Source organism: Synechococcus sp. C9 (assembly GCF_022984075.1).
GTDB lineage: Bacteria > Cyanobacteriota > Cyanobacteriia > Gloeomargaritales > Gloeomargaritaceae > Gloeomargarita.
The window spans coordinates 2,065,718-2,177,103 of sequence record NZ_JALAAD010000001.1; the positions used below are offsets into that span (position 1 = coordinate 2,065,718).

A 111,386-nucleotide genomic window follows, 5' to 3' on the forward strand; every position below is an offset into this window, starting at 1 on the left:
GGTTTTCGTTGTCAGACTAGATGCACATTCTGGTGCAAACCCTCAAAATCTCCTCAAAATCTTAGGATTCGACACTTCTGCTTCTAAGTAACTTATGATCTCAAGCCTCGATTTGCCATCCTTGCGTCAGGCGTACAGCACGGGGCAGGTGACCCCGGTTGACGTTGTCGAAACGGTGTACGAACGGATTGAACGGTATGCTGACCCGGCGGTGTGGATTTATTTAGCACCTAAGGAGGAGAGTTTACGGCGGGCGCAGGCGTTGACCAAAACCGAACCGAGCCAGTTGCCCCTGTACGGTATTCCCTTTGCCATCAAGGACAATATCGATTGGGCGGGGGTGCCCACGACGGCGGGGTGTCCCAGTTTTGCCTATGTGCCCCAACAGTCGGCGACGGTGGTGAACCGGTTAATCTTCGCCGGGGCAATCCCCATCGGGAAAACCAATTTGGATCAGTTTGCGACGGGGTTGGTGGGCACCCGTTCTCCCTACGGCATTTGCCGCAATCCCTTTCACCCGGAGTACATTCCGGGGGGGTCGAGTTCCGGGTCGGCGGTGGCGGTGGCGGCGGGGCTGGTGAGTTTTAGTTTGGGGACGGATACGGCGGGTTCCGGGCGGGTGCCTGCGGCGTTTAACCAGATTGTGGGCTTGAAACCCACCCGGGGTTATCTCAGTACCCAGGGGGTGGTGCCCGCCGTGCGGAGTCTGGATTGTGTGTCCATCTTTGCCCTCACCTGCCGGGATGTCCAGGCGATTCTCCGGGTAGCCGCTGGGTTTGACCCGCTTGACCCCTTTTCCCGGTCGCCCCAGTGGACGGAGCAACCGCCGGGTCTGCGGGTGGGGGTGCCGCCGAGGGAACAGTTGGAATTTTTTGGCAATGAGGCGGCGGCAAAGAATTACCAGCAGGCGTTGACCCGGTTGGCGGCGCTGGGGTGTACTTTAGTTGAAATCAATCTAACGCCGTTTTTGACAGCGGGTGACTTGCTGTACGAGGGGGCGTGGTTAGCGGAGCGGACGGCGGCGGTGGGGGAATTTCTCCGCCAGACCCAAGCGGGGGTTGACCCGGTGGTGCGGCAAATTATCCTGGCGGGTGAGGCGATTTCCGGGGTGCGGGTGTTCCAGGATATGTACCGTTTGGCGGCGCTGAAACGGAAAACGGAAATGCAATGGGCGCAGATGGATATGCTGGTTCTGCCCACCACCGGGACGATTTACCGGGTAACAGAAGTGCTGGCTGAACCCATCGCCCTGAATCGCCATTTGGGACGGTACACCAACTTTGTCAATCTCCTCGACCTGTGTGCCTTGGCAGTACCGAGCGGCAGGCAACCCAACGGTCTCCCGACCGGCATCACCCTCATGGCTCCGGCGGGGCGGGATCAATGGCTGTGCTACTGGGGGCAACGGTATCAAGCGGCGTTGGGGGGAATGTTGGGAGCCACCGGGATTGCTTATGGGGAGGTGTCCCCATGACCGAACCCTACCGCTTGGCGGTCGTCGGTGCCCATTTGACCGGACAACCCCTGAACTATCAACTCCAGGAATTACAGGCTCGGTGCCTGCGTACCTGTACCACCGCACCCCTCTATCGTCTGTACGCCCTTTTTGGGGGGGAAATACCCAAACCCGGTCTGGTGCGCCAAAGGGCAGGGCAACCGGGCTATGCCATTGAGGTGGAAGTCTGGGCTTTGTCGGCTGGTGGTTTTGGGCACTTTGTGGCGCAAATTCCCTCGCCCCTGGGGATTGGCACGCTCATTTTAGAGGACGGGGAAACGGTCAAGGGCTTTGTGTGTGAGTCGTTTGCGGTGGCGGATGCCCTGGATATTTCCCACTACGGCGGTTGGCGGGCGTATCTGGCGGCGCAGGCGAGAAAAAATTCCTCAGAACCCCTAGACAAATCCAGAGATTCAGTCTAAGATTTTAGATCGTGTCGCTAATCCACTGACCCGGTTGACCCTGGAACAGTGGGGGATACTGCATCCCTTAGTCATGTGCGGGGGATGTAAGTCTCGGGGCGATCAAACTAGAGCTTGGTGCGGTGCAGAGGTTCGGCAGTCTCGGGTTTTCCGCTGGGAAATGCGGTCGAGCCTGTGGCGTTTATTTCGTTGTGGAGGCCAGTCGTGGCATTGGGAATCCTGGGAACCAAGTTGGGCATGACCCAGCTTTTTGATGAAACGGGCAAGGCGGTGCCGGTGACGGTGGTGCAGGCGGGGCCCTGTACGGTGACGCAGTTGAAAACCACAGCCACGGATGGCTACGATGCGGTGCAACTGGGGTTTGGGGTGACCCGGGAAAAGACCTTGAGCAAGCCGGAGCGGGGACATTTACAAAAGGCGAACGCCCCGTGGGTCAAGCATCTGCGGGAATACCGGTTGGACAATCCCAGCCAGTACCAGGTGGGTCAGCAGATCACGGTGGAATTATTCCAGCCGGGGCAACGGGTGGACGTGGTGGGCACCAGCATTGGGCGGGGCTTTGCCGGGTATCAACGGCGGCACCATTTTGGGCGGGGGCCGATGGCGCACGGTTCCAAAAATCACTGCCAGCCCGGTTCGATTGGGGCGGGTACCACCCCGGGGCGGGTCTATCCGGGGAAACGCATGGCGGGACAGATGGGCAACCAGCGGGTGACAATCAAAGATTTGCGCGTCTTTAAGATTGACCCGGAGCGTCATCTGATCCTGATTCGGGGGTCGGTGCCGGGGAAACCGGGTGCCTTGGTGAGTGTCACCCCCGCCAAACTTGTGGGCGCAAAGGGGTAAATCATGGTGGCATTAGCGGTCAAAAATTGGCAAGGGGAAACCAGCGGCGAAGCGCCCTTGGAACTGCGGGTGGCGAAACCGGAAACGGCGAACCACATCCTGCATCGGGCGGTGGTGCGGCAGTTAGCCCATGCCCGGCAAGGGACAGCCTGTACCAAAACCCGCTCGGAGGTCAGCGGGGGTGGACGCAAACCCTGGCGACAAAAGGGCACGGGGCGGGCACGGGCGGGTTCCAATCGGTCGCCTTTGTGGCGGGGTGGGGGGGTGATTTTTGGTCCCAAACCCCGGGATTACGAGTTGAAAATGAACCGGAAAGAACGCCGGTTGGCCCTGCGCACCGCCTTGATGAACCGGGCCGAGCAAACCATTGTGGTGGAAGAATTTACGGAGCAATTGCCCCGCCCCAAAACCAAGGAGATGGTACAAGCCCTGAGCCGGTGGGGGGCTGACCCGGAAGCCAAAATTCTGTTGATCGTGCCGGAGATTACGGAAACCCTGGGGTTATCGGTGCGGAATTTGCCCCGGTTGACCCTATTGCGGGCGGATCAATTAAATGTGTGGGACATTCTCCATGCGGACACTCTGGTGGTGACGGTGGGGGCTTTGCAAAAAATTCAGGAGGTGTACGGGGATGGGTCGGATCACCACGCTTAAACCCCGCCAGGATGACCCCCGTCGGTTGGTGGACTGCATTATCCGCCCCTTGGTGACGGAGAAGGCGACCCGGTTGTTGGAACAAAACCAGTACACGTTTGCGGTGCGTCCCCAAGCCACCAAGCCGGAGATCAAGGCGGCGATTGAACTGCTGTTTGACGTGAAGGTGGTGGCGGTGAATACCCTGCACCCGGCGGAGCGCCGGAAACGGGTGGGGCGGTTTGCGGGGCAAAAACCCCACTACAAGAAGGCCATGGTGACCCTGGCCGCGGGTGACAAAATTGTGCTATTCCCGGAGGTGTAGGAGCGACCTATGGCTTTACGTATTTATCGTCCGTTAACGCCAGGCACCCGGGAACGCTCGGTTGCAGATTTTGCGGAAATTACCAAAACCAAACCGGAAAAATCCCTGGTCACCCACCACCATTCCCCCAAGGGGCGCAACAACCGGGGGGTGATCACCACTCGCCATCGGGGCGGCGGCCACAAGCAGTTGTACCGGCTCGTGGATTTTCGGCGGGACAAACGGGGGATTCCGGCCAAAGTGGCGGCGATTGAGTACGACCCCAACCGCAACGCCCGTTTAGCCCTACTCCATTACCGGGATGGGGAAAAACGCTACATTTTGCATCCCCGCAAGCTGGCGGTGGGAGCGACGGTGATTGCTGGCCCGGATGCCCCGATTGAGATTGGCAATGCCCTGCCCCTGAGCAACATCCCTTTGGGGACGGAGGTGCATAACGTGGAATTGGTGCCCGGTAAGGGGGGGCAGATGGTGCGTTCAGCGGGTGCCAGTGCCCAGGTGGTGGCCAAGGAGGGGGATTTTGTCGCCCTGAAATTGCCCTCTGGGGAGGTGCGCCTGTTCCGGCGGGAAGGCTATGCCACCATCGGGCAGGTGGGGAATGTGGAACACAACAACATCACCCTGGGGAAAGCGGGGCGCAAACGCTGGCTGGGTCGTCGTCCCGAGGTGCGTGGTTCGGTGATGAACCCGGTGGATCACCCCCACGGGGGCGGGGAAGGGCGGGCACCCATTGGCCGCAGTGGCCCGGTCACCCCCTGGGGCAAACCGGCCTTGGGGCAGAAAACCCGCAAGCGCCATAAACCCAGCGATAAATTGATTATCCGTCGTCGGAAAGGGAGGAACTAGCCATGCCCCGGTCATTGAAAAAAGGGCCGTTTGTGGCCGACCACCTGCTCACCAAAATTGAAAAGCTGAACGAGCGCAATGAGAAGCAGGTGATCAAAACCTGGTCCCGGGCATCCACGATTGTGCCGGAGATGATCGGGCATACCATTGCGGTCTATAACGGCAAACAGCACGTCCCCGTGTACGTCACCGACCAGATGGTGGGGCATAAATTGGGGGAATTTGCCCCGACCCGCACCTTCAAGGGGCACACCAAAAGTGACAAGAAAGCCAAACGCTAGGAGGAGGACATGGTGATTGCCACGGAAGGCCCGGAAGTGCGTGCTGTATTGCGTTTTACCCGTTTAGCGCCCAACAAGGTGCGGCGGGTGTTGGATCAGATTCGGGGGCGTACGTACCGGGAAGCCCTGATGATCCTGGAATTTATGCCCTACCGTCCCTGTGGGCCCGTGATGCAGCTTTTGCGGTCGGCGGCGGCCAATGCGGAGCACAATAACGGTTTGAACCGCGCCAAGCTGGTGATTACCGAAGCGAAGGCCGATGGGGGACCGGTGCTCAAGCGCTTTCAACCCCGGGCCCGGGGGCAAGCCTACCGGATTCACAAACCTACTTGTCACATCACCATTGCCGTGCGGGAACGGGCGGACAACCAAGGGGAGGCTGAATAATCATGGGACAAAAAACACATCCGGTGGGATTTCGGTTGGGGATTACCCGGGAGCACCAGTCCCGTTGGTTTGCCCCCCACCGCCAGTACCCGGAACTCCTGCAGGAAGACCAAAAAATCCGCCAGTTCATCATGAAAAAGCTGGGGAAAGCCGCCATTGCCCGGGTGCAAATCCAGCGCAAGGCCGACCAAATTGAATTGGCGGTGCATACAGGTCGCCCGGGGGTGGTGGTGGGTCAGCGGGGTGCGGGGATTGAAGCCCTCCGCAAGGACGTGGAAAAACTCCTGGGGCGGCAACAGGTGAAAATCCGGGTGGTGGAAATCAACAAGGTGGATGCGGAAGCTCCCCTGCTGGCGGATTACATTGTGGAGCAGTTGGAAAAGCGGGTGGCCTTCCGGCGGGCGGTGAAACAGGCGATCCAGCGGGCCCAACGGGCGGAGGTACAGGGGATCAAGATCATGGTGGCCGGACGGCTGAACGGGGCGGAAATCGCCCGCAGTGAATGGGTGCGGGAAGGGCGGGTGCCCCTACAAACCCTGCGTGCTGATATTGACTTTGCCCAGCGCACCGCCAAAACCATCTACGGCATCCTGGGGGTGAAGGTGTGGGTGTTTCGCGGGGAAGTGGTGCCCGGTGTGCCGGAAGCCCCGGCCGTCCGCACGGGTAAACCCAACGCCCGTCCCCCCCGCCGCCGGCAACAGTTTGAAGACCGTTCCACCGCCGAGGTACAGGAGTAGGAGATTATGCTTAGCCCAAAACGTACCAAATTTCGCAAACAACAACGGGGCAACCGCCGGGGAGCCGCCAGCCGGGGGAATACGATTGTGTTCGGGGACTACGGACTGCAAGCCCAAGCCCCTGCCTGGATTACGGCGCGCCAGATCGAAGCCTGCCGTCGTGCCATGAACCGGTGCATCAAGCGGGTCGGGAAAATTTGGATTCGCATTTTTCCCGACAAACCCGTGACCCTGCGCCCGGCGGAAACCCGCATGGGTTCGGGGAAAGGCTCCCCGGAATTTTGGGTGGCGGTGGTCAAACCCGGCACCATCCTCTTTGAAATGGGCAACGGTGTCCCGGAGAGTGTAGCCCGGGAGGCCATGCGGTTAGCCGCCTACAAACTGCCCATCAAAACCAAATTTATTAGTCGCACGCAAGAGGAGGTGCCCAGCGATGGCATTCCCCAAAATGTCTGATATCCAAGCCCTGGACGACACCCGGTTGGCTGAGGAAATCCTGGCGGTCAAAAAGGAACTCTTCCAACTGCGGTTTCGCCAAGCCACCCGCCAGCCGGTGAAAGCCCATGAATTTCGCCATGCCCGACATAAGCTGGCGCAGTTACTCACCCTAGAACACCAACGGAGGCAACATCATGGCGGTTAAACAATTGGTGGGGGTGGTGGTCAGCAACAAGATGGACAAAACCGTGGTGGTAGCCGTGGAAAACCGGGTGGCTCACCCCCGCTACGGCAAAATCGTGGTGCGTACCAAGAAATACAAAGCCCACGACGAAGCCAACCGTTGCCAAGAGGGGGATCGGGTGCGGATTCAAGAAACCCGCCCCTTGAGCCGTACCAAGCGGTGGCAGGTGATTGACATTCTCAGTACCACAGCCGGAGACACCCCATGATCCAACCCCAGACCTATTTGAATGTGGCCGACAACAGCGGTGCCCGCCGGATCATGTGCATCCGGGTGCTGGGTTCTACTGTGGGCAGTAAGGGTTTAACCAAGGGCGGTGGGAGCAAAGTCACGGCGGGGATCGGCGATGTGATTGTGGCCGTGGTCAAGGATGCTGCCCCCAATATGCCCGTGAAAAAATCCGAGGTGGTGCGGGCGGTGGTCGTTCGTACCCGCAAAAACCTGCGCCGGGACAGTGGCATGAGCATCCGGTTTGACGACAATGCCGCCGTGATTATCAACAAGGACGGCAACCCCCGGGGCACCCGGGTCTTTGGCCCGGTGGCGCGGGAACTGCGGGACCGCAACTTTACCAAAATCGTTTCCTTGGCACCGGAGGTCTTGTAATGGTACGGCGTTTGCAACCGGGGTTGGTGAAAAAGCTGACCAAACAGGCGGGGATTCGCCCCCACCGCAACGGCCTGCGCTACAAAATGCACGTCCGCCAAGGGGACACGGTGCAGGTGATCAGCGGGGACGACAAGGGCAAAGTCGGGGAAGTGTTGCGGGTCTTGCCGGAAACCAGCCAGGTGATCGTGGCGGGGGTGAACATTCGCACCAAGCACGTTAAGCCCCAACGGGAGGGGGAAAAGGGGCAAATTGTCCGGGCGGAAGCCCCCCTCCACAGCAGTAAGGTGATGCTCTATTCCAAAGAGAAAGATGTCGCCAGCCGGGTTTGCCACACCTACACGGAGGACGGGCGCAAGGTGCGGATGCTGAAGAAAACCGGCGAACTGTTACTGCCGAAACCGACCAAGAAGAAGGGGAACTAGCATGGCACAACGATTGAAATCCCAATACCAGGAAACCATCATCCCCCGCCTGATGCAGGAGTTTGGCTACACCAATGTGCATCAGGTGCCCAAATTGGTGAAAGTCACCGTCAACCGGGGCTTGGGAGAAGCCGCCCAAAACGCCAAAGCCCTGGAATCCTCCCTCCAGGAGATCACCCTGATCACCGGGCAAAAGGCGGTGGTCACCCGGGCGAAAAAGGCCATCGCGGGGTTCAAAATCCGCCAGGGGATGCCGGTGGGGATGATGGTGACCCTGAGGGGCGACCGGATGTACAGCTTTTTGGAGCGGTTGATCCATCTGGCCTTGCCCCGGATTCGGGACTTTCGGGGGATCAACCCCAAGGGCTTTGACGGGCGGGGGAATTACAGTTTGGGGCTAAAAGAGCAGTTGATTTTTCCAGAGATCGAATATGACAAAATTGACAAAATTCGGGGCATGGACATTGCCATCATCACCACCGCCCGCACCGACCGGGAGGGGTTGGCCCTGCTCAAAGCCCTCGGGATGCCGTTTCGGGAGAACTAACGATGGTTAACGACACCATTGCCGATATGCTCACCCGGATTCGCAACGCCGGTTTGGCGCACCACCAGACCACCCAGGTGCCCGCCACCCGCATGACCCGCAGTATCGCCCAGGTGCTGAAGTCCGAGGGCTTTATCCAGGACTTCCGGGAGGAGGGGGAAGGGGTACGCAAGGTGCTGGTGATCACCCTCAAGTACAGTGGCCGCCAACGCCAGCCGGTGATTCGCACCCTACGGCGGGTCAGCCGTCCAGGTCTGCGGGTTTATGCCAACCACCGGGAACTGCCCAAGGTACTGGGGGGGATTGGCATTGCCGTCATTTCCACCTCCCGGGGGATCATGACCGACCGGGAAGCCCGCAAAAACGGCATCGGTGGGGAAGTTCTTTGTTATGTTTGGTAGGAGCCGCCATGTCCCGGATTGGTAAACGACCGATTCCTTTGCCCGCCAAGGTCACCGTCGCCCTCGATGGCCAGCGGGTACGGGTCAAAGGCCCCAAAGGGGAACTCCAGCGGGAATTTCCCCCAGGGGTGGTGATCCAACAACAGGAGAACGTTCTGCTGGTCACCCGGGCGGATGACTCCCGCCAAAGTCGCCAGTTGCACGGCCTGTGCCGCACCCTGATGGCCAACATGGTCGAGGGGGTGGCCAAGGAATTTGAGCGCAAACTGGAAATCCAGGGGGTGGGCTATCGGGCGCAGATGTCCGGTACCAAATTAGTCCTCACCGTGGGCTACAGCCATCCGGTAGAGTTTACCCCGCCCCCCGGCATCACCTTCAGCATCGAAGATGCCACCGGCAAAAGCGTCAACCAGGGCACCATCGTCGTGGTGCGGGGCATTGACAAGGAGCAGGTGGGCAATTTAGCCGCCCAGATTCGCTTTGTGCGTCCGCCGGAACCCTACAAGGGCAAAGGGATTCGCTACCTGGGCGAAGCGGTGCGGCGCAAGGAAGGCAAAACCACTGGTAAGAAGAAGTAACACCATGAAACTCACCCGTATCGAAGCCATTCAACGTCGTCACCGCCGTATCCGCCAGCGGGTGGTGGGCACCCCGGAACGTCCCCGGTTGGCGGTCTTTCGCTCCCACCAGCACATCTATGCCCAGGTGATTGACGACACCCGACACCATACCCTAGTGGCAGCCGCCTCCGTGGAACCCAGCCTGCGCCAGGAATTGGACAACAACGGTGCCACCTGTACGGCCTCCACCAAGGTCGGTCAGGTGATCGCCGAACGGGCCCTCGCCAAGGGGATTCAGCGGGTCGTCTTTGACCGGGGGGGGAACCTCTACCACGGGCGGGTCAAAGCCCTGGCGGAAGCCGCCCGCGCCGCCGGATTAGAATTTTAGTCAAAAAAGGAGGACCGCATGGCTAAAGAACGTCGTAGCAAAGCCGCCCGCACCCTGGAAAAAGACCCGGAATGGCAAGAGCGGGTCGTGCAAACCCGCCGGGTGACCAAGGTGGTCAAGGGGGGGAAAAAGCTCAGCTTCCGGGCCATCGTCATCGTCGGCAACGAAAAAGGCCAGGTGGGCGTCGGGGTGGGTAAAGCCAACGATGTGAGCGGTGCTGTCCGCAAGGGGGTAGCCGATGGCAAAAAACACCTGATCACCGTGCCCCTGACCCGTGCCAATTCCATCCCCCACCCCACCCGGGCGGTTTCCGGGGCGGCCAGCGTCCTGATGCGGCCAGCGGCACCCGGTACCGGGGTGATTGCCGGGGGAGCCGTGCGTACCGTGTTGGAATTGGCCGGGGTGAAAAACGTCCTAGCCAAGCAGTTGGGTTCCAGTAGCCCCTTGAATAACGCCCGTGCCGCTGTGGCCGCCCTCTCCAGCCTGCGGACGCTCTCCCAGGTCGCCCAGGAGCGGGGCATTCCCCTAGAACAACTGTACGGTTAAGTGTTTCGGAATTACAGGTAATCACCATGAACTTACATGATTTACATCCCCAACCCGGTTCCCAGCATCGGCGACGGCGGATTGGCCGGGGCATCAGTGCGGGGCAGGGAGCCAGCGGCGGCTTTGGGATGCGGGGGCAAAAATCCCGTTCCGGTCGCCCCACCCGTCCGGGGTTTGAGGGGGGGCAAAACCCTTTGTACCGGCGGATTCCCAAATTGCATGGCTTCCCTGTGGTCAACCCCACCCGCTACACCATCCTCAACGTGGGGGATTTGGCTAACTGGGAAGGCGAACAACCCGTGACCCTGGAAGCCTTACAGGCGGCGGGCTGGGTCAAACAACCCCAGGGGGCATTGAAAATTTTGGGCAAAGGGGAAATTACCCGCCCGATGCGGGTGGTAGCTGCGAGCTTCAGTACCTCCGCCGAAGCCAAAATTACCGCGGCGGGGGGCACCTGTGAACGGCTAGCGGGTCATGCCCCCGACAGGTGACGTCCAGCACCGCTTGTCTTGCCCCGGCAAACCTGGTCTAATAACGGTGGTCACTTGCGGGGGTAGTATGCAGGAAAAAATCAAACTTTTGAAGGCGGTAGCCGTGACCAATCGGGGTTTGCTGGCCTCCCCTCGGTCACAGGCGGAACTGGATCAATTGATTCGCCAACTGGAAGCCCACAACCCTACTCCCAACCCAGCGCAGGCTCCCGAATTGCTCAGCGGCTGTTGGCAGTTGCTCTACACCACCAGCGTGGATGTGATTGGTCTGGGGCGGGTGCCGGGGGTGACCCTGGGGCAAATTTATCAGGTCATTCAAGCCGACAAAAATCGGGTGTACAACCTCGCCGAAGCCCAGGGAATCCCTTTTTTAGAAGGGTTATTGGCGGTCAAAGCTCGTTTTGAGGTGGTGAATCCCAGCCGGATTGCCATTTATTTTGAACAAAGTATGCTGGCACTGCAACGATTGGTGGACTATCGCCATCCCACCCAATGGCTCGAGCGATTGGAGCAGGAAGAACCTTTACCTTTGCTCCAAATTCCCTTGGACAGTGGTCGTTCCCAGGGTTGGTTGGACATTACCTACCTGGACATTGACCTACGGATTAGCCGGGGCGACAAGGGGAATGTGTTTGTCCTGGCACGGGTGTAGGGGCTGTGGGCACAAGTCATTAACCCCCTGCGACCCCTATTCTATTCTCATTTAGGACTGCTATATTTAGGGGTTATCTGTATCATCGGCACGCACTTCTTGAATGGGATTGACATTGAAAACCAGGGTGAACTTTTGTCCCATGCGGCGTTCCAAAAACGCTTCGAGGAGTTTCACTTGGCGGGGCGTGATGGGTTCCTGTGCCCGCACCGTCAAGCGAGTCTCCGGGGGGTGCATTTGCCAATTGGTCTGAGTGCGGATCAATTCCACCCGTTGAAACGTAATCGTGCCGCTCAGGAGGGCTTTGCGAAGATTCGTTTCCAAACGATTTTGGCGGGTGAGTTCCACAAAACTAATGCCCAGGGGAACCACCAATCCACTGGTCAACAGGGTCGCCACAGCTAAAACACCCCGGGCTTTGGTCCAATGGGCATAGCCTGCCAACAGAAACGCCACCATACACGCCAGGGCAATCCCCAGAAAATTGGTCAAAAACAGCAAAAATGCACCCCAACTCAGCACCCAATTGCCCTGGGACAACCCCAACCCCACCACACACACAGGCGGCATCAACGCCACCGCAATCGCCGTCCCTGGCAACGTCGCCGACACCTTGGGTTCCACCGAGGCATAGCCGCAAATGGCTCCCGCCGCAATCGCAATGCCCAAATCCAACAAATTGGGGGTCGAACGTGCCAAAATTTCACTCCCAAAAGTAGATAACCCCGCCACCAGTCCCAACCCACAGGACAGCAGGATCGCCACCCCCGCCCCCACCGCCAGCGACAGGAAAGCCCGCCGAAATAGGGTCAGATCGCCGATGAGTGCCCCAAATGCCAACCCCCGAATCGGCATCATCAAAGGAGCCACAATCATCGCCCCGATAATCACAGCGGCACTGTTGGCGAGCAAACCCAAAGTAGCAATGATGCAGGAACCCACCACCAGCACCAGGTAGGGCGTATCCAACTGGGATTCCGCACCCAAAGTGATCTGAATTTGCTGTAATTGCTCTAAATCCTCGAGGTTCTGTGGGCTGGTCGGTCGAGGGGTGAATCGTTGACCGAAGTGCCGATACCAAGGTTTCCGTTCAGACATGGTGATGCCTCGCTATGGTTTAAGTATTAACAATATTAGGACTGATTAGGATTTATTAAAATGCTCTTATTCATTGGCACTGCCAGAAAATTATCTCGCTGGAATGTCCATATTGTAACTTATTGCATATCCATCAGTTGGTATTAGTTTGATATATAGCGATCCTACTTGATTTACAACCAAAAATTCTGCAGAACCATACACCGCAGGTGCTTCTTTTACGGGGGCGGTGCCCCTGCGACCCTTGTTTTAAACTTAGTTAAAATTACTATAATCACGTTTTCAAGTTAGCTATAGCAATCCTACTTGATTTACAACCAAAAATTCTCCAGAACCAAATACGGGGACGGCGCCCCTGCAACCCCTGTTCTATTCTCGTTTAGGATGGCTATTAAAAATAAACTTTACTCCCTAGCTTCTGACCCCGACGGACTCGTACCCTGTAATTGTTCAATCGCCGCCAAAGCCGCCCGGGAACCCGCCAAAATATCCCGCTCTTCTCCCCCCAAATAGACCCGCCCAAAACTGCCAAAGGGTTGGACTTCCAGGATATTGATCAAAGCCGCTTTTTCCGCCTCATTCGCCGCTAGGGGGGCATAGGCCGCCGGTTCCACCTCTAAAATGTACAGGGTTTGTCCAGCCAAAATCATCTGTCCCCGCCGCATCCGGTTGATCAATTGCGCCTGATGGGGGTCGAGATTGCGGATCACCTGACTGGACACCACCCGGGGTTTGAGGCGTTGGTGTTCCCGCACCCCTAAAGCCGCCAAAATCGCTTGCCCCGCCGAGCGCACTTCCCCCTGACGGCTGGCGTGAATTTCCAACAGACCATACAGCCGTTCCACCACCTGCACCCCAGGCCGCACCAAATTCGATTTCAGAGCCACATCGGTAATGCGATTGATCTCAATCCCCGGTGAAATTTCCACCCACAGGGACGCATCCCCCGGCAGGGGCAAAAACCCGGACGATACCGTGCCCAGGTACGCCGCATACTGGGATTGGAGACTGTCAATGTACACATAACTGCGGAGAATTGCACCCACGCTCTGGTCGTCCACGGGATTACCATACCCCAGTGTAAAGGGAACCGGTGGGAAATTTTTGCACCCATCGCCGGATTCTGATACAGTAAAAATGCTGGTTAGTGCTTTGGCAATATCGTTTCCCCAGAGTTTAAGGAGTGGCGTGAGATTATGGTGGATAGTACGGCGACCCTAGATTTTCAGAGCGATGTTTATCGGGATGCCTACAGCCGCATCAATGGCATCGTCATCGAAGGGGAACAGGAAGCGGCGGATAACTACATTCAAATTGCCGAATTGATTCCTGACCGCCGGGAAGAATTGCTCTCTTTATCCAAAATGGAAAGCCGCCATAAGAAGGGTTTTGAAGCCTGCGGCCGCAACCTCCAGGTCACTCCCGATCTGCCATTTGCCAAGGAATTTTTCAAAGGTCTGCATGATAATTTTCAGAAGGCATTTGCCGCTGGTGATGTGGTGACGTGTCTTCTCATTCAAGCGTTAATTATCGAGGCTTTTGCCATATCGGCCTACAACATTTATATTCCGGTAGCTGACCCCTTCGCCCGCAAAATTACCGAGGGGGTGGTCAAGGATGAGTACCTGCATTTGAATTTCGGTCAACAGTGGTTAAAAGAGCATTTTACCGAAGTCAAAGACCGTTTGAAGACAGCCAACCGGGAAAATTTGCCCTTGGTCTGGCGGATGTTAAATGAGGTGGAACAAGACGCAGCGCAATTGGGTATGGAAAAATCAGCCCTGGTGGAGGATTTTCTGATTGCCTATGGGGATGCGTTGGCGGACATTGGCTTTACCACCCGGGAAGTCATGCAGTTAACGGCAATGGGGCTGGCGGCTTAGGGATTTTATTGCCAATTCTGCTGATGAATTTCCCACCCGCAGGAGATTTCCGTTATCCTGGGGAAGGTGTACTCTGGAACCATCATTTATGTTTGGATTAATCGGGCATTTGACGAATTTAGAACACGCTCAATCCGTTGCCGACAGGATGGGTTATCCAGAATATGCGGAGCAGGGGTTGGATTTTTGGTGCATGGCACCCCCCCAGGTAGTGGATGAAATCAAAGTGCGGAGCATCACGGGGCAGGTGATTGAAGGCCGTTATGTGGAGTCCTGTTTTTTGCCGGAAATGCTCTCCCAAAATCGGTTCAAAGCCGCCACCCGTAAAGTGATCAATGCGATGGCCCACGCCCAAAAGCACGACATAGATATTACGGCGTTGGGAGGGTTTACTTCGATTATTTTTGAGAATTTTAATTTAGACCAAATTCGGGATATTCGCAATGTTTCCTTGGATTTTCGCCGCTTTACGACTGGCAATACCCATACAGCCTATATCATTGCCCGCCAAATCGAATTGACGGCTCCCCAAATGGACATTGATCTGGAGCGGGCAAGTATTTTGGTATGTGGGGCGACGGGGGATATTGGCAGTGGTGTATGCCGTTGGTTAGCCCATCATTTTCCCGGTATTGATCTAATTTTGGTTGCCCGGAATCAACAGCGCTTGCAGGAATTTCAACAGGAATTGGGCACAGGACGGGTATTACCATTGACGGCGGGATTGCCCTTAGCGGATGTGATTGTTTGGGTGGCGAGTATGCCGCAAGGGGTGGAAATTAACCCGGCAGAGTTAAAAAATCCCTGTCTGATTATTGATGGGGGTTATCCCAAAAATCTGAGTACGCAAATTCAACATCCGGGGGTGCGGGTATTGAATGGGGGCATGGTTGAACATTCCCTAGATATTGATTGGAAAATCATGTCCATGCTGAATTTAGATGTACCAGAACGGCAATTATTTGCTTGTTTTGCTGAGGCGATGTTATTGGAATTTGAAGGCTGGCATACCAATTTTTCCTGGGGTCGCAACCAGATCACTATCGAAAAGATGGCGCAGATTGGTGCCGCTTCTGTGAAACATGGGTTTCGCCCTTTGTTGGCCTAAGGGCACCTCGATCAATTCAAAGTTAGCGGTCATAGCGCCCTTGGTTCTGGGGAATATGGGTATGCCAGCGATGAAATTTATAGCTACGCCACAATGACTAAAACTTCCACAACAGGGCATCGGCAGGAATTAAATCATTGACGGAACGGCTAATTTGATCCATTGCCGCTAAGGTCTCTGCCCTCAGTTGCAAGGTTATCGCGGGTAAATTCGCCAAAACCTGTTCCCGGTTGCGTACCCCAATGATGGCGTGGGTTCGGGGTTGGTGCAGTAGCCATGCAAGCGCAAGAGTTCCCAGGGAAACCTGGTAGGCTACGGCAATCGGACGCAGTTGGGCAAGGGCAGATTGGGCTCGCTGGTACAATTCCCCTTGAAAAAGGATATTTTTGGAGCGCACATCCTCCGGGGGAAATTGCTGGTCAGGGGGAAATTTTCCGGTCAACAATCCCTGCGCAAGGGGGGAATAAGCCAAAATAGAAATCCCTTGAGTAACACAGTAGGGAATTAACTCCCGCTCCGGTATCCGCCAAAAGAGAGAATAGGGCGGTTGCAGGCTACTAATCACCCCATAGTTTTGTGCTTCTTTGAGTTGTGCTAGGTTAAAGTTAGAAACTCCTATGGCTCGAATTTTCCCCTGTTCTTGCAGCTTGACCAAGGCACTCATGGTTTCAGCAATCGGTACGACCGGACTTTTCCAGCTACCACTCGGCCAGTGAATTTGATAGAGATCAATCACATCAATTTGCAACCGTTTGAGGGAGTTTTCACAGGCTAAAAGTACCTGGTCATAGGCTAAATGATTGGCAAAAACTTTAGTCGCAATGACTGCCTGACCCCGATAATTTTTAATTGCTTTGCCTACCAATTCTTCGCTATAGCCATCCCCATAAATTTCCGCTGTATCAATGGTGGTAATCCCCTGCTCTAAAGCGGTTTGAATCGCTGTGATAATATCCTGGTCGTCAATCCCTACCCAACCCCGTTTGCCCGCCTGCCAAGTGCCGAGGATCAGGGGAGTGATTTTAATATCCGTTTGACCGAGGGGTATTTGGGAAATCATGGGGTCGTGACCAATTCAACAAGCGGGAATTCAATTTTTAAGTAATCGTTTTCCATACTGGCTTTTTGGGGTTGCAGACCGGCTAGGGCTTGGGGTAAGACCATATTGCGGCGGTGGTTGCCAATGCGAATGTTCAATTCATCCCCAGTTTTGGTGAGTTGAATTTGCTCTTTGGGAATCCCCGGTAAATATAATTCGAGGCAATATCCCTGGGGCATTTCCGTCACTTTCACCGTCTGTTCCTGGTAATAAATTTGGGTGGGGTCTTCATCGGGGTAAAGGGTGTTTTTTAACCGTTCTAAAGCCGCCAAACCACATAATTCCTCCGGGTACAAAGGCACTTCTTTGACCGGTAGAGGATGGAAACTACTTTGAATTTCCTGGCGGTATTGGTTTTGGCTGGTCTGCCATTTTCGGAAAAAGGGGTCGGTGACATCGGCGGGTAAAATCCGGTTGGTAATCACTAAATCCGTAGCGACATTGTATAAACTTAGGTAGGCGTGCGCCCGCAGGGATTCTTTAATCACCATTTTTTCCGGGTTGGTGACCAAGCGAACTGAGGTGCGGGTATTGTCGGTCAAAACCCGTTCCAACTGTTCAATCTGTTCATAAAATTCATAAGGGGCATCCATCACCTCCCGGTTGGGCAGGGAAAAGCCCATCACCCGTTTGAAAATTGGCTCAAAGACGGGGGTGAGCACCTGAGCCATGCCTTGCAGGGGTTTGTAAAACCGCCGCATATACCAGCCCGCCACTTCGGGAATGCTCAAGAGGCGCAGGGCGGTTCCGGTGGGAGCCGAATCAATAATCAGTACATCATAAGTATTTTCATCGTAATGACGTTTGACCCGCACCAGTCCAAAAATTTCGTCCATCCCCGGCAGGACAGCCAATTCTTCGGCTTGTACCCCGTCTAACCCCCGGGCTTGCAGGACTTCCGTGACGTAGCGTTTGACCGACCCCCAGTTCAATTCCAATTCCCGCAGGGCATCCAATTCCGCACCCCAGAGGTTGGGTTGTACCAGGCGGGGTTCGTGGTCGAGGGGTTGGTCGAAACTATCCGCCAGGGAATGGGCCGGGTCGGTGCTGAGGACTAGGGTGCGGTAGCCCAGTTCCGCACAACGGAGACCCGTCGCTGCTGCTACGGAGGTTTTGCCGACCCCGCCTTTACCCGTCATTAACAAAAGCCGCATGGGTTCACCTTAGCCCCTACTGGGCGCAATTTTGTGATTTGATTAACCTTAAGATAACGTTTTCACCAAAAGGAACGTGCAATGGCGGTGACCCGTCCGGCGGTGCCCCAGGGGTGGATGGCTTGGTTACTGATTGGGGTGGGGGCGATGTACCTGCTTCTGATGGTGGCTTTGCCCTTGGGAAATGTGTTTTACCAGGCGTTCCGGTCGGGTTGGGGGGCGTATGTGGAGGGGTTGACCACACCGGAGGCTCGCCATGCGATTGGATTGACGCTTCTGGTGGTAGGGGTGGCGGTGCCGGTGAATACGGCAATGGGGTTGGTGACGGCTTGGGTGTTGGCTCGTTATTCGCTTCCTGGTAAAGGCTTAATTTTGGCTTTGATTGATGCGCCTTTGGCGATTTCGCCGGTGATTGTAGGGCTGATGTTTATCCTGCTCTACAGCACGACGGTGGGGATGTTTCGGGAATGGGTGACGTGGCTGGGGCTGAAAATTATTTTTGCGCCGCCGGGAATTATCCTGACGACTTTGTTCATTACCTTGCCGTTTGTGGTGCGGGAGGTACTGCCGGTTTTGGAAAGCACCGGGCGGGAGGAGGAGGAAGCGGCGTGTACATTGGGGGCCCAGGGGTGGCAGATTTTCTGGCGGGTGACCTTGCCCCAGATTCGTTGGGCGTTGTTGTACGGGGTGATTTTGACGACGGCTCGGGGGTTGGGGGAATTTGGGGCGGTGGCGGTGGTCTCTGGCAAGGTGATTGGCCAGACCAATACCCTCACCCTGCACATCGAACGGGTCTATATGGAATATCAAACCATAGCGGCGTTTGCCGGGGCTTCCCTGCTGACCCTGATTGCCCTGGGCACGGTGGCGGGGCAAGCCCTGTTGGGGCAGTCAGAGCAGGGGCAAAAGGGATAAACTAAATCCTAAATCCCAACTGTGGGATGGGAGCCAGGATGCGGATCGGGGTACCGAAGGAAATAAAAGACCAGGAATTTCGGGTGGGGCTGAGTCCGGCCAGTGTGGCGGCGTTGGTGGCCCAGGGGCATCCGGTGGTGGTGGAAACCCAGGCGGGGGCTGGGGCGGGGTTTGGGGATGAATTGTATGAACAGGCGGGGGCAACCATTGTAGCGGAGGCCGCGACCGCTTGGGCCCAGGATTTGGTAGTCAAGGTCAAGGAACCCTTGCCCCAGGAATACGGGTTTTTGCGGGAGGATTTACTGCTCTTTACCTATCTCCATCTGGCGGCGCAGCCGGATTTGGTCAAAGCCCTGCTCCATGCGGGAACGACCGCGATTGCCTACGAAATGGTGGAATTGAACGATGGGCGGTTACCGCTGTTGCATCCCATGAGCGTGATTGCGGGGCGGTTGGCGGTGCAGTTTGGGAGCCACTTTTTGCAACGGCAGTCCGGCGGCAGGGGGGTGCTTCTGGGGGGTGTCCCAGGGGTGAAACCGGCGCAGGTGGTCATTTTGGGGGGCGGGGTCGTAGGCACGGAAGCGGCACGGATGGCGGTGGGCTTGGGGGCGCAGGTGACGATTATTGAACTCAACCTGGATCGGTTACACGCGTTGGGGGATTTATTTGGCTTCCGGGTGCAGTTACTCCACAGCAATAGCTCCCACATTGCCGAAATGGTACCCCAGGCGGATTTACTCATCGGGGCGGTACTCCTGCCCGGACGGCGCACCCCCACCCTTGTCCCCGAAGCCCTGGTGAAATCCATGACCCCTGGAAGCGTGATTATTGATGTGGCGGTGGATCAGGGAGGATGCGTAGAAACTTTGCGACCAACGAGCCACACGGAACCGGTTTACACAAAATATGGCATATTGCATTACGGTGTCCCGAATATGCCGGGGGCAGTGCCCTGGACAGCGACGCAAGCGTTGAACCAGAGTATCTGGCCGTACCTGTTGGATTTGGCGGAACGGGGGCGAGCCGCCCTGCAACCTGATACGCCTTTGGGGCGGGGGGTGAATACCCAGGGGGGACGACTGATTCCGGCGGTGTTACAGGAATTGTTTCCTGGGTAGGTGGCGGGCGGGAATTTTGTTATTTACAGGGGCGCTTGTATAGCCATTGCCAATCATTGGTGCGAATAACAAAATTAGATGGCTACATGGTGTAGGGGAGCAGAATCAGGGCGGGGTGGAACCCTGCGATCTTTCTGAATATAAAATCAAGCCTTAAAATTAAGGATAAAATACTCAACTAGGGGGGGAAAGCACACCAAATGTACTTACTGGTAATCGCTGGTCTGGGATTTTTTTTGGGATTATTTTTAGGGCAAAATTTATTGCGCCGGGGCATAACTTGGAATATGGATTTAAGTCCCTATCAAAAACAAATATATCTACTTTTAGCTTGGTTGGCAGGCATGGGAATCATTATGGCTTTAATCGGGCGATTTCATCTGACCCATTGGTTGCCCGTTTGGTTCCTGTTAGTGCTTAGTGAATTGCCAATTTTTGTTTTGTTTTTCGGTTGGGTTGTGGTGGGTATTTTAGTAAAATTATCCCTGGCAAATCAGCGGCAAGGCTTAATATTGGTGGGACTATTAAGTATGGTTTTGAGTTGGCAAATTCATCGGTATTGGCCGATTACCCATTGGGTGCAAACGCCATCCGTAACCCGTCAACAAGTGGTTTTACAAAGCACTTCCTATAGCTGTGCGGCAGCGAGTGTGGCAACGTTGGCACGCCTCTATGGTCAAATGCCGGAAATTGGGGAACGGGAGGTGATTGCCCTCACGGCTACCAGTCGCCAGGGGACAAGTTCATTCCGGGAGTGGTGGGCATTATTTCATTTGGGTTTGCGCCCCGAATATCGCAGTAATTTAACCCTAGCTGACCTACTCCAGGTGAACCGACCCGCTCTGCTCCATGTGCATGAACCAGTGGGGGCAGGGCAAACCATTTTACACGCAGTGGTGTTGCTGGCTATAGAACCTAAACAACAAAAAGTTATTATTGGCAATCCCCTCTATGGTCGGCAGGAAAAATTCTTCACAGAAATGGGAACTTATTGGACAAAAGAAGCGATTTTTATTACCCCCAAATCTGCTGATTTTTGAAAAATTGCTTGCCGGTAGGGTTGCATTGGCCGCTGTAGGATTTATGATAAAAGAGCAGTTCCCATTGAGCCTTCCCGATGCAATTAGCCAGCCGTTTGCAACAGATTCCCCCCTACCTCTTTGCCGAAATTGACCGCAAGCGGGATGAATTGGTGGCACAGGGGGTGGATGTGATCAATATGGGCATCGGCGACCCGGATCAACCCACGCCCGCCCATGTGGTTCAGGCGATGCACACGGCGATTGATGACCCCAGCACCCACAATTATCCGCCCTATCAGGGGACGAAGGAGTACCGGCAGGCGGCGGCGGACTGGATGCAACGGCGGTTTGGGGTGACGGTTGACCCCCAACGGGAGGTGGTGTCCTCGATTGGTTCCAAAGAGGCGATTCACAATACGTTTTTGGCATTTGTGGAAGCGGGGGATTATGTGCTGATCCCCGACCCAGCCTACCCGGTGTACCGAACCTCGACGATTTTTGCGGGGGGGAAATCCTGGACGATGCCTTTATTGAAAGAGCGGGGATTTTTGCCGGATTTGACCGCGATTCCCACCGAGGTGGCGCAGGCAGCGAAATTGCTCTGGTTGAACTACCCCAATAATCCGACGGGGGCGGTGGCCAGTCGCGAGTTTTTCGCAGAAGTGGTGGATTTTTGTCGCCAGTACGACATGCTCCTTTGCCATGACCACGCCTATTCGGAAATGGCCTACGACGGCTACAAACCCCCCAGTGTGCTGGAAGTGCCGGGGGCGAAGGAGGTGGCGATTGAGTTTCACAGCCTGTCCAAGTCCTACAATATGACCGGCTGGCGGGTGGGGTTTGTCTGCGGGTCCGCCTTGGGGATTCAGGGGTTGGGGCAGGTGAAAACCAATGTGGACTCCGGGGTGTTCAAGGCGATTCAACGGGCGGCGATGGCGGCGTTTCAAACCACTGAGGCGGCGTTGCAGGATTTGATGCAGGTGTACCAACGGCGGCGGGATTTGATCGTGCAAGGGTTGCAATCCTTGGGCTGGCCACTTGTTCCCCCCAAAGCCACGCTGTACGTCTGGGCACCGGTTCCTCAGGGCTACACGTCCACTGAATTTGTCACGCTCTTATTAGAAAAATGTGGCATTATTGTCCCACCGGGGGTGGGCTACGGTGCCGCTGGGGAAGGATTTTTCCGCATTGCCCTGACGGTCCCAGAAGCACGGATGGAATTGGCTCTGGAACGGATGCGGCAGGCGGGGATTCGCTTTTGAAAAACCCAGAGGTCAATGACAATTCCCACAATTCCTGTTGGGCTTTTGACTGCCTCTAAAAGTGAGAACCAACTGACTGAAATGCAAAAAAGTCTCTCACTAACAACTTTATTGGCAAAAGCCAATACCAAGGGATTTTTCGTAACCCTGAAAACATCAAACTCTCAATGATTATGCGTCTTTTCACGACGAAGCAAATGGTTAGCATTGATGCTAGAACTATACAAAAGGCAAAAGATTTTGCTGAAAATGTTGTAAAAACCACCAACTACGGTGACAGCCATCAATTTGATCTAAATAAAATTAAAGATGACCACTTCATTAGTAAAATCGGCGAGGAAGCGGTTAGGATTATTTTTGAACAGCTGAATAGAGTGGTCAAGGGGCCCGATTACGCAATATACCAGGAAAAACAAAAATCTTGGGATGAGGATTTGTATATTGATGGTGTCCCTCTGGCCGTAAAAACACAAAAAACAACTGCATCAGCAAGGTATGGTTTATCTTGGACATTTCAGTCTTCATCCTATCGAAAAGACCCAATACTAACAAAGCCGAATGCTTGGGTTTGTTTTGTTGAGTGTAATGATAAAAATAATTTTGAGTGTACCGTTTACCCACCCTACCAAATGAAAGAAATTATTTTGCGAGAGCCAAAACTGGATTATTTGAAAGGAAAGAAAAAAGTTGCTTACGCCCAAGACTTGCCAATCCTATGATCAGAAGCCCCCTCAGATACCCTGGCGGCAAAAGTAAAGCCATACACCAAATTTTGCCTTTAATTCCTGATTTTGAAGAATTTAGAGAGCCTTTTGTGGGTGGTGGTTCGGTATTTCTGGCATTAAAACAACTCTATCCCGATAGAAAATATTGGATAAATGACTTGTATTTTGAATTGTACAAGTTCTGGGAATATGTGCAAAAAGACCTACAAAGTGTTGTCAATCAAGTAAATAATTGGAAGCGTGAGTTTGAAGACGGTAAAGAATTACACAGGTTTTTAAGTGAAAACATGGACAGTTTTGACGATGTACAAAAAGCAAGTGCCTTCTTTGTATTCAATAGAATTACTTTTTCAGGCACAACGGAAGCGGGTGGATTTTCAGAACAAGCCTTTCAAAAACGATTTACGGAAAGTAGTATTCAACGGTTAAGGCTTCTAAAAAATGTAATGAAAGATACAAAAATTACCAACTTAGATTACGAAGATGTTATCAAAGCCGAGGGAAACAATGTACTTATTTTTCTTGACCCACCGTATTTTTCGGCAACCAAGTCAGCACTTTATGGCAGAAATGGGAAATTACACAAAGGTTTTGACCACGAAAAATTTGCACAAGTCATGAAAAATTGTCATCATCAATGGCTGATAACTTACGATAATTGCGATTATATTAAAGATTTATTTGCGTTTGCCCATATTGCCGAGTGGCACTTAATGTATGGTATGCGTAATCAAACAGAAAATTCTGACCAGTTGGGAAAAGAGATTTTTATTGCCAACTTTGAACTTGACCCCAAAAATGTAGCGAAAAAAGGCCAAATATCGCTTGACATTAGGTTTGCGTAACGATGGGCTTAAAACAGTAAGCGATAGCAATCCTAAATGAAAATAGAATAGGAGTCGCAGAGGCACCGTCCCCGTGCTTGGTTCTAAGTAATTCCCATTGGTTAATCAAGTGGGATTGCTATATGGGCACTTCTATAAATTCAAAGTTAGCGGTCGCCGCCCTTAGTTCTGGCTAATATGGGCATTCCCACGATGGGATTGATGATTGGTTCAAATAATATAGAGGTTCCCATATGTCACAGGAATTTCAGAAAATTCATCTAAACCTAACCCCTGCACCCGATCCCTAGGCGGCTCCCTTGGCGGGAATGACTTGGAATTTCACCGTTGCGATCACTTCCGGGTGGAGGCGAACTTGCGCTTCGTAGGTACCCAGTTTGCGAATTTCTGGGATGGTAATCTCCCGGCGGTCCACCACCTGCCCCGTCCCAGTCTGGATCATCTCCGCCACATCTTTTTCGGTGACGCTCCCGAACAAATTGCCGTTCTCCCCAGCGGTCATGGCAATGGTCAACTGCCCGATCACTTCCAGGGCGGTTTTGCGGGCGAGGGCTTCCTCTTTTTCCCGAATTTTCCGCTGGCGTTCCTGTTCCTGCCGCCGCTCGACCTGACGCAAGATACCGGGTGTCGCCGCCACCGCTTTCCCCTGGGGGATTAAGTAGTTGCGGGCATAACCGGGAGCCACTTCCACCAAATCCCCGGTCGTCCCCAATTTGACCACGGGAGCCGTCAAAACCACCTGGACACGCTTTGCCATATTCTCGTCAGCTCGTAAATTTGATGCGGTATATCAATATATCTCAAAAACCGACTAAATACAAGCATACTTGGATAACAGTCCCACCGCATCGGTCAACCAATGTTTCAGAGAAACCAGAGCGGGCAGTGCCTTAAACGCCTTAGTGTTTTAAGGGCACTTCTAAAAATGGGTTGTAGGGGTGTAGCCATTAATAGGGGCATTCCAGCGACATAACCTGCAATGGGTGCAAATAAATAGAGGTATCCTTAATGGCACTTCTAAAAATGGGTCGCAGGGGCACCGCCCCCGTCTTTGGTTCTGGGGAATTTTTGTTGGGTAATAGTTTAAGATTGCTATATAAAATTTTCAAATACAAAATATAAAATTTTTACGCATCATGCGGGTGGGATTGCCGGATGCCGACATTGATAGAGACCCCCGTGGCAATTATTTTTGGCAAGGTTCCTCGCCTGGCCCCCAGTCCTGCCGCTTATTGTTACAATATGTTCTGAATCCTTTAAGGAATCTCTCATTTCATCACAGAGTCCTGGGGATAATTCCTTTGCCAAACCAACCCGTTTAATACCTATCTTTATCTATCAAGGTGCGCTGTGGAAACCGTTCAACCGAAGCCTTTAACCCCGGTGAATAGCTATCCAGCCGATAGCTCCTGGTGGCGCATGATCCTCCGGTGGGCAGGTTTAGCCCTGCTGGTCTATGCCCTCTGGTGGGGGTGGCACCTCCTGCCCCTGCGTGACCCTTATGTTAAGGAAGTATTAAGTATTGTGGGGGATGCCAGCCGGGGACGGGACATTTTTTTACAAAATTGCGCCAGTTGTCATGGGGTACAGGGGACGGGTCATGTGGGGCCATCCCTGCATGGGGTGGTGAAACGCAAGTCCCCCTTGGGAGTGATTCGCCAGGTGACGGGGGGACAAACCCCGCCCATGCCCCAATTTCAACCCAGCCCCCAGGCGATGGCGGACCTACTGCGTTATTTGGAGCAGTTGTCGCCCAGTTGACTCCCGACCCCTTTATCATGGGCAGAGGGAGGTAGTCCGCATGGCATCCATTTCGTCCATTTATCTGACATCCACGGGTTTGTTGACCGCCCTGTTGGTGGTGGGGTTGGTATTTTTTGTGCGAGCGGCGGTGAAAGACCGTACCCAAACCCAAAGCATTCCTCTGCAAGGCTCGGTCGGGACGACCATGAACCAACTGCGCCTGTTTTTGCAACAACGGGGCTACCGCTTGGTGGGGGGCGAACCGGGCATTCCCCAACTGGTGTGGCAGGGACGGGTGGCTCCCAGTTGGCCCTTGGCGGTACTGCTCTCCCTGCTGGTGGGCTTGAGTGGCTTTTGCCTGGGGTTGGTCTTGGCAAGCCTGGTGCCGGATTGGGGGGTCAAACCCCTGGGGTTAGCGTTCCTGGCACCGGTGGCAGGGATATTCTACTGGCGGGGCGCAGGACGGGTGGAACAGGTGATTGTACAAATGCAGGACAATGCCCTACAGATCACCGCCCAACGGGATGAACTTAAACGCTTACTGCCGCTCCTGCGGGGGGATGCCACTCCTGCACCTGGAGATGCTCCGTCACCACCACCACCCCGCCCTCAGGACAACGAACCCACCGCGCATCCGTAAACAGGGGTTCCGAGGCGATCACCACGCCGGGATAATCGGGATGCCCCTGCAGGTAATACAAACTGGGGGCTGACCCCCCGTGCGCCAAACGGGAAGCGATCAGCCGTTGGCCATCGCTCAGGATGAAATTAAACGTCACATCCAGATCGGGCACCAAATCCAGCAAGCTGATAAAAGCGTCATACAATGCCTGCGCCAAGTCCCCCGTCAACTTGTAATGGTGCAGTATCCAGGCAAAGAGATGCTCCGAATCGGTCAACCCTTGGATATTTAAGTAATCTTCATCGGTTAGTTGTTGGCGGAGGGGGCGGTATAGGGTACTGCGAAAATGCTCCACCCGACCGTTGTGGATGGCACTCAAGTGATTTTGGACAAAAGGCTGACAATTGCTGTAATCCACCGCCAGACCAGGGGTCGCACTCCGCACATAGCCCAGGCAACAATCGGCAGTAATGTATTCACACAAACCCGGCAAATTCAGGTCATTCCAGATGGGCAGGATATTTTTGTAGGTAAACGGCTGGGGGCGCAGGCGACGGTCATACCAACCGAGACCAAACCCATCCCCATTCAGCAGTCCAGCGGTCATTTCCCGGGGCGCATAGCTCTGTACCAGCAGGGAATGGGGCGGTTCCAGGATCAGACGTTTCAAGGGCAGGGGTTTGCCCAAATAGGCAACCAAACGACACATGGGCAAGGGACGGCGAACTCAACACCGTAACACTCATCCCTGTCACGATAACGCATGGGGGAGGTCCGTTTTGGGGTGTTGCGGATTAATCACCTATTTTATTGGGCATCTCTATTGATTGGCACCCATTGAAGTTTATCTCGCTGGAATGCCGATACTATAGCAGTCCTACTTATTAGAAACAAAAATTTTCCAGAACCAAGTACGGGGGCGGTGCCCCTGCGACCCCTGTTCTCAACTCATTTAGGATTGCTATATCAAGAACCATACACTGCAGGTGCTTCGTTAACGGGGCTACGCTCCTGTGGGAATTTTAGAAAATTTATATACAGTAATTCTAAATCGCCTACAAACGCCCACGGGCTTTCAATCGCAGATAGGCTTCCACCAAAGGCGTACTGACCTGATGGGCGGGGGCATCCACCACCAAGACCCCTTGCCGTTGGATTTGGGTCAGAACCACCTGACGCTGATGCAATAAATCCAATGCCACTGCCCGCCGGTAAGCATCTGCCGGATGGGTGCTAAAATCCTGTGCGTGTTGGGTCACCAGGGGGTCACGCAGGGTCACGCATAGGGGCAAGTGCCGGGGGGGTAAGCGACCCAAAGCCCCCATCAATTCGCTGGAAGCGGTGGTGTCAATCACCTCGGTTAACATGACCACCAGGGTGCGCCGGGTTTGCTGACGGGTCACCGTTTGCATCATGCCCACGTAATCCGGTTCTTGCAGGACGGGTTGGAGCCGTGCCGACCGTTCCGTGAGATGGTTCAGGTAATGGTTGCCCCGTTGGGCCGGTAGCCACAGGGATACCTGCCGGTCAAAGACCACCAACCCCACCCGGTCGCCCCGATGCAGTACAGCTAAAGCTAGAGCCAGGGCGGCATTCAGCCCCCAGTCAAACCGGGTTAGCCCCTGAATCCGTCCGGTCATCAATCGCCCCCGGTCGAGGAGAATCAGCACGGTTTGTTCCTGTTCCGGCTCCAATACTCGCACCAAAGGCCGTCCCCGCCGGGCCGTCGCCTTCCAATCCACCAAGCGGGGGTCATCCCCACTGCGATATTCCCGCAATTCGGTAAATTCTGTCCCCCCGGGCAATTGCCGTTGGCGCCGCAGGGTGCCACTCCCCTCCAAGGTCAACCGAATGGACAATTCCCGCAGGCTCAGTAAGTCGGGATACACCGCTACCGGACGGGGGGTGCCCACCCGCCAATGGTCCCAAGCCAGTCCCCAGGGGGTCAACTGCCACACGGTCAGCCTTTGCCAAGGAAATTCCCCCCGTTTTTCCGGGCGCAGGGTGTAGCGCAAATCCTCTAACGTTGCCGGGGGTAACTGCGCCGTGACTGGCTCCGGGGTGACCTCCCAGCCCACCGGATACCCATCCCGCAGGCGAATATGCGCCGGATAGTCCCCCGTTTGCGCCACAATGGTGATGGTATTCTGCCGCCCGACGGATAATTTACCCGGATCAATGGGGGTCAAGGCCACCCGGCGGGGGCGATTGCGTCCATAATCCCAAAACATCACAATTAGTATAAACGCATCATAAATGCTGGTAATCATCATGCTTAATTTCCAGCCCAGGGGTACACCCAACCCCCCGGCCAAGGGCAATCCCAACAGCAAAAGCCCATAGGTTAAGCGAGTGGGGATGGGCATGGGGAAACCGGATTAAATTGCTCCCACCATCATAATTCCTGAGCCATCCACCTGTTGCGCCAGGGCTTTGACCGTCACACCCGTCTGGGGGTCGCACCAATCCGGGGCAATTTCCGCCAAAGGCAACAGCACAAAGGCCCGCCGGTGATACTCAGGATGGGGAATGGTCAACTGGGGCGTGTGTATGCGTTCGTTGCCATAAAAAATAATATCCAAATCGAGGGTACGGGGTTGCCATTTACCCTTGCGAATGCGCCCAAAATCAGCTTCTGTAGCCAACAAAATCTGGAGTAAATCCGTGGGTGAATGGGTCATCGCCAGCAACGCACAGCCATTGATAAAATCCGGTTGGGGTGGTCCCAAAGGTGGGGTGCGATACCAGTGGGAATGGGTGAGCAAATGCAATCCATACTTTTCAACCAAATGGGTAAGGGCTTGGGGTAAAATGGTCAGCGAATCCCCTAAATTACTGCCCAGGGCAAGGGCAATTTGTTCGGTTTGACTCATGGATATTTTGGGATATTGTTCCCCAGGAGATACCTGCGTCGTCATCCTCAGTAATCCCAGTTAAAAAATTTTGTTAGAGAATTTAGAATAGCAGAAATACCCGTTCTCAAAGAAACGCCGGTGTATGGTTCTCTAAAAGATATAGCAATCCTAAATGAGAATAGAATAGCGGTCGCAGGGGCACCGCCCCCGCCCCTGGTTCTGGGGAATTTCCATTTGTAAACCATGTCCTATTACGATAGCAGAAATACCCGTTCTCAAAGAAACGCCGGTGTATGGTTCTCTAAAAGATATAGCAATCCTAAATGAAAATGGCATAGGGGTCGCAGGGGCACCGCCCCCGTCCTTGGTTCTGGGAAATCTCTGTTCACTAATCAAGTCGGATTGCTATATACACCATCATTCCCCCAATAGATTATTCCATTGTTATGAAATATACGGACAACCGAGCAGGTGGGGCAGTTCTGATGAGATTGGTTCCCCCTGGGCTTAGAATGAAAGCAAATACTGAGCGAGGGTTCTATGGAAGCACTCACCTATACGGTTTTGTTGGTCGGAGCGTTGGGGGTCATTTTTTTCGCCATCTTTTTCCGGGAACCCCCCCGCATTGACAGAAAATAGTCATAACCTATCCCCCCAGCCCCGTGCCTGGAGTTGCGCCAAGAGTTTTTTGATTTCCTGGGTGCGCTCGGCGGCGGCCACTAGGGTGATTTTGCCATCCCGGACCACGATGACTTGGCTTAACCCCAAGGTCGCCACCAGTTCGTCCGGGTCGGTGCTGTAGATATGCACCCCATCGCTTTCCCAGTCCACCCACTGGGCAGGTAGGGGATTCTGTGCCAACCGCTCCAAACTCCGCCAGTCCCCCAAATCATCCCATGCGAAAGTCACCGGCAGTACCAAGGCCCGCTGGGTATGCTCCATCACCGCATAGTCAAGGCTGATTTTCGGGAGTTGGGCATAGGCCGCCACCCCGGATTGGGCCAGGCTCGTGGTAATGGCTGGGGCGTATTGGTTCAGTTCTTGCCACATCACCCCCGCCGGGAACAGAAACATCCCACTATTCCAGCTATAGCCCCCGCTGGCTAACAACTGCACCGCTTGCGCTAAATCCGGTTTTTCCGTGAACCGCACCACCCGGTATGCCCCGCCGCTGACCGCCTCTCCCTGCTGGATGTAGCCATAACCCGTAGCCGGATGGGTAGGGGTAATCCCCAAAGTAACAATTCCCTGCATCTGCGCCGCCACCGCTACCGCCTGGGCTAAGGTTTGCTGAAATTGTCCTGTATCAGGAATCCAATGATCCGCCGGGAAAATCCCCACAATCACCGACGCTCCGTACTGCTGAAGTAATTTCTGCGTCACCCAGGCCACCGCCACCGCCGTATCCCGGGGCTGGGGTTCCCCCAAGATGCGCTCCGGGGGCAGATGGGGACAATGCTCCTGCACCAAGGGCACCAAATCCATCCGGGTCACCACCCAGACCTCCCCTGCCCAATCCGGCAAACGGGCGACCGTATTTTGTAATAAACTTTTGCCGCTCCCATCCAGGGATAGGAACTGCTTGGGTTTCCCTAAACGGCTCAAGGGCCAGAACCGCTCCCCTTTGCCCCCCGCCAAAATTACCGGTATGAATGTTGCGTCCATCCCGCTCCCCCGATTCGCCTTTAGCCTAACTCAAATCAGACGAAACCGTTTCAGCACATCCGTCACTTCCGCATCCAGTTGTTGGGCTAACTCCTGTTCATCCTGGGGCATCAACCGCAATTCATCGCTGATGCTAAAGGGAAAAATCGCCTCCTGCGCCTCTGGGGTGGGCAATTCCACCAACTTAATTTGATAGGGCTTTTTGGAAACCAGGGCGTACCCCACCTCCAAACACACATTCGGGCTGGGAAACCCCTTACCCTGGATGCTGGTGATCAAGGTGGTGTCGGCAATCACCATCAGGGCTTGGCGGATCAACCGGCGCACATCCGTATCCAGGCGTACCGTGCCATCCGGGAGGCGGTGGGGGCGGGCGATGCGGAGCTTTTGCCCCAGGCGGTAGGTGCTGGCGATCTGCCCAACGGTCTGCTCCAGCACCCGGTCAATCTGGGTACTGGCTTGGGGGTATTCGGTTTGGTAGCTGAAAAAAATCACCGGCGGCGAGGCTGGGGGAACTTCCGCCCGCACCAGATAGACTTCCCGGCTGACCAAATCCATGTTCGCCAACTCATAGGTGCCACTGCCTTCCAGGTAAAATTCCACCTTTTCCCCGGCCAAAAAACTGCGAAACCAGGCCGACTGCTGGACAGCTTCCGCATCATCCACAAAAAAACCCCGAAAAGCCGCCTTGAGCAAACTCTTTTTACTCAAACGCAAGGTGGGTGGCAAGGTTTCCACATCCGCCGGGAGCAGGGGGCGGTCCAGGTGCCAGGCTTTAATGATTAACATAGGGAGCGATGGCGGGGGTGTCCCATAGATAGCAGGAACGGGCGCAACCGTCAACTCCCCGGGGCTTGGGCGGCGAGGGCGAGTTGGTACAAAGTACGGCGGGGCAAGCCGGTGGTTCGTGCTAATTCTTGGGCAATTTCCCGACATCCTAGCCCACTGGCTAACAACCGTTGAATTTCCGGGAGTACCGCTTCGACGGCCAACCCGGGCTGGGGGGTGGCACCTGCGACCAGGACGGTGATTTCCCCCTTGGGGGGCTGGGCGTGAAAATGGCTGTGCGCCTGCCCTAGGGTACCCCGCCAAAATTCCTCATGGATTTTGGTCAATTCCCGGGCCACCACACAGGGGCGTTCCGGCCCCAAGACCTGCCCCATGTCCCCCAAGCTGGCCGCCAACCGGTGGGGAGCCTCATAAAAAATTAATGTAGCTGGGGTGGTTGCGACACTGCGTAATACCTGCTGGCGGGCCGGACTTTTGGGGGGCAAAAAACCCAAAAATAAAAACCGATCCGTCGCCAAACCCCCTGCACACAGAGCCGTCACGGCCGCATTCGCCCCCGGAATGGGGGTCACGGGAATCTGCACCGCCAAACAGGCCTGCACCAAGGCCGTCCCCGGGTCGCTGATCCCCGGCATCCCCGCATCACAGACTAGGGCAATCTGTTCCCCCCGCTGTAATCGGGTCAACAATTCCCCCTGCCGTTGCCGTTGGTTGTGCTGGTGGTAGCTGATTTGGGGCGTGGTAATGCCAAAGTGTTGCAGTAATTTCCCCGTGTGCCGGGTATCTTCAGCCGCAATCACATCCACTTCCCGCAGTACCCGCACCGCCCGGAAGGTCATATCCTCCAAATTGCCAATCGGGGTGGCGACCAGATACAACCGCCCCTTAGGGACTGGGTTCATGTTCCTGATGGCGCAGATAGGGCGGTCGCCAATGGGGTTTTACCACCTGCCGGGCCCGGGCGATCACGAGGGCATCGTTGGGCACGTCCTCGGTAACGACGGAACCAGCCGCCACCGTCACCCCCGCCCCCAAGGTCACCGGTGCCACCAAAACGCTATTCGCCCCCAATTTACTGCCCTCCCCAATCACAGTGGGGTGTTTATCCCGCCCATCAAAATTGGCGGTAATCGTGCCCGCCCCCACATTCACCTGCGCCCCCAGTTGGGCATCCCCCAAATAGCTCAAATGCGCCACCCGGGAGTCGTTCCCCACCTGGGTTTTTTTAATTTCCACAAAATTCCCCACCCGACAATGCACTCCCACTTCTGTCTGCTCCCGAATATGGGCAAAGGGACCCACCTGGCAATTGGATTGCACCGTGCTATTGGTAATCACAGAATACATAATCCGTACATCATGACCAATCTGGCTATTTTCCAGCCAACAGCCAGGACCAATGTGACTGCCCGCCCCCACCACCGTCCGTCCCCGCAGGTGGGTCTGGGGTTCGAGGATCACATCCGGTGCCAATTCCACCTCATCCTCCAGGGTAATGCTGAGCGGGTCAATCATCGTCACCCCCCGGCGCATCCATTCATCCCGCCACCGTTGATACAGCAGTTGGGTAGCGGTGGCAAGTTGTTTGCGGTCATTGATCCCCAAAATTTCCGCCACATCCAGAATGTCCACCGCCCGTGCCGGTCTCAGCCATTGCACCGTATCGGTTAGGTAATATTCCTGCTGTTGATTCGCAGTGGTGAGTCGGGGTAACACCTCCCGCAATTGGGGCCAGCGGAAGCAATAAATCCCCGCATTCACCCGTTGGTTTTGCCGTTGCGCCGGGGTGCAGTCCCGGTCCTCGATAATCGCACTCACCTGGAATTGCCCATCACAGATCACCCGTCCATAGCCCGTCGGGTCGGGGAGCAGGGCGGTTAGTAAAGTCACCCCGTACTGCCCCTGCTCATGGGTGGCGACCAACTGCGCCAAGGTATGGGGGCGCAACAGGGGCACATCCCCATTCAGCACCAGCAAATCCCCGGTAAAGTCCTGCAAATAGGGAATGAGTTGCTGTACCGCATGACCCGTCCCCAACAGGGGCGATTGCTCCACAAATTCCACCCCAGATAGGTGCGCCAACGCCTGTTTTACCTGCGCCGCCCCGTGCCCCACCACCACCAGCAAGCGTTCCACGGGTAGCCCCTGCACACTGCGAATCACCCGCTCCACCATCGGTTTCCCCGCCAAAGGGTGCAGTACCTTCGGCAAATCCGACTTCATCCGGGTGCCCTTACCCGCCGCCAAAACCGCTACCGCAACCATAATTTTTGCTGTTCAACCCCTGATGACTGTAACGGTTTCCTAGGGTGCCCGGCAAGGGGGTTTGTCAACCCCGCCCCACCTCGGCAAAAATCGCCTGCAAAATCGCCCCTGCCCCTTTTGCTCGTAGCTCCTGCGCCAAGGCTTTTCCCAAATCAACCGCCTGCGCCTCCTGCGTCACCACCCCCGTTTGGCACCCCGCCACCCGCTGTTGCCCATCCACACTCAGCACCGCCCCGGTCAGGGTCAATTCCTCGCCGTTGAACTGGGAATGTACGCCAATTGGCACCTGACACCCGCCTTCCAATTCCCGCAAAAACGCCCGTTCCGCCTGACAACGTAATGCAGTCTCGCTGTGGTTCAACTCTGCCAACAACCCCAACACCTGCTCATCCCCCGCCCGGCATTGCACCCCCAACGCCCCCTGCCCCACCGCATACAGGGAAACTGCCGGTTCCAGTACCTCACTCACCCGGTCGCCCCAGCCCAGCCGCCGCAGACCCGCCACCGCCAGGATCAACCCGTCGTATTCCCCCTCATCCAACTTGCGTAACCGGGTATTCAAATTCCCCCGGATGTCCTTAAAGGTTAAATGGGGAAAACGATGCCGCAACTGCGCCAACCTGCGTAATGAAGATGTACCCATCACCGTCCCGGGGGGCAATTCAGCCAGAGGTGTGCCCTGCCAACGGGGGTGCAGTACCAGGGCATCCCGGGGTTCCTCCCGCTCCGTAATCGCCCCCAGCGTCAAACCCTCCGGCATTTGGGTGGGCAAATCCTTGAGGGAATGCACCGCCACATCCACCTCCTGCCGCAGTAACGCCTGTTCCAATTCCTTAGTAAACAAGCCCTTATCGCCGATTTTCGCCAGCGCCACATCCAGGATTTTGTCCCCTTGGGTGGTCATGGTCACCACCGGAAATTCCTGGTCGGGGTAATGCTTTTGTAATTCTCCCTGCACCCAATGGGTTTGGACGAGGGCGAGTTGACTTTGGCGGGAACCAATGCGGGTGATACTCATGGGGCAAGCTGGCAGACAAGTTTCGGGGCGATTTTCCAGTGTAATTCTAAACGAGTGCGTTACTCCACCTCCCCCACCAACACCACCCATGCCTGTTGCGCCGCCGCCTGCTGAGCCGCCTTGATGGATTCCCCCTGCCCCACCCCCAGCAACCGTTTTTGCACATACACCCGTGCCATAAATCGCTCCGGCGTGCCCGAGAGGGATTCGGTTTGATACGTTGGCAGGACTTTGTAATGCTCTTGTGTCCATTCTTGCAGGGCATTTTTGTAATTCAACCGGGCGGGGTCTTGCAATACCCGTTGGGCGGACTTGTGCCAGTGGGGATAAAAACAGGGTTGTAAGACTTTTGTACTACCCACGCTCAAATAAATCGCTCCCACCACTGCTTCCAAAATATCCGCCAGCCAGATGCCCTGGGGACTGAGACGGGTAGATGCGAGGACAAAATCCGCCAAACCATAGTCCTCACTGATCTGCCGTAGCAACCGGTTACTCACCAGGACAGAGCGCAGGGCGGTGTAGTCTCCCACCGAGGTTTGGGGGTAGTGGTGCCAGAGGTAATCCGCCGCTAACAATCGCAGTACGCCATCCCCGACAAATTCCAAGGGTTCGTAGTTACATTGGGGGTCAAAACTGCTGTGGGTCAGGGCTTGATCCAGCAGGTTCCAATTGATGTTTACCGACTCGATGCCCAACCGCTGGAGGAGTTTTTGCAGTTCATGGTACCGGCGAGAACCGGGGGGAATACCAGTCATAGAATGTTCACAATCACCAAACCCAGACAACTTTCAATAGGACATATAATACCCCAAATTTCCAGGACTTTGTGCTTGTCATATACTTTCATCAAAGTAATCATTATCTATCTTTTTAACTGGATATAGGGATACCGTCGAAACACCGACATCATTCTCTATCATTAAATTAGTTAATTGCTCACCATCAATCAGGACAATCTTGCTACCAATTTGAGATACATAGCTTCTTGCCTCATCCGTAAATCGGGAAGTTGTGATGAATATCCCTTTGTTAGCTTTTTGCCCATGGAGTGCCCCTGCAAATTGCATGACAGCAGGTCTGCCTACAGGTGTGTCATCCCACCGCTTTGCCTGAATGTAAATAACATCAAGACCAAGTTTATCCTCTTTGATAATGCCGTCAATTCCCCCATCGCCACTTTTGCCAATCGCTCTGCCAGCATCAGAACGAGAACCGCCGTATCCCATTTTGACTAAGAGTTCAACGACTACACGCTCAAAAAATGCCGGTGAGATTGCCTTGAGTTTAACAAGTAATTCATCGGCTAACTCATCACGCAGATTTTTGTAGGCAAATTCTAAAGCCTCAGATGGAGTGGTAGTGGAAACATCAGATATTAATTTGATTTCTTCTTCGCCATTTTTTGTCCTTGTTCCTTTCAGCTTCTTAAATTCAAGAAATTCAGGGTATTCCTCAAGGGTTTTATTATTGATGACCTTGGGTTGCTTCGCAAGCAGTTCACGCCCTCGTTGGGTAATTTGATAATATCCTTTGCGGGTGGGTTCCAACAGTCCAGCTTTTTTCATATACGTTGCCGCCCAGCCCACTCGATTGACAAAGGTAAACTGGGTTCCACTGGGAAGCATTTCTTTGAGGTCTTGTTCCGTCAGATTTAATTCTTGTGCTAAAACCTCAACTGCTTGATTGGTAGTTATTTCACCATCAGCAACTCCGGCATACCGAAGCAAAGGCAACATAAGACTTTGGTAATCAGGTAGTACCATTGAGAACTATACCCTTCATCTTTTCATCTTTACTACTATTTTTACACTATTTTTTTGAGGTGTCGAGCATCAATAGAGCACCTCTGTTTATTATTGCTTTTTGTACTTACACGGCAGAACCGGAAGCCCCATGCTCTCGTTGGCAACTATTAATAAATAAGGAATATTTTCCATAACTGTGGCTTGATAGAGGTGCCCTATAGAAATCGCCGACGGTCTATGGGAATAATCAGGCTATCCAACAATATCATTTCCCGAAACCAATCCGATTCAGTCCAAAATTTTGTGTCCAAAGGGTTGGTACAACTTGTTTATAAATTCCAGCAAATGGGCTTGTAACTGTATCCCCTCACCACTTAAGGGGCTATCAGTGGCAAATGATGGTTAGTTTTGTGGGGTTGCTGTTAAGATGGGCATGGTTTTGGGGGCAGTTACCTTATGAAGATTCTGGAAACAGACCGCCTGGTGTTGAGGCAGTTACAATCAGAGGATTTGGATGAATTTTATAAAATCTGTGGCGATCCGGAAATTATGCGCTACGTTGGTGATGGACAGCCTCTCTCACGAGAACAGACGCAAAGGTGGATAAAAAAGTCTCAAGAGAATTATCAAAAGTACGGTTTTGGGTGTTCAGCGGTTGTCGCCAAAGAAGATGCCTACCTGATTGGCTACTGTGGATTTGTGAACCCAACGACTAATGGAGAAGCAGAAATTATCTACGGTTTCAAGAAGCAGTATTGGGGGCAAGGATTAGCTAGTGAAGCTGTCAAAGCAATGCTTGATTTTGGTCTGGAGCGGTGCGGTCTGAGACGGGTGATAGCGACGATTGACCCTAGCAACCAGGCATCTATCAGGATCGTAGAAAAGTGTGGCATGACGTACTGTGAACAAAGGCTGGACGAACATCATTTGCCGGAAGTAGTGTATGCGATTGCGGGTGCGGGTTATTGAAAGGGATGTACCCGACTTGATGCTCCATTTGCTTTTTTAGATAAAGGGCACTTCTATCAATGCAAAGTTAACGGTCGCAGGGGGACACCCCCGCCCCTGGTTCTCAATAATATAGGTATGCCAATGATGAGATTTATATAGCAATCCTAAATGAGAATAGAATGGGGGTCGCAGGGGCACCGCCCCCGTCCTTGGTTCTGGGAAATCTCTGTTCACTAATCAAGTAGGATTGCTATAGTAATTTCAAACAAGTTTGCGACATTCACTTTTACCTACAACCCCTTTCCTAGAAGGGGATAGAGCGATTACCAGTGCCTAAAAAGTGTCGCATCTATTTGCGAAATGACTATATGCCGAAAGGGCAAACACCAAAGTGATGCCCCTGTGACCTATTTTCAGAGCTGTTCCAGAAAAAATAACTGGGAAATCAGGCTTTCCGGTTCATCCGTTGCCACTGTTGCAGGGCGGCACCAGCGATATTAAACGCAGCCCAACTGGCGGCTACCACCACCGGACCAAGCACCAGCGCAATCCGCCAGTCAATTTGGGGTAAAAAGTCCATGATTCTCCTCCGACAGCGGGAAATTAAAACTTTATTTACCAATTATAAACCCAGGACTTACCCGGAGGAATGGGGTCTAAATTTTTCCCCCCACTAGATCAACAACTGTACTGACAATTTGCTCCGGTTGTACTACAGTTAAACGCTCTAGGGTGCCGTTGTAGGGGGTGGGAATGTCCTGGGAGGAAAGGCGTACCACCGGCGCATCCAGCTCATCAAACAGCCGTTCCATAATCCCAGCGGTGACTTCTGCCCCAATCCCCCCGGTTTTCATACATTCTTCCACAATCACCACCCGATGGGTTTTGCGAACCGAGGCACTGATGGTGTCCCAGTCCAAAGGGCGCAGGGAGATCAGGTCAATGATTTCCGGTTGAATCCCCCGTTGTTGCAACTGCGGTAGGGCTTGTAGGACATGGTGACGCATCCGAGAATAGGTCAAAATCGTCACATCCTTGCCGGTTTGCACCAATTCCGCTTTATCCAGGGGCAAAAGATACTCTTCCTCCGGTAAATCCTCCTTCAAGTTATAAAGCAGGACGTGTTCAAAAAATAACACCGGATTATTATCCCGAATTGCCGATTTGAGCAAACCCTTGGCATTATAAGGTGTGGAGCAGGCGACAATTTTCAACCCCGGCACCGCCTGGAAATAGGCTTCCAACCGCTGGGAATGTTCCGCCCCCAACTGGCGACCCACCCCACCGGGACCCCGGATCACCAGGGGAATTTGAAAATTACCCCCGGAGGTGTAGCGCAACATCCCGGCATTGTTGGCAATTTGGTTAAACGCCAAGAGCAAAAAGCCCATGTTCATCCCTTCAATAATCGGGCGCAGTCCCGTCATCGCCGCCCCAATCGCCAGCCCCGTAAAGCTATTTTCCGCAATCGGGGTATCCAACACCCGCAGTTCCCCGTACTTTTGATAAAGATTTTTCGTCACCTTGTAGGAGCCGCCGTAGTGCCCCACATCCTCCCCCAGGACAAACACGGTGGCGTCCCGCGCCATTTCCTCATCAATCGCCGCCCGCAGGGCATTAAAAAATAGGGTTTCCGCCATCTGGTTATCCCCTAATCTTCCGCAAAGATATACCGCCGCAATTCCCTAGGGTCTGGCTCTGGGCTTTGTTCCGCAAAGGTGACCGCATCTTCAACCACCTGTTTAATTTTTTGGTCAATGGTTTTCAAGTCTTGATTGGTCGCCAAATCCTGTTCCAAGAGATAACTGCCCAGGCGTTTGATCGGATCCCGGCTCAGCCAAAATTCCTTCTCCTCTTTGCTCCGCAGTTCATCCGGGTCCGCCAGGGAATGCCCCCGGAACCGGTAGGTCAAGGCTTCGATCAGGGTCGGACCTTCCCCCGCCCGCGCCCGTGCCACCGCCGTTTGTGCCACCTCCCGCACCGCCAACACATCCATGCCGTCCACCTCCACCCCGACCATGTTGAACACGCTGGCTTTTTTGTAAATGTGGGGGTCAGAGGTCGCCCGTTCGTGCGCCATGCCAATCGCCCATTTGTTATTTTCCACCACAAATAAAATCGGCAATTTCCACAGGGCGGCCATGTTCAAGGTTTCAAAAAATTGCCCATTGTTGCAAGCCCCATCCCCAAAGAAACAGGCGGTCACCTCGTCGGCGGTGGTATCTCCCAGCACCTCCCGGCGGTATTTGGTCTGAAACGCAGCACCAGCCGCCACCGGAATCCCCTCCGCCACAAACGCATAGCCCCCGAGCAGACGATGTTTGGCGGAAAACATGTGCATCGAACCGCCCCGTCCTTTGCTGCAACCCGTGGCTTTGCCAAACAACTCCGCCATCACCTCTCGGGCGGGCACCCCGGCACTCAGGGCATGGACGTGATCCCGGTAGGTACTGCACACGTAGTCCACCCCAGGGCGCATGGCTCCCCGGATCACCCCGCTGGCGACTGCCTCCTGCCCGTTGTACAGATGCACAAACCCGAACATTTTGCCCCGGTAGTACATCTCCGCACATTTGTCCTCAAAGATGCGCCCCAGCACCATATCCTCGTACAGAGCAAGCCCTTCCTCCCGGCTCAACTGGACGGCGGCGGGGGAAAAGGTGGGCAAAGGGCGTTCTTGGAGCATGGGCAAAGCTACAAAAAATTAAACAGTATCTTGTAGGATACCTGCGAAGGGTCGGCAAGTTCAAGCCCAGGTTAATCTTCCAGAATGATGATCCCTTGATTTACCTGTTCCATGAGTTGGCAGGTCAGGTCAAGTTCCTGGGGAGTGATCCGCCCATCTTCCCGCACCTTCGCCCGAATCTCTTCCCATTCCTGGCGGGACAAGCGCCCATCCCGGGTTGCCCGGTCAATCAAAGCGGCGAGTTGGTCTAAGGAGGCTTGCTCTTGCGGGGTCAAGGGCGTGGTATTGCCTGGATTGACTTGCATGGGTGAATCCCTAGGGCTACGCTGTTACCTTACCACAAGGCTCCTGGTTTGCAAAACAACCCCAACGACCGCCAAACCTGCGCCCAGCCCTGGGAACGTTCCTGGCTATGGGCAACCGTTGACCTATGTTTTTAAGGGAACAGGGGGGATGCTCCCCAACCCTTGGGTAGATTTTATATTTTCTGTGCGGCTAACCCTGTTCAAGCCCCCTCCAGAGCGGCGAGAATCCCAAACCCCAGAAACAGGGCACCCCCCAAGGCGGTCAGCCAGCGTTCGGAAATCCGTCCGGCGATCAGATTGCCCCCCATCACGGCAAGGGCGGCGCACATGGCATGACCACCAATCGCCCCCAACAGCACCCCGAAGGCATGATGGGCAGAAGCCAAGGTAATGGTAGCAATTTGGGTACGGTCCCCCCATTCGGCGACAAACGTGAGGGTAAAGGCTTCCATCACCACGGCTCCGGCTGACCAGGTGGCTATGCCCCGTTCCTGGCGCTCCACCACCTCCAGTGCCTCATGCTGTTCTGCCGCTAAAGTCGCTTGCCCTGACATCCGGCTGGCATCATAAAGCAGTTTCAACCCAAAGCCCAGAAACAGGGCAACCGCAAGGGCACGAACGTAATGTTGCGGGAACAATGCCGCCACTTGACCCATCCCCACCGAGACCAGGGTCATGGTTGCCAAAGCACCGGTCACCCCCAAAAATACCCACCACCGGGGGTGGCGCATGGCTAAAATTGCCCCAATAAAAAAAGTCTTGTCCCCGAGTTCCGACAGCGCAATCAGCAACCACCCGGATGTAAATCCCGTCCAGAAGTTCATACCCTACTCCAGATTGGTAATGGAAGGAGCGGGCATGATGGCAAGCGCAAAAGACCCCACCAAGCCCACCCATTCCGTGGACTCAGTGAAGGTCTCGCTGGCAAACTAGAAAACTAATTTGCTACCTGAACCAGGCTCATCGCCAGCATGTTGATTCAGGTAAGGGGCTGTGGCAAAAACCCCAGCTACTCCCCTTCATTGTCGTTAATCATACCAGAAAGGAAGTAAAAGTTATTTCCCTGTTGCTAGGGGGCACCAGCCCTGCCCCCAATGACCACCATCCCAGCCCGGATGCAACATTGCCGCCAGAATTTCCAAAGAGTCCACCAGCCGGGGACCGGGGCGGTTGAAGTAGGCGTTGCCATCGGTGGCATAGACCTGACCCGCCTGGACTGCCCGCAGGTTGCCCCAGGGGTGGGGGGAATCCCGCCAAGCCTGCACCGTGCGGGGTAAATCATAGCCACAGGGCATGACCACGATGATGTCCGGGTCGGCGCTCTCCACCTGCGCCCAGGTCAACCAGGGGGAATGAACCCCCGCCTGCGCCAAAAGGGGCTGTCCCCCCGCCAATTGCACCAACTCCGGCACCCAATTCCCCGCACCCATCAGGGGGTCTAACCATTCGATGCAGAGCACCCGAGGCTTGGGCAAACCCTGAACCGCCCGCTGTACCTGGGCAATGCGCTGGTGCAAATTTTGTAATACCGGTGCCGGATCGACCCCCAATTGTTTGCCGACTAGGGCAATATCCTGCCACACCTGCCCCAGGGTTTGGGGTTGCAGGGAGATGACTTCGGGGCTAGGCGTGAACCATGCCGCCACCGCCTGGGTCACATCCGCCAAACTCACGGCGCACACCTCGCATTGGGCTTGGGTGAGGATGTGGGTGGGTTGGAGGGCGTGTAAGGTGGCTAGATTTAATTCATAAACACTCAGGGCATGGTGCAAAATTGCCATCACCCGTTCATGCACCTGGCGGCTATCCCCATGGGGGTCAAATTTGGGGGCGGTACACACCGGCAGGGCTTGGATTTCCGGGGGATAATCACACTCATGGGAACGACCCACCAGATAGGCAGTTAAGCCCAATTCATGCACAATTTCAGTGGCACTGGGGAGGAGGGAAACCAATCGCACGGGGTCACCGGCAAATTACAGTGAAATTGCCCAAAAAAGTACAGGGCATTGCCATTCTAGCCGCTATGCTAAAACTAAAACGTCATTACCCAGGAGGTGGGCATGGGGATCAATGTGGTGTCGTTAGTGGGACGGGCGGGGCGGGACCCGGAGATGAAATATTTTGAATCGGGGAGTGTCAAATGTAGCCTCACCTTGGCGGTCAATCGCCGCTCCAAACGCACGGACGAGCCGGATTGGTTTGAGTTGGAAATTTGGGGCAAAACGGCGGAAGTGGCAGGGAATTACGTCCGCAAGGGCAGTTTGATTGGGGTGAAAGGGGCGGTTAAATTTGACCACTGGACGGATCGCAATACGGGGGAGGAGCGGCAAAAATTACTGATCCGGGTGGATCAATTGGAGTTATTAGGCAGTCGCCGGGACGAAAACCCAGACGAGGAGGAAGCGGACCTTTGAGCCTCTTGCCGCTCTTGGTGGTGCTGGGTGCCTGCATCGGCAGTTTTTTGAATGTGGTGGTGTACCGCCTGCCCCGGGGGTTATCCCTTTGGCATCCCCCTTCCCATTGCCCCCATTGCCAGACCCGGTTGCGCCCCTGGGATAATGTGCCGGTGCTGGGCTGGCTGTGGTTGCGGGGACGGTGCCGCTACTGTGGGGCGGGAATTTCCCCCCGCTATCCCTTGGTGGAAACGGCGATGGCGGTGTGGTTTGCCCTAGCGGGGTGGCGGTTTGCGTCCGGTTTCCCACTCCTGGGAGCCCTAATCCTAGGGGCGTGGCTGTTGGCTTTGGCGTTGATTGATGGGGATACCCTTACCCTGCCCGATGGCTTGCTCAAATCCGGTTTGGTACTGGGTTTATTATGGCAATGTACTGAAGGATGGTCAGGGGTGGTGGGGGGGATCACCGGCATGGTGGTGGGGATTTGGCTGTTGGATATTCTGGGTTTGCTGGCTTCTGTCATGCTGGGGCAAACCGCCTTGGGGGGGGGAGACCCCAAATTAGCCGCCCTGTTGGGGGCTTGGTTGCATTGGCGTTTGCTGTTGGTCGCCCTATTCATCGCCGTGCTGACCGGGGCGGGGGCGGGCATGCTGGGGCGCATCACCGGCAGGTTAACCCCTGGGCAACCCATGCCCTTTGGCCCGTTTTTGGCTTTGGGGGGTGGGGTGGCTCTGCTGTTTGGTACGGATTTACTGAATTGGTACTTGGCTGGTTTGGCCTAGCCCGCCTGGGGATGGAAGTATTCGTAGATTTGTTGGGCGAGGCGGGGGCCAATCCCCGGTACCTGGGCTAACTGTTCAGCGGTGGCGGCTTGAATCATATCCAAAGAATGAAAATAGGCAAATAATTGTTGTTGCCGCTGGTGACCCAAGCCAGGAATTTGCGCCAGGGTGGAATAACGCTGACGACGGGAACGCTGTTGGCGGTGGAATTTGAGGGCAAATCGGTGCGCCTCATCCCGTAACCGCCGCAGGAGTTGCATTCCCGGTTGCTCCGGGTCGCTGACCACAGGGGTGCGGTTGCCTGGGAGATACACTTCCTCCTGTTTTTTCGCCAGCGCAATTACCGTCAAATGCTCCGCAAAGGGCCAAGGCTTGAGGACCTGCATCGCCGCCGACAATTGACCTTTGCCCCCATCAATCACCACCAAATCCGGCCAATCCGCATCCCCCCAAGTTGCCCGTTCCGGGTCACGCATCCAAGGAGCAAAACGGCGGGAAATCACCTCCGCCATGCTGGCAAAATCATCACTATGTCCCGGCCCCACCTGGGGATTTTTAATGTGGTAATGGCGGTAATGTTGTTTGGCGGGTTGACCATCAATAAAAACCACCCGGGAAGCCACCACATTCGTACCCTGGAGATGGGAAATATCGTAGGCTTCCATACGGTGGGGAATGTCCGGCAAGTTTAATAATTCCGCCAAATCATTGAGGGCAAATAAATTGGCTTCTATGGCTCGTTGACGGCGATTGAGTTCCAATTCCGCATTCCGCATCACCATGTTAATGAGTTCCGCTTTTTGCAGACGTTGGGGGGTGTGAATTTTTACTTTAGCTTGCCGTTTCTCGCTCAAAAAATGACTGAGTAATTCCCCCTCTGGTAAATCATACTGCACCAGAATTAAAGGCGGAATTTCTACCCCTTCCACTTGGGTGTAATGTTCTTCCAAAACCCGTTGAATGATTGCCCCCGGTTCATCCCCCTGCCGTTGGGTAAAAAAGCCCAATTGTCCCACCAACCGACCCGCCCGCATTTGAAACAGTTGAATGCACACATATTGGTCATCCATCGCCAGGGCAACTGCATCTAAAATGGCGTGTTCATCGGGCAAATTCACCTTGGGTTGCTCCCCCAATCCTGCCAAACGCCGCATTTGATCCCGCACCTGTGCCGCCGCTTCAAAATTCATTTCCTGGGCAAAGGTGTGCATTTTTTGGGAAAGTTTCGCCAGCAATTCCTCCGTGCGACCCTGAAAAATCATCGCAACTTGTGCCACCGTTTGATGGTACTCTTCCGGGCTAATCAATTTTTGACAAACTCCCGGACAGCGACCAATTTGATAGTTCAAACAGGGGCGGTCGGGAAAGAGGGGTTTCGGGCGTTGTCGCAGGGGAAATAACCGATACATCAACCCCAAAGTTTGGCGTAATTGAAACGTATCCACATAGGGGCCATAATAACGGTCTTTGGGATGGGTAAACCGGCGTTTACGGGTGATAAAAATCCGGGGATAATCCTCTGACCAAGTAATACATACATAGGGATAGGTTTTGTCATCCTTGAGCAGGATATTGTAATGGGGCTGATGCTGTTTAATTAAATTGGCTTCTAAAATTAAGGCTTCCGTTTCCGTATCGGTGACAATAAATTCAATTTCGCTGATATGTTGCACCATCAAAGCAATGCGGGGGCTGAGCCGCTGATCGTTGCGAAAATAGGACTGTAAACGACTGCGTAACCGCTTGGATTTACCGATATACAAAATGTTATCCTGACGGTCTTTGAAAAAATAAACCCCCGGTTCTAAGGGAGCTTCAGCAAGGCGTTGCTGCAATCGTTCCGGCTGGTGAATGAGCGGGGATGCAGTCATCTGTAATTACAATATTAGACACCAATGGGTAGCGGATGAACCGCCTGTTCCGGTAAGGATACAGTTCCCAATTTCTCTTCTAAAATGTGCATTACTTCCCGGCCAAAATCATCGGGATTGCGCCGCCACGCCTGGAGACAAACTTCCCCAAAAAACCGCCCCAAAGGTTCCGGGTTCCAAAGTAATTTTTTCGCCGTCCAGGGCATCATACTCATGGGGTTATAACCGGGTTTGAGAATCTGATTTTTTAGCGCATATTCCTCCAAATGGGTGTGGGGTTGTAGCCCAATGAAAAAGATAGCCGGTTCCACCTTATCTGCGCCAAAAATTCGCTCTAACTCCCGGTGATAGGCGACGGTTTGGCGAATGGTATCGAAGGTTTCATCAATCACATTAAATGAATAATTTACCGAAACCAGGTCATTAAATCCCGCCGCCTTTAAGTCCCGACAATTTTCTAAAACCACCCGCAAATTGTAGCCCATCCGCATCTTACGAATCAGTTCTTGGGCACCGCTGGTAATGCCAATTTCAAAATAATTCATCCCAGTTTTGACCATCAGATCACACAGGCGAGGACTGAGATTATCCGCCCGAATGTAAGCCGCCCAATGAATATCTGTCATTCCCGCTGCTAAAATCGCTTCCAAAAGGGCTTCCGCATCGGGAATAAATTTGCGAGCCGGGATAAATTGGGCATCCGTAAACCAAAAATTTCGCACCCCCCGTTGGTAGAGTTGGCGCATTTCCTGGATAACTTCGGCGATGGGATTGACCCGCACCTGTTTGCCTTCAATTACGGTGTAAACACAGTAACAACAGTTGTGGGGACAGCCCCGCTTCGTTTGCACCCCGAAGTAGAAATCCGGAGCTTGCAAATAGTAATTAAATTCCGGCCAGATGCGTTCAATATAGTCATAATTACAAGCGGTTTTGACGAGAGGCACCGGGGCTTCGTGGATTAGATTTGGGCGCGGTTTTCCCTGCCCCACCACATAACAACGATGACGGGAAATATCCTCACCTTTAAGCCAATCTTCCAGCAATAATTCCCCTTCCCCCACGGAAATAATCGTTCCTTTGGGCAACTGCTGTCCCAACTGTTCATAAAAGACGCTGACCGCCCCGCCCCCCACAATCAGCCCCGCCTGGGGATAATATTGCCGTGCCCGCCGTAACCCCTGCTTGATTAACCCCAGATTGCGCCACAACTCGCCGTAGTAGGCACTCGCCAGCCGCAGACCACCCCACGCCCCCCGCAGTTTGACCAGGGGATTGCGGGCATAGTAAAACTCAAACGCATTTTGCAAGGGGTTGCCCCCCCGTCCCCCCACCGGGGCGTAAATCTGAATGTCCCGCCAGGAATACACCAACAGGGTGGGCTGAAATTCCCCAATCACCTGATCCAAGGTGCGCCGCAAATCCAAGGGGGGCACGGCACCCAAATCCAGGATGCGCTGTTCCACCTGGGGCAAAACCTTCCCAATATGGTCGGCAAGATACACTACCCCAATCGGGAAAATGGGGTTGCAGGGCAAGCGCACATACAGCACTCGTGCAAAATTTGTACTAAGACTAGTGGCGACACAATCAGACATAAATCTTTACAGGCACCCTCATTTAGTAGGATAGCACCGGGAGCCGGGGTCTGCCGAAAAAAGTGATCCCCAGGGGCGGGGATTAGTAATTAGGATTACAGTGCATCCTAGAAATTGGTGTTATGGTAGAGCAGATAGTGTAATGTTTTATTAAGTGACCAAATGATGAGCCAGATTTTTGATCCCCTGCCGGTAACAGCCACGGACTTGCTGGTTTGTTGCTATGTTAACGCCACCAGTCAAATTCAGGTGGTGCGGATTACGGATGTGCCGAATTGGTATTTTGAGCGGGTGGTGTTTCCGGGACAACGGTTAATGTTTACCAGCCCGGAGGGGGCGCACCTGGAGATTTATACGGGGAGGATGGGGGTCTTGGATGACACGATTCCCTGCCAGGAATTACACGTGATGGGGGCTTTGGAGGAGCCGGTTTTGGTGGCGGCTTGCCCTTGAGTTACAAAACCCCGGTAATTCATTTATGGTTGAAATAGCCTGCTAGAGTGGTAAGTGCAGACGATTGCAGGCAAGGAATACCACTGGGGCATGATCTCACTGCCATGGCGTCAAGGCGCACCGTTGATTTTGGTAGTGGATGATGAGCGTACCATCCGGGAAATGTTGCGGCAGGAAATGGAGCGGGAGGGCTACCGTACCCTGACAGCCACCAATGGGGCGGAGGCGTTGGAACTTTGCCAAAAAAATTTACCGGATATGGTGTTGCTGGATGCGGTCATGCCCACTTTGGATGGGTTCCGGTGCTGTGCGGAAATTCGTCGCTGGCCTGGGTGTGAAGACTTACCGGTGTTGATGATCACCAGTTTGGATGATGAGGAGTCGGTGACGGAAGCCTTTTCCGTGGGGGCAACGGATTACATTATCAAACCCTCGAAGCAGATTCACTGGGGGGTTTTGCGCCAACGGGTGCGGCGTTTGCTCCAGGCCTATGCGGCCATGCGGGAGTTGCATCAGCGCAGTGCCCAGGAGCGGAAATTGACCCAGATCACGGCGCAGGTACGGCGTTCCCTGGACTTGGCGACGATTCTGCGGACGACGGTGGGGGAGGTGCAGGAATTGCTCCAGGTGGAACAGGTGGCGATTTGTGAATTTCCTCCCCTGGGGGAGCCACGGTTTACGGTGGAGTCGCCTAGCTTGGGTTGGCCGTCCATTCTCCATGCCCCACTGCGGGTGCGGGTGCCCCAGGATCACTCAGGGGAACGGCACACCCTGGATTGGCTGGTGCAGGTGCGGGATGGGGATGAGGTGACCGGGGATTCCTGGTATGGGGAGTTGATCCAGCGGCTGGGGATGCAGGCGTTTTTGGCGGTGCCAGTGGTGTTGGGGGAGCGGCTGTGGGGATTGCTGACGGCGCACCAGTATTCCACGCCCCGGGCTTGGTCGCCCCACGAAGTCAATATGTTGCAACAGTTGACCATGCAGTTGGCCAGTGCCATTCAACAGGCGCAATTGTACCAACAACTGGAGGCGGCTAATGGGGAATTGCAACGGTTGGCGGCCTTTGATGGCTTGACCCAGGTGCCCAATCGTCGCCGTTTTGATGAGTATTTAGTCCAGGAATGGCAGCGTTTGGCGCAGGAACAGGGGGCCCTGTCGTTGATTTTGGCGGATATTGATTTTTTCAAAAGCTACAATGATACCTACGGTCATGTGGCCGGGGATGAATGCCTGCGACGGGTGGCGCAAACGATTCACCAGGTGGTCAGTTACACCAAGGGGTTGGTCGCCCGCTATGGGGGGGAGGAATTTGGGGTGATTTTACCCGAGACTCCCTTAGCCCCTGCCATGACGGTGGCGGAGCAGATACGGTTGCGGGTGGCGCAGTTGCGGATTCCCCACCAACATTCCCCGGTGCATGGGTATGTGACCCTGAGTTTGGGGGTGTCCAGTCTCCTGCCCAATTCCGAGGCGGCTCCAGCGGCATTGGTGGCGGCGGCGGATCAAGCCCTTTATCAGGCCAAGCAACAGGGGCGCAACTGTGTGGTTCCTTACTGAGGCAGAAGCGGATGAATTGGCGGTTGTGGGGGCGACCCCGGTCTATTGCCCGGATTGAAATCAATGGCATTATCAATGGGGCAACCCGGAAGCGGGTGTTGAGTGCCCTGAAAATCGTTAAAACCAAGAAATTTCCCGCCCTGCTGGTGCGGATTGACAGCCCCGGTGGTACGGTGGGGGATTCCCAGGAGATTTACAGTGCCCTGTGTGCCCTCCAGTCCCAAACCCAGATTGTGGCGAGTTTTGGCAATATTTCCGCTTCTGGGGGGGTGTATATTGGCATGGGGGCACCCCACATTATGGCGAATCCCGGCACGGTGACGGGCAGTATCGGGGTGATTTTGCGGGGGAATAACCTGGAGGAATTGCTCAAAAAAATTGGGGTTTCCTTCAAGGTGGTCAAGTCGGGGCCCTACAAAGATATTTTGGCGTTTGACCGGGAATTAACCCCGGCAGAGCAGGGGATTTTACAGCAATTGATTGACGTGAGTTATCAGCAATTTGTCAATACGGTTGCCCAGTCTCGCCATTTGCCGGTGGAGCGGGTGCGGGAGTTTGCGGATGGGCGGATTTTCACGGGGGAACAGGCGCAGGCGTTGGGGGTGGTGGACCGTTTGGGCACGGAGGAGGATGCCCGGCGGTGGGCGGCGGAATTGGCGGGACTTGACCCGGAGAACACTCCAGTCCGCACCTTGAGTGGTAAACCCCGTTCCCTCCTCGCCCGGGTGCAGGGCACCAGCTTACCTTGGGAGTATGCGGGGATTCCCCTCTGGTTGTACAGCCCCTAGCGGTGGGTTGTCGCCATCACCCTCAACTCAGCCGTTGTTCCGTGGGGGAACTGGGGGTAGCGTAGGGCTGCACCGGTATCCGCCCCGCTAAATAGGCCAATCGCCCTGCGTGAACGGCTAAGGCCATCGCCTGGGCCATCTGCGGTGGGTTTTGGGCTTGGGCAATCGCCGTATTGATCAACACCGCCTGGGCCCCCATCTCCATCGCCTGGGCGGCCTCACTGGGGGTACCAATCCCCGCATCCACCACCACCGGCACCGTGGCCTGGGCAATAATGATCTCGATATTGCTGGCGTTGCGTAACCCCTGCCCCGAACCGATGGGGGAACCCAAGGGCATCACCGTCGCACAGCCCACGGCTTCGAGGCGTTGGGCCAAGACCGGGTCCGCATTGATGTAGGGCAAAACCGTAAACCCTTCTTTCACCAACTGCTCGGCGGCCTGGAGCGTCCCCAGCGGGTCAGGCAGGAGATACTTGGGGTCGGGAATCACCTCCAACTTGACAAAATTATTCTCCTCTTGCCCCAATACCTTCGCCATCTCTCGCCCCAACCGGGCCACCCGGATGGCTTCTTCCGCCGTGCGACACCCGGCCGTGTTGGGCAGTAACCAGAGTTTGGTCCAGTCCAGGGCTTCCACCAACCCCACATGACCCACTGCCTGGGTTTGTACCCGCCGCACCGCCACCGTCACCATTTCACACCCACTGGCGCTAATGCTGGCCTGCATCTGTTCCAGCGTCCGGTAGCGACCCGTGCCCGTGAACAAGCGGGAATGAAAAATTTTACCGCCAATGACCAACGGGTCTGTGGGCGGGGCAACCGCAACAACCATACACCGTCAAACCGAACCCAGCAGTCCCATTGTAAGGGGTGCCGTAGGTGTTTTAACCGAAACGTCCCCCCACGTAGGCTTGGGTCGCTTCCTGCGAGGGTTGTTGGAAGATTTTCGCCGTCACATCGTATTCCACCAATTGCCCCGTGCGGCTCCCCTCTTTCATTTCCACGTTGAAAAAGGCGGTCATATCCGACACCCGGGACGCCTGTTGCATATTGTGGGTGACGATCACAATCGTGTACATATCCCGCAGTTCCTGCATCAGGTCCTCAATCCGCCGGGTGGAAATGGGGTCAAGGGCGGAACAGGGTTCGTCCATCAAAATCACCTCCGGTTGCACCGCCACCGCCCGGGCGATACACAAACGCTGTTGTTGCCCCCCGGAGAGAGCCGTCCCCGGCTTTTTGAGTTTGTCCTTCACCTCGTCCCAGAGGGCAGCTTGGCGCAGGGAACGCTCCACCAACTCATCCATATCCCCCTTGTAGCCGTTGATCCGGGGTCCAAAGGCGATATTTTCGTAAATGCTCTTGGCAAAGGGGTTGGGTTTTTGGAACACCATGCCAATCCGCCGCCGCAGGGTCACCGCGTCCACGGAAGGGTCATAGATGTTTTTGCCGTTGAATAAAATCTGCCCCTCGACCCGGCTGCCCTTGATAAAGTCATTCAGGCGATTGAAACACCGCAATAGGGTACTTTTACCACACCCGGATGGACCGATGAAGGCGGTGATGCGCTTGCGTCGAATCTTGAGGTCAATGTTGCGGAGTGCCAAAAAATTACCATAGTAAAAAGCATTGACTGAGGCGTGTAAAATGATCTCGCTATCTGGAATGGCACTCTCGATTCCCATGACTGGCTCCTTGCAACGGCTTGATACCAAAAAAACTAAATCAATTTCTCCACACCGCCTGGGTAGATTGTACCCAAGCCCGGTTTCCAGTATAAGAGGTCTGTTGCCCCGCTGATGGTTAATATCTGGTTAATAGTTGGTTAATTTTTAATTAAAGGGCACCTCTATAAATTCCAAGTTAGCGGTCACAGGGGGCACCCCCCGCCCTTGGCTCAAATCAATACAGATGCCCTAAAAATCATCCACAAGTAAGGTGCTCAACTCGGCAATCAGGGAGTCGGTGGTGGGTTTGGGGGGGGGTGGGGGCATGGGGGGGGTGAGCGGTGCCTGCCTGATGGGTTCAAGCATCTGGGCAATCATTTGCTCAATTTCCTGGCGCGTGGGGGGCGGGGGTTGATGTTGCAGTTGGGCAATGACCGCTTCCAGGTGCTGTACCCGGGATTCCAGGGAGGTGGGGGGCGGGGCGACCAGCCGTTGTTTCACCCAGTCGCTAAAACTGATCCCCTGGGCGGTCAGTTCTGCCTCAATTTGTTGTTGTAGGGCGGTTTCGTGGGGTTCAAAACAAACGGTGTAGGGGTTGGCTTCTTGCTCCCTGCCATCCCCCTGGACAAACTGATGTAGTGCCATTTTGCACAATTCACTGAAGGTGACCTGCTGGGCGGCCGCCCGCCGATCCAGTTCCTCCAGAAGCTGGCTGTCCTCCGGGGTTGGGTAAAAAGTAATCGAGCGGCTCACACGTTTGCCCAGGCGTTCGGTCATGGGGAAGTTACGCCCCTTTGTCTTTACTCAACTGTACCTGACCATAGACGTATTGCCCCAGGGCATTGGCGGTGCGGGTGGGGTTGGCCAAATGGGGGGTGAGGCCGTATTCCTGGAGGAGGGGGGCAAAGTCGTCCCAGAAAAAACCACCCCCGCCCCCGGTGATGATCACATCGGTCACTTGGCTGGGGAGCCATTGCCGCACCCGTTCCCAGAGTTCCTTGGCGAAAATTTCCCGCAGACGGGGCAGGATCAGGTCTAAATCCATCGGTTTTTCCCCCCGGGGGCGATAAAAACGTTTGCCCTTCGGTTGATGCACCGCTTCGATCAGGGTCAAGTCCTCGCTGTTGGCTCCCTTGATCTGGGCGGCCACCTGGTCATAAAACTGGCTCATGCCAAACTCTTCACTGCGGGAGGTGCCCCGGGCAAAATGTAATTTGTCCACTTTCAGCATATCAGTGGTTTGGTGACCAATATCAATTACCGCCACGTGCAGATTGGCTAAATCGGCCCACGCCTCCCCCTCTTGCTTTTTTTTGTCCTCGATTTTCAAACCCCACATAAAACTGCCATATCCCTCCGGCATCACCCAGACTTTGGTGATATTCACGGTTAAACTGCGGCCTCGGTAGGAGAGGGCATGGGGGGCTTGCAGTTGGGCGACCAGTTGGCGTTTTTCCGTATCAAATTGCTCCTGGGACAGGTAGGGCAGACCCAGGGAAATCGCCAAGTCCCCGCTCAGGTCGAAGTAACCGATGCAGGCAAAGATTTTCACCAGGGCATCCTCCACCTTGCGGGAGGTTCTCATGGGGGCATGGCTGGTTTGACCTCTGCCTAAACCGGCCCCAAAATCCGCCGCCAGATGGCCGATGGCGTAGGCTCGCCCGTGGTATTCCACCCATAAATCCAGCAGGGGTGCCCCCCCTTCAAACCGACCCTGACGCACCTGCTCCACGCTCATGGGAGCCACGTTGGCGGGAATAATGACGACCTTCTCGGGATTGTCGGAAATACAGGTTTTGGTGGAGGTGCGTCCCAGGTCAACACTCAGTAGCGTGGGGGAACCAGCAAATTTGTTGTAGGTCATGGCGAAAGACACCGCATACAGCTAAACATAAGCACCGGTAGCGAAGCATGGCAAAGCCTTGCCCCTGGAATGCTAAGCTAAGCATAACACCGTGTCGTCATTTGACCCAATCCCCGTGCGTAATCGGCAACTGACGCTCAGTTTTCCTTCTACTTTGTATCTCAGTCCAGTCTTGGATTTGTTGGTGGCGGATGTGCCCCCGGCTTTGGTGCCCTTGGTGCGGTTGGGGCTTCAGGAGGCGTTGGTGAATGCGGCGAAGCATGGCAATAACCTCGACCCTAGCAAGGCGGTGCGGGTGCATTACCAGGGGGGGGCGGACTGGTGGTGTTGGGCAATTGAGGACCAGGGGGCGGGGTGCCCGGAGTGTGCCTGTTTGCACCAGGGGCCAGATTGGTCTTGGGAGTCGGGGCGGGGTTTGTACATTCTGCATCAGGTGTTTGACCGGGTGGAATGGTGCCAGCACAGACAACGGCTCCATTTGACCAAACGGCTGGCGGAGGCCCACCCGTGATGCCCTTAGAGGGGCTGTTGGGTTCCCTACCCCAGCAAGCCCTGGATCGGATTTTGGATATGGTTTTAGGATTTGACTCCGAGGGGCGGATCATCTATGCCAATCAAACCGCCTGTAGTTGTTTGGGGCTGGTGCGGGAAACCCTGTTGGGGTGTCATTTGAGTACCATTGATACCCACATCACCCGGGAGAATTGGCCCCAGGTGTGGCAACAGTTGTGCCAGTGGGACCGTTACACGGCCGAAACCGAATACATCCGGCGGGATGGGCAGGTGTTTCCGGTGGAGGTGTCGGTGCATCATCTCCACGACCAGGGGCAGGACTACGGGTTGGTGTTTAGCCACAATATCAGCGAGCAAAAACTCCTGCAATCGGCTCTGCTGGAGGGGGAGCGGCAACTGCGGCGGCATAACCAGGCGTTGCTGGCACTGACCAGCAGTGAGGTGTTGGGGGGCGGGGATGTGCAGGCCAGTTTGCAGTTAATTACCGAAACGGCGGCGCACACCTTGGAACTGGGGCGGGTGGGGGTTTGGTTGTACCGGGATAGCCAAACCTTGGAATGTCGGGACTTGTACCAGGCCAGGGACGACCGCCATGCAACCGGACTGCTGTTGCACGCCCAGGATTGTCCCCGCTATTTCCAGTGCTTGGGGCAGGTGATCCCGGCGCATGAGGCACAGCGTGACCCCCGTACCCGGGATTTGACCGCCATTTACCTGGAACCGGCGGACATTCGCTCCCTGTTGGCGGTGCCGGTCTGGGCGGGGGGCCAGTTGGTGGGGGTATTGACCCTGGAGCAGGTGGGGGTGGTCCACCATTGGAGTTTGGAGGAGGAACATTTTGCCAGTGCCCTGGGGAATCTGGTTGCGATGGCTTTAGCCTTTTGGGAACGCTGGCAGGCACAGGTGGCGTTGGAGGAGCGGATTGTGGAACGGACAGCGGCTTTGTCCGAGGCGAATCAAATCCTGCTGGAGCAAATTAGCGAGCGGCAGAGGGCGGAAACCTCCCTACGTTTGAGTGAAGCCCGGTTTCGTTCCCTGGTGGAGCAGGCCGCCGATGCGATTTTTCTCTACGACCTGGGGGGCAAGGTCATGGATGCCAACCGACAAGCCTGTGAATTGCTGGGCTACACCCACACCCAACTGCGCCAACGCACAGTCAGCGACCTGCATCCCGAATGGTGCCCCCAGGATTGGCAGGGGTTGATCCCCGGGGAACCCCGCACCATCGAAGGTTGCGCCCAACACCACGACGGCACCCGCTTTCCGGTGGAACTGTCCGTGGGGCGATTGCAATTGGGGGAGGAGTCCTACATTCTCAGTTTGGTGCGGGACATTCGCCAGCGTAAACGGGTGGAGGCGGATTTACAGCACGCCAAGGAAGCCGCCGAAAAAGCCAGTGCCTACCTGGCGACGGTGATTGACCATCTGGCGGACGGGCTGTTGGTGACGGATAGTCAGGGGCATATCGCCCGGTATAACCCTGCCCTCGCCGGTTTACTCGCTCTCAAAACCAGCGATGAACACCTGCCCCTCAGCCCCGAAATGGCACACCTGCGTACCCTCTGTTCCGGGCGGGGGTTTCCCTACATCCCGGTGGCACAGTTGCATCTGGCGATCCAGGAACTGATCCAGACCACCCTGCGGGAGACGGGGGGGGTGCATCAGGCGGAAATTCCCCTGGCGGGGGGACGGGTGGGCAAGGCGGTGGCGACGGCAATCCATCCCCAGCAATCCACCTGTATCGGGGCGGTGATTTTGATCCGGGATATTACCGCCGATAAGGAACTAGACCAGATGAAAACGGATTTTATTTCCACCGTTTCCCACGAATTGCGTACCCCGTTAACTTCCGTATTGGGGTTTGCCAAAATCATTCAAAAAAAATTAGAAGATACCCTTTTCCCGGAAATTCAGACGGACAGCCCCAAGGTGCAACGCACCATGCGCCAAATTCAGGAAAATTTACGGATCATTATCAGCGAAGGGGGACGACTAACGAGTTTAATTAATGACGTATTGGATATTGCCAAAATGGAATCCGGCAAAACCGAATGGCATTGGGAATGGTTGCATATCAATGATTTAATCTGCCATGCCGCCGCCGCTACGGATTCCCTGTTCAGCGCCAAACAGTTACCCTTAATCCTGGATTTAGCCCCGGATTTACCCCCAATCCAAGGGGATCGGGATCGGTTGATTCAAGTGTTAATTAATCTGATTTCTAATGCGGTGAAATTTACCGATATGGGTGGCGTTACCTGTCGCAGTATTCTCGAACAGGGGCGGTTGATCATTCAAGTCCAGGATACGGGCATGGGGATTGCTCCGGCGGATCAGGAGAAAATTTTTGAAAAATTCAAACAGGTGGGGAATACGCTCACGGACAAACCCCAGGGAACGGGGTTGGGGTTGGCGATTTGTCGCCACATCATTGAGCATCACGGGGGGCACATTGGGGTGGTGAGCGAGGTGGGCAAAGGTAGCACATTTTGGTTTGATTTGCCGGTCGGGGTGCCACCGAAATTGGTGGTTTTGGATGTGGATAGTTTGATTCAACAACTGCGGGAACAGGTGATGCCCTTACCGGCGGCAATGGCGGCGAATAAACATATTTTGATTGTGGATGATGATACCCACATTCGGGAATTATTGAAACAGGAACTTACCCAGGCGGGCTATCAGGTGCAGGAGGCTCGCAATGGGGTTGAAGCAATTAAACAGGTGGGGATGATGCGCCCAGATTTGATTATTTTAGACGTGATGATGCCAGAGGTGAATGGGTTTGATGTTGCCGCCGCTCTGAAGAAAAATCCGACTACCGCCAACATTCCCATTATTATTTTATCCATCGTAGAAGACCGACAAAAGGGCTATCGTTTGGGGGTAGAACGGTATATTACCAAGCCTTTTTTGATGGACAATTTACTCCAGGAAGTGAATCATTTATTAGCCCAAGGTTCGGAGCGCAAAAAAGTCCTGGTAGTCAGTTACAATCAAGCCAGTCTGAAATCCCTAACCCAAGCCCTAGAAAAGCAAGGGGATATTTTGATTGAAGTCGCCCATCCCGAAGCGGTAAACGCACAGGTGCAACAATTTCAACCCGACATGATCATCATGGACACCCTCGATGCCCAGGGGTATCAACTGGCGAGGGATTTGCGCCTCAACCAAGGCTTAGAAAATGTATTTTTTATGTTGGTTACCGACCAAGGGTCCTCGGGGCAAGCGGGTTAAAGTGCAAGGGAATCGCTGGTATTGGCTACCGTTAATCGTAGGGACTTTGGGGGCAGTGGCTCTCCTGGTCAATCGGGGGATCAGTGAGCATTTAACCCCCGCCCAAACCCGTGCCGATGCCCTGGGAATTATCCTCAGTGCGGTGTTGATTCTCACCGGGTTACTCTGGCAAAACATTCAGCCCAAACCCTCGGAATCTGTGGAACTCATCGGGAGCAATGGTTTAGAAATTCATCCTGAATTGCCGGATTTTCTAAAGCAGGAATTAGCCTGGTGTTCCCATACGTTATTAACCACAACACCTACGAAAACCGTAGTGATTTACTATCGGGGAAAAACCTACTTACGGCGAGGGATTTTAGGGGCGAATCCGCAGGTGCAACCGGGGGGGATTGTGCAACGGGTTTTAGCGCAAAAAAAGCCAGTTTATTTAGTAAACTTAAATTTATATCCAGGGCGGGTAGAATTTGATTATCTCCCCCCCAATACCCAGGCGGTGATTGTGCAACCGATTGGCGGGCAAGGGGTGCTGGTGGTGGGAGCGGCGGCTCCGCGCATTTATACCCGGCAGGAGGAGGGCTGGATTGCGGCTTTGGCTGATAAACTGGCGGTGATGTTGGCGGCAGAGAGCGAACCATGCGTTGGGGATGGGGATTAGGGGCGGCGGGCATCGTCTGTATCTGGGGGCTGGGGGTGGCACAACCGGTACCGGCACGACCTACCCCGATGGTGGTGAGTCAGAATTCCCGGGGTCTGCGGGTGAGCAATCGCACCAAACAACCGATTCGGCTGGTCTTGTTGGCACGGAAGGGGACGGGCTACCTAGAGCCAGTGCATTGGGATTTTGCGCCGGGGGAAGGGGAGCGGGAAGGGTTGCTCCTGAGTTTGCCGGAGGGTCCATTGAACTTAAATCCGGGGGATATTTTGGTGGCGTTTAGTTTGGATGGTTCCCGCCGCTATTGGGGGCCATTTGTGGTGGGCAGTACCAGTAAACCCACCCGCACGGGGGAGGGAACGGAATGGCAGTTGATTCTTTAGCCATTTCTTAACCGGGTAGTGCTCTAGCAGTCCTAAATGAGAATGGAACAGGGGTCGCAGGGCACCGCCCCCGTACTTGGTTCTGGAGAATTGCTGTTTGTTAATCAAGTAGGATTGCTATATCTTTGTAATGCTCAAAAAATGGTAACAAGGACTCTGTAGCGGGTAGGTGGCTTTACTGCGCCAGGAAGAAGCGGTTTTTTTCCGGTAGCACAGGCGTGCGCTCGAACCATAGTCGTCTCAAGAATTAAATGCTCTCAATCAGGGTCTTCAATACAATACTTAAACATTTCCACACCCCAAAACAACGCCACCGATGAAATCTTTGATAAACTGTGAACCATTTGCCATAGGCTTCCGGGAGATAACGCCAAGGGGCACCAAAGCCATCCAGATAAACCGTTTACAGCCTGTTTCTTTCCCATAGCGAAGCGTGGCGTAGCCATATATTGACTCTGTCTTCTGTCTGTAAAAAAGCCAGTATCTTCTGCCATCTATTTTCATCTAAAACCACAACACTCGTCTTTTGCCCTCCATAAATAATCCGCTCTATGTTACATAAGATCAACACAACCTAGGGGCTAAATCAGGCTAAGCTCGCTAAAAATGTTTCCGCCCTATGCCAATGGGTTTGCCGTTGGGTGGGACTCATTTTTTTGAGCAGGATGGTCATCATACTTAGCCGGGGATTTTGGCTAAAGAAATCCTGATGTTTATCAATAAAACGCCAATATAAACCATCCCAGATTTCACACCATTCCCCCGCTGGAAAATCACTCATTTTGCGAAGATAATTTGACCCACTGATATAGGGTTTTGTGGTCATCCAACCCCCATCACTATACTGACTCATCCCATAAACATTAGGCACCATCACCCAGTCATAACTATCAATAAAAAACTCCATAAACCACTGGTAAATCGCCTGGGGATGAATTTCGCAAAGTAGCATAAAATTACCTAAGACCATCAGTCGCTCGATGTGATGACAATAGGCAGTTTGCAACACTTTTTTAATCACATGATCTAGGGGTAAAATGCCCGTAGTACCCGTGTAGAACGAGGCAGGTATAGGACGGTGATGCTCCCAAAAATTACTGTTTCTTTGCGCCGTACCGATGCGTAAATACATCCCTGCCATAAACTCCCGCCACCCAATAATTTGCCGCACAAACCCTTCTAAGGTATTTAATCCCACCGGATGGGATTCTGCGTAATTTAATGTTTCAGAAATGACTTGTTCTGGGGTTAATAAGCCGATATTTAACATTGGCGTTAAAACACCATGAAAAATAATATCCTGTTGAATACTCATCGCATCTTCATAGTCGCCAAAATTCGCAAATCGTTGGGTAAGAAAATCCTGTAACCAGTTTGTGGCTTCCCTGTGGGTGGTCGGGTAGGAAAAATTGGCAACCGAACCCCAATGATCAGCAAAGTTTTGGGTCACATATTCCTGCGCTTCCAAAACATAAGTATTAGGGGAAATTTGTGGAATCTTAGGAATGGTAATATTTTTCGGTAATTTTTTGCGATTTTCCCGGTCAAAACTCCATTTGCCACCGATGGGTTTATCCCCATCCACCAAAATATTTAATCGTTTGCGTTGAGCAATATAAAACTTAGTTAGGGAGTAGGGTGGTTGGGGGGGACATTGCTCTTGAAACCAAGTCCAAGGGGTGAGAAATTTAGGCGTAGGCAGTTCAACAATCTTAATCTGATAAAAGTCACACCATTTTTTTAGCCTTTTGGTCAATATATTATCTACCAATTCACACAAGTAAATGATTTGAATGTGCCAGGTTTGCAACGGTTCAAATAAATAATCCATCTGGGGGTTAGATTGGTAGCTAATATATATTACGTCATAACCGGAATCTTTTAATTTCTGATGATAGGCTTGCATACTGGCTCGATGCAATACTAACTTCTTTTGATGAAATTTAGCTGGATAAAAATAATCTCGAAAAAACAGTTGTTCTTCCACCAAAAAAACCAGGCGTTTAGGATGGAGTCCCGGATGTACTGCAAACAATTGATCCGGGAAAATTACCGTAGCTTCCCTCATCCTTAAACCCCTCGAATACTACTCCTCATCCGCCGTAAGTAAATCCAATTCCTGGTGCTGGCGACGGCGGGAGAGATTGCGGTATTTGTGGCGGGCTAACTTAGGTTCACTGCGGCGATGCCCCATTTCTTCCTGTTTATATTTCACCCCTACATCACAACGCCCTTGCGCTTGTTTCATTTCGGCTAAAACCTGCAATTCCTGCCACCATTGCACATAATGTTCATACCGTTCCCAGTCTTTTTTTATCCCACAACCGGGTTCATTGTGATGGGTACAATTCGCAAATTCACAGGTGACATTTTGACGGTAAAGTTCCGGGAAACAACGGGCTAATTCCGTCGGTTTGATCTCTAAATTGGGCTGATTAAAACCGGGGGTATCGGCAAGCATTCCCCCACCACTTAAAGGTAAGAGTTGGATATGACGGGTGGTATGACGACCTCTGCCGGTGCGCTGGGCAACCGCTCCAGTGGCTAAATCATTGCCTTGAGTAAGGGTATTAATTAAGCTGGATTTGCCTACCCCGGAAGGTCCAGTGATCACGGTGATTTTATGAGCCAAACGGGATTGAAGTTCCGCAATATTTTGCCCAGTGGTGGTACTGATGATTACGGGTTCATACCCCCAGGTTTGCAATTTTGCCACCCAAAAATCAATCTGTTCCCTACTACATAAATCCGATTTATTCAAAGCTAAAATAAAGGGTAAACCAGTGGATTCCGCTTTGACCAAAAAACGGCTGAGATGGTGAATGTCTAGCGCCGGTGCCGCCAACGCCAACATCAATAACAACTGATCCACGTTGGCAATTGGGGGATGATCCAGTTCACTCCGCCGGGGCAAAATTTCGCTAATCGCCCCCCGTTGACTGGCGGGGTCAATTTCTTCCACCTGCACCTGATCCCCGACCAGCACCCATTGTCCGGTTTTTTTTAGCCTCGCTCTTGCAGTACAAAGCAATTCACCATACTCTGGGGTTGCCACCCGGTAGAAGTTCGCCTGTGCCGCCCAGACGTGACCGAGGACTTCCCGACGCATCAGGCTTTGACCGTAAGAACAAAGTAATCGGCTTGGGGCTGAACCCCGAGGATTTCATACCCCTGTTGGCGGAGACTGTCGGGCACCTGCTGGATCGGTTCCCCCCCATCCAGCCAAACTTCTAGGGCGGTACCGGGGGGGAGTTGTTCCAGTTTCAGGCGGGTGCGGACGAAATTCAAAGGGCAGGGGGTGCCCCGCAAATCCAGGGGTGGGTTCATCCGAAAATGCCGCCAAATAGGTCACCGATGCCGTGTTTGCTGGTTTTTTCATGGCGAATCCGTGCCAGTTTCTCCAGCAATTCCCGTTCTTCGCCGCTGATGTGGGTGGGAATCTCCACCTTGACCGTGACGAAGTGATCCCCCCGGCTGACGGAGTTGCCCAGGCGGGGTACGCCCAGATTCTCAATCCGAAACTCGGTGCCGGGTTGGGTGCCTGCGGGGATTTTCAAATCGTGGCTCCCATCCACCGTCGGCACGGGGATTTGACAGCCCAGGATGGCTTGCAGATAGCTGATTTTGACTTCCGAGTAAATGTTGATCCCTTCCCGCCGGAATTGGGGGTCGGGCTTGATGCTCAAATAGACGTACAAATCCCCTGGGGGCCCGCCTTTGGCGCCCGCATCCCCTTCCCCGGAGACCCGCAGACGGGTGCCGTTGTCCACGCCGGGAGGGATGGTAATTTTCAGCTTTTTGGTGACTTGGTTGGCACCCCGCCCCCCACAGGCTGGGCATAGCTCATCAATCACTTGACCGGTGCCGTTGCAGGTGGGACAGGTGGTGACTTGGGTAAAACTGCCAAAGGGAGTGCGGGCCGCCCGCCGGACTTGCCCCGCGCCGCCACAGGTGGGACAGGTTTTGGGTTGTGTCCCCGGTTTGGCGCCCGAACCGTTGCAGGTGGTGCAGGTTTCCTGGTGGGTGAGGCGGATTTGTTTTTCGCCGCCGGTGATGGCTTCCCGAAACTCCAGTTCCAAATCTAACCGCAGGTCATCCCCCCGGGTCGGACCGCTCCGCCTGCGGCCACCCTGCGCCGTTGCCCCGCCAAAACCGCCAAAAAACTGTTCAAAAATATCGGCAAACCCACCAATGTCCCCGAAGTCCTGATACCCCCCGCCCCCCGGTACACCGGTAAAGGCCGCCTCCCCAAACCGGTCATAGCGGGCACGGGCTTCTGGGTCCGACAGCACTTCGTAGGCACGGTTGATTTCCTTGAACCGTTCCTCTGCCCCCGGCTCCTTGTTCACATCCGGGTGGTACTTGCGCGCCAAACGCCGGTAGGAACGTTTAATCTCTTCCGTATCTGCGTTCCGGGACACCCCCAAAATATCGTAGTAATCCGCCATAGTATCCACAATGTTTCCTACAGCTTAACAGGTTCCCCCCCCACTCGCAGGTAGGGATGTTACGACCGGCTGGGTTTGGGACGCACAAAATCCGTCGCCGGGGTGAATTTCTGCACTGGTACCCCCTTGAGCGCCGCCAGCATAAATTGCCGCCAAATCGGTGCCACCAACACCCCACCCGTAGCGCCCCCCCCTAGAGGTCGGTAATCATCGTTGCCGATCCACACCGCTACCGCCAATTGGGGCACATACCCCACAAACCAAATATCCCGCTCCGAACTGGTGGTGCCGGTTTTCCCCGCCGCCGGTCGTCCCAGTTGCGCCGCCGTGCCCGTGCCACTCTCGATCACCGTCTGCAACATACTGTTCAACGAAGCCGCCGCCCAGGGGTTCAGCACCAGCTTGGGTTGGGGAATGTTTTTCCACGCCAACTGACCACTTTGATCCTGCGCCTGGAGGATCACCGACGGCTCGGCGTACCACCCATTGCTGGCAAAGGTGGCATAGGCATTCGCCATTTCCAAGGGGGTCAAATCCACCGCCCCCAGGGGCAAGGACGTGACGGGCAACATGGGGCTGGTAATCCCCAAGGTGCGGCAAATCTGCACCACCCGCTCCATCCCCACCTCCTTCCCCAACCGGATCGCCGGGACATTCCGGGAAGCCGCCAGGGCTTGCCGCAGACTCGTCCCCCCCCAAAAGGACCCGTCGTAATTTTGCGGAGAATACCAGCCGGAACCATCCCGATAGCTCACGGGACTGTCGCTCACATAGGAATCCGGGGTGTAATGACCAGAAGCCAACGCCGCATAGTACACAAAGGGCTTGAACGCCGAACCCGGTTGCCGCTGTGCCTGAAATGCCCGGTTGAACTGGCTTTTTTTATAATTCACCCCCCCCACAATCGCCTTGATGTAATGGGTGCGGGGGTCCACCGCCACCAACGCCATCTGCAACTGGGAAGAACCCCAACCCTGACTGCGTAACCGGGCGTGGCTCTCCTGGATAATTTTTTCCGCCGTGCGCTGTAATTCGCTATCCACCGTGGTTTGTACCCGCAAGCCCCCCCGTTGGACTAAATCTTGACCGAATTTATCGTAAAGCTGTTGTAACGCTAAATCCGTCACATAGGGTAAGGTGCTGGGTCGAAATGAGGTGATTTGGTTGAGGTAAATGGGTTCTAGACGGGCGGCTCTCGCCTGTTCCGGGGTGATCCATGCCAACTGCTCCAACCGCTCCAACACCACCAATTGCCGCTGTTTGGCGGGGCAGGCATTTCCCAGGGGACGGTCTTGACACAGGGGTTGGTTCGCTGGGGCAAAGGGGCTGTAAAATTCCGGGGCTTGGATCAAACCCGCCATCAAGGCACCCTCCGCCAGGGTCAATTCCCAAGCGGATTTGCCGAAATAGCTTTGCGCCGCCGTCTCCACCCCGTAGTTGTTGTGCCCCCAATAGACCTGATTTAAGTACAATGCTAATAATTCATCTTTACTAAACACCTGTTCCAAACGCATTGCCAAAACCGCTTCCGCCACCTTACGGCTGAATACCTGTTCCGGGGAGAGCAGGATATTTTTCACCAACTGCATCGTCAGGGTCGAACCCCCCTCCACCACGTCGCCGGAACGCCAGTTGGCAATCAATGCCCGCACAATGCTATTGACATTGATCCCCCGGTGGGTGTAAAAATGGCTGTCCTCGATCCCCAGCACCGCCAGTTTCAGGGGATGGGCGATCCGTTCCAGGGGGACGACTTCCCGGTTGGCTTCCCCGTGAATGGCGGCTAATTCCTTGCCCTTGATGTCGTAGATATAGCTGGTCTGGGGGGGCACATAGGTTTTGAGCAGTCGCACGTCCGGCAGGTTGCGAAAACTGTAGGCTAAACCCGCCATGATGCCAGCGGCACTCGCCGTACCCACCACCACCCCTCCCAACAGCGCCACCCCCGTCCAACGCAAAACCGCCCCACCCACCCCCAGGGCAGTGGTCAAAGCGGCAGGACGACGGCTAGGGGTAAAGGCTTTACCAGACACAGGGGGAATACCAGCTTGTTAAGATAAACGGGAATTTACTCAATCATGACACAGGACGACCCAGGACAGTCTGTGAGTATGGCAAACCCGGTGCAGGCAGACCTAGTGACTCGGGGGGTGGCGGAGGTGTTCCCCCATCAGCCGGAGAGCCATGACCCCCGCCAATGCCTGCTACGGCTGTTGGCAACCACGGACCGTCCCCTGCGGGTGAAATTGGGGGTGGATGCCACCGGCAGTCAATTGCATTTGGGGCACAGCATCCCTTTGCGGAAACTGCGGGCGTTCCAGGATGCGGGGCACACGGCGGTGCTGATTATTGGGGATTTTACCGCCCAGATTGGCGACCCCACCGGTCGTACCGAGTCCCGCCCCCCCTTGACCCCGGAGCAGGTACAGACCAACGCCCAAACCTATTTAGACCAAATTCGCCCCATTCTGGATTTTGCCACCCCGGGACGCTTAGAAGTGCATTACAATTCCACCTGGCTCGCCCGTTTAGACCTGAAGGAAATTATCAATTTATTGGGCACCATGACCGTGGGGCAAATGTTAGCGAAAGAGGGGTTTGCCGAGCGGTACGGTCAAAATCACCCCATTTTTCTCCATGAATTTCTCTATCCTTTATTGCAGGGTTACGATTCGGTGGCGGTACGGGCGGATGTGGAATTGGGGGGCACGGATCAAAAATTTAATATTGCGGTGGGACGGGATTTACAACGGCATTTTGGGCAACCGCCCCAATTTGGACTCCTGGTGCCGATTCTCTTAGGCACGGATGGGGTACAAAAAATGTCCAAATCCCTAGATAATTTTATCGCTATGCAGGATCACCCCAGTATTATGTACCAAAAATTGCAAAAAGTGCCCGATAGTTCATTGCCCCAGTATTTTGAATTATTAACTGATCTGCCCCTCACTGACCTACCCCCCAATCCCCGGGAACAGCAGAAATTGCTTGCCCAGACCGTGACGGCGAGTTACTACGGCTCAGAGGCGGCGCAACAGGCGGCATTGGCGACGGCGGGGGACATTCCGGAATTTTCCCTGCAAGGGGTGACCGTGCCGGTAAAGTTGTTTTATTTATTAGCCGCCAGCAGGCTGTGTCGCAGTAGCAGTGAGGCACGACGGCAGATTCAAAACGGGGCAGTGCGGCTTGATGACCAGCGCATCACCGATGTAGATTGGCACGCCAGCGACCTCCAGGCATTGGTGGGACGGGTACTCCAGGTGGGCAAAAGCAAGTTTGTCCGGTTAGTCCCTTAGGTTCAACCCGGAGAAAACCCCGATAAAATAGATTTCACACCCGTTGTTTGCACCCATGACCTCTGCATTTTTAGAACGCCTCCATCATCCCAGCCGCCCAGTGATCGTTTTTGACGGGGCAATGGGGACCAATTTACAGTCCCAAAACTTGACAGCGGCGGATTTCGGGGGTGCCCAATATGAGGGATGCAATGAGTATTTGGTGGTCACCAAACCAGAGGCAGTCGCTCAAGTTCATCGCAGTTTTTTGGAAGCGGGAGCCGATGTGATTGAGACCGATACCTTTGGTGCCAATGCGGTTGTTTTAGCGGAATATGATTTAGCCCCTTTAGCCTATGAATTAAACGTTAAAGCGGCACAATTAGCCAAACAATTAACCACAGAATTTTCTACTCCCGAAAAACCCCGGTTTGTAGCCGGTTCGATTGGTCCTGGAACCAAATTACCGACCCTGGGGCATATTGATTTTGATACCCTGGTCGCCAGCTATCAGGAACAGGTGCGGGGTTTGTGCGATGGGGGGGTGGATTTACTATTATTGGAAACCTGCCAAGATGTTTTGCAAATTAAGGCGGGATTACAGGCAATTAACGAAGTTTTTACCGCCCGGCAACAGCGATTACCTGTGATGGTTTCCGTAACAATGGAGCAACAGGGAACCATGTTGGTGGGTTCGGATATTGGGGCGGTGGTGGCGATTTTGGCACCCTATGCCATTGATATTTTGGGGTTGAATTGTGCCACCGGTCCCGATTTAATGGAATCCCATATTCGTTATTTATCAGAACACGCTCCCTTTGTAATTTCCTGTATTCCCAATGCGGGGTTGCCGGAGAATGTGAATGGGCAGGCAGTTTATCGTTTGGAACCCCCGGATTTGGCGGGCGCATTACAACATTTTGTGGTGGATTTAGGGGTGCAAATTATCGGCGGATGTTGCGGTACCCGACCCGCCCATATTCGCCAATTGGTAAAGTTATCCCAACACTTACAACCGAAACCCCGGCAGGTGCATTATGTGCCAGCGGCAGCTTCCATTTACACCGCCCAACCCTACACGCAAGATAATTCATTTTTAATTATTGGCGAACGATTAAATGCCAGCGGTTCTAAGAAATGTCGGGATTTATTAAATGCGGAAGATTGGGATGGTTTGGTGGCAATTGCTCGGGAACAGGTGCGGGAAGGTGCCCATATTTTAGATGTGAATGTGGATTATGTGGGACGAGATGGGGAACGGGATATGAAAGAATTGGTGTCCCGTTTGGTTACCCAAGTTTCGTTGCCCTTGATGCTCGATTCCACCGAATGGACAAAGATGGAAGCGGGGCTAAAAGTTGCCGGGGGAAAATGTATTCTCAATTCCACCAATTATGAGGACGGTGAACCCCGGTTTTTGCAAGTATTAAAGTTAGCCAAAACCTACGGGGCAGGGGTAGTGATTGGCACGATTGATGAGGAGGGAATGGCACGCACGGCGGAGAAAAAATTTGCCATTGCCCAACGGGCGTATCGGCAGGCGGTTGAATTTGGCATACCCGCACAGGAATTATTTTTTGACCCCTTGGTTTTACCCATTTCCACTGGGATTGAGGAAGACCGACGCAATGCTTTGGAGACCATTCAAGGGATTGCTAAAATTAGAGCCAATTTCCCTGAATGTCATATTGTGTTAGGGGTTTCCAACGTCTCGTTTGGCTTAAAACCTGCCGCTCGTATGGCTTTAAATTCGGTATTTTTGCATCTAGCCCAGGAAGCGGGTATGGATGCGGCAATTGTCAGTGCCAGTAAAATTTTACCGATGCACAAAATCCCCCCAGAAGTGCAAAATCTCTGTCGGGAACTGATTAACGATGAACGGCGGTTTGATGGGGATGTATGTATCTATGACCCCTTAACGAAATTAACTGAATATTTTAGTGATGTGACGGTTACCAAAACCACAATTGATCCGGAAACGTTGACCATAGAAGAGCGTTTACGGCGGCATATCATTGATGGGGAACGGATTGGGTTGGAAGCTACGTTACAAAAAGCCCTGGAGCATTATTCTGCCCTGGATATTATTAACCTGCATCTTTTGGAAGGGATGAAAACTGTTGGGGAATTATTTGGCAGTGGTCAGATGCAATTGCCCTTTGTGTTGCAGTCTGCAGAAACGATGAAAGCGGCGGTGGCATTTTTAGAACCCTACATGGAAAAGCAGGAAAATGCCAGTGGCAAAGGGACGGTGGTGATTGCTACGGTGAAAGGGGATGTGCATGATATTGGTAAAAATTTGGTGGATATTATCTTAAGTAATAACGGCTATCGGGTAATTAATCTGGGAATTAAACAGGAAGTAACCAGTATCATTGATGCCTATCAAAAGTATCAACCGGATTGTATTGCCATGAGCGGTTTGTTGGTGAAATCTACGGCGTTTATGAAAGAAAATCTGGAGGTTTTTAATCAAAAAGGGATCAAGGTGCCGGTTATTTTGGGGGGGGCGGCGCTCACCCGTAAATTTGTGGAGCAGGACTGCCAACAGGTCTATCGAGGAAAAGTAATTTATGGTAAAGATGCCTTTAGTGATCTGCATTTTATGGATCATTTAATGGCGGCTAAATCTGAGAATCAATGGGATGACGAAAAAGGATTTTTGCAGGAATTAAACGGGGCACAATCTACGGATTTACCGGCGAATGATGTGCCAACCACCAAACCGATTGATCTGGTATCGGTAGATGAGGTGATTCCCCCACAGGTGCAACAGGATATTCCCCGCCCATTACCACCTTTTTGGGGTAATTGTTTGCTTACAACCAAGGATATTCCGATTGCGGAAGTTTGGAACTATTTGGATCAGCAGGCGTTAATTGCTGGTCAGTGGCAATTTCGTAAACCACGGGAGCAAACCAAGGAGGAGTACCAAGCGTTTCTGGCGGAAAAGGTGTATCCAATTTTAGAGCAGTGGCGACAACGGATTCAGCAGGAATCCTGTTTAGAACCCCAGCTAGTTTATGGTTATTTTCCCTGCCAATCTGAGGGTAATACATTACATATTTACAACCCCGATTATGCTCAGCAATTTCCTGATCAACCAGTGCCTTGGCAAGTGAATTTAACACCCATTGCCAGCTTCCGATTTCCCCGCCAACGTACTGGTAAACGCCTGTGTATCGCTGACTTTTTTGCCCCACTCGGTTCTGAGTATTTGGATGTCATTGGCTTGCAGGCGGTAACCATGGGACAACTCGCAACTGAATATGCTCAAAAACTCTATGATAGCAATGCTTATTCAGATTACTTATATTTTCATGGTATTGCGGTGCAAATGGCAGAAGCTCTAGCCGAATGGAACCACGCCCGTATTCGCCGGGAATTGGGTTATCTTGAGCAGGAACCGGACAATATCCATGACATTTTAGCGCAACGGTATCAAGGTTCTCGCTATAGTTTTGGTTATCCCGCTTGTCCCAATTTACAGGATCAATATGCCCTGTTGAACTTATTAGAAACCCAGCGGATTCATCTCATCATGGATGATGCGGAACAACTCCATCCTGAACAATCCACCACCGCCTTAATTTGCTACCACCCAGAAGCGAAATACTTTACTCCTTGATCTCGTTAATTTTGTGATGGGATTGACCCTTTAGGGCTTCAATTTCTAAAACACTGACCAGCACACCAGCAAGGGGAACCGCCAAAAAGATTCCGATAATTCCCGCCAATCGTGCGCCCAAAAGTAAGGCAAAAAACATAAAAACTGGATTGATATTCAACGAATCTTTCATGACCCGTGGCATCAGCAGATTTTCTTCAATTTGTTGCATAATGACGCAGACAACTAGAACCGTAAGGCTCGTTCCCAAACCATTGGGCAATACAATTAACGAGATTAAAGCAATTCCCAAAGTTGCACCAATCCCGGGGATCAGATCAAACATTCCGGCAATTACTGCGAGTAACAAAGACTGGGGCAAACCCATGAACCAAAATACAATCAATATGGAGATGCCAAAAAAGCAGGAAAGCAGAAAGCGACCCCAAAAGAAACCGAGAAAATTGCTTTGTACTGCTGGTGTCAAGCGACCCCGCCAAGGTTCCGGGATCGGCTGGATCAAAAACCACCAAATTCGGGCACCATCGGCAAGCATAAACAGGGCAATAATCACCACCACCACCAAGTAACCCAAGCTATAGATAAATTGCTGAATTGCCCCAAATGCTACACCCGTGACATTCAGTAAATTGTTCTGGATAAATTTTTCAATTAGTTGGAAATCAACGGATAAATTGAGCCTTGAAAGTAGATTTTCCCCAGCCTCTAGTAAATTCACAATCGAACGTTCAATTTCCTGAGAACGATTGAGGACATCCTGGGCTTGTGCCAACACCGTAAATCCCAGGGTACTCACCAACCCCAATAATAATAAACCAGCGACACCGGTAACCAAAGTAATCGCCCAACCCTGGGGCAACCAACGTTGCACATAAGTCACGGGATAATGCAGCAAAAAAGCTAGAATTCCTGCCAGAATAAAAATGATCAGTACGGGTGCGAAATAATTTAATACCAAAAACGAAATCCATCCTAAGCCGCACAATAATAGGTAACGAATTAAACGGGTATTACTTAAGTGGGGCGGCATGATTCAAGTTCCCAATTAATCAAGAATCCTCAGAACGGTTTGGAAATAAGCGGTTTAGCGGAGAAATACGCATCCCTGGTGCTTGATAATCCTTGGGCAGATATTCTGAGGGAATGGTGGTGTGATTCCCATCTCGAATCGCCGTAAAGCTAGGCGACATAATTTCCACCCCAGCTTCATTGAAGCAATCTTGAATATGTTGGTGTAATTCGGAATAGATAAAGGGAATTAATTGCGGTTGATCGGTAGCCGCATTCAAATTGTAACTGACGGTGTAATCATTCAAAGCAGTCTGCCAAACAAAAGGAGCTGGCTCAGACAAAATTCCCTTGGTGCGTCGGGCGGCTTCAATTAATAATTGGTAAACTTTTTGCCAAACAACATCATAACCCATGGTCACGGTTGTATTCAGAAATAGGGGTCGGTCAGGGGAATTCTGACTGGCTGTACTAAAGTTAGTAATGGAGCTATTAAGAACCATTGAATTGGGCAAAGTAATAATTTCATTGCGGGGGGTGCGAATCCGAGTAATCAGTAAACTTTTTTCCTCTACCATGCCCATAACTTCTCGGATTTTGACAATGTTACCGATCTGAAACGCCCGACTGTAGATTAAAATAATTCCCGCCACAATGTTGGTCACGGTTTCTGTCGAACCCAAGGAAACGACCAAGCCGATAAAGATGGAAACCCCCTGAAACGCAGGGGACTGAAACCCTGGCAAAAAGGGTACGACGATCATAAACGCCAGGGCGATGATAAAGAAGGCAATTAAACGAAATGTGGGTTGTATCCAGTCGGCATAAAATCCGGGGATTTGCAGTTCTCCAGACTGCATTCGGTTGGCAATGAACCGCAAAAATTGCAGGGTATAATAGACAATAACTACGGTAACCGCAATGTTAATTAAATTAGGTAGATAATTAACTAAAGCCTGCCAGACTGATAATAAGGTTTCTAAAACATAATTGATTAAACTGATGCCAAAGCGTTGTGTCCAAACAAATTGTCTGAATACAAAAGCCAGATAAAAATAAAAAGCGATTAAACCTATTAACCAATGGGTGCGGCGTAAAACTCGGAGGGTGATTTGTTTGGTTTTAGCTGGGGAAAACAGGTCAAAATTAAAGAAATTTAACCGGGGAAATTCCTGTTCTTGTTTGGTTTCTAACTTGCGGACAGTGCGACCAAAGATGAATCTCATTAATTCATAGAAAATAAACCAACCTACTGTAGCCAGAACTGCATAAATTACACCCCGGATAATGCGTTCAGGACTGCGACTGCGGCGGTAATCTTCTAAGGCTTTAGTGATGATTTTTTCATACTGTTGCGTCAGTTCGGTACGGGATTTCCCTAACCGTTCCGCATCCTCATCGGAAATGGTGACGACTACCTGTTCCCCCACCCGCAAACTGGTTTGGGTTTTACCATCCCGCTGGGTGACGAGGATGGGTATTTCCTCGTTGTTGGCGATTTTTTCTAGGCGACTGACCACTAGGCGTGCCCGTTCCTCTGCCGTTAAGCTACTGCTGGGGGGAATTTGAAATAATTCTTGACCGTCAAAAATAACCGGTACGGTTGCGGGGGGGGCTGGGGTGGGGCTGGGGGTCTGCGCCCAAACGTTGGGGGTTAATAGGAGGAAAATGACTAATACAAATAGGGCACAGTATTGCCGCCATTTCTTCATACGTGATCCCCAAAATGTTTTACTGTTTTAAGCAAGTCTCAATTTATCTTGCAGTTTCCTCGATTATAGGTCATGTCTGTTCCGCCGCCCGTACTCACAATCCAGGGGTTGCCCATTCATCTGTTGCCGGATTATGCCCAGGCGCTGAGGGAACGGGTGTCCGGGGGACTCAGCACCCATGTGGTGACGCTGAATGCGGAAATGGTCATGCAGGCTGGGTCAAATCCAGCGTTGAAAACCCTCATTCAAGGGGCGGAATTGGTGGTGCCGGATGGGGTGGGGGTGACCCTGTATTTGCGGTTGCGTCGCTGTGGAACGTATCATGCGCCGGGGATTGATTTGGTGAGCCAGGTGTTGGCGCATCTACAGGCGGAAACGGTCTTTTTTTTGGGGGGAGCGCCGGGGGTGGCGGCACGGGCTGTCCAGTATTGGCAACACCGGAACCCTCATTTGTCCATTGTGGGGGTGCAACACGGCTATTTCACGCCGGAGGAGGAGGGGGAAATCCTAGCGCAATTGCAACACCTGCAACCCCGGTTCATTCTCGTCGCCCTGGGGGTGCCCCGCCAGGAATTTTGGATTCAACGGCACCGGCATTTGTGCCCCCAGTCCGTGTGGGTGGGGGTGGGGGGGAGTTTTGACATTTGGGCGGGGGTGAAGGTTCGGGCACCCCTATGGATGCGGCGGCTGTACCTGGAATGGGCGTTTCGTCTGTATCAGGAACCCTGGCGCTGGCGGCGGATGTTGGCTCTGCCCCGGTTTGCCGTTCAGGTGTTGGTTCCAGCGTTGTGGGGCGGCGGCGGATAAACTGCGATTACCGAGCAGATAGTTGGCTAGTCTGAGCGACAAAATTGAGGACGGAAGGCACGAGGTTCCCGATGACAATTACGGTGCCGGTGGTAATGATAATCGTGGTTGCCATGCGTACCATGCCGTCTAATCCCTTTTGGTAGGCGGTCAGTTCCACATCCAGTTTCCCCACCTGTTGTTCCAGGTTGTCCACCTGCTGTTCTAAGTTATCTACCTGATTTCCCAGGTTATTCACCTTAGTTTCTAGGTTATTTACTTTGTTTTCCAGATTATCTACCTTTTGCTCTAGGTTATCTACCTTCTGTTCTAGGTTATCTACTTTGTTTTCGAGGTTATCTACCTTCTGTTCCAGGTTGTCCAGACGTTGTGTAACTTCCTGGCGAAATTGTGCCAAGGATTGGGCAATGGTCTCCAGGGTCACCGGTGAATTGCTCACAATGCTTACTCCGTTGATTGAATTGATTTCCTAACCCTAACCTACCTGGAGTGGCAACGCATTCAACAGCCCCTAATTCCGTACCTGTTCCCGGCGCACTTGGACGGGGATCACCACCGGCGGTTGCTCCAGGGTAATGCGTAATGCCCGACTGGGACTGTGGAGGGTAGCGGCGGTCGAGTTTTGGGGCGATGGGGACTGCTGGGCAAATTCTGGGGTTGGGGCCCGCCATACCACACCGGAAATCACGCCCCCCACTAGGGCAGAAGCGGCGACGATCACCCCACTCCAAGCCAAACGTTTGCGGGCACGGTGGGTAATTTTGGTAATTACCCCTGTCACCATCTGGTCGGCGGAAATCCCGGAAGCAGGGATGGGTAAGTCCTGGCAAAGTTCGTGGAGGTTGACTAACTGCTGGTACACCTGCTTGGTCTCTGGATCGGTAGCCAACCAGTGTTCCACCAAGGCGCACTCTTCGGGGCTGGCTTCGCCGTCTAGGTAAGCACTGAGCAGTTCAAAGCGGTCAGGGGATTCAGGACGGGTGATGTGCATAGGGAGGAAGCGGCGCAACCGCTACTAATATGGCATAAAACTAGCTATCCAGGTAAGGCTTCAACTCCATCTGTAAACGGGCACGGGCACGGGCAATACGGGATTTTACCGTTCCTAGGGAAGCCCCGGTGATCTCGGCAATTTCCTCGTAAGCCAGACCATCCAACTCCCGCAGGATAATGGTGGTGCGAAACACCTCCGGCAGGTCAGCAATCGCCCGTTTGAGCCGGTCATAAAATTCCTGGGTCGCCAAGTCATCACTCGGGCCGGGGGCATCGCAGGGCAGATCCCACTCCATTTCCGTATGCCCAATTTGCCGGGGCGCATCCAGGGAAATGGTCGGTTGGTGGCGTTTGCGGCGGCGCAATTCATCGTAAAACAGGTTGGTAGCAATCCGGCTTAACCAACTCCTAAACTTGCTGGGGTCCTGGAGTCGCTTAATATGACGGTAGGCGCGCACCCAAACCTCCTGTACCAGGTCTGCCCGGTCATTCCAGTCCGAGGCTAAATGGTACAGAATTCGCTCCACATGGGTCTGATGACGGCGTACCAGTTCGGTAAAAGCGGCTCGGTCAGGTTGAAACCCCTGTTGGCAACGGCATACCAGTTCTTCGGTTGACAGTTTGCCCACGGGCACGGGCGGTACCTTGAAATGGGACCAGTCGGCAGACAACGGCGGATACATGGGTGAGCCTTATCGTTCAAATGTTGTAGGTTGAGACGCTATGGCCTGGCCCAAGTTCCTGCGATTATTCCCTATCTTAATCCTGACCGCCGCCCCCTTTGGCTGTGGCACCCGTCCCAAGGTCGCCCCTCTGCCCCAAGATAGCGCAATTTTGGTCTATTTCAACCAATCGGAAGCGGCTACCTACCAGGACCCCTACCGCAAAAATATCGGTTCTCGTTATGGGGATAATTTCGAGGCGATTATTCTCCAGGAAATTGAAAAGGCGACCCGCTCGATTGACGTGGCAGTGCAGGAAATTCGTTTGCCCCTGGTGGCAAAAGCTCTGGTGAAAAAACATCAGAGTGGGGTGCGGGTACGGGTGATTTTAGAAAATAGTTACAACGTGGCGTTGAGTCAATTGACCGATACTCAAGTGGATGAATTAAATCCCCACAGCCGTAGCCGTTATGATGAAGTGGTGAAATTAATTGATACGAATGGGGATGGCAAACTCAGCCAGGAGGAAATCAATAACGGGGATGCGATTATCATCATGCAAAATGGCAATTTGCCCCTGATTGATGACACGGCGGATGGCTCCAAAGGCAGTGGTTTGATGCACCACAAATTTATGATTTTTGACGACCAGCGGGTGTTGGTCACTTCGGCGAATTTTACCACCAGTGATATGCACGGGGACTTTGGTTCGCCGGAAAGCCGGGGCAATCCCAATTCCCTGGTGTTGATGGATAGCCCGGAAGTCGCCCGCATTTTTGGGGAAGAATTTAATATCATGTGGGGGGATGGTCCAGGGGGCAATACGGATAGCAAGTTTGGCATTCAAAAACCCCTGCGGGAACCCCAAACGGTGAATTTGGGAGCAGGAACAGTCACCATTAAGTTTTCTCCTGCCCGCCGTCGCCAGTGGGATCAAAGTACCAATGCGTTGATTGCTAATACCTTGAGTCAAGCCCAAAATAAGATTGATTTAGCCCTATTTGTATTTTCAGAACAAAGATTAGTAGATGTGATGGAGCCATTGCACAATAAGGGGGTGAAAATTCGGGCGTTGATTGAACCGGATTTTGCCTATAAATACTACAATGAATCCCTGGATATGTGGGGGATTGCTCTGCCTCGTAAGGGGACGTGTAAGTATGAGCCGGATAATGCGCCCTGGGCGAATCCGGTGCGGGAGGTGGGGGTACCGAAATTGCCCAAAGGGGACCGATTGCACCATAAATTTGGAGTGATTGATAACTATGTGGTGATTGTGGGTTCCCACAACTGGACTCCGGCGGGGAATTATAATAATGATGAGACCTTGTTGGTGATTAAAAATGCAACGGTGGCGGCACATTTTGACCGGGAATTTAACCGTTTGATGCAGAATGTGGAACTGGGACCGCCGGGGTGGTTGCTCAAGGCGGCGAATGAGGCGAAAAAAGAGTGTGGTTAAGCCAGTGTCCCCCTTAACCGACCGACCCTGGTGGGTGTTGCTGGCGGCGGGGCTGACCGGCTTGGGGGTGGGGCTGGTGGGGGGGGGCTTCCGGCAGGCGGTGGGTTGGGGCACCCAAAGGCGTTTTGACCTGCTGGCGGTGCTGGGGGACAGTCCTGGGGGGCAGTTGGCGCTGGCGGTGCTGGGTTCGGCAGGGATGGTGTGGCTGGGCTTTTGGCTGATGCGCTGGTGGGCACCGGAAACGGGCGGGAGTGGCATTCCCCAGATTGAGGGGTTTTTGGCGGGCAAATTACCTTTGCGCAGTGGGCGGGTGTTGCTGGTGAAGTTTGTCAGCGGCTGGCTGATCCTGGTCAGTGGCATGGTGTTGGGACGGGAGGGTCCGACGATCCAGATGGGGGGCAGTCTGGGGCATTTGCTCAGCCGTTGGGGAAGGTTGTCTCAGGAAGAATCCCGGGTGTTGGTGGCGGCGGGGGCGGCGGCGGGGTTGACGGCGGCGTTTAATGCGCCTTTGGCGGGGATTTTGTTTGTGTTGGAGGAAATGCGTCCCCAATTTCAGGATGAGGTGCGGGCGTATCAGAGTGTGACCTGCGCCTGTGTGCTGGCAATGGGGGTGATCCAAGCCCTGGGCTGGGATGAGGTGGTGTTGCCGGTGAAAATTTATACAACTCCGCCACTGGTGTCCCTGTGGATATTTGCGGGGGCGGGGTTGGTGCTGGGGATCGTTGGCTATGGGTTTAACCGGGGGCTGGTGCTGGCACTGGAGGGGCTGGGGTGGGTGGGGCGCCGGTTTTTTTCGCTCCAGGCGGTGCTATTCGGTGCGGTGGTGGGGCTGTTGGGGTATATTTACCAGCCGAGTTTGGCGGGGAATGCCCATCTGTACCACCCGTTGGTCAGCGGTGGGGAGCAGGTGATTCTCTGGTCGCTGAATCATTTGTCCGCAGCGCCGGAACTGTGGGGCTTGTTTCTCCTGCGCCTGGTCATGACGGTGCTGTGCTACGGGTCGGGGGCACCGGGGGGGATTTTTGCGCCCCTGTTGGCGATTGCCACCCTCTTGAGTCAGGGGTTGGGACAGGGGGTATATGCCGTGTTACCCCACTGGTTGCCGGAACCAGGGATATTGACCATTGCGGGGATGGGGGGCTTGGTGGCGGCGACGGTGCGGGCACCCCTGACGGCGATTGTTTTGACGTTGGAAATTACCGGCAATTTTCAGTTGATTGTGCCCCTGTTGGTCACTTGTCTGACGGCGACCTTGACGGCGCAATATCTGGGGGGGGAACCGATTTATGAGGTATTATTGGCACGAATGTTGAGGCGGCAGGGTGATTAAAACGATCCAGGTCTTGCCTTGTTGTTAGGAACAATCTGGTAAAACAAGGTAGTGTTCTTGTGGGAGTGGCAGTGATCATGCGTTGGTGCTGGGGTCTCGGAATCGGATGCGGTTGGCTGGTGCTGGGAATCCTGCCGGGGTGGAGCCAACCCAAGCGCACGGTGCAGACCATTCCCTTTCGCAATCTGGGCTATACTCGCCCGGTGGTTCTGCGGGGAGCCAATCCCGAATTTGGGGTGAGTATTCCTTTGTTTGGCAGGAATCTGGATACGAAGCAGAGTTTTGTGCAGTTGGAACTGGCACCTTCCCCCGTGTTGAAACCCAATTCTGCGGTGCGGATTTCTCTCAATGGTCGCCCGGTGCGGGTGATTCAAGTAAAAGATTTATTGCCGCAAAAAAGTGTGAAAATTCCGCTCCAATTACCACCGCCGGGAGAACGGTTTCTCTTCGTAGGGTTGGAAAGTTTTTTGCAAATTTCTGAGGATTTTTGTGATGATGTGGCTTCGGGGAATTTATTTTTGACGGTAGGGGAAGATAGTTTTTTCCGGTTGGTGCAAACGGAAGGGGATACGCCGGTGAATTATTGGTTTCGCCCGACCTACGACCGGGTGGTGCTGGCGGTGCCGGAACCGATGGATGCCCCCACGACCCAGGCGGCGTTGTGGCTGTTTAGTGTGTTGAGTTACCGGTTTCGGGATTCTCGGGTGCCGGTTGTTTGGCATCGGGGCAATGTGGCATCGCTCAAGTTAAATCCCGATACGGAAGCCGCCGTGGTGTTGCATCAGGAGGAAAAAGCGCCCAATATCCAACGGCAGGGCAATGTCCTACGGGTACGGGCGCAACCGGCAGTGGTGCAGTCCCTGGCGCAGGCGGAACCAGCGTTTATGGCACCGGGGGTAGAGGTTCTTAATTCTGACCCAGCGGCACCCGAGCGGTTGCGGAATCGGCGGTTGTTTAGCGAATTGGGCTGGAATGAAACGGCAAAAACCGGTTTGGGAACCCAGAGTTTCCGGCTGACGTTTGATTTGGCGCAGTTGGGGGGTCGTCCCCAGGATTTATCCCTGGCATTGCGGTCTGGCTTTACCCAAATGAGCAAGGATGATAGCAGTGCCATGAGTGCCCAGATTTTCTTTAACGGCACGTTTATCAATAGTTTCAATGTCGGTACCCAGACCCAACTGAATACCACCCTGGTCTTGCCCGATGCCCGTCTCCAACGCACCAACAACCTGGATGTGGTGTTTACGGTGGCGCAAGAGGAGTATTGCCGTTTTCCCCGTCCGGTGACCGTGCAGGTGTTGGGCAGTTCCTACCTGGATTGGAACGGGTATCAACGTCCCCAGGGAAATTTCGACGATGTGCCCCAGGACTTTTTGGGTAAGGGACAGGTGGTGGTGGATATGGAGAATCCGGCTCTGGTGGCGGGGACGGCGCAGGTGTTGGGAATGCTCAGCCGCAGTGGCAGGCGACCTTTATTGCCCGAACTCCTACCGGCTAGCGAGGTGAAAAATTGGGGAAATTTGCCCCAGCGTCCCCAGTGGCGGTTGTTGGGGACAACTCCGGCAGTCCCCCTCAATAGTCCCATCCGGTTGGGGCAAACCTTTGAAATTCTCAACCCCATGAACCAAAAAGTTTTGCTCCAGGCAGAACCCACGGCTAGTATCGGGGTGTTGCAGGCGTTTTTCCATCAGGGCGTTCCTACCCTCTGGCTGTCCTGGTGGGGGGATCAATCTCAGGTGGTTGACCAAACAGGGTCAGTTTTGTCCGACCCGGTGGCGGGTTTGGTGAATCAATTGCAGGGGAATGTGGCGACCGTCACGCCCCAGGGCAGTTTTGATGTGTGGGATTTGACTGGGGACACCTTGCAGGTGCGCTATCCCGATGAGTTAAATTGGTGGTTACTCCTGCGCCGCTATCGTTGGGTGCTGTTGGGATTATTTCTCGTCCTCGGTGGCATCCTTGCCTGGCGATTGTACCAACGGTTAGGTCGTCCAGCTAAACCCCCTACCCCCCCCGCTCCCTAACATCGTGTTCGCCTTCGACCCGACCTTTTTGGTTCAGAGGGGCTGTCTCACCCCCGACCAACTCGCCCAAGCCCGCTCCTATCAGCACCAAAAGGGTTGTAGCTTGGGGACAGCTCTGAAAGAATTGAGCATTATGAACGAAAATCGGTATATTACCGTATTGTCCCAAGTCAACCAGGTGGAATTACTTAAAGATTGGTTGGCGGCACAAAAGCATCGGTTGGACTTGGGAATTGCCCGGATTCGCCCCCCCGCCTATTGGAGTCATGCCGAAGTGTTCCCCTGTGCTTGGCAGGATGCCCATACCCTGGTGCTGGCAGTCACAGAACGGAGTTATCGACACGCCAAGTCAATTGTGCAACACATCTGGACACGGGTTAATTTCAGCCCCCTGTTGGCTACCAGTGTCGAAATCACCCGATTGGTGGTGCAGTTAAACCTGGGGAAACAGTTAGTTCAATCGGGAGCAATTACTACACAACAGTGGCAAGATATTTTAGAAATTTACCGGCGGACTGGCTCACCCATTGGGCAAATTCTCACCCGTTTGAACTATATTAAACCCCAAAAACTGATTCATATTTTAGTGGATTTAACTGGGTGTCCTTCCTATTCTAATTTGATTGGTACACCCCTTTGGTCAATGGATGAAAACCTCGTCCATCGGTTTGATCCGAAACTCATGACCAATCAGTTATTTATTCCCCTCCATTATGTGGATGAAGATACCCTTTTAGTGATGGTGCAAGACCCCTTGGATATGCGGGTAGATAGCCAAATTCACAAACAACTTCCTGGGGTGGAAATCACGAAAGTTCTCGGCACGGAAAGCGATATTACCTATCTTGTAGATGGGGTCTTCCGGCAGTTGTTTAGTTGGCAGGCGGTGTATCGGTTGGCGGCTCGTTCGCCCCGGGAGTCGGCGGCTCAGGTGTTTACCCCGGCGCAGATTTTGTCCATTTACATCCTCTTGGTGCTGTTTTTGTGGGGGCTGTTGAACCACACTTCGTTTACCCTTTCCCTGGTCATGTCTATCGTCAATTTATTTTATGTAACGGCGATTGGCTTCAAAATGCTCTTGAGTTTGGTGGGAGCGGTGGATCGGAAACACTATGTGGAACCGGCGGAAATTGCTAGTCTCACCGATGACGAATTGCCTATTTATACCATCTTAGTACCTGTGTATAATGAACCGGAAATTGTCTCTATGCTGATTAAGGGTTTGGGACAGTTGGACTATCCCCATGAGAAATTAGATGTATTATTACTATTAGAAGAAAAAGACCGGGTAACGATTGAAGCCGCCAAAGCCGCCCATCCCCCCCATTACATCCGTTTCATTTACATTCCCGATAGTAAACCCAAGACCAAACCCAAAGCCTGTAATTACGGTTTGGCGTTTGCCCAGGGGGAATATCTGACGATTTATGATGCGGAGGACATCCCCGATCCTGACCAACTGAAAAAAGCCATTTTAGCCTTTCGGCATGGCTCCCCCGATTTGGTTTGTGTGCAAGCCGCCTTGAATTATTTCAACCGGGATGAAAATTTTTTAACCCGCATGTTTACCCTGGAATATTCCTATTGGTTTGATTATTTGTTACCTGGTTTAGATAGTTTGCGCCTGCCCATTCCCTTGGGGGGAACCAGCAATCATTTCCGCACGGACCGGCTGATGGAATTGGGGGGCTGGGACCCGTTTAATGTCACGGAGGATGCGGATTTGGGCATTCGTGCCAGCCAACGGGGCTATCGGGTGGGGGTGATTGATTCCACGACCTATGAGGAGGCCAATTGTCGGTTAAAAAATTGGATTCGCCAGCGTTCCCGTTGGATCAAGGGGTATATGCAAACCTGGTTGGTGCATAACCGGGACCCCTGGAAATCCCTGAAAACCTTGGGCTTGGGTAATTGGTTGGCCTATCAATTTTTTATCGGTGGCACGATTGTCTGTTTCTTGAGCAATCCCATTTTGTGGTTGTTTTTTATCTATGCGGCCATTTCCCGGGCGGCCTGGTTGGAACAACTTTTTCCCGGCTGGATGTTGTATGTTTCTTTGTTTAATTTAATCCTGGGCAATAGCATTGGCATTTACCTAAATATGATCGCCGTATTTCGCCGCAAATATTACAATCTCACCCTTTATGCCCTATTGAATCCAGTCTATTGGTTGCTCCATTCGGCGGCCTCCTATATGGCATTGTGGCAACTCTTTACCAAGCCATTTTATTGGGAAAAAACCATCCACGGCCTGAGTAAGGTGGGACATGGGGCAACCCCCCTAGGGAAAACACCACAACCACAGGGGAATTAGGAACAAAATGCCGAGGGTGGAAAGGGCAATGGTGGCGGCTATAATGTCTCGATTGAGTTGATGTTCCTCCGCCAAAATCAGGGTCGCCATCGCCGTCGGCATCCCCGCCATCAGCACCAGGGCTAGCCGTTGCTCCCCCCGCAGACCCAACAGGGTCAACCCCACCCCCACTAGCAGGGGCATGACCACGATCCGCACCAAAGTCGGCAGTCCCGCCAAATGCCAGCCCCGGTTAAACCCCAGTTGATACAACCGCCAGCCCGTGAGGACAAAAGCGGCACTGATCACCACCGGCACGCTCTGATCCAAACCCCATTCCAGCCAGCCGGGAAACGGGATCGAACGGCAAAAATAACTGAGCGCAAATGCCCACAGGGTCGGCACCAGCAGGACTTTTTTCCAGTTATAGCCCCCAGGGGTTTGTTGCGCCCCAAAATACCCCGCCACCAGTACCCCAATCCCATAGGTGCCCAGTAAATTATTCGTCAAACTGTAGCTGACCACCCAGCCCCACACCTGGGGGTCCACCAGCCCCGGCACCACCCCCAAGCCGATAAACCCCGTATTGACCAGGGTGCCTGCCAACACCACACTGCCCTGTTGCGCCGCCGTCAAGGGTTGCAGCCACCAGCGCACGCCCCCCCAGGTCACCCCCAGGTTGATCCCCAACACCGCCAAGGTCAGCAGGGGCACCACCCACACCAACCCCTGAAAGTTCGTATGCCGTACCAGGGCAAAAATCTGCACCGGCACCCCCACCCAGTACAAGGTTCGCCCCAATATCTGCGGGAACAATTCCGGCAACCAGCGTTGGGTCAGCAACCCCAGCCCTGTCCAGATAATTAATGGCGTGTAAACATGCACCAAAGATTCCATACCAACCTGCTGGAGGGAATTTCGGTTATTCCCCGTTCCAATTACGGTTTCCAACGCTGTGACCAAGCGGTCGGCTATTCCACAATAAGATTAGCAGGTTAAAGCGAAGGCTGACCTGCAGATGCGCCCGATGCTGAAAACCATTGTCAAAGGAGGTAGTGGTATGGTGTTAGTACGTTGGAATGACCCCTTCCGGGAATTGGAAGCCATGCGGCGGCAGATGGATCGCCTGTTTGATGAAATGATGCGCCGGGATGATGACGGCAAGGTCAGCCGGGGTGTGGACTGGATTCCGGCGGTGGAACTGCAAGATACCCCCGATGCCCTGATCCTGAAAGCCGAAATTCCTGGCGTGGAAAAAGACAACCTGGACGTGAGTGTGACCCGGGAAGCGGTGCAAATTGCCGGGGAACATCGCTTTGAAAAACGGGAAGAAGACAAAGGCACCGTGCGTACCGAATTGCGTTATGGCCGTTTCCAACGGGTGATTCCCCTGCCCGTACCGGTGGCCCACGACCAAAGTAAAGCCGAATACCGCAATGGGATTTTGACCTTGACGTTACCGAAAGCGGAAGAGGTGAAAACCCAAGTGTTCAAACCGGCCTTGGTGGAAGCGACTAGCTAATTGTAGCTTGTAACTAACTACGGCAGGTAGCCGGTTGCACCCCTCCCCTGGCGAGAGCTAGGGGATTTTTTTGTATCCCAATGCTTGATTTATTTCTAAGCTATTTCTAGGTGACAACTTGGTAAAAAATTATCCCAATTAAATCTCCATTAAATCTCAATGAATCATCCCCTAATAGTCCACGCCCCGCTTCAAATCCACCCCCCGCTCGGCGTAATGTTTGTGATTGACCATTTCCGAATGAACACTGGCGAGGTCAAAATAGCGGGGGAGTTGACGGCATCGGCCGGTGATAATCACCTCCGTATGTTGGGGTTTGCGTAATAGGGTTTGGATAATCGGGTCTTGGGGGAGTAATTCCAGGTCAACTGTAGGATTTAATTCATCCAAAATAATCGTTTTATACAGCCCGGAGAGGATCGCCGCCTGGGCAATTTCCCAACCCCGCTCCGCCTCCACGTAGTCCAATTCCTGTCGTTCTTTCCACCAGACAATCGCATCCCGGCCACAGCGCTGGTGATCCACCAAATTCGGATAGCTGTGTTGCAGAGCCTGAATGGCCGCATCCTCGGTGTACCCCGACCCGCCCTTGAGCCACTGTAAAATCAACACCCGATGGGACAAATCCAAACGAATCCCCCGCCCAATCGCCTGCAACGCTTTACCCAGGGCACTGGTGGACTTGCCCTTGCCCGCCCCGGTGTAAATTTCAATCCCCGTAATCCCGTACTGTTCCGCTGTAGGATGGTGGTGGGGGCGCATCTCCGAATGCAAATCCGCAATGTCAATCAACTCCTTGGGAGCCGCCCGTCCGGTAGCAATGATTTCCAGGGATTCGGGTTTTTCCGCCAAAACCTCCACCACCTCCGCCACCGGCAGTAACCCCAAATCCAGCACCGGGTTAATCTCATCCAGCACAATCACCGAGTACAGTTCCGACAAAATCGCACCCTTGGCAATGTGCCAGCCCCGTTCCGCCTCCAACCGGTCGTAGGCGGTGATCTCCTCTGGCCCAAAAAATTCCGCCCGCCCGGTACGCACCTGGTCAATCAAATGGGGAAAGGCCTGCTCCAGGGCTTCAATCGCCCCGTCCTCGTCGTACACCCGCCCCGGCCCCTTGAGAAACCGCAGTAACAGTACCCGGTTCTGCTTACCCGTATTGATCCCCAACCCAATCGAGCGCAACACCACCCCCAAAGCCGCCTGGGATTTCCCCTTGCCCAACCCGTCATACACATGGATTTGCCCGACGGGACGCTCCTGCCGCCGTTGCGCTGTGACAATTCCCAACCCAGTCCGTCCCATGCCCGACCTACCCTTAAGCTCACTAGGTTATTTTAAGGGATTACCCGTCACTATGATTTACGTTGTAAGTAAAATTAATTTCATTTAACCCTAGTCTTCGTGGTCTTCAAACGGGTCATCCAGGACTTGCGACGGGGGGCCAAAAGCGACATACACCGCATAACCCGTCAAGGCGATCACGACGGTAGCCACAGAAATAATAAAAACTGTTGCAGATTCCATAGGGAGAGGTTCATCCGAGTCAGGGTACTTTTATAATGTTACAGGAACTTAATAGCAACTGAACCCTATGGCCATGCGTACCCGTTTGGGGGACATCCTGCGCCCCCTCAATTCCGAATACGGCAAAGTCGCCCCGGGTTGGGGCACCACCCCTTTGATGGCGGTGTTTATGGGTTTATTTTTTGTATTTCTGCTGATCATTTTGCAGATTTACAATTCTTCCTTGATCCTGGAAACCTTCAAAGTGGATTGGCGGGGCTAAAAAATCCAAAGGGGTTGGCGCATCCCGCTGACCCCTGTTATGGGGGAACGTGAACGATGAATATTTTTGGCATGGGGCTACCGGAGTTGGGGGTAATTGCGGTGGTGGCGTTATTAATTTTTGGCCCTCGTAAGCTCCCGGAGATTGGCCGCAGTTTGGGGAAAACGGTGAAAAGTTTTCAGCGGGCGGCACGGGAATTTGAGGATGAATTTAAGCGGGAAGCCCAGGCGATGGAAGACCCCCCCGCCTTGGAAGCCAAATCCGGGGATGATGCCAGCAAAAATGGTTGAAGGGTGGTGATGAATCAAACCAAATTCTAGGCTAAACTTTCCCGTTTGCGGCTCTCTTTCGCTGAAGGTAGGAGTTGCCCCAAGCCACTGCGTTGGAGTTGCTCCTCAATCATGGCAAAAAACCTCGCCCGGTCCCCCGCCCGCACCACCGCCTGATTGTGGGCTTCCGCCAACGCCACCGGATACCCGTACCCCTTCTCCACCTGCGCCAGGAGTAAACTTAAGCCCTGGTCGAGTAATTTTTTTTCTGCCGCCACCCAAACCGGAAACTCAACACGGGCGATTTCTGTCCCAACATTTACATAACAAAATACAACCTGTTGCTCCCCGTAATGCTCCAAAATGCGATGGGTACTCCGCCACAGGGGGCCCCGTTGCCCTGGTTCCAACCAGGTTTGCATCAAGGTCGTGTCCCGCAGGGGTTTGAGTTTGTCGCAGGGGGCACCCTCCGTATGCCCGTCGCAGTGGCTCTGGCAGTCCGGCACCAGATGGGGACACAAGCCCAACCGCAGAAAATTCATCACCTCCAGGGAACGCCCCGCACTCAGATAGCTCATCAGGGGTACGCCCAGGCGTTGACAGACCTGCCATGCCTCAAAAATGGGGGTCAAAATCAACGACCGTACCGGAGCGGGCAGACCCTCCAAAAACCAATAGGTCAAGGAACCATCCACCAGTGCCACCGTCGGTTCCGGGAGTCCCGCCCCCCGCCAATCCGTCGCCAGTTCCGCCAGGATGGTCGCCTCTAACTGGGTACGCCGATGCCCCAGCCATTCCTCCGTCCGTATTCCCCATTGGCGGCATTGATACAAATCCTGGGGTTGATAAAATACCTCAGGTATGCTGTCCAAGCGGGGTAAACGCCCGGAACCATAATGCAAAAGTACATAGCCAATGTTAATCAAATAGCAGTACACCGCTTCGTGGTGACTGGGGGAAATTTGGGAGCCATCGGTCGCCAACACCGTATGGACGGGGGGGGCCGGGGGAATGGTTACCCGGGTGGTCAGGGGTTCGAGGGGGACGGCGGGGGAAAAGCCCAACCCCGACCCGGCGGATTCCATGCGTTCCAACCAATCCGGTTGTTGGTCAATGGCCTGGCGGAGTAATTCCTGGGCCACCTGAAGTTTTTGCCGGTTGGCCAGGGTTTCCTCGGTCAGGTAGCGGCTGAGGTCGGGTAATTGTCCCGCCAGTTTGTTGAAATCCAACATCGGTCATCCAGGATTTTTCGCCTATGGTACGGCAATCCTATCTAATTGGCGAACCAAGATTCGGATAGGGCTGGGAATAAAATGAGCCAGTCCCAGGACTGTGACCCTCCCCCATTCCCAGAACTTGCCCAACTGTCATAATAGAAAATGTTGCGAAACCTGTGTTGATGCCCCTATGAGTTTGTTGATTTTAGAAAATATCTTGGATAATACTGCCTTTGCCCTGTTGCTGGTGACCACCTTGGTGTATTGGGTGAATTTGGCATTTGCCGGTCGGTTTGCCCAATGGGGCACGCTGGGGATGGGGTTAGCCAATGGGACGATTGCCGCCCTGCTGATTGCCCGCTGGGTGGAGGGGGGGTACTTCCCATTAAGTAATTTGTATGAATCTTTGTTCTTTTTAGCCTGGGGCATGACCGCCGTGCATTTGGTGGCGGAACGGCTGAGTGGGAGTGCCTGGGTGGGGGGGGTGACGGCACCGGTTGCCCTGGGGGTGACGGCGTTTGCGGCCCTTTCTTTGCCCCCGGAAATGCAACAGTCGGCTCCCCTGGTGCCGGCGCTCAAGTCCAATTGGTTGATGATGCACGTTTCGGTGATGATGCTCAGCTATGCCGCCCTGTTGGTGGGTTCCCTGCTGGCGATGGCTTTTTTGGTGGTGACCCGGGGGCAGGCGGTGCATCTGCGGGGCAGTTCCGTGGGCACGGGGGCTTACCGGCTACAACGGGTCGCACCCCAAGAACCCCTGGCAGTGGGGGATGGTAACACGGCGGTGCTGACTCGGAATGACGTTAAGGTTACCCTGACCCCGGAGCGGTTGACCCTGGCGGAAACCTTGGACAATCTCAGCTATCGGGTGATTGGTCTGGGATTCCCTCTGTTGACCGTGGGGATCATTTCCGGGGGGGTGTGGGCGAACGAAGCCTGGGGTTCCTACTGGAGTTGGGACCCGAAGGAAACCTGGGCGTTGATCACCTGGCTGGTGTTTGCCGCCTATCTGCACGCCCGCATTACCCGGGATTGGCAGGGGCGACGACCGGCAATTCTGGCGACCGTGGGGTTTGGGGTGGTTTGGGTGTGTTATTTAGGCGTGAATTTTTTGGGCAAAGGCTTACACAGCTACGGCTGGTTTTTATAAAACTTGATCCCCTACCCAGGGCGGCGCAATTCCGTCACCTGATCCGCCAGGGCTAAAATTTCCGCCGGGAGGGTGGTGCCGGTGATGATCAGATCAATCATGGGCGGGCGTTGGTGCAAAAAACTCACCACCTCGATCAACCCCAACAACCCCAAATGCACCGCCAGGATCAGTTCATCCAAAACCACCAATTGGTACTGCCCGCTCAATACCAGGTTTTGGGTCGCCTGCCAGAGCTGATAGATAGCCTGGGCTTCCTCCTCCTGCACATCGGGCGTATCCACACAGCGGGGAATCGGACAGCGAATCCAGTCCAGATGTTGTACTAACTTCATGGGGTGTTGCAGACCTTGCCGGATGCCCCCCTTGAGAAATTGCACGATCAATACCCTTTGCCCATGCCCAGCACTGCGGATCGCCAAAGCCATCACCTCCGCAAAAAAAGTGCGCTGGGGGGCGGTGTACACCTGCAAACGACCGAGCCGGGGCAAGCCCTCCGGTGGGGTCAGGGGTGCCAAAGCCAGGGTGGAATTGGAATTCATACCGACACATTTCAGGCGGAGAATGCTTTAATTATGCGTTAATTTAGGCGTTAACCCCCACCCCTTCGCTGCACCCCATGCCGCCCCTGCTCATCGTGGAAGATTTGGCAGTCCATTTCCCCGGGCATACGCCGGTACGGGGCGTGTCCTTTAGCCTGGCGCCGGGGCAGGTGTTGGGCATTGTCGGGGAGTCCGGGTCGGGCAAATCCCTGACCGCCTTGGCTCTCATCGGGTTGGTGCCAGCCCCCGGCACCGTCCAGGCGGAACGACTAGAATTATCGCCTCCCCAGCAACCCCCGGTGGATTTACGTACCCTTACCCCCCGCTCCTGGCCCCAGTATCGAGGGCGGGCCATGGGGATGGTGTTTCAAGAACCCGCCAGTTCCCTGAATCCCGTGTACGCCTGTGGCTGGCAATTGGCTGAAGCCTGTCGGGCGCACCGCACGCTGACCCCCGCCCAACTCCGGCAACGGCAGGTACAACTGCTCCAGGAAGTGCAACTCCTGCCCCCGGATGCGCCGCCCGAACTGGTGTCCAGCCTCCTGCACCGGTACCCCCATCAATTCTCCGGGGGGCAATTGCAACGCTGGATGTTGGCGATGGCCTTGGCCAGTGACCCCTGGCTCCTGTTGGCGGACGAACCCACCACCGCCCTGGATGTGACGATTCAGGCAGAAATTCTCAGTTTAATGAAACGCCTGTGCCAGCAACGGCAGATGGCCGCCCTTTTGATCAGCCATGACCTGGCCGTGGTGGCGGATTTGGCAGATCAGGTGTTGGTCATGTACCAGGGCACCGTGGTAGAGTCCGGGGACAAAACAACCATTTTTCAGCACCCTCAGCATCCCTACACCCGGGGACTCCTGGCTTGCCGCCCCTCCCCCCGCCACCGCCTCGCTTTTCTCCCCACCCTGACGGATGTTTTGGAAAATCGCCCCGCCCCCGCCGTCATTTCCCCCACCGCCCACGCCCAACGCCTCAGCCACCTCCAGCAACAGCCGGTTTTGTTGCAGGTGGAGAACCTCCAGGTGGGCTATCCCCGCCAACCCCCAGAGCAATGGGCGGTCAAAGGAGTTTCCTTCTCCATCCACCGGGGCGAAACCCTAGGGCTAGTGGGAGAATCCGGGTGTGGTAAAAGTACCTTGGCACGGGCGATCCTGGGTCTGCTCCGACCCCAAACCGGCAGGATTACCTTTGACGGTCAGGAGATCACCCAATATTCCCCCGCCCAACTCCGGCCCCTGCGGCGGCGGATGCAACTCATCTTCCAAGACCCCCTCGGTTCCCTCAGCCCCCGGATGACCGTGCGGGAAGCCCTCCTGGAACCCCTCCGCATTCACCTGCCCCGCCAGTCCCCCCGCTTGGCGCTGGCACAAGTCGTTACATTGTTAGAACGGGTGGGTTTGACTGCCGATGCCCTGCCCCGTTATCCCCATCAATTCTCCGGGGGGCAAAGACAGCGGCTGGCCATTGCCCGTGCCCTGGTCACCAGTCCCGATTTTCTTATCTGTGATGAATCCGTCTCCGCCCTAGATATTTCCGTTCAAGCCCAGGTGCTGAACCTGCTCAAAGAGTTACAAAGCGAATTCCATCTGACCTACCTCTTTATTTCCCACGACCTGAGTGTGGTTCACTTTATGAGTGACCGGATCATGGTGATGAACCAGGGTCAAATCCTCGAAATCGGGTCAGCCGACCAAATTTACCACCAACCCCAGCACCCCTATACGCAAAATTTGATCCAAGCCATTCCCCGCCTGGATGTTCCCCTGGTTTCCTAAGGACGAACCCCCATCCCTGTTCCCATTCTATGAGGGATAAAATTGGCAATTTTTAGGAAACTTATCCCCCAGGTAGTAGTCAAGAACCTATCCCCAGGATAAGCTAAAATAAGGGATTCCCAATCGAGGTACTATGTCAGGTCAACAGGAGCACACCTTCACCCCAACCCCTGGATTTAATCCCAGCGAACTTACCCCGGAGAGCGACCTACACCAGGAATTGGCGACCCTGCGGGCACAAGCGGAATGCCTCCTCCAGGAACTCCAACTCTGTCAACAGACCGCCAACGAACAACAGCGCTTAATCGAAACCCTGGCGGCTCAACTCCAGCAATCCCAACAACAGATGCACCAGTGGGAACAAACCCAGTCCTTTCAGCAAAAACGGCTCCAGGAACAGGAAGCGGCACTGATCCTCGAACAACAACAACGGCAGGAATTGGAAGCCCGGTGCTACCGGCAACAACAGGAAAACCTGCAACTACGGCAATTACTCTACACCTATGCCCCCGGCATTGCTTGGGAAGAACAGGCACGGCTCTACCAACAACCCATTCCCCCCTGGCACGTCAGCCCCAGCGCCGAACCGGCACCCGCCCCGACCGACCCGGAACCCACAACCCTGATGGCTGAACGCACGCCCCCCAGCCAGCCCAAAAAATCCCCGGTTCTGCCCAAACTCTAACCCCGCATCCCCTGCGGTTGTTCCAAACCCGTCTGTCAATGGGGTCGAGCGGCGACCGTCCCCAGAGCACCCGCTGGCGCCAAAGCCACTCCCAATCCCTCCATCCGTTCCCAGGAAGGGGCAAAAGGCGGCACCGCAAACTGGCAGACCGACCAATCCGCCTGCACCTCCACCCCCAGGAGACCACATTGACCCCCCCGCCGCCCCTCAGGACGGTAATGACGACAACACCGACAGGCAGAACCGAAGTAATCCGTGCTGGGTAAAGGCATGACCGTACAACCCTTTATTAAATGAATTTCAACCCTGTTTTAGATGGTATTGCCTTGATCCCCAGCTTTTTTAATCTCTTAAGGATTTTTTCGGCATTCTATGGAAAATCTAAAGAATCCTAGGGACTGGCAGGATTAAACCCTACGGGGATCAAGCAAAAAGAATAAACTTTATAGATATTCTGGGATGCCGCTGGTAAAAGTAATAAATACTTAGGGATAGGGGTGACTCAGGGTATTGCGTTGCATTACCGCAGGTTTACTCAAGGGCACTTCTAAAAATCGGTTCCGGGGATACCGCCCCCGTACCTAGTGTGGGGTTAGGGCGAACCAACTGTGGTACGATTCAAGCAAACGTGATCTCATCGTATCGGTGCAAGTGATTTAGTTCATTGGAGCAGGGGCAGTCCCAGGGTTACGGTAAAGGGGTACGAAACTGCTCACAGAACCTATGCTAGAGTTGCTACCTGTGGTTATGACTGCTCCCGATTTAGCTGATTGGTTGCGGACGACCCTTGCCCCGGCGGATTGTACTGGGCAGGGAATTTTGGATGGTGCCCAACTGCGGATCATGGTCGAAGCCGCCAGTGTTCCTTCCCCCACCCAAGTTTTAAGCTGTTTGCGCTCCGGTTTGCCCCAATTGGCGGCAGGGGAGGTCACTTCCCTTTTAGTATTCGGTCGGGTGCGGGGGGAGGCGATCCCCCACTGGGCGGAAACCCTGACCGTGACCCCCACCATGCGGGGAGAGTCGGTGCAAGAACGGTTGGCACGGTTGAAAAATAGTTTGCAACGCCAGTCCCAAGTGGGGCAAAAATTCCGGGAACAGATGGGCACGCTGCGCCCCCAAACCATTCCTCCGACCCCAACCCCCACCAGCCCTACCGTGACCGGGGTGGATGTGCGGCAACGGTTGAGCGAGGGACAGCGGGATTTTAGCCAGATGGATTTGAGTGGCGCAGATTTGAGCGGTTTGGATTTAAGCGGGGTGTGCTTCCGGGGGGCGGATTTATCCCGTGCCAATTTGCGGGGCAGTAATCTCAGTGGTGCCGACCTGCAACAGGCGGTACTCCGGGGTGCCAATTTGAGCGAAGCCAACCTGCGCCGTGCCAATCTCCACCGGGCGACTATGGGCAGTGAACCCCGCAGTGCCACGAATTTACGGCAGGCTGACCTCCAGCAGGCGAACTTGGCGGAGGCGACCCTGGGACGGGTGGTGGCGGTGGGTGCCAATTTTGCCGGGGCGAATTTGAGCCGGACGGATTTGAGTCGGGCGGATTTATCCCAGACCAATCTCACCCAGGCGGATTTATCCCAGGCGGATTTGTCCCGTGCCAATTTGAGCGGGGCGGGGTTGACGGATGCCAGTTTATGTCAAGCCAATCTCACTGCCACAGATTTGACCTGGAGCGAACTGATCCGCACCAACTTGGAACGGGCGGACCTCTCGGAAGCCAGCCTCAACCACGCCAAGCTGGAGGGTGCCTACCTCAGGGATGCGGTCTTTAAGGGCACCATCATGCCCAATGGCATCGTCACCTACACAGCGCCTGTGGAGTGAGATGGGGTTAACGCCGGAACTGCGGGCACGGCTAGAGGATTGGCTCGACCGGGCGGAACGGACGTGGCAGGTGGTCGTCAGTGATTTTCTCAGCCCCCCGGAAGCCCTGGCGGTGCAGGCTCACTGTGACCGTTTGAGTACGGTGCAATGGTGTACGTGGGGGGGCTATCCCCAGGCGGAGCGGGTGCGGGTGGCGGTGGCACCAACGGACATCCCCCTTGCCGTCACGGATGTGCCCCTGACCCTGTTGGGGGTAGCGGGGAATTTTTTGTTTGACCCCGCCAGCCACCGGGACTTTTTGGGGGCAATCCTGGGCACGGGTTTGGTGCGGGAAAAGGTGGGGGACATTTTGGTGCTGGGGGAACGGGGGGCGCAGGTGCTGGTGGTGCCGGAACTGGCAGACTTTCTCTGCACCCATTTGACCCAGGTGCGCTCCGTGCCCGTAACCGTCAGCCCCTTGCCCTGGGAGGAATTGCGGGTGCCGGAACCCCGTACCAAAAATCTGACCACCGTGGAAGCCTCCCTGCGCTTGGATGCCCTGGGTTCAGCGGGCTTTGGACTCTCCCGTGCCAAGATGGTGGACTGGATCAAACAGGGGGAAGTGCGGGTCAATTGGCAAACCATCACCCAACCCAGCCATGCCCTCAAAACTGGGGATGCGATTGTCATCCGGGGTAAGGGACGGGTCGTGGTCGGGGCAATTACCCTCACCAAAAAAGACCGTTATCGGGTGGATTTGACCCGCTTTAGCTAGATATACAGCAATCCTAAATAAGAATGGAACAGGGGTCGCAGGGCACCGCCCCGTACTTGGTTCTGCGGAATTGCTGTTTGTTAATCAAATAAGATACAGCAATCCTAAATGAGAATGGAACAGAGGGTCGCAGGGCACCGCCCCGTACTTGGTTCTGCGGAATTGCTGTTTGTTAATCAAATAAGATATAGCAATCCTAAATGAGAATGGAACAGAGGGGCGCAGGGCACCGCCCCGTACTTGGTTCTGGGAAATTTCTGTTCGTTAATCAAATAGGACGGCTAAAGGCATCTCTAAAAATAGGTCGCAGGGGCGTAGCCCCCGTCAAAGAAGCACCTGCGGTGTATGGTTCTCGATAGCCTGCGTGGCGCAGCGATTAGTATGGGCATTTGAGACAGATAACCTCCAATGGATGCAAATAAATAGAGGTGCCCATAAAAAAATACAAAAAAACCCTGGGATTCCCAGGGGCAGGTCATGCAATCAGACGTAAATACCTAAAATTTTCAGGTAACTTTTAGGCACCCAGAACCCTAAACATGGGCAGGGAGGGATTCCAACGCCCGCCGCACCCAAGTCGCATGACGAGTTTCGGAACGGACAATTTCCTCAAACACCCGGGCGACTTCTTCCTTGCCCTGTTTGCGAGCCAATTCCACAAACGCCGGATAGGTTTTTTCGCTCTCGATGCTTTCCACTTCCAGAGCGGTTTCCAATGCCCGCCGCAGACCCCGGGGGTCATTCGCCACCACTTCCATCTGGGCATGAATTTCCGCCACCAGCCGCTTGGCTTCCAGGGTTTGGGGGGTATCGGTCACTTCCAAATCCTGGTACAACTGCCGCACCAATTCGGCGTGTTCCCCTTCCTCCCGGGCAATCGCATCAAACATGGCACCAATTTCGGGATAGCCGGACTGACGGGCAATTTCCGCAAACGTGGGGTACATACATTCGTGTTCGTACAGTTCCACTTCGATAGTGGAAGCCGCATTCAAATCCGTCTCATCGTGGTACACCGCTTCCTGGAAAAACCGGTCAATTCCCAGAAAGTCCTCTTGATAATGATTCAGACTCATGCCCAACTCCTAAAACATTGTGATGGACTACAGGTTGCGACTAGCATTATTACCCACTCTGGGGGCAAAAAAGTTTTCATTTTGTTGCGCTCAATGGTGCATTTTTTTTACAAAACCCTTGACATTAGGGGCGCCTCTATTTATGCGCACTACCAGAACGTTCTCTCGCTGGTATCCTGATCGCAAGGGTGATGGTGCGATTGTTACAGAATATCAAATCCGGGGGCGGTGCCCTGAAAACCCCAGGTTCTCAATTGATGAATCGCATCGCTCAAAGTTGCTCAAGGTTCTGCTTCACCCGCCGAGATTGGTTTGAATGTTCAATAGACAATCTCTTAACGGTCGAGTATAACCGGATTGTTATGCGGCAGAGTGGTTACCAAGCCACTGTTGATAAGTTTTCAACCTCCTGAAAATGAGCATCACGTGTTACTAAGATTAGCTGATGTTGTAGGGCAAGGGCTGCAATCCAAACATCATTCTCAGGTAATGGACGACCTTTGCGCCTCAACTTATTTTTGACCTCACCGTATCTCTGGGCAGTCTTGACATCACATACAAGTATTGTGCTATTAGCAAGCAACTCATCCACTCTTGTCAAATTTGCTTGAGTTTTCCCTGACTTTCTGGCTCCGTAACACAACTCACCAATGACAATGCTTGGCTTGAGCAAGATTGTTTTTAACGATCTCCTCATTTGCAAAAAGCGCAATAACAATGTTGGTATCGAGCAAGAACCTACCACTCATCAACATCTAACTGCTCACAATCCTGCTCGATGGCTTCACGCATCAACTGAAGGTCATCAGCGGGAATGGAGCCAGCAAACTGCAACAATTTTTGCCCTGGTGTACCTCGCACTTCCGTTTTTGCCAATGCCCGAACAAATTCAAGTACCTGCCATTGTAAATGCTGTGGCATCACTTTCAACTGTTCAATGACTTCATCAATAATATGAGTGTCCATATCACCCTTTTCTACTATCATACATCACTAATCTATTAACTTGAAATACAGGCAAGGCATTGTCAATGATCCCCTCACCAGAGACTTCAACTGCATAACAGCAATTTTGCCATTTTAACTCACCTTTAGAAGTATTTAGAAGTATTTTTCCCGTAGCACAAATTACCCACCCCTAGCCGCCAAATCCGCATCCTGTAAGGTTCGTCCCGTCGCCGCTAGATAGACATCATCCAGGCTTGGTTGGGACTGCATCACACTAAATACGGGCAAATTGAGGCTCGTTACCTTTTCTTGAATCATTGCCAAGCTGTTGGGGGTCGGTGCAATCACCAAATTCAAGGAATTGCCCTGGGTGGTATTGATAATCACATTCTGGACAAAATGCAGTTCTTGTAAAACTTTTTGTACCCGTTCCGCCTCATCTCTGGGGGTAAATTCCCGCACCTTCAGGGTCACCCGTTCCCCACCCAAGGCGGCTTTCAAGGCACCGGGAGTATCGCTGGCGATCAGTTTCCCCTGGTCTAAAATCGCCACCTGATCCGCCAGGGCATCAATTTCTTCTAAGTAATGGCTAGTGAGAAACACCGTTGTGCCCTGGGCACGAATCCGGCGGAGAAATTCCCAAACCACCGTGCGGCTTTCAATATCCAAACCCACTGTCGGCTCATCCAAAACCAACACCTGGGGCTGATGCAATAATCCCATCGCCAAATCCAAGCGTTTTTTCATCCCGCCGGAATAGCCCCCCGTGCGACGATCCACCCAATCTTCCAGGTTGAGTAGGCTCACCATTTCGGCAATTCTCTGTTGGGCAAAATCCCGTGGTAAATGATAAATATCCGCATGGAGTTGCAAAAGTTCCCGCCCGGTTAAGACCTTATCTAGGGCTAACTCCTGCGCCACATATCCCAATTTTTGCCGCACCCGCCGGGGCTGTTCCAAAACGGAAATCCCTGCCACAAAAATATCCCCCGTATCAGGTCGGGTCAGGGTACACAAACAGCGAATCAAGGTGGTTTTACCGGCACCGTTGGGACCTAATAAACCAAAGATTTCCCCCGCTGGAACGGTTAAGGAAATTCCCTTGAGGGCGGTAATTTTGCCATAGGTTTTGTGGAGGTTAATAATTTCAATCAGGGTCATCGGGTAAATGCTGGGGAATCCTGCCGGTTCTAGTATAGAATAATTGTATCCGAATTGTGAACAGTTCTTTGGCAGAACCAAGGACAGTAGTTGCCCGACCTACGACCGATGATTCATTAACGGTATTCCAAGTGTCCAAAAATGGCTTACTGCCGCCGGGTATCTCGTTACCCAGATCAGTGTTATAAAATGAGATGTGGTTCGCAATTCCCTCCTCAGGTCAATCATTCTCGGATTGGCGGTGGGGCGATACCATTCCACCCTCACATACAAAAATTATGGATATTTTGACCATCCTGCGGGAAGATTACGCCCGGTTTCCTGAGAATCAAACCTATAGTATTTATGCGGAAGATATAACTTTTGCTGACCCAATGATGCGGGTGCAAGGGCGCAAGAAATATGAGGATATGATCCATTTTTTGGCAACGTGGTTTCAGAATATTCGTCTGGAATTACATGGGATGGAACCGCAGGAACAGGTGATTCACACCCGGTGGACGATGAGTTGGACGGCACCCTTGCCCTGGCGACCCCGGGTGGTGGTGACCGGGCGCAGTGAATTGACGCTGAATGACCAGGGGCAGATTAAGCAACAAATCGATTACTGGGATTGCTCCCGTTGGGATTTGTTCCGTCAGCATTTGCCATGGGCAACCTAGTCGTTGAACCGGCATCCTTGGCGTATCGGCGGGGGCGGTTGGCGCTCCGGTGTTTGCCCTTTACCGTGACGTTGCTGACCGTCATGTTAGAGCGCAGTGTGGCGGTGGGAGAATTGGTGGGGGCTAAGGCGGTGGCGATGGGTTATACCCGGCGGGCGTTGTCCCTGGTGCAGGCGGAACGGGATACGGATTGGTTACTCACCCTGGGGGTACTGCGCCGGGAGGTGGATGGGCAGGGGTTGACGGACCGGTTTCGGCTCACGCCTTTGGGACGGCAATTGCTGGCGGAATGGCAAACCACACCTTGGTCGCCGCCGACTTGGGGGGAACGGTTGCGGCATTTTAGCTGGCGGTGGCTGGGGCGATAGAATTTGCACCTGGGGAACAAAATCAAGGACAATAGATAAGCAACTATTTTGTGACTTGCGGAGAATTATGGCTCCCCTGCCCATTCGGGATGAGGTATTTACCACGGAAGTGCTACAAGCCCCAGAACCGGTGCTGGTGTATGTCTGGGCAGACTGGTGTGGTCCCTGTCGGTTGATGACCCAGATTTTGACCCAGATGGCAGACCAGTGGCAGGGGCGGCTGAAGATGGTGAAAATGCACGCCGATGAAAATCCCCTGACGGTCAAACAGTACCAGGTGGAGGGGATTCCGACCCTCCTGCTGTTTCGGGAGGGGCAATTGCTCTGGAACCATGAGGGGGTGCTGAATCAGGCAAAACTCCAGCAAGCCTTGACGCAACATTTGGCGGGGTAGGGTTTATGGTGCGGTTGGCGCAACGGTTGGCTCCCCTGGCGCAAAATGTGTTTGCCGATATGGATCAGGCAAAGGCGCAGGTGGTGGGGCAGGGAATGGATGTGATCGATCTTTCTTTGGGGTCTTCCGATTTGCCCACCCGCCCGGAGATTTTGGCGGTGATCGCCGAATCCTTGCAAGACCAGCGCACCCACGGGTATCTGTTGTTCCACGGCACCCAGGAATTTCGGCGGGCGGCGGCGACCTGGTATGAACGGCGTTATGGGGTGGCGGTTGACCCGGAAACGGAGGTATTGCCCCTGATTGGTTCCCAGGAGGGGACGGCGCATTTGCCCCTGGCGGTGCTGAATCCGGGGGATTACGCTATTCTGCTTGACCCGGGGTATCCTTCCCATGCGGGGGGGGTGGCGTTGGCGGGGGGGCAAATGTATCCCCTGCGTTTGCGGGCGGAACAGGGGTTTTTGCCGGATTTTGGACAAATTCCTGACCGGGTTTTGGAGCGTGCCCGGTTGTTGGTGCTGTCCTATCCCCACAACCCCACGGCGGCGGTGGCGGATTTGGAGGTGATGCGGGCGGCGGTGGATTTTTGTCGCCGTCATGATTTGGTGCTGTGCCATGATTTCCCCTATGCGGATTTGGTGTTTGGGGAAACCTTGCCCCCGTCGGTACTGCAAGCGGATCGGGAAAAACAGCTCAGTATTGAGTTTTTCAGTATGTCCAAGTCTTATAATATGGGGGGCTTTCGGTTGGGCTATGCCATCGGCAATCGGGAGTTAATCTTGGCGCTGCGGCGGGTGAAGGCGGCGGTGGATTTTAACCAGTACGGTGGGATTTTGCGGGCGGGTGCCCAGGCTCTGTTGGGGGATCAAACGGGGGTGCGGGAGATGGTGGCGACCTTCCGGGAGCGGCGGGATGCCTTTGTGAGGGCTTTACACCGGATTGGTTGGTCCGTGCCCCTACCCCCGGCGACCATGTATGTTTGGGCACCGCTTCCCTTGGCATGGGCGGGCAATTCCTTGGAATTTTGTCAGCATTTGGTGCAAAAAACTGGGGTAGCCGCCTGTCCTGGGGTGGGCTTTGGCGCTGGGGGAGAAGGGTATGTGCGGTTTGCCCTGGTGCATCCCCCGGCTCGCTTGCAGTTGGCGGTTGACCGCATGGCGACGTGGTTGGGGATGGGTTAAATACCCCTGGAGTTGCTTCGGTGATTGGAAGATCAGGTTCAGTTGGAAGCCAAACTTTACCGCAATTCAGGGAGGTTAATCAGGGGTTTAAGGCTGAATTGCCAGCAATTCCACATCAAAGTAGAGGGTCGCATTGGGGGGAATCACCCCGCCCGCTCCCCTGGCCCCGTAGCCCAACTCTGGGGGAATTTCCAACCGCCGTTTGCCCCCGACCTTCATGGTGGCGACCCCCTCATCCCAGCCCTTGATCACCTGCCCCACCCCGACCCGGAAGCGGAAGGGTTGGTTGCGGTCATAGGAACTGTCAAATTTTTGCCCGTTGGCGAGGGTGCCCACGTAATGTACCACGGCGGTTTGTCCCCGTTGCGGACTGGCACCTTTCCCCGGTTGCAGTTCCTGGTAGCGCAGTCCCGAAGGGGTGATGATCCAATCGTCCAGGGTGGTGCTGGGCTTTTGACTCACCTCCACCGGGGTCGCGGGGATGGCAGGCTGTTCTTCCGGTAGGGATTCCGTCATTGCCAGCGCCGGGGGCGGATTGCCATTGCCCATCACCTGCGCCCCCAAGAGCACCAACGCACTCAGGAGAAACACCACCAAACTCACCACAATCGCTGGCATATGCTCCATAACCCCCCCTTAGGTTCCCGCTGTCCAACTGTTCATGTATTCCACCTGGGTGGGGGTGAGGGTGTCAATCTCAATCCCCATTGCCTTGAGTTTCAACCGGGCGATTTCCCGATCCAGTTTAGCCGGGACGGGATAAATGCCGGGAGCCAGTTGCCCCTGGTGCTTCACCAGGTATTCGCAGGCCAGGGCTTGGTTGGCAAAACTCATGTCCATCACACTGGCGGGATGCCCTTCAGCGGCGGCCAAATTCACCAACCGTCCCTCCCCCAGCACAATAATCGCTTTGCCGGATTTGAGGCGATATTCCTGCACGAATGGGCGCAGATGGCTCACCTCACGGCTCAATTCTTCCAGGGTTTTCAGGTCAATTTCAATATCAAAATGCCCTGAATTGGCCACCATGGCCCCGGATTTCATCAATTCAAAATGCTCCCGCCGGATCACGTGCTTGTTCCCGGTCACGGTGATGAACAAATCCCCCACCTGGGCCGCCTCGTGCATGGGAGCCACCTGGAAGCCATCCATCGCCGCCTCCAACGCCCGCACCGGGTCAACTTCCGTGACAATCACCCGAGCCCCCAGCCCCCGGGCCCGCAGGGCCGTTCCCTTGCCACACCAACCGTAACCCGCCACCACCACGGTTTTCCCGGCGATCAGGGTATTGGTCGCCCGAATAATCCCATCCAGGGTGGATTGCCCCGTGCCATAGCGGTTGTCAAAAAAATGTTTGGTATCCGCATCGTTGACATTCACCGCTGGGAAAGCCAAGACCCCGGCGGCCAACATGGCCCGCAGGCGCACCACCCCCGTCGTCGTCTCCTCCGTCGTGCCAATGATTTCCCCGACCTGTTCCTGGCGTTCCTGGATCAGGGTCGCCACCACATCACTGCCATCGTCAATAATTACCTGGGGATGGTGATCCAACGCCCGATGCACATGGCGCAGGTAGGTAGCCGTATCCTCCCCCTTAATCGCAAATACGGGAATCCCGTGATCCGCCACCAAACAGGCCGCCACATCATCCTGGGTGGAGAGGGGATTGCTGGCGATCAACAGGGCATCCGCACCCCCCGCCTGTAGGGTCAAGGCCAAATTGGCGGTCTCCGTGGTCACATGGCAACAGGCCACCAACCGAATCCCTTGCAGGGGTTTTTCCGCCGCAAACCGCTGGCGAATCTGCGCCAAAACCGGCATCTCCCGGCTCGCCCACTCGATCCGCTGGCGGCCTAGGCCAGCCAAACCCAAATCCTTCACATCACAATCCACCCGGGCAGTCGTCGCCGTCATAAAAACCTCAAATCGGAATGAACACCAATGGCACAGTTAGCCATGCGCTTTTCTAAGGTACACCAAAGCCGGCCCCAGTTGGGTTAGGATCGCTTCAAAGCAGTCCCAAATCGGCCATGATGCAACGGCACAGCCGCATTTATATTGCAGGTCACCGGGGGTTGGTCGGCGCCGCCATCCATCGTCAATTGCAACAACAGGGTTTTGAATATACTTTAACCGTGTCCCGTTCAGAATTAGATTTGCGGGATAGCCAAAGGGTGGGGGAATGGTTTGAGCGCCATCAACCGGAATATGTTTTTCTCGCCGCCGCCAAAGTGGGGGGCATTGTGGCCAATTCCTCCTACCCGGTAGAGTTTCTCCAGGATAATTTACAGATACAAATTAATCTCATTCACCACAGCTACCGCACCGGCGTTAAAAAATTATTATTTCTCGGTTCCTCCTGTATTTATCCCAAATTTGCCCCCCAACCCATCAAGGAAGAATATCTGTTAACCGGTGCCCTCGAACCCACCAACCAATGGTATGCGATTGCCAAAATTGCCGGGATCAAACTCTGTCAAGCCTACTGGCAACAATATGGCTGGTGTGCCATTTCCGTCATGCCCACCAATCTCTATGGCCCCGGTGACCATTTTGACCTGCAAAACGCCCATGTTTTACCCGCTTTGATCCGCAAATTTCACGAAGCCAAAATCCACCAACACCCCCAGGTCACCATCTGGGGCACTGGCACCCCCCGCCGGGAATTTTTGTATGTGGAGGATTTGGCGACCGCCTGTATTTTTCTCATGCAAAATTACCATGAACCGGAAATTATTAATGTGGGCACGGGTGAGGATTTAAGTATTAGCGAATTGGCCAATCTCATCAAAAAAATTGTGGGCTACACCGGCGAACTGTGCTACGACCCCAGCAAACCCGATGGCACCCCCCGCAAACTCCTAGACGTTTCCCGCATTCACCAACTGGGCTGGCGGGCGCAAACCCCTTTGCCCCTGGGGATTGAAAAAACCTACGCCTGGTACGTCACCCATGCCCAAGGGAATCCCTAAAGCCGACCTGCCGGAAAAAATCTGCCCGGTTTGTGGCCGTCCCTTCACCTGGCGCAAAAAATGGGCCGACTGCTGGGACGAGGTGAAATACTGTTCCGAACGGTGCCGCCGCCGCCGTCAATCCGCCAGTTCCTGACCCGTCAACCGCAAAAACACATCCTCCAAATTCGCCTGCCTACGGCTCAAACGGGTACTTTTCAGCCCCTGCAATGCCTGCCATAACCTGTCATCCTGAGCGGGTAAACTGACCACAAACCCCTGCCCCAAGGGTCGCCACCACACCCCCGCCGGTTCCGCCAACTGTTGGACCGCCGCCCGCTCCACTCCCTCGATTTCCGCCACCTCCACCCCAATAATCCGCTGGATCAAGTCCGCCGGTGTCCCCTGGTCCACAATCACCCCTTTTTGCAACAGCAATAACCGGTCCGATAGCCGCTGGGCCTCATCCATGTAATGGGTAGTTAATAAAACACTACACCCCGCCTGTTTGAGGAGCGAAATACTCCGCCAAAATTCCTGCCGGGCATCCGGGTCAAGCCCCGTGGTCGGTTCGTCTAAAAAGACAATTTTGGGATGATGGACTAACGCCCGGGACAAGACCAACCGCCGCTTGAGTCCGCCCGACAATACATCCACCCGCTGATGGGCATAGGCGGTTAATCCCGCCTGTTCTAAAAGTTCCCACGCCCGCCGCTGGGCTGGTCGCCCCGTCATCTTGTAATGGTGGGCAAAAAACACCAAATTTTCCAACACCGTAAAATCCGGGTCAAGATTATCTTCCTGGGTGACGACTCCGAGGATTTGGCGCACCTGCCGGCCGTGCCGGTGGACATGGTAGGAACCGATGTGGACAAACCCCCGACTGGGGATCACCGCCCCGTAGAGCATCCCCACTGTAGTGGTTTTTCCAGCGCCATTGGGGCCGAGCAGTCCCAAAATCTCCCCCGGCTGGAGACTCAGGCTGACCCCCTGCACCACCGCTCGTTCCTTATAGTATTTCCATAAATCCTGGGCTACCAATTCCATCTGGGCTACCGTGCCGCTGTCTGCTATTAGATTACCACGGACAAGAATTGGCGAACCCCTGTGGACTGATAAACTGCTCATCAAAACGAATAATAAACACAAAAAAACCTAATAAGAATTAGGAATTAAGGGCACTTCTAAAAATAGGTTGCAGGGGCGTAACCCCCGTATTTGGTTCTGGGTCATTTCTATTGATTTTGCCATTTCCACAGCCCCGCCGAAATCCAATTGGTCAGTCCATGCGCCACGATGGCTACCAAAACATTGCCACTGGCCAGCACCGCCAACCCCAAAATCAAACCAATACAGCTGGCCCACACCCCATAGGGCCACTGTTGCCAACTACCCAGGTGCAAAATGCCAAAACAGGCACTACTGACCAACAACCCCACCCAGGGGGGAGCCAACGCCGAGAGGATCACACCCCGAAACAGCAATTCCTCACTCAAGCCGGGCAGTAACCCCAACCACAGCAAATCGGGCCAAACCAAAGGGCTTAACACCAATTCCAAATAATAATTACTGCATTCCCGATAACTCGGCCAGAGCCAATACACCAACCGGCTCAAGGCACTAATCCCCACCCCCAAAGCCATCCCCCACAGCACATCCGCCCATCGCCACACCAGGGTAAACTGCGCCAGCGGGTCAAAAAATTGCCACAGCCGGGACACCAGCCATAACCCCACCGCCGTCAAACCCATTGCCACCAAAATTTCCGTGCGGCTTAACTCTGGCGTTCTGGTCATGGTTAATGCTGTCCTCCCCGCCCACACCACCGCCAATCCACCCCCGCCTTGTGCGCCGCCATCACCCCGATCGCCTCCAAATAGGACGTGACTGTAACCGCCGGGATGCCCAACGCCTGCGGCGCCACCCCCATCCGGGAGGTATTGTCCTGTACCGCAATGATCAACTTTCCCTGCGTTGCCCAATGGAGCACCGCCGCCCCCCCACACGCCGTTCCCGGCACCACCACCGCATCCACCTGCTCCGTCCAGACCCCCCCCTGTGCCCGCTGGCTGACATACCCCGGTGCCCGACTCAAGCCCACCAACACCGATGGCAAAAAGGTATAGCCCAACTCTTCCGCCGCCGCCGGGGGAGCCACCGTGGGGTCAAGGGGCAAAGGACGCAACGCCGGTGCATGGGCACAGGGCAAATGGAACGTCCGCACCACCAAATGGCTGATCACCGCCTCCGCCCCCGCCAACGGGTCAACCCCCTGCCCCTGCCGATAACGGATTACCGCCTCATCCTGGGCATCCGGAAACCGTGCCACCACCGCCACCGCCGTCACCTGGTACTGTTCCTTCAATTGTGCCACCGCCCGCAGGAGGCTATCGGGATGCGCCAACGTGCCCCAAGTCGCCCCGGAATCCGCCGTTTGCAAGCCCACGCCCAACGGTTCATCCGTCCGCACCTCCCCGGCAATGGTTAACCCCAACGTCGCCTGCGCCGCCTGGATTACCTGCCGATGCCGCAGTTGCAAATCCGGTTCCATCCCTGCATCCAGCACCACCCCCAGCCGCTGTTGATGCACCGGTTGCAATCCCCACTCCCCCGCCGCCCAGCGATCCAAGGCATAGCCCTCCACATACCACACCTGCGGCAACGACCAATACAGCATCGCCCCATTCAACACATTGGGATGGGTCACCACCCAGTCCGCCACCTGCGCCATCGCCCGAATTACCGGTATGGCATCCCCCGCATAGCCACCAATCCTGGCACCAATACCAGTGGGAATAATTACCGCCGCCGTGTATGGACGCTGGAGGGACATCAACTGCACAAATGCACTCATTTTTTGTTGACTGTTTTCCTATTTTAAGCGATCCGGGCATCCCAAATTTTTGCTTGACCAACGGCGGATCATGTAATATCCTGTAAGAGGGTAACGCACCGCTGAAAAACTATTTTTTCTCAAATTTTTCATCCCCCTTCCAAACAGTAATTTTATGATTTTGGTTCTACCGTTGGTGTTATTGGCGTTAGCGGCGGCAGGGGGCGCAACCGGCATAGCCTTTGGAGCCAAGGGAGCCGTTGACATTGCCAGTGCCCAAGGCAAAATTGATGAGGCTAAAAAACGTTATGAATATCAGCGTTTGGTTACGGATAATGCGGCAGTTTTAACCAATCGCCTCGCCCAGGAATACGGTCAGTATCAAATGCACGTCAAAACCATTACCTTCCAGCGCTGGGTGCAATTAATGCAGAAAATTCGCCAAAACGTTGCGCTTCGGGAAATGCAACACTTGGTTGGCATCGAAGTTGTGATTCAAGAAATCAAACGGGATTTTGGCATTAATTTGAATGCCGGGAACGTTCTCACCGGGGGAGCGACTGCCGCCGGAGCCGCCTTTGCCGCCAGTCAGGGAACCATCGGCTTGGTGGGATTATTTGGAGCCGCCAGTACGGGGACAGCCATTAGTAGTTTGAGTGGTGCCGCCGCCTGGAATGCCACGTTAGCCGCTTTGGGGGGTGGTTCCTTAGCCGCTGGGGGTGGGGGCATGGCTTTGGGTGCCGCCGTTTTGGGGGGCATTACGGTAGCACCGGCACTTTTGATCGGGGGATTTGTCCTGGCAGGTGAGGGGGAAAAAGCCCTAACGGAAGCCGAAAATTTTATCGCTGAAGTTGATGTGGAAATCAGTAAATTACGAGCACTGGTCGCCTATTTTGAGTTGGTGAAAGCCCGAATTACGGAACTGGAACATCTGCTACTAACCTTGAATATTAAAGCCATAAAACTGATGAATGAAATTGAATCACACTTGGATCAAAATGGTTTTAGCATCGAAAAAGATGGTCATTTAATTCAGTCCCTCTTGTTGATCATTAAAGCCTTAGCCGATATGCTTCGCACCCCTATCCTTGACAACGAGGGGAATCTCAATCCCCTGTCTGCCCAACTCAAGATCAAATACCGATCCCTATAGGTCACTGATGAAACAAAATCCCCTGCGTAACATTGACCAACTCACGCTCATCATGGCACCAGCGCAATGTGTGAACGATGTCGTTTCCGCTTACACCGCATATCTAAAAATTGCTGAACAGGAGCAAACCAAACGGGAGCAAATTCGCACCTGGAAAGAAACAAATTTAGCCCAGATTCAAACCCTCCGTACCGCTTTAATCACCTATTTAGAGCGGGCATTTGATGAACGCAAAGTCTATTTTCAGGAGACCTTTATTCGCATTGACCAAGCGATGGCGCAGGGGGACAATCAACAGTTAGCTTTGCTATTGGATAATATGCTCAAAGTCGCCCAGGCGAGTCCTTTTAGAGATTTAGCCAATTTAGCCCACGTCCAGCAGGCACTGGCTGACCCCAATCATGTTTGGGAAATTTAGAAGATACAAGCCAATTTTTTAATTTTTTTACGAGTCACGGCTTGATTCATGAACCGATTGTATATTAGGAGCAACCGTCTGGGGATGCCAAGGTACTGATGAACGACCCGGCTTTTGCTGAATTTCGTGCCGTCGTTGCCCAAGCCAATCGGGAGATGGTACAGGGAAATCCTACCCGTCTTAAAGCAATTTATTCTCATCAAGAGGACGTTACGATTCTCGGGGGATTTGGCGGTGTGGAACGGGGGTGGTCGCAGGTGGAACCCCGCCTGGATTGGGCGGCCAGTCAATTGCAGGACGGCACATTGACCGAAGAAACAGTGAGTATGGGGGTGGGGACAGAATTGGCTTACACGGTAACCATCGAGCGGAACTGGGTGCGCTTGGACAACAATCCGGAACCCCAGCCTCTGGAACTGCGGGTGACCCAAATCTTTCGCCGGGAGTCGGGGCAATGGCGGTTGGTGCATCGCCATGCCGATCCTTTGGTACATAAGCTTTCCCCGCAAACCTAACCCCCCACTGCCCTGGACTTAATACTGGTGAATTTTAGCTATCAACGCATCACGATACACGATATAGCAATACTAAATGAGAATGGAATAAGGGTCGCAGGGGCACCCCCCCGTCCTTGGTTCTGGGGAATTTCTGTATGCCTACGGCACGCAAGCTAATGCCAATCGAATAGGACTGCTGTATATTTACATTTCCATTTTGTACTGCTAAACTAAAGGATAAATTAGTGCTACTGTGGGGAGTGAGTAACGATGAAAAGCATTAAGTATGGAATGGTGATAGCGGTGGGAATGCTGGGTGCGCTCCTGTCTGTACCGCCAACGTATGCACAAACTGAACGTTCGATTGAATATCAGTTAGCCCTGTTGGGAAGCGACCAACCCAGCCAGGCGGTGGCTTCTGCTAATTCCATTTCCCGGTTTCGCACGGTTTTGGATGAGTTGTCCCTGAATTATCGCCAATCCCGAGAAGAAATGGGTTATGCCACCATTGCCATGTGGAAAAAGCTCCAGGAACAAAAAGTCCCAGCCAGTTTAGTAGAAATGCTGGATGGTATGAATTTGGTTGCCAACGGGGAAGCGGGTAAACAGGATTTTATGCGGAATATGACCCTCTACTATGCGCTGAGGAGCCGGGGGATGTCCCACAAACAAACCCTGCGCCAGATGCTCTTGCTCACAGGCACAAAATAACCCCAGCAATTTCCCCCAAGGGCACCTCTATTTATTCACAAGACCAGCACAAAAGAAAGGTAAAGCACTTAACTGAATTTAGAACACCGGTCGCAGGGGCACCGCCCCCGTCCTTGGTTCTGGAAACTTTCTATATGCCTACAGCACGCAAGCTAACGTTCATCGAATCAGATCGCTATAGCAATACTAAATGAAAATGGAATAGGGGTCGCAGGGGCACCGCCCCCGTCCTTGGTTCTGGAAACTTTGTGTATGCCTACGGCACGCAAGCTAATGTAAATCAAGTAGGATTGCTATAGAATGTCGCAAACTTGTTGGAAATTACTATAAAACTGGCAATTGTGGTGTTGCCCCAGTACGACTGGATTGACCTGGATGGCGATAACAATGACCTCTTTCAGGTCAGGCGGGGTCAAAGTTAGCTTTTTTTGCGGCGACTGGTGGTCTTTTTGCGGGGATTTTGGCTCCGGGCGGCTAACAATTCCACTGCCTGTTCCAAAGTCACCGTTTCCGGGGTGGTGCCCTCCGGTAAGCCCGCATTCACCTTGCCGTGTTTGACGTAATAGCCATAGGGACCTTGGTAAACGTTCACCGGCTGTTGATCCTGGGGATGGGCACCCAGTTCCCGCAAGGGCGTGCTACTGCTCCGCCCCCGGCCAGCCTTGGGTTGCGCCAGGAGTTCTAAAGCCCGCTCCAGGGTAATGGTGAGGACATCATCTTCCGCTTTGAGGGAACGAAAGTCCTGCCCTTCCTTGCCCCGGTCGTGTACCACATAGGGGCCAAACCGCCCCAGACCGGCTTTGACTTTGCCGCCGTTGGGATGCTCCCCCAGGGTACGGGGTAAGGACAACAACCCCACCGCCATCGCTAAAGTCACTTGTTCCGGGGTCACCCCCTTGGGGAGGGAAGCCCGTTTGGGTTTTTTGTTGGTTTCCGTCGCTTCCCCCAACTGCACGTAGGGGCCGTAACTGCCGGTGAGGACGTAAATCGGTTCGCCGGTCTCCGGGTGCATCCCCAGTTTGGTGGGGCCTTCGGTTTTTTGCCGGAGCAATTCCTCGATCACCTGGGGGGTCAACTGCGCCGGGGTGAGGTCCTTGGGGAGGGAAACCGTGACCACTTCGCCATTTTGGGGAATTTCCACGTAGGGGCCGTAGCGGGTGCTGATGTGGACTTTGGCATCCCCCAACCCTTCGAGTTCCAGGGTGCGGGCGGTGGCGGGGTTAATCGCCTGGGCTTGGGTTTTTACCTGGCTGGCTAACCCCTGTTCCCCCAGATAAAATTCCCGCAGATAGGGCAACCAGGCGGTTTCCCCTTCGGCAATATGGTCCAGGGTTTGTTCCATTTTGGCGGTGAACCCGGTGTCCACTAAATGGGGGAAATTTTGCTCCAGCAGGGCGGTGACGGCAAAGGCGGTAAAGGTGGGGACTAGGGCGTTTCCCTCTAGCTGGGCATACCCCCGGTCCTGGATGGTGCCGATGATGCTGGCGTAGGTGCTGGGACGGCCGACTCCCTCGCTTTCCAGGGTTTTCACCAGGGACGCTTCCGTGTAACGGTCCGGGGGCTGGGTTTCGTGGCGCAGGGCTTCCAGGTGGGTGCATTGGGGCGTGTCCCCCACGGCCAGGGGCGGCAGGCTAATTTCCTGGTCCTCCAGGGCGGACTGGGGGTCGTCGGAGCCTTCCACATAGGCTCGGAAAAAGCCGGGAAAATCAATCCGTTTGCCGGTGGTGCGAAATTCCGCTTCCCCCGCTTCAATGGTCACGGTCAGATGGGTCAACCGGGCTTCCGCCATCTGGGTGGCCACCGTGCGCTTCCAAATTAAATCGTATAAGGCTAATTCCCGTCCGGTTAAGCCCGTCTCTTGGGGGGTGCGAAAATGACTCCCGGCGGGGCGGATGGCTTCGTGGGCTTCCTGGGCACCTTTGCTCTGGGTGGCGTATTGGCGGGGCTGGGGGCTGAGGTAAGGTTCCCCGTACATCTGTTGAACACATTCCCGGGCGGCGGTGATCGCCTGTTGGGACAAATGCACCGAATCCGTCCGCATATAGGTAATGTAGCCCTGTTCGTACAGATTTTGGGCAATCCGCATGGTCTCCCGGGTGGAGAGCCGCAGTTTCCGGTTGGCTTCCTGTTGCAGGGTGGAGGTGGTAAAGGGGGGCGCGGGTTTGCGCTGGACTTGCCGGGATTCCACGTCCCGTACCCGCCAGGTTGCCCCCTGGAGTTGTTGGCAGAGGGCTTCCGCCTGGGCTTGATCCAGCAAACGCACCCGGCGACGGGGGAGTAGTTCTCCGGTTTGGGGGTCAAAGTCCTGGCCGCTGGCGAGTTTCATCCCCCCCAAGGCCACCAAGCGGGACTCGAAGGGGGTTTGGTGGGCGGTCAACTGGGCCTTCACATCCCAATAGGTAGCACTGCGAAAGGCGCGCCGCTGCCGCTCCCGTTGTACCAGTAACCGCACCGCCACGGACTGCACCCGCCCGGCGGACAACCCCGGCCCGACCTTTTGCCAGAGCAGGGGGGACAGGGTGTACCCCACCAACCGGTCCAGAATCCGGCGGGTTTCCTGGGCGCGCACCAGCCCCTCATCCACCTGACGGCACTGTTGGAGGGCGGCTTGGATCGCCTCCCGGGTAATTTCGTGGAAGACCATCCGTTTCACCGGCACCTGGGGTTGCAACACCTGGGTCAAATGCCAGCTAATGCTTTCCCCCTCCCGGTCCTCGTCCGTCGCTAGGATCAGTTCTTTGGCTTCCTTGAGGGCGGCCTTGAGGGTGCTGACCACTTTCTTTTTGTCCCCCGGCACGATGTACAGAGGTTCAAAGTCCTGATGCACATTTACCCCAAGGGTGGCCCAGTCCTGGTTTTTCAGTTCAGGCGGAATGTCGCTGGCGGATTGGGGCAAATCCCGCACATGACCCATAGAGGCTTCCACCCGGTAATTTTCCGGTAGGTATTGGCGGATGGTGCGGGCCTTGGTGGGGGATTCCACAATCACCAGGGTCGGTTGGCCATTGAGGGACGGGTCAGCGGTGGTACGGGAACGGGGCATAGGTTAGAGGATGGGCGTGAATCGCAGGTGAACTTCCTACCTATTATGGGTTAGTTTTGGGAGTCCCCTTTCTTGGGATAGCAAAGTTCAGGGTCGGGCGGCAAGTCGGGCTGGGGGGTATTTGGGACGGCGACGGCCTGGTGCCAGGGGATTTTGCGCCCGAAATAGTTTCCCAAACGGGCACCGTACATTTGCCCCTGTGCCCCGGCGACCAAACGCCCCACCGTACCCCCAATCAATTCGCTGGTGGTTTCCCCGGAATGGTCAATTGCCCAAAGTTTATCCTCCTGGGCTTGCCCCTGTTTGATGTGTTGGTAAACATTCGTCCCCAACTGTCCCCCCACCGCATCCCCGACAAAATTTCCCACGAGCGCCCCCACCGGCCCCAAAGTGACCTGTCCCACCACGGTTCCCACCGCCGCCCCCACACTGCTCCCCATGTAATCCGAGGCCAACCGTTGCAGACGTTCATCAATTGTTTCCAGGGGTTGCCCTCCCGCCAGGGTTTCGCCCAAATGCGCCCCCACCACCCGCCCGGTAAAGCCGCCCATCTGGGTGCCAATCACCGCCCCCACGGGGCCAAAGGTCACCGCCCCCGCCACCCCCCCCAGGGCAGAGCCGACCACATGACCGCCCATCAACCCCACCATACCCCCCCCGATGCTCTGGAGTCTCTGGGGTTCGGGGATCACCGCTTGCAGGTGTACTGTGACTTGTTGGCTGACCCCCACCCGGTTTTGTTCCAGGCGGTTGAGGAACTCTTGCAGGGGTTCCATTTGCCCTTCAACTGTCGCCTGCGCCTTTTGCACCCATTGATTCACCAGGGCGTGATTGGTGGCAACGGCGGCTTGCACCTCGGGGGGGACGACCTGCTCCAGGGTCTGGTGTACCTGCTGTTC

The 111,386-nt window shown here is 54.2% G+C and carries 120 protein-coding genes and 1 pseudogene (1 of these 121 cut by a window edge); 67 read left to right on the forward strand and 54 right to left on the reverse strand.

Going from position 1 to position 111,386, the window contains the following annotated elements:
* Window positions 1-94 precede the first annotated feature (94 nt).
* The 21 genes from atzF to MLD66_RS10180 all read left to right on the forward strand — a co-directional run bounded on the left by atzF (window position 95) and on the right by MLD66_RS10180 (window position 11,270).
* Entirely contained in the window at window positions 95-1,474 is a 1,380-nt protein-coding gene (gene atzF / locus MLD66_RS10080; RefSeq protein ID WP_247217499.1) for an allophanate hydrolase, read from the forward strand.
* On the forward strand, window positions 1,471-1,917 hold the full coding sequence (locus tag MLD66_RS10085) for a hypothetical protein (protein ID WP_247217501.1): 447 nt from the start codon (window positions 1,471-1,473) through the stop codon (window positions 1,915-1,917). The genes atzF and MLD66_RS10085 overlap by 4 nt, the downstream gene beginning before the upstream one ends.
* 204 nt (window positions 1,918-2,121) lie before the next feature.
* Complete coding sequence (gene rplC / locus MLD66_RS10090) at window positions 2,122-2,763, forward strand: 50S ribosomal protein L3 (protein WP_247217503.1); 642 nt, start codon at window positions 2,122-2,124, stop codon at window positions 2,761-2,763.
* A 3-nt stretch (window positions 2,764-2,766) separates the two neighbouring features.
* Window positions 2,767-3,417 carry a 50S ribosomal protein L4 gene (rplD, locus tag MLD66_RS10095; RefSeq protein WP_247217505.1) on the forward strand — a complete coding sequence of 217 codons (651 nt, stop codon included), beginning with the start codon at window positions 2,767-2,769 and terminating at the stop codon, window positions 3,415-3,417.
* Window positions 3,395-3,721, forward strand: coding sequence for a 50S ribosomal protein L23 (locus tag MLD66_RS10100; protein ID WP_247217507.1), 327 nt, complete (start codon window positions 3,395-3,397; stop codon window positions 3,719-3,721). Before rplD ends, MLD66_RS10100 begins: the two co-directional genes overlap by 23 nt.
* A 9-nt stretch (window positions 3,722-3,730) precedes the next feature.
* Entirely contained in the window at window positions 3,731-4,567 is an 837-nt protein-coding gene (gene rplB / locus MLD66_RS10105; protein WP_247217509.1) for a 50S ribosomal protein L2, read from the forward strand.
* 2 nt (window positions 4,568-4,569) lie between these two features.
* Window positions 4,570-4,848: a 30S ribosomal protein S19 gene (gene rpsS / locus MLD66_RS10110; RefSeq protein WP_247217518.1), complete on the forward strand. Its 279-nt coding sequence runs from the start codon at window positions 4,570-4,572 to the stop codon at window positions 4,846-4,848.
* A 9-nt stretch (window positions 4,849-4,857) separates the two neighbouring features.
* Entirely contained in the window at window positions 4,858-5,235 is a 378-nt protein-coding gene (gene rplV / locus MLD66_RS10115) for a 50S ribosomal protein L22 (protein WP_247217520.1), read from the forward strand.
* Between the two features lie 2 nt (window positions 5,236-5,237).
* Complete coding sequence (rpsC, locus tag MLD66_RS10120) at window positions 5,238-5,972, forward strand: 30S ribosomal protein S3 (protein WP_247217522.1); 735 nt, start codon at window positions 5,238-5,240, stop codon at window positions 5,970-5,972.
* Window positions 5,973-5,978: 6 nt separating this feature from the next.
* Window positions 5,979-6,428 (forward strand): 50S ribosomal protein L16, encoded by a 450-nt coding sequence (gene rplP, locus MLD66_RS10125; RefSeq protein ID WP_247217524.1) that lies wholly within the window; start codon window positions 5,979-5,981, stop codon window positions 6,426-6,428.
* Window positions 6,406-6,615, forward strand: coding sequence for a 50S ribosomal protein L29 (gene rpmC / locus MLD66_RS10130; RefSeq protein ID WP_247217526.1), 210 nt, complete (start codon window positions 6,406-6,408; stop codon window positions 6,613-6,615). The genes rplP and rpmC overlap by 23 nt, the downstream gene beginning before the upstream one ends.
* Window positions 6,605-6,862, forward strand: coding sequence for a 30S ribosomal protein S17 (rpsQ, locus tag MLD66_RS10135; protein ID WP_247217528.1), 258 nt, complete (start codon window positions 6,605-6,607; stop codon window positions 6,860-6,862). Before rpmC ends, rpsQ begins: the two co-directional genes overlap by 11 nt.
* Entirely contained in the window at window positions 6,859-7,260 is a 402-nt protein-coding gene (gene rplN / locus MLD66_RS10140; protein ID WP_071454775.1) for a 50S ribosomal protein L14, read from the forward strand. Before rpsQ ends, rplN begins: the two co-directional genes overlap by 4 nt.
* 86 nt (window positions 7,261-7,346) lie before the next feature.
* Window positions 7,347-7,685 (forward strand): 50S ribosomal protein L24, encoded by a 339-nt coding sequence (gene rplX / locus MLD66_RS10145; RefSeq protein ID WP_247219061.1) that lies wholly within the window; start codon window positions 7,347-7,349, stop codon window positions 7,683-7,685.
* A gap of 1 nt (window position 7,686) precedes the next feature.
* Window positions 7,687-8,232 (forward strand): 50S ribosomal protein L5, encoded by a 546-nt coding sequence (gene rplE, locus MLD66_RS10150; RefSeq protein WP_247217530.1) that lies wholly within the window; start codon window positions 7,687-7,689, stop codon window positions 8,230-8,232.
* Between the two features lie 2 nt (window positions 8,233-8,234).
* A complete protein-coding gene (rpsH, locus tag MLD66_RS10155) occupies window positions 8,235-8,633 on the forward strand; it encodes a 30S ribosomal protein S8 (protein WP_247217532.1) in 399 nt (132 codons plus the stop codon).
* 8 nt (window positions 8,634-8,641) lie between these two features.
* Window positions 8,642-9,211, forward strand: a complete 570-nt coding sequence (rplF, locus tag MLD66_RS10160; RefSeq protein ID WP_247217533.1) for a 50S ribosomal protein L6 — start codon at window positions 8,642-8,644, stop codon at window positions 9,209-9,211.
* 4 nt (window positions 9,212-9,215) lie between these two features.
* Complete coding sequence (rplR, locus tag MLD66_RS10165) at window positions 9,216-9,581, forward strand: 50S ribosomal protein L18 (RefSeq protein WP_247217535.1); 366 nt, start codon at window positions 9,216-9,218, stop codon at window positions 9,579-9,581.
* A gap of 18 nt (window positions 9,582-9,599) precedes the next feature.
* Complete coding sequence (gene rpsE, locus MLD66_RS10170) at window positions 9,600-10,127, forward strand: 30S ribosomal protein S5 (RefSeq protein WP_247217537.1); 528 nt, start codon at window positions 9,600-9,602, stop codon at window positions 10,125-10,127.
* 26 nt (window positions 10,128-10,153) lie between these two features.
* Complete coding sequence (gene rplO / locus MLD66_RS10175) at window positions 10,154-10,618, forward strand: 50S ribosomal protein L15 (RefSeq protein WP_247217539.1); 465 nt, start codon at window positions 10,154-10,156, stop codon at window positions 10,616-10,618.
* A gap of 67 nt (window positions 10,619-10,685) precedes the next feature.
* Entirely contained in the window at window positions 10,686-11,270 is a 585-nt protein-coding gene (locus tag MLD66_RS10180) for a PAP/fibrillin family protein (protein WP_247217541.1), read from the forward strand.
* 66 nt (window positions 11,271-11,336) lie between these two features.
* Here MLD66_RS10180 and MLD66_RS10185 read toward each other — a convergent pair whose 3' ends face one another.
* A complete protein-coding gene (locus MLD66_RS10185; protein WP_247217542.1) occupies window positions 11,337-12,368 on the reverse strand; it encodes a DUF389 domain-containing protein in 1,032 nt (343 codons plus the stop codon).
* A 404-nt stretch (window positions 12,369-12,772) separates the two neighbouring features.
* The gene (locus MLD66_RS10190) at window positions 12,773-13,414 is read right to left on the reverse strand and encodes a hypothetical protein (RefSeq protein WP_247219063.1); all 642 of its coding nucleotides are present in this window, start codon (window positions 13,412-13,414) and stop codon (window positions 12,773-12,775) included.
* 150 nt (window positions 13,415-13,564) lie between these two features.
* Between MLD66_RS10190 and MLD66_RS10195 the strand changes: the two genes are divergently transcribed.
* Both MLD66_RS10195 and MLD66_RS10200 read left to right on the forward strand, forming a co-directional pair.
* Window positions 13,565-14,251: an aldehyde oxygenase (deformylating) gene (locus MLD66_RS10195; protein WP_247217544.1), complete on the forward strand. Its 687-nt coding sequence runs from the start codon at window positions 13,565-13,567 to the stop codon at window positions 14,249-14,251.
* 88 nt (window positions 14,252-14,339) lie between these two features.
* Window positions 14,340-15,359 carry a long-chain acyl-[acyl-carrier-protein] reductase gene (locus MLD66_RS10200; protein WP_247217546.1) on the forward strand — a complete coding sequence of 340 codons (1,020 nt, stop codon included), beginning with the start codon at window positions 14,340-14,342 and terminating at the stop codon, window positions 15,357-15,359.
* Window positions 15,360-15,456: 97 nt separating this feature from the next.
* Here MLD66_RS10200 and MLD66_RS10205 read toward each other — a convergent pair whose 3' ends face one another.
* The gene (locus MLD66_RS10205; protein WP_247217548.1) at window positions 15,457-16,419 is read right to left on the reverse strand and encodes an aldo/keto reductase; all 963 of its coding nucleotides are present in this window, start codon (window positions 16,417-16,419) and stop codon (window positions 15,457-15,459) included.
* Window positions 16,416-17,612, reverse strand: a complete 1,197-nt coding sequence (locus MLD66_RS10210; RefSeq protein ID WP_247217550.1) for a TRC40/GET3/ArsA family transport-energizing ATPase — start codon at window positions 17,610-17,612, stop codon at window positions 16,416-16,418. The genes MLD66_RS10205 and MLD66_RS10210 overlap by 4 nt, the downstream gene beginning before the upstream one ends.
* A gap of 81 nt (window positions 17,613-17,693) precedes the next feature.
* Between MLD66_RS10210 and cysW the strand changes: the two genes are divergently transcribed.
* The 6 genes from cysW to MLD66_RS10240 all read left to right on the forward strand — a co-directional run bounded on the left by cysW (window position 17,694) and on the right by MLD66_RS10240 (window position 23,499).
* Window positions 17,694-18,527, forward strand: a complete 834-nt coding sequence (gene cysW, locus MLD66_RS10215; RefSeq protein WP_247217552.1) for a sulfate ABC transporter permease subunit CysW — start codon at window positions 17,694-17,696, stop codon at window positions 18,525-18,527.
* Between the two features lie 38 nt (window positions 18,528-18,565).
* Window positions 18,566-19,645 (forward strand): alanine dehydrogenase, encoded by a 1,080-nt coding sequence (ald, locus tag MLD66_RS10220; RefSeq protein ID WP_247217555.1) that lies wholly within the window; start codon window positions 18,566-18,568, stop codon window positions 19,643-19,645.
* Between the two features lie 200 nt (window positions 19,646-19,845).
* Complete coding sequence (locus MLD66_RS10225; RefSeq protein WP_247217556.1) at window positions 19,846-20,685, forward strand: cysteine peptidase family C39 domain-containing protein; 840 nt, start codon at window positions 19,846-19,848, stop codon at window positions 20,683-20,685.
* A gap of 77 nt (window positions 20,686-20,762) precedes the next feature.
* On the forward strand, window positions 20,763-21,929 hold the full coding sequence (locus MLD66_RS10230) for a pyridoxal phosphate-dependent aminotransferase (protein ID WP_247217558.1): 1,167 nt from the start codon (window positions 20,763-20,765) through the stop codon (window positions 21,927-21,929).
* A 173-nt stretch (window positions 21,930-22,102) separates the two neighbouring features.
* Window positions 22,103-22,648 (forward strand): hypothetical protein, encoded by a 546-nt coding sequence (locus MLD66_RS10235; RefSeq protein WP_247217560.1) that lies wholly within the window; start codon window positions 22,103-22,105, stop codon window positions 22,646-22,648.
* Window positions 22,645-23,499: a DNA adenine methylase gene (locus MLD66_RS10240; RefSeq protein ID WP_247217562.1), complete on the forward strand. Its 855-nt coding sequence runs from the start codon at window positions 22,645-22,647 to the stop codon at window positions 23,497-23,499. Before MLD66_RS10235 ends, MLD66_RS10240 begins: the two co-directional genes overlap by 4 nt.
* Before the next feature lie 286 nt (window positions 23,500-23,785).
* On the opposite strand, the gene rplI is transcribed toward MLD66_RS10240, so the two are convergent.
* Window positions 23,786-24,256, reverse strand: coding sequence for a 50S ribosomal protein L9 (gene rplI, locus MLD66_RS10245; RefSeq protein ID WP_247217564.1), 471 nt, complete (start codon window positions 24,254-24,256; stop codon window positions 23,786-23,788).
* A 593-nt stretch (window positions 24,257-24,849) separates the two neighbouring features.
* On the opposite strand from rplI, the gene MLD66_RS10250 reads away from it, so the two are divergent.
* The gene (locus MLD66_RS10250; protein WP_247217565.1) at window positions 24,850-25,260 is read left to right on the forward strand and encodes a cytochrome c; all 411 of its coding nucleotides are present in this window, start codon (window positions 24,850-24,852) and stop codon (window positions 25,258-25,260) included.
* Window positions 25,261-25,300: 40 nt separating this feature from the next.
* The gene (locus MLD66_RS10255; RefSeq protein WP_247217567.1) at window positions 25,301-25,882 is read left to right on the forward strand and encodes a cofactor assembly of complex C subunit B; all 582 of its coding nucleotides are present in this window, start codon (window positions 25,301-25,303) and stop codon (window positions 25,880-25,882) included.
* Here the strand turns inward: MLD66_RS10255 and egtC are convergent.
* The 3 genes from egtC to folK form a co-directional block, all read right to left on the reverse strand.
* A complete protein-coding gene (egtC, locus tag MLD66_RS10260) occupies window positions 25,773-26,573 on the reverse strand; it encodes an ergothioneine biosynthesis protein EgtC (RefSeq protein ID WP_247217569.1) in 801 nt (266 codons plus the stop codon). The two genes, MLD66_RS10255 and egtC, sit on opposite strands and share 110 nt — an antisense overlap.
* 346 nt (window positions 26,574-26,919) lie before the next feature.
* The gene (locus tag MLD66_RS10265) at window positions 26,920-28,230 is read right to left on the reverse strand and encodes a DUF58 domain-containing protein (RefSeq protein WP_247217571.1); all 1,311 of its coding nucleotides are present in this window, start codon (window positions 28,228-28,230) and stop codon (window positions 26,920-26,922) included.
* Between the two features lie 12 nt (window positions 28,231-28,242).
* On the reverse strand, window positions 28,243-28,782 hold the full coding sequence (folK, locus tag MLD66_RS10270; RefSeq protein ID WP_247217573.1) for a 2-amino-4-hydroxy-6-hydroxymethyldihydropteridine diphosphokinase: 540 nt from the start codon (window positions 28,780-28,782) through the stop codon (window positions 28,243-28,245).
* Between the two features lie 477 nt (window positions 28,783-29,259).
* On the opposite strand from folK, the gene MLD66_RS10275 reads away from it, so the two are divergent.
* On the forward strand, window positions 29,260-29,358 hold the full coding sequence (locus MLD66_RS10275) for a photosystem II protein T (RefSeq protein ID WP_247217576.1): 99 nt from the start codon (window positions 29,260-29,262) through the stop codon (window positions 29,356-29,358).
* Here MLD66_RS10275 and MLD66_RS10280 read toward each other — a convergent pair whose 3' ends face one another.
* The 7 genes from MLD66_RS10280 to MLD66_RS10310 all read right to left on the reverse strand — a co-directional run bounded on the left by MLD66_RS10280 (window position 29,359) and on the right by MLD66_RS10310 (window position 36,222).
* The gene (locus MLD66_RS10280) at window positions 29,359-30,384 is read right to left on the reverse strand and encodes a sugar phosphate nucleotidyltransferase (protein ID WP_247217578.1); all 1,026 of its coding nucleotides are present in this window, start codon (window positions 30,382-30,384) and stop codon (window positions 29,359-29,361) included.
* A gap of 30 nt (window positions 30,385-30,414) precedes the next feature.
* Entirely contained in the window at window positions 30,415-31,227 is an 813-nt protein-coding gene (locus MLD66_RS10285; protein WP_247217580.1) for a hypothetical protein, read from the reverse strand.
* A complete protein-coding gene (rsmI, locus tag MLD66_RS10290) occupies window positions 31,224-32,075 on the reverse strand; it encodes a 16S rRNA (cytidine(1402)-2'-O)-methyltransferase (protein WP_247217581.1) in 852 nt (283 codons plus the stop codon). Before rsmI ends, MLD66_RS10285 begins: the two co-directional genes overlap by 4 nt.
* Window positions 32,059-33,438, reverse strand: coding sequence for a bifunctional UDP-N-acetylglucosamine diphosphorylase/glucosamine-1-phosphate N-acetyltransferase GlmU (gene glmU / locus MLD66_RS10295; RefSeq protein WP_247217583.1), 1,380 nt, complete (start codon window positions 33,436-33,438; stop codon window positions 32,059-32,061). Before glmU ends, rsmI begins: the two co-directional genes overlap by 17 nt.
* A gap of 64 nt (window positions 33,439-33,502) precedes the next feature.
* The gene (gene hemC, locus MLD66_RS10300; protein WP_247217585.1) at window positions 33,503-34,456 is read right to left on the reverse strand and encodes a hydroxymethylbilane synthase; all 954 of its coding nucleotides are present in this window, start codon (window positions 34,454-34,456) and stop codon (window positions 33,503-33,505) included.
* A 59-nt stretch (window positions 34,457-34,515) separates the two neighbouring features.
* Window positions 34,516-35,214 (reverse strand): ribonuclease III, encoded by a 699-nt coding sequence (gene rnc, locus MLD66_RS10305; protein WP_247217587.1) that lies wholly within the window; start codon window positions 35,212-35,214, stop codon window positions 34,516-34,518.
* Window positions 35,215-35,292: 78 nt separating this feature from the next.
* Window positions 35,293-36,222 (reverse strand): restriction endonuclease, encoded by a 930-nt coding sequence (locus MLD66_RS10310; RefSeq protein ID WP_247217589.1) that lies wholly within the window; start codon window positions 36,220-36,222, stop codon window positions 35,293-35,295.
* A 438-nt stretch (window positions 36,223-36,660) separates the two neighbouring features.
* Here MLD66_RS10310 and MLD66_RS10315 point away from each other — a divergent pair, with 438 nt between their 5' ends.
* A complete protein-coding gene (locus tag MLD66_RS10315) occupies window positions 36,661-37,173 on the forward strand; it encodes a GNAT family N-acetyltransferase (protein WP_247217591.1) in 513 nt (170 codons plus the stop codon).
* 427 nt (window positions 37,174-37,600) lie between these two features.
* Here the strand turns inward: MLD66_RS10315 and MLD66_RS10320 are convergent, their stop codons facing one another.
* The 6 genes from MLD66_RS10320 to MLD66_RS10345 form a co-directional block, all read right to left on the reverse strand.
* Window positions 37,601-37,717, reverse strand: a complete 117-nt coding sequence (locus tag MLD66_RS10320; RefSeq protein WP_247219064.1) for a photosystem II protein Y — start codon at window positions 37,715-37,717, stop codon at window positions 37,601-37,603.
* 94 nt (window positions 37,718-37,811) lie between these two features.
* Window positions 37,812-38,795, reverse strand: coding sequence for an alpha-ketoacid dehydrogenase subunit beta (locus tag MLD66_RS10325; RefSeq protein WP_247217593.1), 984 nt, complete (start codon window positions 38,793-38,795; stop codon window positions 37,812-37,814).
* An 11-nt stretch (window positions 38,796-38,806) separates the two neighbouring features.
* A complete protein-coding gene (pdhA, locus tag MLD66_RS10330; protein ID WP_247219066.1) occupies window positions 38,807-39,841 on the reverse strand; it encodes a pyruvate dehydrogenase (acetyl-transferring) E1 component subunit alpha in 1,035 nt (344 codons plus the stop codon).
* Window positions 39,842-39,912: 71 nt separating this feature from the next.
* Window positions 39,913-40,146, reverse strand: a complete 234-nt coding sequence (locus MLD66_RS10335; RefSeq protein WP_247217595.1) for a hypothetical protein — start codon at window positions 40,144-40,146, stop codon at window positions 39,913-39,915.
* A gap of 200 nt (window positions 40,147-40,346) precedes the next feature.
* Window positions 40,347-40,970: a TMEM165/GDT1 family protein gene (locus tag MLD66_RS10340; protein ID WP_247217597.1), complete on the reverse strand. Its 624-nt coding sequence runs from the start codon at window positions 40,968-40,970 to the stop codon at window positions 40,347-40,349.
* 231 nt (window positions 40,971-41,201) lie between these two features.
* Window positions 41,202-42,107 carry a cobalamin-binding protein gene (locus MLD66_RS10345; RefSeq protein WP_247217599.1) on the reverse strand — a complete coding sequence of 302 codons (906 nt, stop codon included), beginning with the start codon at window positions 42,105-42,107 and terminating at the stop codon, window positions 41,202-41,204.
* Between the two features lie 102 nt (window positions 42,108-42,209).
* Between MLD66_RS10345 and MLD66_RS10350 the strand changes: the two genes are divergently transcribed.
* Both MLD66_RS10350 and MLD66_RS10355 read left to right on the forward strand, forming a co-directional pair.
* Entirely contained in the window at window positions 42,210-42,563 is a 354-nt protein-coding gene (locus tag MLD66_RS10350; RefSeq protein WP_247217601.1) for a single-stranded DNA-binding protein, read from the forward strand.
* Window positions 42,560-43,324 (forward strand): A24 family peptidase, encoded by a 765-nt coding sequence (locus tag MLD66_RS10355; protein ID WP_247217603.1) that lies wholly within the window; start codon window positions 42,560-42,562, stop codon window positions 43,322-43,324. Before MLD66_RS10350 ends, MLD66_RS10355 begins: the two co-directional genes overlap by 4 nt.
* On the opposite strand, the gene uvrC is transcribed toward MLD66_RS10355, so the two are convergent.
* On the reverse strand, window positions 43,321-45,195 hold the full coding sequence (gene uvrC / locus MLD66_RS10360) for an excinuclease ABC subunit UvrC (RefSeq protein ID WP_247217605.1): 1,875 nt from the start codon (window positions 45,193-45,195) through the stop codon (window positions 43,321-43,323). The two genes, MLD66_RS10355 and uvrC, sit on opposite strands and share 4 nt — an antisense overlap.
* A gap of 14 nt (window positions 45,196-45,209) precedes the next feature.
* On the reverse strand, window positions 45,210-46,793 hold the full coding sequence (locus MLD66_RS10365; RefSeq protein WP_247217607.1) for a photosystem II high light acclimation radical SAM protein: 1,584 nt from the start codon (window positions 46,791-46,793) through the stop codon (window positions 45,210-45,212).
* 162 nt (window positions 46,794-46,955) lie between these two features.
* On the opposite strand from MLD66_RS10365, the gene MLD66_RS10370 reads away from it, so the two are divergent.
* From MLD66_RS10370 to sppA, 3 genes are all read left to right on the forward strand, one after another.
* Window positions 46,956-47,246, forward strand: a complete 291-nt coding sequence (locus MLD66_RS10370) for a DUF1830 domain-containing protein (RefSeq protein ID WP_339396970.1) — start codon at window positions 46,956-46,958, stop codon at window positions 47,244-47,246.
* A gap of 90 nt (window positions 47,247-47,336) precedes the next feature.
* Window positions 47,337-48,803, forward strand: a complete 1,467-nt coding sequence (locus tag MLD66_RS10375) for a diguanylate cyclase (RefSeq protein WP_247217616.1) — start codon at window positions 47,337-47,339, stop codon at window positions 48,801-48,803.
* Window positions 48,804-48,814: 11 nt separating this feature from the next.
* On the forward strand, window positions 48,815-49,591 hold the full coding sequence (gene sppA, locus MLD66_RS10380) for a signal peptide peptidase SppA (RefSeq protein ID WP_339396972.1): 777 nt from the start codon (window positions 48,815-48,817) through the stop codon (window positions 49,589-49,591).
* 22 nt (window positions 49,592-49,613) lie between these two features.
* Here the strand turns inward: sppA and MLD66_RS10385 are convergent, their stop codons facing one another.
* The 4 genes from MLD66_RS10385 to MLD66_RS10400 form a co-directional block, all read right to left on the reverse strand.
* A complete protein-coding gene (locus tag MLD66_RS10385) occupies window positions 49,614-50,426 on the reverse strand; it encodes a thiazole synthase (protein ID WP_247217618.1) in 813 nt (270 codons plus the stop codon).
* A 52-nt stretch (window positions 50,427-50,478) separates the two neighbouring features.
* Entirely contained in the window at window positions 50,479-51,279 is an 801-nt protein-coding gene (gene pstB / locus MLD66_RS10390; protein ID WP_247217620.1) for a phosphate ABC transporter ATP-binding protein PstB, read from the reverse strand.
* Window positions 51,280-51,510: 231 nt separating this feature from the next.
* Window positions 51,511-52,038 (reverse strand): hypothetical protein, encoded by a 528-nt coding sequence (locus MLD66_RS10395; protein ID WP_247217622.1) that lies wholly within the window; start codon window positions 52,036-52,038, stop codon window positions 51,511-51,513.
* 7 nt (window positions 52,039-52,045) lie between these two features.
* The gene (locus MLD66_RS10400; protein WP_247217624.1) at window positions 52,046-53,125 is read right to left on the reverse strand and encodes a ParM/StbA family protein; all 1,080 of its coding nucleotides are present in this window, start codon (window positions 53,123-53,125) and stop codon (window positions 52,046-52,048) included.
* Between the two features lie 115 nt (window positions 53,126-53,240).
* Here MLD66_RS10400 and MLD66_RS10405 point away from each other — a divergent pair, with 115 nt between their 5' ends.
* The 4 genes from MLD66_RS10405 to MLD66_RS10420 are packed head-to-tail and all read left to right on the forward strand — an operon-like array spanning window position 53,241 to window position 57,910.
* Window positions 53,241-53,636, forward strand: a complete 396-nt coding sequence (locus tag MLD66_RS10405; protein ID WP_247217626.1) for an ATP-binding protein — start codon at window positions 53,241-53,243, stop codon at window positions 53,634-53,636.
* Window positions 53,636-56,872, forward strand: coding sequence for a PAS domain S-box protein (locus MLD66_RS10410; protein ID WP_247219070.1), 3,237 nt, complete (start codon window positions 53,636-53,638; stop codon window positions 56,870-56,872). The genes MLD66_RS10405 and MLD66_RS10410 overlap by 1 nt, the downstream gene beginning before the upstream one ends.
* A 1-nt stretch (window position 56,873) precedes the next feature.
* Window positions 56,874-57,530: a cofactor assembly of complex C subunit B gene (locus tag MLD66_RS10415; protein WP_247217628.1), complete on the forward strand. Its 657-nt coding sequence runs from the start codon at window positions 56,874-56,876 to the stop codon at window positions 57,528-57,530.
* A complete protein-coding gene (locus MLD66_RS10420; protein ID WP_247217630.1) occupies window positions 57,509-57,910 on the forward strand; it encodes a hypothetical protein in 402 nt (133 codons plus the stop codon). The genes MLD66_RS10415 and MLD66_RS10420 overlap by 22 nt, the downstream gene beginning before the upstream one ends.
* 197 nt (window positions 57,911-58,107) lie before the next feature.
* On the opposite strand, the pseudogene MLD66_RS10425 reads toward MLD66_RS10420, so the two are convergent.
* From MLD66_RS10425 to MLD66_RS10450, 6 genes and pseudogenes are all read right to left on the reverse strand, one after another.
* A pseudogene (locus MLD66_RS10425) lies at window positions 58,108-58,451 on the reverse strand (transposase); the annotation flags it as partial.
* A gap of 45 nt (window positions 58,452-58,496) precedes the next feature.
* A complete protein-coding gene (locus tag MLD66_RS10430) occupies window positions 58,497-59,978 on the reverse strand; it encodes a cryptochrome/photolyase family protein (protein WP_247217632.1) in 1,482 nt (493 codons plus the stop codon).
* An 18-nt stretch (window positions 59,979-59,996) separates the two neighbouring features.
* Window positions 59,997-61,019, reverse strand: a complete 1,023-nt coding sequence (gene rsgA / locus MLD66_RS10435) for a ribosome small subunit-dependent GTPase A (protein WP_247217634.1) — start codon at window positions 61,017-61,019, stop codon at window positions 59,997-59,999.
* Entirely contained in the window at window positions 61,019-61,237 is a 219-nt protein-coding gene (locus tag MLD66_RS10440) for a sulfurtransferase TusA family protein (RefSeq protein WP_247217636.1), read from the reverse strand. Before MLD66_RS10440 ends, rsgA begins: the two co-directional genes overlap by 1 nt.
* The gene (dnaJ, locus tag MLD66_RS10445) at window positions 61,234-62,358 is read right to left on the reverse strand and encodes a molecular chaperone DnaJ (RefSeq protein WP_247219072.1); all 1,125 of its coding nucleotides are present in this window, start codon (window positions 62,356-62,358) and stop codon (window positions 61,234-61,236) included. Before dnaJ ends, MLD66_RS10440 begins: the two co-directional genes overlap by 4 nt.
* A 59-nt stretch (window positions 62,359-62,417) precedes the next feature.
* Entirely contained in the window at window positions 62,418-64,391 is a 1,974-nt protein-coding gene (locus MLD66_RS10450; protein WP_339396974.1) for a PBP1A family penicillin-binding protein, read from the reverse strand.
* A 78-nt stretch (window positions 64,392-64,469) separates the two neighbouring features.
* Between MLD66_RS10450 and tyrS the strand changes: the two genes are divergently transcribed.
* Both tyrS and metH read left to right on the forward strand, forming a co-directional pair.
* Window positions 64,470-65,654, forward strand: a complete 1,185-nt coding sequence (gene tyrS, locus MLD66_RS10455; protein WP_247219075.1) for a tyrosine--tRNA ligase — start codon at window positions 64,470-64,472, stop codon at window positions 65,652-65,654.
* A 55-nt stretch (window positions 65,655-65,709) separates the two neighbouring features.
* Window positions 65,710-69,261, forward strand: a complete 3,552-nt coding sequence (gene metH, locus MLD66_RS10460) for a methionine synthase (RefSeq protein ID WP_247217638.1) — start codon at window positions 65,710-65,712, stop codon at window positions 69,259-69,261.
* Here the strand turns inward: metH and MLD66_RS10465 are convergent.
* Window positions 69,251-70,291 carry an AI-2E family transporter gene (locus MLD66_RS10465; protein ID WP_247217640.1) on the reverse strand — a complete coding sequence of 347 codons (1,041 nt, stop codon included), beginning with the start codon at window positions 70,289-70,291 and terminating at the stop codon, window positions 69,251-69,253. The genes metH and MLD66_RS10465 overlap by 11 nt on opposite strands.
* Before the next feature lie 19 nt (window positions 70,292-70,310).
* On the reverse strand, window positions 70,311-71,981 hold the full coding sequence (locus MLD66_RS10470) for a mechanosensitive ion channel family protein (protein WP_247217642.1): 1,671 nt from the start codon (window positions 71,979-71,981) through the stop codon (window positions 70,311-70,313).
* Between the two features lie 72 nt (window positions 71,982-72,053).
* Between MLD66_RS10470 and MLD66_RS10475 the strand changes: the two genes are divergently transcribed.
* Window positions 72,054-72,788: a WecB/TagA/CpsF family glycosyltransferase gene (locus MLD66_RS10475; protein WP_247217644.1), complete on the forward strand. Its 735-nt coding sequence runs from the start codon at window positions 72,054-72,056 to the stop codon at window positions 72,786-72,788.
* A 7-nt stretch (window positions 72,789-72,795) separates the two neighbouring features.
* Here MLD66_RS10475 and MLD66_RS10480 read toward each other — a convergent pair whose 3' ends face one another.
* From MLD66_RS10480 to MLD66_RS10490, 3 genes are all read right to left on the reverse strand, one after another.
* Window positions 72,796-73,227: a flagella accessory protein C gene (locus tag MLD66_RS10480; RefSeq protein ID WP_247217645.1), complete on the reverse strand. Its 432-nt coding sequence runs from the start codon at window positions 73,225-73,227 to the stop codon at window positions 72,796-72,798.
* 72 nt (window positions 73,228-73,299) lie between these two features.
* The gene (locus MLD66_RS10485) at window positions 73,300-73,779 is read right to left on the reverse strand and encodes a zf-HC2 domain-containing protein (RefSeq protein ID WP_247217647.1); all 480 of its coding nucleotides are present in this window, start codon (window positions 73,777-73,779) and stop codon (window positions 73,300-73,302) included.
* A 40-nt stretch (window positions 73,780-73,819) separates the two neighbouring features.
* A complete protein-coding gene (locus MLD66_RS10490; RefSeq protein ID WP_339396976.1) occupies window positions 73,820-74,452 on the reverse strand; it encodes a sigma-70 family RNA polymerase sigma factor in 633 nt (210 codons plus the stop codon).
* Between the two features lie 52 nt (window positions 74,453-74,504).
* On the opposite strand from MLD66_RS10490, the gene MLD66_RS10495 reads away from it, so the two are divergent.
* The 4 genes from MLD66_RS10495 to MLD66_RS10510 all read left to right on the forward strand — a co-directional run bounded on the left by MLD66_RS10495 (window position 74,505) and on the right by MLD66_RS10510 (window position 81,573).
* Window positions 74,505-75,905 (forward strand): phospholipase D-like domain-containing protein, encoded by a 1,401-nt coding sequence (locus MLD66_RS10495; RefSeq protein ID WP_247217651.1) that lies wholly within the window; start codon window positions 74,505-74,507, stop codon window positions 75,903-75,905.
* Entirely contained in the window at window positions 75,898-77,235 is a 1,338-nt protein-coding gene (gene clcA, locus MLD66_RS10500) for a H(+)/Cl(-) exchange transporter ClcA (RefSeq protein ID WP_247217653.1), read from the forward strand. The genes MLD66_RS10495 and clcA overlap by 8 nt, the downstream gene beginning before the upstream one ends.
* 77 nt (window positions 77,236-77,312) lie before the next feature.
* Window positions 77,313-79,259 (forward strand): cellulose biosynthesis cyclic di-GMP-binding regulatory protein BcsB, encoded by a 1,947-nt coding sequence (locus MLD66_RS10505; RefSeq protein ID WP_247217655.1) that lies wholly within the window; start codon window positions 77,313-77,315, stop codon window positions 79,257-79,259.
* Between the two features lie 4 nt (window positions 79,260-79,263).
* Window positions 79,264-81,573: a glycosyltransferase gene (locus MLD66_RS10510; protein ID WP_247217656.1), complete on the forward strand. Its 2,310-nt coding sequence runs from the start codon at window positions 79,264-79,266 to the stop codon at window positions 81,571-81,573.
* Here the strand turns inward: MLD66_RS10510 and MLD66_RS10515 are convergent.
* The gene (locus tag MLD66_RS10515; protein WP_247217658.1) at window positions 81,541-82,449 is read right to left on the reverse strand and encodes an AEC family transporter; all 909 of its coding nucleotides are present in this window, start codon (window positions 82,447-82,449) and stop codon (window positions 81,541-81,543) included. The two genes, MLD66_RS10510 and MLD66_RS10515, sit on opposite strands and share 33 nt — an antisense overlap.
* Before the next feature lie 163 nt (window positions 82,450-82,612).
* On the opposite strand from MLD66_RS10515, the gene MLD66_RS10520 reads away from it, so the two are divergent.
* Window positions 82,613-83,074, forward strand: coding sequence for an Hsp20/alpha crystallin family protein (locus MLD66_RS10520; RefSeq protein WP_247217660.1), 462 nt, complete (start codon window positions 82,613-82,615; stop codon window positions 83,072-83,074).
* Between the two features lie 171 nt (window positions 83,075-83,245).
* On the opposite strand, the gene MLD66_RS10525 is transcribed toward MLD66_RS10520, so the two are convergent.
* Both MLD66_RS10525 and psbN read right to left on the reverse strand, forming a co-directional pair.
* Entirely contained in the window at window positions 83,246-84,379 is a 1,134-nt protein-coding gene (locus MLD66_RS10525; RefSeq protein ID WP_247217662.1) for a cob(I)yrinic acid a,c-diamide adenosyltransferase, read from the reverse strand.
* Between the two features lie 90 nt (window positions 84,380-84,469).
* Entirely contained in the window at window positions 84,470-84,601 is a 132-nt protein-coding gene (psbN, locus tag MLD66_RS10530; RefSeq protein WP_247217664.1) for a photosystem II reaction center protein PsbN, read from the reverse strand.
* Between the two features lie 67 nt (window positions 84,602-84,668).
* Here psbN and psbH point away from each other — a divergent pair, with 67 nt between their 5' ends.
* Both psbH and MLD66_RS10540 read left to right on the forward strand, forming a co-directional pair.
* Complete coding sequence (gene psbH / locus MLD66_RS10535; protein ID WP_247217666.1) at window positions 84,669-84,863, forward strand: photosystem II reaction center protein PsbH; 195 nt, start codon at window positions 84,669-84,671, stop codon at window positions 84,861-84,863.
* 56 nt (window positions 84,864-84,919) lie between these two features.
* Window positions 84,920-85,153, forward strand: a complete 234-nt coding sequence (locus MLD66_RS10540) for a TatA/E family twin arginine-targeting protein translocase (protein WP_247217668.1) — start codon at window positions 84,920-84,922, stop codon at window positions 85,151-85,153.
* A gap of 26 nt (window positions 85,154-85,179) precedes the next feature.
* Here MLD66_RS10540 and MLD66_RS10545 read toward each other — a convergent pair whose 3' ends face one another.
* Window positions 85,180-86,364, reverse strand: coding sequence for a DNA double-strand break repair nuclease NurA (locus tag MLD66_RS10545; protein ID WP_247217670.1), 1,185 nt, complete (start codon window positions 86,362-86,364; stop codon window positions 85,180-85,182).
* 175 nt (window positions 86,365-86,539) lie between these two features.
* On the opposite strand from MLD66_RS10545, the gene ccsB reads away from it, so the two are divergent.
* A complete protein-coding gene (gene ccsB / locus MLD66_RS10550) occupies window positions 86,540-87,499 on the forward strand; it encodes a c-type cytochrome biogenesis protein CcsB (RefSeq protein ID WP_247217672.1) in 960 nt (319 codons plus the stop codon).
* A gap of 11 nt (window positions 87,500-87,510) precedes the next feature.
* Here the strand turns inward: ccsB and MLD66_RS10555 are convergent, their stop codons facing one another.
* Window positions 87,511-88,041 (reverse strand): cob(I)yrinic acid a,c-diamide adenosyltransferase, encoded by a 531-nt coding sequence (locus MLD66_RS10555; RefSeq protein WP_247217674.1) that lies wholly within the window; start codon window positions 88,039-88,041, stop codon window positions 87,511-87,513.
* Window positions 88,042-88,118: 77 nt separating this feature from the next.
* Here MLD66_RS10555 and MLD66_RS14530 point away from each other — a divergent pair, with 77 nt between their 5' ends.
* Both MLD66_RS14530 and MLD66_RS10575 read left to right on the forward strand, forming a co-directional pair.
* Window positions 88,119-89,822, forward strand: coding sequence for an ABC transporter ATP-binding protein (locus MLD66_RS14530; protein ID WP_281438454.1), 1,704 nt, complete (start codon window positions 88,119-88,121; stop codon window positions 89,820-89,822).
* A gap of 133 nt (window positions 89,823-89,955) precedes the next feature.
* A complete protein-coding gene (locus MLD66_RS10575; protein WP_247217676.1) occupies window positions 89,956-90,507 on the forward strand; it encodes a hypothetical protein in 552 nt (183 codons plus the stop codon).
* A gap of 35 nt (window positions 90,508-90,542) precedes the next feature.
* Here the strand turns inward: MLD66_RS10575 and MLD66_RS10580 are convergent, their stop codons facing one another.
* The gene (locus MLD66_RS10580) at window positions 90,543-90,779 is read right to left on the reverse strand and encodes a hypothetical protein (RefSeq protein WP_247217678.1); all 237 of its coding nucleotides are present in this window, start codon (window positions 90,777-90,779) and stop codon (window positions 90,543-90,545) included.
* 475 nt (window positions 90,780-91,254) lie between these two features.
* Here MLD66_RS10580 and MLD66_RS10585 point away from each other — a divergent pair, with 475 nt between their 5' ends.
* Both MLD66_RS10585 and MLD66_RS10590 read left to right on the forward strand, forming a co-directional pair.
* Window positions 91,255-92,337: a pentapeptide repeat-containing protein gene (locus MLD66_RS10585; RefSeq protein ID WP_247217681.1), complete on the forward strand. Its 1,083-nt coding sequence runs from the start codon at window positions 91,255-91,257 to the stop codon at window positions 92,335-92,337.
* A 1-nt stretch (window position 92,338) separates the two neighbouring features.
* Complete coding sequence (locus tag MLD66_RS10590; protein ID WP_247217683.1) at window positions 92,339-93,091, forward strand: photosystem II S4 domain protein; 753 nt, start codon at window positions 92,339-92,341, stop codon at window positions 93,089-93,091.
* A 533-nt stretch (window positions 93,092-93,624) separates the two neighbouring features.
* Here the strand turns inward: MLD66_RS10590 and MLD66_RS10595 are convergent.
* The 3 genes from MLD66_RS10595 to MLD66_RS10605 all read right to left on the reverse strand — a co-directional run bounded on the left by MLD66_RS10595 (window position 93,625) and on the right by MLD66_RS10605 (window position 96,285).
* A complete protein-coding gene (locus tag MLD66_RS10595) occupies window positions 93,625-94,167 on the reverse strand; it encodes a rubrerythrin family protein (RefSeq protein WP_247217685.1) in 543 nt (180 codons plus the stop codon).
* A 738-nt stretch (window positions 94,168-94,905) separates the two neighbouring features.
* Entirely contained in the window at window positions 94,906-95,133 is a 228-nt protein-coding gene (locus MLD66_RS10600) for a hypothetical protein (RefSeq protein WP_247217687.1), read from the reverse strand.
* A 162-nt stretch (window positions 95,134-95,295) separates the two neighbouring features.
* Window positions 95,296-96,285 (reverse strand): ABC transporter ATP-binding protein, encoded by a 990-nt coding sequence (locus tag MLD66_RS10605; protein ID WP_339397037.1) that lies wholly within the window; start codon window positions 96,283-96,285, stop codon window positions 95,296-95,298.
* Window positions 96,286-96,554: 269 nt separating this feature from the next.
* Here MLD66_RS10605 and MLD66_RS10610 point away from each other — a divergent pair, with 269 nt between their 5' ends.
* The 4 genes from MLD66_RS10610 to MLD66_RS10625 all read left to right on the forward strand — a co-directional run bounded on the left by MLD66_RS10610 (window position 96,555) and on the right by MLD66_RS10625 (window position 98,881).
* The gene (locus MLD66_RS10610) at window positions 96,555-96,938 is read left to right on the forward strand and encodes a DUF2358 domain-containing protein (RefSeq protein ID WP_247217691.1); all 384 of its coding nucleotides are present in this window, start codon (window positions 96,555-96,557) and stop codon (window positions 96,936-96,938) included.
* Complete coding sequence (locus MLD66_RS10615; protein ID WP_247217693.1) at window positions 96,926-97,306, forward strand: Npun_F0494 family protein; 381 nt, start codon at window positions 96,926-96,928, stop codon at window positions 97,304-97,306. Before MLD66_RS10610 ends, MLD66_RS10615 begins: the two co-directional genes overlap by 13 nt.
* Window positions 97,307-97,373: 67 nt before the next feature.
* On the forward strand, window positions 97,374-97,700 hold the full coding sequence (locus MLD66_RS10620) for a thioredoxin domain-containing protein (RefSeq protein WP_247217695.1): 327 nt from the start codon (window positions 97,374-97,376) through the stop codon (window positions 97,698-97,700).
* 5 nt (window positions 97,701-97,705) lie between these two features.
* Window positions 97,706-98,881 carry an LL-diaminopimelate aminotransferase gene (locus MLD66_RS10625; RefSeq protein ID WP_247217696.1) on the forward strand — a complete coding sequence of 392 codons (1,176 nt, stop codon included), beginning with the start codon at window positions 97,706-97,708 and terminating at the stop codon, window positions 98,879-98,881.
* A gap of 87 nt (window positions 98,882-98,968) precedes the next feature.
* On the opposite strand, the gene MLD66_RS10630 is transcribed toward MLD66_RS10625, so the two are convergent.
* Together MLD66_RS10630 and ahcY are read right to left on the reverse strand one after the other, a co-directional pair.
* Window positions 98,969-99,508, reverse strand: a complete 540-nt coding sequence (locus tag MLD66_RS10630) for an FKBP-type peptidyl-prolyl cis-trans isomerase (RefSeq protein ID WP_339396978.1) — start codon at window positions 99,506-99,508, stop codon at window positions 98,969-98,971.
* A 9-nt stretch (window positions 99,509-99,517) separates the two neighbouring features.
* A complete protein-coding gene (gene ahcY / locus MLD66_RS10635) occupies window positions 99,518-100,795 on the reverse strand; it encodes an adenosylhomocysteinase (protein ID WP_247217699.1) in 1,278 nt (425 codons plus the stop codon).
* A 119-nt stretch (window positions 100,796-100,914) separates the two neighbouring features.
* On the opposite strand from ahcY, the gene MLD66_RS10640 reads away from it, so the two are divergent.
* Entirely contained in the window at window positions 100,915-101,853 is a 939-nt protein-coding gene (locus MLD66_RS10640; protein WP_247219081.1) for a GDP-L-fucose synthase, read from the forward strand.
* A complete protein-coding gene (locus tag MLD66_RS10645; RefSeq protein ID WP_247217700.1) occupies window positions 101,834-101,989 on the forward strand; it encodes a DUF2256 domain-containing protein in 156 nt (51 codons plus the stop codon). Before MLD66_RS10640 ends, MLD66_RS10645 begins: the two co-directional genes overlap by 20 nt.
* Here the strand turns inward: MLD66_RS10645 and MLD66_RS10650 are convergent.
* The 3 genes from MLD66_RS10650 to MLD66_RS10660 all read right to left on the reverse strand — a co-directional run bounded on the left by MLD66_RS10650 (window position 101,971) and on the right by MLD66_RS10660 (window position 104,665).
* Window positions 101,971-102,879 carry an ABC transporter ATP-binding protein gene (locus MLD66_RS10650; protein ID WP_247217702.1) on the reverse strand — a complete coding sequence of 303 codons (909 nt, stop codon included), beginning with the start codon at window positions 102,877-102,879 and terminating at the stop codon, window positions 101,971-101,973. The genes MLD66_RS10645 and MLD66_RS10650 overlap by 19 nt on opposite strands.
* A gap of 188 nt (window positions 102,880-103,067) precedes the next feature.
* On the reverse strand, window positions 103,068-103,628 hold the full coding sequence (locus MLD66_RS10655; RefSeq protein ID WP_247217704.1) for a type II CAAX endopeptidase family protein: 561 nt from the start codon (window positions 103,626-103,628) through the stop codon (window positions 103,068-103,070).
* A gap of 2 nt (window positions 103,629-103,630) precedes the next feature.
* Window positions 103,631-104,665 (reverse strand): DUF3326 domain-containing protein, encoded by a 1,035-nt coding sequence (locus tag MLD66_RS10660; RefSeq protein ID WP_247219083.1) that lies wholly within the window; start codon window positions 104,663-104,665, stop codon window positions 103,631-103,633.
* Between the two features lie 175 nt (window positions 104,666-104,840).
* Between MLD66_RS10660 and MLD66_RS10665 the strand changes: the two genes are divergently transcribed.
* The 4 genes from MLD66_RS10665 (at window position 104,841) to MLD66_RS10680 (ending at window position 107,444) form a co-directional block, all read left to right on the forward strand.
* Entirely contained in the window at window positions 104,841-105,818 is a 978-nt protein-coding gene (locus MLD66_RS10665; protein ID WP_247217706.1) for a hypothetical protein, read from the forward strand.
* Window positions 105,819-105,825: 7 nt separating this feature from the next.
* Complete coding sequence (locus MLD66_RS10670; RefSeq protein WP_247217708.1) at window positions 105,826-106,236, forward strand: hypothetical protein; 411 nt, start codon at window positions 105,826-105,828, stop codon at window positions 106,234-106,236.
* A 98-nt stretch (window positions 106,237-106,334) separates the two neighbouring features.
* A complete protein-coding gene (locus MLD66_RS10675; protein ID WP_247217710.1) occupies window positions 106,335-106,751 on the forward strand; it encodes a nuclear transport factor 2 family protein in 417 nt (138 codons plus the stop codon).
* 252 nt (window positions 106,752-107,003) lie between these two features.
* Window positions 107,004-107,444, forward strand: a complete 441-nt coding sequence (locus tag MLD66_RS10680; RefSeq protein ID WP_247217712.1) for a hypothetical protein — start codon at window positions 107,004-107,006, stop codon at window positions 107,442-107,444.
* A gap of 418 nt (window positions 107,445-107,862) precedes the next feature.
* On the opposite strand, the gene topA is transcribed toward MLD66_RS10680, so the two are convergent.
* Window positions 107,863-110,487: a type I DNA topoisomerase gene (gene topA / locus MLD66_RS10685; RefSeq protein ID WP_247217714.1), complete on the reverse strand. Its 2,625-nt coding sequence runs from the start codon at window positions 110,485-110,487 to the stop codon at window positions 107,863-107,865.
* Window positions 110,488-110,537: 50 nt separating this feature from the next.
* On the reverse strand, window positions 110,538-111,386 hold the 3' portion of the coding sequence (locus MLD66_RS10690) for a DUF456 domain-containing protein (protein WP_247217716.1). 141 nt of this gene lie beyond the right edge of the window; the window shows 849 of its 990 coding nt (coding positions 142-990); the start codon falls outside the window, past its right edge — the gene reads right to left on this strand; its stop codon occupies window positions 110,538-110,540.

What these genes read in the sequence shown, in the direction of transcription:
- MLD66_RS10365 (WP_247217607.1), bottom strand. Translation starts at nt 46,793, where the DNA reads ATGTCTGATTGTGTCGCCACTAGTCTTAGTACAAATTTTGCACGAGTG.
- MLD66_RS10650 (WP_247217702.1), bottom strand. Translation starts at nt 102,879, where the DNA reads ATGGAATTGGTAGCCCAGGATTTATGGAAATACTATAAGGAACGAGCG.
- MLD66_RS10625 (WP_247217696.1), top strand. Translation starts at nt 97,706, where the DNA reads ATGGTGCGGTTGGCGCAACGGTTGGCTCCCCTGGCGCAAAATGTGTTT.
- MLD66_RS10310 (WP_247217589.1), bottom strand. Translation starts at nt 36,222, where the DNA reads ATGGTACTACCTGATTACCAAAGTCTTATGTTGCCTTTGCTTCGGTAT.
- MLD66_RS10205 (WP_247217548.1), bottom strand. Translation starts at nt 16,419, where the DNA reads ATGATTTCCCAAATACCCCTCGGTCAAACGGATATTAAAATCACTCCC.
- MLD66_RS10195 (WP_247217544.1), top strand. Translation starts at nt 13,565, where the DNA reads ATGGTGGATAGTACGGCGACCCTAGATTTTCAGAGCGATGTTTATCGG.
- MLD66_RS10615 (WP_247217693.1), top strand. Translation starts at nt 96,926, where the DNA reads ATGGGCAACCTAGTCGTTGAACCGGCATCCTTGGCGTATCGGCGGGGG.
- MLD66_RS10475 (WP_247217644.1), top strand. Translation starts at nt 72,054, where the DNA reads ATGTCTGTTCCGCCGCCCGTACTCACAATCCAGGGGTTGCCCATTCAT.
- MLD66_RS10645 (WP_247217700.1), top strand. Translation starts at nt 101,834, where the DNA reads ATGCCCAAGGGAATCCCTAAAGCCGACCTGCCGGAAAAAATCTGCCCG.
- MLD66_RS10505 (WP_247217655.1), top strand. Translation starts at nt 77,313, where the DNA reads ATGCGTTGGTGCTGGGGTCTCGGAATCGGATGCGGTTGGCTGGTGCTG.
- rsgA (WP_247217634.1), bottom strand. Translation starts at nt 61,019, where the DNA reads ATGCGTCGGGAAGTCCTCGGTCACGTCTGGGCGGCACAGGCGAACTTC.
- MLD66_RS10085 (WP_247217501.1), top strand. Translation starts at nt 1,471, where the DNA reads ATGACCGAACCCTACCGCTTGGCGGTCGTCGGTGCCCATTTGACCGGA.
- ald (WP_247217555.1), top strand. Translation starts at nt 18,566, where the DNA reads ATGCGGATCGGGGTACCGAAGGAAATAAAAGACCAGGAATTTCGGGTG.
- MLD66_RS10420 (WP_247217630.1), top strand. Translation starts at nt 57,509, where the DNA reads ATGCGTTGGGGATGGGGATTAGGGGCGGCGGGCATCGTCTGTATCTGG.
- pstB (WP_247217620.1), bottom strand. Translation starts at nt 51,279, where the DNA reads ATGGGAATCGAGAGTGCCATTCCAGATAGCGAGATCATTTTACACGCC.
- MLD66_RS10470 (WP_247217642.1), bottom strand. Translation starts at nt 71,981, where the DNA reads ATGAAGAAATGGCGGCAATACTGTGCCCTATTTGTATTAGTCATTTTC.
- MLD66_RS10610 (WP_247217691.1), top strand. Translation starts at nt 96,555, where the DNA reads ATGGATATTTTGACCATCCTGCGGGAAGATTACGCCCGGTTTCCTGAG.
- MLD66_RS10590 (WP_247217683.1), top strand. Translation starts at nt 92,339, where the DNA reads ATGGGGTTAACGCCGGAACTGCGGGCACGGCTAGAGGATTGGCTCGAC.
- MLD66_RS10555 (WP_247217674.1), bottom strand. Translation starts at nt 88,041, where the DNA reads ATGAATTCCAATTCCACCCTGGCTTTGGCACCCCTGACCCCACCGGAG.
- MLD66_RS10675 (WP_247217710.1), top strand. Translation starts at nt 106,335, where the DNA reads ATGAACGACCCGGCTTTTGCTGAATTTCGTGCCGTCGTTGCCCAAGCC.
- rplR (WP_247217535.1), top strand. Translation starts at nt 9,216, where the DNA reads ATGAAACTCACCCGTATCGAAGCCATTCAACGTCGTCACCGCCGTATC.
- rplF (WP_247217533.1), top strand. Translation starts at nt 8,642, where the DNA reads ATGTCCCGGATTGGTAAACGACCGATTCCTTTGCCCGCCAAGGTCACC.
- egtC (WP_247217569.1), bottom strand. Translation starts at nt 26,573, where the DNA reads ATGTGTCGTTTGGTTGCCTATTTGGGCAAACCCCTGCCCTTGAAACGT.
- rplB (WP_247217509.1), top strand. Translation starts at nt 3,731, where the DNA reads ATGGCTTTACGTATTTATCGTCCGTTAACGCCAGGCACCCGGGAACGC.
- MLD66_RS10395 (WP_247217622.1), bottom strand. Translation starts at nt 52,038, where the DNA reads ATGACCGAACGCCTGGGCAAACGTGTGAGCCGCTCGATTACTTTTTAC.
- rpsH (WP_247217532.1), top strand. Translation starts at nt 8,235, where the DNA reads ATGGTTAACGACACCATTGCCGATATGCTCACCCGGATTCGCAACGCC.
- MLD66_RS10315 (WP_247217591.1), top strand. Translation starts at nt 36,661, where the DNA reads ATGAAGATTCTGGAAACAGACCGCCTGGTGTTGAGGCAGTTACAATCA.
- rplI (WP_247217564.1), bottom strand. Translation starts at nt 24,256, where the DNA reads ATGGCAAAGCGTGTCCAGGTGGTTTTGACGGCTCCCGTGGTCAAATTG.
- MLD66_RS10375 (WP_247217616.1), top strand. Translation starts at nt 47,337, where the DNA reads ATGATCTCACTGCCATGGCGTCAAGGCGCACCGTTGATTTTGGTAGTG.
- MLD66_RS10180 (WP_247217541.1), top strand. Translation starts at nt 10,686, where the DNA reads ATGCAGGAAAAAATCAAACTTTTGAAGGCGGTAGCCGTGACCAATCGG.
- MLD66_RS10665 (WP_247217706.1), top strand. Translation starts at nt 104,841, where the DNA reads ATGATTTTGGTTCTACCGTTGGTGTTATTGGCGTTAGCGGCGGCAGGG.
- MLD66_RS10210 (WP_247217550.1), bottom strand. Translation starts at nt 17,612, where the DNA reads ATGCGGCTTTTGTTAATGACGGGTAAAGGCGGGGTCGGCAAAACCTCC.
- MLD66_RS10670 (WP_247217708.1), top strand. Translation starts at nt 105,826, where the DNA reads ATGAAACAAAATCCCCTGCGTAACATTGACCAACTCACGCTCATCATG.
- sppA (WP_339396972.1), top strand. Translation starts at nt 48,815, where the DNA reads ATGAATTGGCGGTTGTGGGGGCGACCCCGGTCTATTGCCCGGATTGAA.
- MLD66_RS10255 (WP_247217567.1), top strand. Translation starts at nt 25,301, where the DNA reads ATGGCATCCATTTCGTCCATTTATCTGACATCCACGGGTTTGTTGACC.
- MLD66_RS10595 (WP_247217685.1), bottom strand. Translation starts at nt 94,167, where the DNA reads ATGAGTCTGAATCATTATCAAGAGGACTTTCTGGGAATTGACCGGTTT.
- tyrS (WP_247219075.1), top strand. Translation starts at nt 64,470, where the DNA reads ATGGCAAACCCGGTGCAGGCAGACCTAGTGACTCGGGGGGTGGCGGAG.
- MLD66_RS10325 (WP_247217593.1), bottom strand. Translation starts at nt 38,795, where the DNA reads ATGGCGGAAACCCTATTTTTTAATGCCCTGCGGGCGGCGATTGATGAG.
- MLD66_RS10235 (WP_247217560.1), top strand. Translation starts at nt 22,103, where the DNA reads ATGCGTCTTTTCACGACGAAGCAAATGGTTAGCATTGATGCTAGAACT.
- MLD66_RS10520 (WP_247217660.1), top strand. Translation starts at nt 82,613, where the DNA reads ATGGTGTTAGTACGTTGGAATGACCCCTTCCGGGAATTGGAAGCCATG.
- MLD66_RS10440 (WP_247217636.1), bottom strand. Translation starts at nt 61,237, where the DNA reads ATGAACCCACCCCTGGATTTGCGGGGCACCCCCTGCCCTTTGAATTTC.
- MLD66_RS10350 (WP_247217601.1), top strand. Translation starts at nt 42,210, where the DNA reads ATGGGGATCAATGTGGTGTCGTTAGTGGGACGGGCGGGGCGGGACCCG.
- MLD66_RS10280 (WP_247217578.1), bottom strand. Translation starts at nt 30,384, where the DNA reads ATGGACGCAACATTCATACCGGTAATTTTGGCGGGGGGCAAAGGGGAG.
- MLD66_RS10335 (WP_247217595.1), bottom strand. Translation starts at nt 40,146, where the DNA reads ATGCAAGTCAATCCAGGCAATACCACGCCCTTGACCCCGCAAGAGCAA.
- MLD66_RS10265 (WP_247217571.1), bottom strand. Translation starts at nt 28,230, where the DNA reads ATGCCCATCCCCACTCGCTTAACCTATGGGCTTTTGCTGTTGGGATTG.
- rnc (WP_247217587.1), bottom strand. Translation starts at nt 35,214, where the DNA reads ATGACTGGTATTCCCCCCGGTTCTCGCCGGTACCATGAACTGCAAAAA.
- rsmI (WP_247217581.1), bottom strand. Translation starts at nt 32,075, where the DNA reads ATGAACCCAGTCCCTAAGGGGCGGTTGTATCTGGTCGCCACCCCGATT.
- rplE (WP_247217530.1), top strand. Translation starts at nt 7,687, where the DNA reads ATGGCACAACGATTGAAATCCCAATACCAGGAAACCATCATCCCCCGC.
- MLD66_RS10225 (WP_247217556.1), top strand. Translation starts at nt 19,846, where the DNA reads ATGTACTTACTGGTAATCGCTGGTCTGGGATTTTTTTTGGGATTATTT.
- MLD66_RS10430 (WP_247217632.1), bottom strand. Translation starts at nt 59,978, where the DNA reads ATGAGGGAAGCTACGGTAATTTTCCCGGATCAATTGTTTGCAGTACAT.
- MLD66_RS10630 (WP_339396978.1), bottom strand. Translation starts at nt 99,508, where the DNA reads ATGGAGCATATGCCAGCGATTGTGGTGAGTTTGGTGGTGTTTCTCCTG.
- hemC (WP_247217585.1), bottom strand. Translation starts at nt 34,456, where the DNA reads ATGAGTATCACCCGCATTGGTTCCCGCCAAAGTCAACTCGCCCTCGTC.
- MLD66_RS10185 (WP_247217542.1), bottom strand. Translation starts at nt 12,368, where the DNA reads ATGTCTGAACGGAAACCTTGGTATCGGCACTTCGGTCAACGATTCACC.
- MLD66_RS10515 (WP_247217658.1), bottom strand. Translation starts at nt 82,449, where the DNA reads ATGGAATCTTTGGTGCATGTTTACACGCCATTAATTATCTGGACAGGG.
- MLD66_RS10465 (WP_247217640.1), bottom strand. Translation starts at nt 70,291, where the DNA reads ATGCCGCCCCACTTAAGTAATACCCGTTTAATTCGTTACCTATTATTG.
- MLD66_RS10230 (WP_247217558.1), top strand. Translation starts at nt 20,763, where the DNA reads ATGCAATTAGCCAGCCGTTTGCAACAGATTCCCCCCTACCTCTTTGCC.
- psbN (WP_247217664.1), bottom strand. Translation starts at nt 84,601, where the DNA reads ATGGAATCTGCAACAGTTTTTATTATTTCTGTGGCTACCGTCGTGATC.
- rpsQ (WP_247217528.1), top strand. Translation starts at nt 6,605, where the DNA reads ATGGCGGTTAAACAATTGGTGGGGGTGGTGGTCAGCAACAAGATGGAC.
- cysW (WP_247217552.1), top strand. Translation starts at nt 17,694, where the DNA reads ATGGCGGTGACCCGTCCGGCGGTGCCCCAGGGGTGGATGGCTTGGTTA.
- MLD66_RS10655 (WP_247217704.1), bottom strand. Translation starts at nt 103,628, where the DNA reads ATGACCAGAACGCCAGAGTTAAGCCGCACGGAAATTTTGGTGGCAATG.
- MLD66_RS10200 (WP_247217546.1), top strand. Translation starts at nt 14,340, where the DNA reads ATGTTTGGATTAATCGGGCATTTGACGAATTTAGAACACGCTCAATCC.
- ccsB (WP_247217672.1), top strand. Translation starts at nt 86,540, where the DNA reads ATGAGTTTGTTGATTTTAGAAAATATCTTGGATAATACTGCCTTTGCC.
- MLD66_RS14530 (WP_281438454.1), top strand. Translation starts at nt 88,119, where the DNA reads ATGCCGCCCCTGCTCATCGTGGAAGATTTGGCAGTCCATTTCCCCGGG.
- rplP (WP_247217524.1), top strand. Translation starts at nt 5,979, where the DNA reads ATGCTTAGCCCAAAACGTACCAAATTTCGCAAACAACAACGGGGCAAC.
- MLD66_RS10385 (WP_247217618.1), bottom strand. Translation starts at nt 50,426, where the DNA reads ATGGTTGTTGCGGTTGCCCCGCCCACAGACCCGTTGGTCATTGGCGGT.
- metH (WP_247217638.1), top strand. Translation starts at nt 65,710, where the DNA reads ATGACCTCTGCATTTTTAGAACGCCTCCATCATCCCAGCCGCCCAGTG.
- rpsC (WP_247217522.1), top strand. Translation starts at nt 5,238, where the DNA reads ATGGGACAAAAAACACATCCGGTGGGATTTCGGTTGGGGATTACCCGG.
- rplD (WP_247217505.1), top strand. Translation starts at nt 2,767, where the DNA reads ATGGTGGCATTAGCGGTCAAAAATTGGCAAGGGGAAACCAGCGGCGAA.
- atzF (WP_247217499.1), top strand. Translation starts at nt 95, where the DNA reads ATGATCTCAAGCCTCGATTTGCCATCCTTGCGTCAGGCGTACAGCACG.
- rplX (WP_247219061.1), top strand. Translation starts at nt 7,347, where the DNA reads ATGCACGTCCGCCAAGGGGACACGGTGCAGGTGATCAGCGGGGACGAC.
- MLD66_RS10525 (WP_247217662.1), bottom strand. Translation starts at nt 84,379, where the DNA reads ATGGGACGGACTGGGTTGGGAATTGTCACAGCGCAACGGCGGCAGGAG.
- MLD66_RS10580 (WP_247217678.1), bottom strand. Translation starts at nt 90,779, where the DNA reads ATGCCTTTACCCAGCACGGATTACTTCGGTTCTGCCTGTCGGTGTTGT.
- rpsE (WP_247217537.1), top strand. Translation starts at nt 9,600, where the DNA reads ATGGCTAAAGAACGTCGTAGCAAAGCCGCCCGCACCCTGGAAAAAGAC.
- MLD66_RS10640 (WP_247219081.1), top strand. Translation starts at nt 100,915, where the DNA reads ATGCAACGGCACAGCCGCATTTATATTGCAGGTCACCGGGGGTTGGTC.
- MLD66_RS10495 (WP_247217651.1), top strand. Translation starts at nt 74,505, where the DNA reads ATGGCCTGGCCCAAGTTCCTGCGATTATTCCCTATCTTAATCCTGACC.
- MLD66_RS10100 (WP_247217507.1), top strand. Translation starts at nt 3,395, where the DNA reads ATGGGTCGGATCACCACGCTTAAACCCCGCCAGGATGACCCCCGTCGG.
- pdhA (WP_247219066.1), bottom strand. Translation starts at nt 39,841, where the DNA reads ATGCTCCAAGAACGCCCTTTGCCCACCTTTTCCCCCGCCGCCGTCCAG.
- ahcY (WP_247217699.1), bottom strand. Translation starts at nt 100,795, where the DNA reads ATGACGGCGACGACTGCCCGGGTGGATTGTGATGTGAAGGATTTGGGT.
- MLD66_RS10600 (WP_247217687.1), bottom strand. Translation starts at nt 95,133, where the DNA reads ATGGACACTCATATTATTGATGAAGTCATTGAACAGTTGAAAGTGATG.
- uvrC (WP_247217605.1), bottom strand. Translation starts at nt 45,195, where the DNA reads ATGACTGCATCCCCGCTCATTCACCAGCCGGAACGATTGCAGCAACGC.
- rpsS (WP_247217518.1), top strand. Translation starts at nt 4,570, where the DNA reads ATGCCCCGGTCATTGAAAAAAGGGCCGTTTGTGGCCGACCACCTGCTC.
- MLD66_RS10370 (WP_339396970.1), top strand. Translation starts at nt 46,956, where the DNA reads ATGATGAGCCAGATTTTTGATCCCCTGCCGGTAACAGCCACGGACTTG.
- rpmC (WP_247217526.1), top strand. Translation starts at nt 6,406, where the DNA reads ATGGCATTCCCCAAAATGTCTGATATCCAAGCCCTGGACGACACCCGG.
- MLD66_RS10240 (WP_247217562.1), top strand. Translation starts at nt 22,645, where the DNA reads ATGATCAGAAGCCCCCTCAGATACCCTGGCGGCAAAAGTAAAGCCATA.
- MLD66_RS10680 (WP_247217712.1), top strand. Translation starts at nt 107,004, where the DNA reads ATGAAAAGCATTAAGTATGGAATGGTGATAGCGGTGGGAATGCTGGGT.
- MLD66_RS10340 (WP_247217597.1), bottom strand. Translation starts at nt 40,970, where the DNA reads ATGAACTTCTGGACGGGATTTACATCCGGGTGGTTGCTGATTGCGCTG.
- MLD66_RS10485 (WP_247217647.1), bottom strand. Translation starts at nt 73,779, where the DNA reads ATGCACATCACCCGTCCTGAATCCCCTGACCGCTTTGAACTGCTCAGT.
- MLD66_RS10275 (WP_247217576.1), top strand. Translation starts at nt 29,260, where the DNA reads ATGGAAGCACTCACCTATACGGTTTTGTTGGTCGGAGCGTTGGGGGTC.
- MLD66_RS10545 (WP_247217670.1), bottom strand. Translation starts at nt 86,364, where the DNA reads ATGTTGGATTTCAACAAACTGGCGGGACAATTACCCGACCTCAGCCGC.
- rplN (WP_071454775.1), top strand. Translation starts at nt 6,859, where the DNA reads ATGATCCAACCCCAGACCTATTTGAATGTGGCCGACAACAGCGGTGCC.
- MLD66_RS10585 (WP_247217681.1), top strand. Translation starts at nt 91,255, where the DNA reads ATGACTGCTCCCGATTTAGCTGATTGGTTGCGGACGACCCTTGCCCCG.
- folK (WP_247217573.1), bottom strand. Translation starts at nt 28,782, where the DNA reads ATGACGACGCAGGTATCTCCTGGGGAACAATATCCCAAAATATCCATG.
- psbH (WP_247217666.1), top strand. Translation starts at nt 84,669, where the DNA reads ATGGCCATGCGTACCCGTTTGGGGGACATCCTGCGCCCCCTCAATTCC.
- glmU (WP_247217583.1), bottom strand. Translation starts at nt 33,438, where the DNA reads ATGGTTGCGGTAGCGGTTTTGGCGGCGGGTAAGGGCACCCGGATGAAG.
- MLD66_RS10620 (WP_247217695.1), top strand. Translation starts at nt 97,374, where the DNA reads ATGGCTCCCCTGCCCATTCGGGATGAGGTATTTACCACGGAAGTGCTA.
- MLD66_RS10575 (WP_247217676.1), top strand. Translation starts at nt 89,956, where the DNA reads ATGTCAGGTCAACAGGAGCACACCTTCACCCCAACCCCTGGATTTAAT.
- rplO (WP_247217539.1), top strand. Translation starts at nt 10,154, where the DNA reads ATGAACTTACATGATTTACATCCCCAACCCGGTTCCCAGCATCGGCGA.
- MLD66_RS10410 (WP_247219070.1), top strand. Translation starts at nt 53,636, where the DNA reads ATGCCCTTAGAGGGGCTGTTGGGTTCCCTACCCCAGCAAGCCCTGGAT.
- topA (WP_247217714.1), bottom strand. Translation starts at nt 110,487, where the DNA reads ATGCCCCGTTCCCGTACCACCGCTGACCCGTCCCTCAATGGCCAACCG.
- MLD66_RS10540 (WP_247217668.1), top strand. Translation starts at nt 84,920, where the DNA reads ATGAATATTTTTGGCATGGGGCTACCGGAGTTGGGGGTAATTGCGGTG.
- rplV (WP_247217520.1), top strand. Translation starts at nt 4,858, where the DNA reads ATGGTGATTGCCACGGAAGGCCCGGAAGTGCGTGCTGTATTGCGTTTT.
- MLD66_RS10400 (WP_247217624.1), bottom strand. Translation starts at nt 53,125, where the DNA reads ATGACCTACAACAAATTTGCTGGTTCCCCCACGCTACTGAGTGTTGAC.
- dnaJ (WP_247219072.1), bottom strand. Translation starts at nt 62,358, where the DNA reads ATGGCGGATTACTACGATATTTTGGGGGTGTCCCGGAACGCAGATACG.
- MLD66_RS10660 (WP_247219083.1), bottom strand. Translation starts at nt 104,665, where the DNA reads ATGTCCCTCCAGCGTCCATACACGGCGGCGGTAATTATTCCCACTGGT.